Annotated in this window: 65 protein-coding genes, 1 tRNA gene, 2 rRNA genes, 1 pseudogene and 1 riboswitch (1 of these 70 running past the window's edge); of the genes and pseudogenes, 47 read left to right on the top strand and 22 right to left on the bottom strand. The window is 53.0% G+C overall.

The annotated features are described in order from the left end of the window. The 3 genes from ACHZB8_RS13855 to chvE form a co-directional block, all read left to right on the top strand. Window positions 1-2,457, top strand: a 23S ribosomal RNA gene (locus ACHZB8_RS13855); it begins 270 nt to the left of the window's first position. 165 nt (window positions 2,458-2,622) lie between these two features. Next, window positions 2,623-2,737, top strand: a 5S ribosomal RNA gene (rrf, locus tag ACHZB8_RS13850). A gap of 989 nt (window positions 2,738-3,726) precedes the next feature. Beyond that, a complete protein-coding gene (gene chvE, locus ACHZB8_RS13845; RefSeq protein ID WP_316861206.1) occupies window positions 3,727-4,767 on the top strand; it encodes a multiple monosaccharide ABC transporter substrate-binding protein in 1,041 nt (346 codons plus the stop codon). Window positions 4,768-4,878: 111 nt separating this feature from the next. Here chvE and ACHZB8_RS13840 read toward each other — a convergent pair whose 3' ends face one another. Next, window positions 4,879-5,661 (bottom strand): tyrosine-protein phosphatase, encoded by a 783-nt coding sequence (locus ACHZB8_RS13840; RefSeq protein WP_316861180.1) that lies wholly within the window; start codon window positions 5,659-5,661, stop codon window positions 4,879-4,881. A gap of 457 nt (window positions 5,662-6,118) precedes the next feature. Here ACHZB8_RS13840 and ACHZB8_RS13835 point away from each other — a divergent pair, with 457 nt between their 5' ends. Next, window positions 6,119-7,906: an ABC transporter ATP-binding protein gene (locus ACHZB8_RS13835; protein ID WP_316861179.1), complete on the top strand. Its 1,788-nt coding sequence runs from the start codon at window positions 6,119-6,121 to the stop codon at window positions 7,904-7,906. 25 nt (window positions 7,907-7,931) lie between these two features. Continuing rightward, window positions 7,932-8,687, top strand: coding sequence for a SprT family zinc-dependent metalloprotease (locus ACHZB8_RS13830; protein ID WP_316861177.1), 756 nt, complete (start codon window positions 7,932-7,934; stop codon window positions 8,685-8,687). A gap of 97 nt (window positions 8,688-8,784) precedes the next feature. On the opposite strand, the gene ACHZB8_RS13825 is transcribed toward ACHZB8_RS13830, so the two are convergent. Then, window positions 8,785-10,986 carry a transglycosylase domain-containing protein gene (locus tag ACHZB8_RS13825; protein WP_316861176.1) on the bottom strand — a complete coding sequence of 734 codons (2,202 nt, stop codon included), beginning with the start codon at window positions 10,984-10,986 and terminating at the stop codon, window positions 8,785-8,787. Between the two features lie 496 nt (window positions 10,987-11,482). Between ACHZB8_RS13825 and polA the strand changes: the two genes are divergently transcribed. After that, entirely contained in the window at window positions 11,483-14,377 is a 2,895-nt protein-coding gene (gene polA, locus ACHZB8_RS13820) for a DNA polymerase I (protein WP_316861175.1), read from the top strand. Between the two features lie 553 nt (window positions 14,378-14,930). Here polA and ACHZB8_RS13815 read toward each other — a convergent pair. Together ACHZB8_RS13815 and ACHZB8_RS13810 are read right to left on the bottom strand one after the other, a co-directional pair. Further along, on the bottom strand, window positions 14,931-15,845 hold the full coding sequence (locus tag ACHZB8_RS13815; RefSeq protein WP_316861174.1) for a DMT family transporter: 915 nt from the start codon (window positions 15,843-15,845) through the stop codon (window positions 14,931-14,933). 129 nt (window positions 15,846-15,974) lie between these two features. Next, on the bottom strand, window positions 15,975-17,321 hold the full coding sequence (locus ACHZB8_RS13810; protein ID WP_316861172.1) for an alpha-glucosidase/alpha-galactosidase: 1,347 nt from the start codon (window positions 17,319-17,321) through the stop codon (window positions 15,975-15,977). Window positions 17,322-17,845: 524 nt separating this feature from the next. Here ACHZB8_RS13810 and ACHZB8_RS13805 point away from each other — a divergent pair. Then, complete coding sequence (locus tag ACHZB8_RS13805) at window positions 17,846-18,232, top strand: DUF930 domain-containing protein (RefSeq protein WP_316861170.1); 387 nt, start codon at window positions 17,846-17,848, stop codon at window positions 18,230-18,232. 99 nt (window positions 18,233-18,331) lie between these two features. Here the strand turns inward: ACHZB8_RS13805 and ACHZB8_RS13800 are convergent, their stop codons facing one another. After that, window positions 18,332-19,108 carry a class II glutamine amidotransferase gene (locus ACHZB8_RS13800; RefSeq protein ID WP_316861168.1) on the bottom strand — a complete coding sequence of 259 codons (777 nt, stop codon included), beginning with the start codon at window positions 19,106-19,108 and terminating at the stop codon, window positions 18,332-18,334. A 204-nt stretch (window positions 19,109-19,312) separates the two neighbouring features. On the opposite strand from ACHZB8_RS13800, the gene ACHZB8_RS13795 reads away from it, so the two are divergent. Continuing rightward, window positions 19,313-20,842: a choice-of-anchor I family protein gene (locus ACHZB8_RS13795; RefSeq protein ID WP_316861167.1), complete on the top strand. Its 1,530-nt coding sequence runs from the start codon at window positions 19,313-19,315 to the stop codon at window positions 20,840-20,842. Window positions 20,843-20,936: 94 nt separating this feature from the next. Here the strand turns inward: ACHZB8_RS13795 and ACHZB8_RS13790 are convergent, their stop codons facing one another. Further along, entirely contained in the window at window positions 20,937-22,226 is a 1,290-nt protein-coding gene (locus ACHZB8_RS13790; protein WP_316861166.1) for a methyl-accepting chemotaxis protein, read from the bottom strand. Window positions 22,227-22,587: 361 nt separating this feature from the next. Here ACHZB8_RS13790 and map point away from each other — a divergent pair, with 361 nt between their 5' ends. Beyond that, a complete protein-coding gene (gene map, locus ACHZB8_RS13785) occupies window positions 22,588-23,328 on the top strand; it encodes a type I methionyl aminopeptidase (protein ID WP_316861164.1) in 741 nt (246 codons plus the stop codon). 86 nt (window positions 23,329-23,414) lie between these two features. On the opposite strand, the gene ACHZB8_RS13780 is transcribed toward map, so the two are convergent. Beyond that, window positions 23,415-25,013: a phosphoenolpyruvate carboxykinase gene (locus tag ACHZB8_RS13780; RefSeq protein WP_316861162.1), complete on the bottom strand. Its 1,599-nt coding sequence runs from the start codon at window positions 25,011-25,013 to the stop codon at window positions 23,415-23,417. A gap of 871 nt (window positions 25,014-25,884) precedes the next feature. Between ACHZB8_RS13780 and ACHZB8_RS13775 the strand changes: the two genes are divergently transcribed. The 8 genes from ACHZB8_RS13775 to ACHZB8_RS13740 all read left to right on the top strand — a co-directional run bounded on the left by ACHZB8_RS13775 (window position 25,885) and on the right by ACHZB8_RS13740 (window position 34,166). After that, on the top strand, window positions 25,885-26,592 hold the full coding sequence (locus ACHZB8_RS13775) for a response regulator transcription factor (RefSeq protein ID WP_316861159.1): 708 nt from the start codon (window positions 25,885-25,887) through the stop codon (window positions 26,590-26,592). A gap of 244 nt (window positions 26,593-26,836) precedes the next feature. Continuing rightward, window positions 26,837-28,660, top strand: a complete 1,824-nt coding sequence (locus ACHZB8_RS13770; protein ID WP_316861157.1) for a sensor histidine kinase — start codon at window positions 26,837-26,839, stop codon at window positions 28,658-28,660. A 54-nt stretch (window positions 28,661-28,714) separates the two neighbouring features. Next, on the top strand, window positions 28,715-29,296 hold the full coding sequence (locus tag ACHZB8_RS13765) for a hypothetical protein (RefSeq protein WP_316861155.1): 582 nt from the start codon (window positions 28,715-28,717) through the stop codon (window positions 29,294-29,296). Window positions 29,297-29,448: 152 nt separating this feature from the next. Next, window positions 29,449-29,850, top strand: coding sequence for a PTS sugar transporter subunit IIA (locus ACHZB8_RS13760; protein WP_316861153.1), 402 nt, complete (start codon window positions 29,449-29,451; stop codon window positions 29,848-29,850). Window positions 29,851-29,961: 111 nt separating this feature from the next. Further along, the gene (locus tag ACHZB8_RS13755; protein WP_394706200.1) at window positions 29,962-30,249 is read left to right on the top strand and encodes an HPr family phosphocarrier protein; all 288 of its coding nucleotides are present in this window, start codon (window positions 29,962-29,964) and stop codon (window positions 30,247-30,249) included. Between the two features lie 581 nt (window positions 30,250-30,830). Next, window positions 30,831-31,829: an ABC transporter substrate-binding protein gene (locus ACHZB8_RS13750; protein ID WP_316861149.1), complete on the top strand. Its 999-nt coding sequence runs from the start codon at window positions 30,831-30,833 to the stop codon at window positions 31,827-31,829. A gap of 202 nt (window positions 31,830-32,031) precedes the next feature. Next, window positions 32,032-32,925 (top strand): proline/glycine betaine ABC transporter permease, encoded by an 894-nt coding sequence (locus ACHZB8_RS13745; protein WP_316861147.1) that lies wholly within the window; start codon window positions 32,032-32,034, stop codon window positions 32,923-32,925. Further along, the gene (locus ACHZB8_RS13740) at window positions 32,925-34,166 is read left to right on the top strand and encodes a glycine betaine/L-proline ABC transporter ATP-binding protein (RefSeq protein ID WP_316861145.1); all 1,242 of its coding nucleotides are present in this window, start codon (window positions 32,925-32,927) and stop codon (window positions 34,164-34,166) included. The genes ACHZB8_RS13745 and ACHZB8_RS13740 overlap by 1 nt, the downstream gene beginning before the upstream one ends. 95 nt (window positions 34,167-34,261) lie before the next feature. Here the strand turns inward: ACHZB8_RS13740 and ACHZB8_RS13735 are convergent, their stop codons facing one another. Next, a complete protein-coding gene (locus ACHZB8_RS13735) occupies window positions 34,262-35,341 on the bottom strand; it encodes a DUF2336 domain-containing protein (RefSeq protein ID WP_316861144.1) in 1,080 nt (359 codons plus the stop codon). A 146-nt stretch (window positions 35,342-35,487) separates the two neighbouring features. Then, window positions 35,488-42,351 (bottom strand): Ig-like domain-containing protein, encoded by a 6,864-nt coding sequence (locus ACHZB8_RS13730; protein ID WP_316861143.1) that lies wholly within the window; start codon window positions 42,349-42,351, stop codon window positions 35,488-35,490. 442 nt (window positions 42,352-42,793) lie between these two features. On the opposite strand from ACHZB8_RS13730, the gene ACHZB8_RS13725 reads away from it, so the two are divergent. From ACHZB8_RS13725 to ACHZB8_RS13685, 9 genes are all read left to right on the top strand, one after another. Then, window positions 42,794-44,467, top strand: a complete 1,674-nt coding sequence (locus tag ACHZB8_RS13725; RefSeq protein WP_316861142.1) for an ABC transporter transmembrane domain-containing protein — start codon at window positions 42,794-42,796, stop codon at window positions 44,465-44,467. Further along, complete coding sequence (locus ACHZB8_RS13720) at window positions 44,464-46,989, top strand: ABC transporter transmembrane domain-containing protein (RefSeq protein WP_316861141.1); 2,526 nt, start codon at window positions 44,464-44,466, stop codon at window positions 46,987-46,989. Before ACHZB8_RS13725 ends, ACHZB8_RS13720 begins: the two co-directional genes overlap by 4 nt. A 215-nt stretch (window positions 46,990-47,204) precedes the next feature. Further along, on the top strand, window positions 47,205-48,542 hold the full coding sequence (locus tag ACHZB8_RS13715) for an HlyD family type I secretion periplasmic adaptor subunit (RefSeq protein ID WP_316861139.1): 1,338 nt from the start codon (window positions 47,205-47,207) through the stop codon (window positions 48,540-48,542). Between the two features lie 201 nt (window positions 48,543-48,743). Further along, window positions 48,744-50,219 carry a TolC family outer membrane protein gene (locus tag ACHZB8_RS13710; RefSeq protein WP_316861137.1) on the top strand — a complete coding sequence of 492 codons (1,476 nt, stop codon included), beginning with the start codon at window positions 48,744-48,746 and terminating at the stop codon, window positions 50,217-50,219. 232 nt (window positions 50,220-50,451) lie between these two features. Next, on the top strand, window positions 50,452-52,599 hold the full coding sequence (locus ACHZB8_RS13705; protein ID WP_316861135.1) for an EAL domain-containing protein: 2,148 nt from the start codon (window positions 50,452-50,454) through the stop codon (window positions 52,597-52,599). A 22-nt stretch (window positions 52,600-52,621) separates the two neighbouring features. Next, a complete protein-coding gene (locus ACHZB8_RS13700) occupies window positions 52,622-55,210 on the top strand; it encodes an ATP-binding protein (protein WP_316861133.1) in 2,589 nt (862 codons plus the stop codon). A gap of 187 nt (window positions 55,211-55,397) precedes the next feature. Then, entirely contained in the window at window positions 55,398-56,648 is a 1,251-nt protein-coding gene (locus ACHZB8_RS13695; protein ID WP_394706199.1) for an NAD(P)/FAD-dependent oxidoreductase, read from the top strand. Between the two features lie 107 nt (window positions 56,649-56,755). After that, window positions 56,756-57,253 carry an MmcB family DNA repair protein gene (locus ACHZB8_RS13690; RefSeq protein ID WP_316861131.1) on the top strand — a complete coding sequence of 166 codons (498 nt, stop codon included), beginning with the start codon at window positions 56,756-56,758 and terminating at the stop codon, window positions 57,251-57,253. A gap of 246 nt (window positions 57,254-57,499) precedes the next feature. Continuing rightward, window positions 57,500-57,706, top strand: a complete 207-nt coding sequence (locus tag ACHZB8_RS13685; RefSeq protein ID WP_316861129.1) for a cold-shock protein — start codon at window positions 57,500-57,502, stop codon at window positions 57,704-57,706. Between the two features lie 139 nt (window positions 57,707-57,845). Here the strand turns inward: ACHZB8_RS13685 and ACHZB8_RS13680 are convergent, their stop codons facing one another. Then, complete coding sequence (locus ACHZB8_RS13680; RefSeq protein WP_316861127.1) at window positions 57,846-58,400, bottom strand: ActR/PrrA/RegA family redox response regulator transcription factor; 555 nt, start codon at window positions 58,398-58,400, stop codon at window positions 57,846-57,848. A 106-nt stretch (window positions 58,401-58,506) separates the two neighbouring features. After that, the gene (locus ACHZB8_RS13675) at window positions 58,507-59,895 is read right to left on the bottom strand and encodes an ActS/PrrB/RegB family redox-sensitive histidine kinase (RefSeq protein WP_316861125.1); all 1,389 of its coding nucleotides are present in this window, start codon (window positions 59,893-59,895) and stop codon (window positions 58,507-58,509) included. Between the two features lie 576 nt (window positions 59,896-60,471). On the opposite strand from ACHZB8_RS13675, the gene ACHZB8_RS13670 reads away from it, so the two are divergent. The 4 genes from ACHZB8_RS13670 to ACHZB8_RS13655 all read left to right on the top strand — a co-directional run bounded on the left by ACHZB8_RS13670 (window position 60,472) and on the right by ACHZB8_RS13655 (window position 66,807). Beyond that, a complete protein-coding gene (locus ACHZB8_RS13670) occupies window positions 60,472-60,894 on the top strand; it encodes a DUF2852 domain-containing protein (RefSeq protein ID WP_316861124.1) in 423 nt (140 codons plus the stop codon). 235 nt (window positions 60,895-61,129) lie between these two features. After that, window positions 61,130-61,317: riboswitch (FMN riboswitch) on the top strand. A 128-nt stretch (window positions 61,318-61,445) separates the two neighbouring features. Beyond that, window positions 61,446-62,351 (top strand): DMT family transporter, encoded by a 906-nt coding sequence (locus ACHZB8_RS13665; protein WP_316861123.1) that lies wholly within the window; start codon window positions 61,446-61,448, stop codon window positions 62,349-62,351. Window positions 62,352-62,648: 297 nt separating this feature from the next. Further along, window positions 62,649-64,631 carry a cache domain-containing protein gene (locus ACHZB8_RS13660; protein ID WP_316861122.1) on the top strand — a complete coding sequence of 661 codons (1,983 nt, stop codon included), beginning with the start codon at window positions 62,649-62,651 and terminating at the stop codon, window positions 64,629-64,631. Between the two features lie 211 nt (window positions 64,632-64,842). Beyond that, a complete protein-coding gene (locus ACHZB8_RS13655; protein WP_316861120.1) occupies window positions 64,843-66,807 on the top strand; it encodes a family 20 glycosylhydrolase in 1,965 nt (654 codons plus the stop codon). Here the strand turns inward: ACHZB8_RS13655 and ACHZB8_RS13650 are convergent. Further along, window positions 66,804-67,778, bottom strand: coding sequence for a complex I NDUFA9 subunit family protein (locus ACHZB8_RS13650; RefSeq protein ID WP_316861119.1), 975 nt, complete (start codon window positions 67,776-67,778; stop codon window positions 66,804-66,806). The two genes, ACHZB8_RS13655 and ACHZB8_RS13650, sit on opposite strands and share 4 nt — an antisense overlap. A 314-nt stretch (window positions 67,779-68,092) precedes the next feature. On the opposite strand from ACHZB8_RS13650, the gene ACHZB8_RS13645 reads away from it, so the two are divergent. The 13 genes from ACHZB8_RS13645 to ACHZB8_RS13585 all read left to right on the top strand — a co-directional run bounded on the left by ACHZB8_RS13645 (window position 68,093) and on the right by ACHZB8_RS13585 (window position 82,531). Beyond that, window positions 68,093-68,179, top strand: a tRNA-Leu gene (locus ACHZB8_RS13645). A 174-nt stretch (window positions 68,180-68,353) separates the two neighbouring features. Then, entirely contained in the window at window positions 68,354-69,580 is a 1,227-nt protein-coding gene (locus ACHZB8_RS13640) for an integrase arm-type DNA-binding domain-containing protein (protein WP_316861118.1), read from the top strand. Between the two features lie 66 nt (window positions 69,581-69,646). Continuing rightward, entirely contained in the window at window positions 69,647-70,441 is a 795-nt protein-coding gene (locus ACHZB8_RS13635; RefSeq protein ID WP_316861117.1) for a hypothetical protein, read from the top strand. Window positions 70,442-70,702: 261 nt separating this feature from the next. Next, entirely contained in the window at window positions 70,703-70,906 is a 204-nt protein-coding gene (locus ACHZB8_RS13630; protein ID WP_316861116.1) for an AlpA family transcriptional regulator, read from the top strand. Between the two features lie 473 nt (window positions 70,907-71,379). Next, the gene (locus tag ACHZB8_RS13625; RefSeq protein ID WP_316861115.1) at window positions 71,380-72,477 is read left to right on the top strand and encodes a tyrosine-type recombinase/integrase; all 1,098 of its coding nucleotides are present in this window, start codon (window positions 71,380-71,382) and stop codon (window positions 72,475-72,477) included. A 105-nt stretch (window positions 72,478-72,582) separates the two neighbouring features. Beyond that, window positions 72,583-74,205, top strand: coding sequence for a site-specific DNA-methyltransferase (locus ACHZB8_RS13620; RefSeq protein WP_316861114.1), 1,623 nt, complete (start codon window positions 72,583-72,585; stop codon window positions 74,203-74,205). 1 nt (window position 74,206) lies between these two features. Next, window positions 74,207-76,873, top strand: coding sequence for a DEAD/DEAH box helicase family protein (locus ACHZB8_RS13615; protein ID WP_316861112.1), 2,667 nt, complete (start codon window positions 74,207-74,209; stop codon window positions 76,871-76,873). 671 nt (window positions 76,874-77,544) lie between these two features. Next, window positions 77,545-78,456 (top strand): sugar-binding domain-containing protein, encoded by a 912-nt coding sequence (locus ACHZB8_RS13610; RefSeq protein ID WP_316861111.1) that lies wholly within the window; start codon window positions 77,545-77,547, stop codon window positions 78,454-78,456. 341 nt (window positions 78,457-78,797) lie between these two features. Then, window positions 78,798-79,121: a hypothetical protein gene (locus tag ACHZB8_RS13605; RefSeq protein WP_316861109.1), complete on the top strand. Its 324-nt coding sequence runs from the start codon at window positions 78,798-78,800 to the stop codon at window positions 79,119-79,121. Between the two features lie 69 nt (window positions 79,122-79,190). Further along, window positions 79,191-80,177: a dihydroxyacetone kinase subunit DhaK gene (locus ACHZB8_RS13600; RefSeq protein ID WP_316861108.1), complete on the top strand. Its 987-nt coding sequence runs from the start codon at window positions 79,191-79,193 to the stop codon at window positions 80,175-80,177. Window positions 80,178-80,347: 170 nt separating this feature from the next. Further along, a complete protein-coding gene (gene dhaL / locus ACHZB8_RS13595; protein WP_316861107.1) occupies window positions 80,348-80,992 on the top strand; it encodes a dihydroxyacetone kinase subunit DhaL in 645 nt (214 codons plus the stop codon). 12 nt (window positions 80,993-81,004) lie between these two features. Next, window positions 81,005-81,877 carry a 3-hydroxy-5-phosphonooxypentane-2,4-dione thiolase gene (gene lsrF, locus ACHZB8_RS13590; RefSeq protein ID WP_316861106.1) on the top strand — a complete coding sequence of 291 codons (873 nt, stop codon included), beginning with the start codon at window positions 81,005-81,007 and terminating at the stop codon, window positions 81,875-81,877. Window positions 81,878-81,973: 96 nt separating this feature from the next. Further along, the gene (locus ACHZB8_RS13585) at window positions 81,974-82,531 is read left to right on the top strand and encodes a DUF1097 domain-containing protein (protein WP_316861105.1); all 558 of its coding nucleotides are present in this window, start codon (window positions 81,974-81,976) and stop codon (window positions 82,529-82,531) included. 428 nt (window positions 82,532-82,959) lie between these two features. Here ACHZB8_RS13585 and ACHZB8_RS13580 read toward each other — a convergent pair whose 3' ends face one another. The 7 genes from ACHZB8_RS13580 to ACHZB8_RS13550 all read right to left on the bottom strand — a co-directional run bounded on the left by ACHZB8_RS13580 (window position 82,960) and on the right by ACHZB8_RS13550 (window position 88,891). Further along, the gene (locus ACHZB8_RS13580) at window positions 82,960-83,595 is read right to left on the bottom strand and encodes a 2-dehydro-3-deoxy-6-phosphogalactonate aldolase (RefSeq protein WP_316861103.1); all 636 of its coding nucleotides are present in this window, start codon (window positions 83,593-83,595) and stop codon (window positions 82,960-82,962) included. 75 nt (window positions 83,596-83,670) lie between these two features. Then, complete coding sequence (locus tag ACHZB8_RS13575; protein ID WP_316861102.1) at window positions 83,671-84,948, bottom strand: TRAP transporter large permease; 1,278 nt, start codon at window positions 84,946-84,948, stop codon at window positions 83,671-83,673. A 1-nt stretch (window position 84,949) separates the two neighbouring features. Then, entirely contained in the window at window positions 84,950-85,468 is a 519-nt protein-coding gene (locus ACHZB8_RS13570) for a TRAP transporter small permease (protein ID WP_316861101.1), read from the bottom strand. Between the two features lie 117 nt (window positions 85,469-85,585). Next, window positions 85,586-86,572 (bottom strand): DctP family TRAP transporter solute-binding subunit, encoded by a 987-nt coding sequence (locus tag ACHZB8_RS13565; protein ID WP_316861100.1) that lies wholly within the window; start codon window positions 86,570-86,572, stop codon window positions 85,586-85,588. A 65-nt stretch (window positions 86,573-86,637) separates the two neighbouring features. Then, on the bottom strand, window positions 86,638-87,624 hold the full coding sequence (locus ACHZB8_RS13560; protein ID WP_316860791.1) for a 2-dehydro-3-deoxygalactonokinase: 987 nt from the start codon (window positions 87,622-87,624) through the stop codon (window positions 86,638-86,640). A 77-nt stretch (window positions 87,625-87,701) separates the two neighbouring features. After that, complete coding sequence (locus ACHZB8_RS13555; protein ID WP_316861099.1) at window positions 87,702-88,352, bottom strand: enolase C-terminal domain-like protein; 651 nt, start codon at window positions 88,350-88,352, stop codon at window positions 87,702-87,704. Next, on the bottom strand, window positions 88,349-88,891 hold the full coding sequence (locus ACHZB8_RS13550; RefSeq protein ID WP_316861097.1) for a hypothetical protein: 543 nt from the start codon (window positions 88,889-88,891) through the stop codon (window positions 88,349-88,351). The genes ACHZB8_RS13555 and ACHZB8_RS13550 overlap by 4 nt, the downstream gene beginning before the upstream one ends. A 304-nt stretch (window positions 88,892-89,195) precedes the next feature. Between ACHZB8_RS13550 and ACHZB8_RS13545 the strand changes: the two genes are divergently transcribed. Then, entirely contained in the window at window positions 89,196-89,897 is a 702-nt protein-coding gene (locus ACHZB8_RS13545; protein ID WP_316861096.1) for a FadR/GntR family transcriptional regulator, read from the top strand. 143 nt (window positions 89,898-90,040) lie between these two features. Here the strand turns inward: ACHZB8_RS13545 and ACHZB8_RS13540 are convergent, their stop codons facing one another. Continuing rightward, entirely contained in the window at window positions 90,041-90,952 is a 912-nt protein-coding gene (locus ACHZB8_RS13540) for a LysR family transcriptional regulator (protein WP_316861094.1), read from the bottom strand. A 380-nt stretch (window positions 90,953-91,332) separates the two neighbouring features. On the opposite strand from ACHZB8_RS13540, the gene ACHZB8_RS13535 reads away from it, so the two are divergent. Genes ACHZB8_RS13535 through ACHZB8_RS13525 form a run of 3 tightly spaced genes read left to right on the top strand, consistent with a single transcriptional unit; the run spans window position 91,333 to window position 93,455 of the window. Continuing rightward, window positions 91,333-92,622, top strand: a complete 1,290-nt coding sequence (locus ACHZB8_RS13535) for an MFS transporter (RefSeq protein WP_316861092.1) — start codon at window positions 91,333-91,335, stop codon at window positions 92,620-92,622. Window positions 92,623-92,635: 13 nt separating this feature from the next. Next, window positions 92,636-93,052 carry a DAPG hydrolase family protein gene (locus ACHZB8_RS13530; RefSeq protein WP_316861090.1) on the top strand — a complete coding sequence of 139 codons (417 nt, stop codon included), beginning with the start codon at window positions 92,636-92,638 and terminating at the stop codon, window positions 93,050-93,052. Further along, complete coding sequence (locus ACHZB8_RS13525) at window positions 92,970-93,455, top strand: DAPG hydrolase family protein (protein ID WP_316861089.1); 486 nt, start codon at window positions 92,970-92,972, stop codon at window positions 93,453-93,455. Before ACHZB8_RS13530 ends, ACHZB8_RS13525 begins: the two co-directional genes overlap by 83 nt. A gap of 423 nt (window positions 93,456-93,878) precedes the next feature. Here ACHZB8_RS13525 and ACHZB8_RS13520 read toward each other — a convergent pair whose 3' ends face one another. Both ACHZB8_RS13520 and ACHZB8_RS13515 read right to left on the bottom strand, forming a co-directional pair. Then, on the bottom strand, window positions 93,879-94,271 hold the full coding sequence (locus tag ACHZB8_RS13520) for a hypothetical protein (RefSeq protein WP_316861086.1): 393 nt from the start codon (window positions 94,269-94,271) through the stop codon (window positions 93,879-93,881). Beyond that, a pseudogene (locus tag ACHZB8_RS13515) lies at window positions 94,189-94,883 on the bottom strand (family 43 glycosylhydrolase). The gene ACHZB8_RS13520 and the pseudogene ACHZB8_RS13515 overlap by 83 nt, the downstream one beginning before the upstream one ends. Window positions 94,884-95,000 lie beyond the last annotated feature (117 nt).

Below are 95,000 nucleotides of genomic sequence, written 5' to 3'. Positions count from 1 at the left end.
TTATAAAACGAGAAGCTTCTGGAAAGGAGCACCATAGAGGGTGATAGTCCCGTATTGGTAGTATAAACAGCCGTTAGAGTAGGGCGGGGCACGTGAAACCTTGTCTGAACATGGGGGGACCACCCTCCAAGCCTAAGTACTCGTATGCGACCGATAGTGAACAAGTACCGTGAGGGAAAGGTGAAAAGCACCCCGACGAGGGGGGTGAAAGAGATCCTGAAACCGAACGCCTACAAGCAGTCGGAGCCCGCAAGGGTGACGGCGTACCTTTTGTATAATGGGTCAGCGACTTAATTTATCGAGCAAGCTTAAGCCGTTAGGTGTATGCGCAGGGAAACCGAGTCTTAATAGGGCGCAAGTTCGATGGATTAGACCCGAAACCGGGTGATCTAGCTATGAGCAGGCTGAAGGTGCGGTAACACGCACTGGAGGGCCGAACCCACGCCTGTTGAAAAAGGCGGGGATGACTTGTTGCTAGGGGTGAAAGGCCAATCAAACCCGGAGATAGCTGGTTCTCCGCGAAATCTATTTAGGTAGAGCGTGGGATGAATACCTTGGGGGGTAGAGCACTGGATGGGCTAGGGGGTCTCACCGACTTACCAAACCTAACCAAACTCCGAATACCCAAGAGTACTATCCTGCAGACACACGGCGGGTGCTAACGTCCGTCGTGGAGAGGGCAACAACCCTGACCGCCAGTTAAGGTCCCTAAGTCATGGCTAAGTGGGAAAGGATGTGAGGATCCCAAAACAACCAGGATGTTGGCTTAGAAGCAGCCATCATTTAAAGAAAGCGTAACAGCTCACTGGTCTAAACAAGGGTCTTTGCGCCGAAAATGTAACGGGGCTAAAGCCATGCACCGAAGCTGCGGGTGCCGTAAGGCGCGGTAGCGGAGCGTTCTGTAGGCTGATGAAGGGATATCCGTGAGGGGTCCTGGAGGTATCAGAAGTGCGAATGCTGACATGAGTAACGATAAAGAGTGTGAGAGACACTCTCGCCGAAAGTCCAAGGGTTCCTGTGCAATGCTAATCAGCGCAGGGTTAGTCGGCCCCTAAGGCGAGGCAGAAATGCGTAGTCGATGGGAATGAGGTTAATATTCCTCAACCAGTGGGATGTGACGAATTCCGGAAGTAGTTTGGTCTTATTGGATTGACCGGGCTGCCTAGGAGTTCCAGGAAATAGCACCCACATTAGACCGTACCCGAAACCGACACAGGTGGACTGGTAGAGCATACCAAGGCGCTTGAGAGAACTATGCTGAAGGAACTCGGCAAATTGCTCCCGTAAGTTCGCGAGAAGGGAGACCTCTTTATGGGCAACCATAGGGAGGTGGCACAGACCAGGGGGTTGCGACTGTTTATCAAAAACACAGGGCTCTGCGAAGCCGCAAGGCGACGTATAGGGTCTGACGCCTGCCCGGTGCCGGAAGGTTAAAAGGAGTGGTGAGAGCTGCGAATTGAAGCCCCGGTAAACGGCGGCCGTAACTATAACGGTCCTAAGGTAGCGAAATTCCTTGTCGGGTAAGTTCCGACCTGCACGAATGGCGTAACGACTTCCCCGCTGTCTCCAGCATAGACTCAGTGAAATTGAATTCCCCGTGAAGATGCGGGGTTCCTGCGGTCAGACGGAAAGACCCCGTGCACCTTTACTATAGCTTCGCGCTGACAGTTGTGTTGGCATGTGTAGGATAGGTGGTAGGCTTTGAAGTCCGGGCGCCAGCTCGGATGGAGCCATCCTTGAAATACCACCCTTGTTGTCATGGCTGTCTAACTGCGGTCCGTTATCCGGATCCGGGACAGCGCGTGGTGGGTAGTTTGACTGGGGCGGTCGCCTCCCAAAGAGTAACGGAGGCGCGCGATGGTTGGCTCAGACCGGTCGGAAATCGGTCGTTGAGTGCAATGGCATAAGCCAGCCTGACTGCGAGACTGACAAGTCGAGCAGAGACGAAAGTCGGTCATAGTGATCCGGTGGTCCCGAGTGGAAGGGCCATCGCTCAACGGATAAAAGGTACGCCGGGGATAACAGGCTGATGATGCCCAAGAGTCCATATCGACGGCATTGTTTGGCACCTCGATGTCGGCTCATCGCATCCTGGGGCTGGAGCAGGTCCCAAGGGTTTGGCTGTTCGCCAATTAAAGCGGTACGTGAGCTGGGTTCAGAACGTCGTGAGACAGTTCGGTCCCTATCTGCCGTGGGCGCAGGAGAATTGAAAGGAGCTGTCCCTAGTACGAGAGGACCGGGATGGACGCACCTCTGGTGGACCTGTTGTGGCGCCAGCCGCATTGCAGGGTAGCTATGTGCGGAAGGGATAACCGCTGAAAGCATCTAAGCGGGAAGCCCCCCTTGAGACGAGTTCTCCCTGAGAGCCGTGGAAGACCACCACGTTGATAGGCCGGGTGTGGAAGCGCAGTAATGTGCGAAGCTTACCGGTACTAATAGCTCAATCGGCTTGATTACTCTCATTTGTCTATACTCATTCAAGGCGTCTTTTGCTTAAGCAAAAACGCCGAAACTAAGCGATAGGTGATTTGTTAAAATCACCGTTAGCGTCCCAAACGCGCGGTGAAAGCTTCAATCCCTTCGTAAATACAAACCAGCTTCTCAATTCTTGCTCTTAACCGGCCTGGTGGTTATGGCGAGGAGACCAAACCCGATCCCATCCCGAACTCGGCCGTTAAGCTCCTCAGCGCCGATGGTACTCCGTCTCAAGGCGTGGGAGAGTAGGTCACTGCCAGGCCTGTTAAGCGCAAGATCATAAAAACCCCCGTAGATAATCATCTCCGGGGGTTTTTACGTTAATAAATCAATGTTGATTAATGCAAACAAAATGTAATTCAAAGTAATTGCGTCTCCTGCAAACTATAGGAGAACTGCTCCGATGAACTCCGTTCTGAATGCGTTCGTTGAGGCGATTTTACAAGGCACCTTCAGAGGCAGACACTTGACTCGATAGTTGTAGAGATTACGTGTGACCTCAAAAAAAATTGCAATTTGAGACAAGAAAGTCTTTCCCATCGTTAGTGCGCAATTTTATTACCCGCTTCGCTAACCGAGAATGCGGTCGTTTTGCCCCAAGTTTTCATTGTATCCGCAATAGGGTTTCTGACTTTGACATGGGGGGTAGTCTCAACAACATCTCTCTTTCTTTGGCTTGATCCAGTAGAAGAACCAAAGTGAGCCACGAAGAATACTCTTGCTGCGCGGATACACACCGTCACTGATATAAAATCCATATTTCGTAGCGCATTTGCTTCGGGCATGGACGCTTGTGTATGATCATGACTCCTCCATTTCCCTGACCATATCATTAGATCTGTAGCTGAGTTTTTGATCTTGGCGTCAAGCCTTTCAAGTGATCAAACACAAATGCTTTGCGACTTGCTACACGAAGTTTAATTTATGACGCGAAAAAATAAGTTATAATATTTTTCAAAATAGAAATAAACGATCTCGAAAAAGTTACAAAAAGTCGCAGAACGACGAGTTTTGCCTAAGGGCCGGTGGAAATTGCTAAAAGAAACTTGAATTAATTCAGATAATAAAAATAATACCCCTGCTGTAGTGATATGGTTGATAGTCAAAAAGAGTATGAGAGTGAGCTCAGGAGGTTGGCATTTTGTCATGTGGGGCTCTCGTAGATCCTCTTTCGAATATCATTAGTTTCTAGCAAGGGAGGTATAAATGCTGGAGCTACGTAAGCTTTTGAAATCTGCCACGATTGGCGCAATGGCCTTGGCTGTGTGCGCGAGCTTCTCAATTTCTGAATCATTGGCCGCAAGCAAAGGGTTGGTCGGGATTGCCATGCCCACCAAATCTCTCGCCAGATGGGTTGATGACGGCGATAATATGGTCAAACAATTTGAAGCTGCCGGTTACGAGGCAGAGCTGCAATATGCAAGTGACGACGTTGCAACGCAGCTGAGACAGATTGAGACCATGATTCTCAAAGGCGTTAATGTTCTCGTGATTGCGTCAATCGACGGGACCGCATTGTCAGGTGCTTTGGATCTCGCCGCTGAATCCAATATCAAGGTGATTTCCTATGACCGCCTGATCCGCGAGTCCGGTAATGTCGACTATTACGCAACGTTTGATAATTTCCAGGTTGGCGTGATTCAGGCCAACAGTCTGTTAAAAGGCCTTGATATCGAAAATGCAAAAGGCCCACTGAATATCGAAGTCTTCGGCGGTTCGCCGGACGACAACAATGCCTATTTCTTCTATAACGGCGCAATGAGCGTATTACAGCCTTACATCGACAGCGGAAAACTTGTCGTCGTTTCCGGTCAGATGGGCATGGACAAGGTCGGTACGCTCTTCTGGGACGGTGCAACAGCACAGGCACGCATGGACAACCTTCTGTCGGCCTTCTACACCGACAAACGCGTTGATGGTGTTCTGTCTCCAAATGACAGCTTGGCAATCGGTGTGATTTCATCCCTGAAAGGCGTCGGATATGGCACCAAAGATATGCCAATGCCAATCATCACCGGTCAGGATGCCGAAGTTGCAAACGTCAAGGCCATGTTGAAAGGCGAACAATATTCGACCGTCTTCAAAGACACGCGGGCTCTTGCCGCCGTGACCGTGAATATGGTCAACGCCATTCTCGCTGGTGAGGAGCCGGAAATCAACGATACCAAAACCTATGATAATGGCGTCAAAGTGGTCCCCTCCTATCTGCTGAAACCGGTTGCCGTGACCAAAGACAACTGGAAAGAAATCCTGATCGATAGCGGATATTACAGCGAAGATCAGATCAAATAATGCCATTGGCAATAGACGTGACAAGGAAAAGGCGGGGATCTATATTCCCGCCTTTTTCGTGCATGATGCCATGGGGTGGCAAGCGCTGGGCAACGGCGCCAGAGATGGGCACTATTCTCGATTGAGAATTCTGTCGGCGATCACGCTCGACCAGCGACTGCTCTTGAATGATTGCCGTAAGGCCTCTTCATCATAAACCTGCTCAACCCAATCAAGAAAAGCCATGCCGGTGGCATTCTTATACTCAATATATTGGTCGATGAAATGGTCCAGAATACCGGTCTTTGCATGCCGGAAATGGCCGTAACGCAAGGAGAGTTGTTCGCGCGCCTGCTCGATCGGAACATCCTCGATCAAATGAAGATAGAGCGTTGAAACCAGTCCGATCCGGTCTGCACCGGATTTGCAGTGAAACAGGATCGGGTGATCGAGTGCTTCGAAATAGGATTGAAAATTGAGAATGATCTCCTTGGACGGCGCGGCGCGGGAATACACCTTCAAATCGTTTCGCAATTCGATGCCGTGAGCCTCGCAGGCCTTTTTCTCCAGCCGGTAGCTACCACAATCCCGAACACCGCGCAGATTGACAATCGTGCGGATGCCCTTGCTCTTGGCATAATAGCGCACCTGATGTGGCCAGGGTTGTGCCGAACGCCAGGCATTGGGGGAAATCTGATGACGGTTGGCATACAGAACGCGGAAAATCCCGTGGTCGGCGAAGATCATGTCGAGATAATCATAGATCGGAGAAAAGATCCGAACGAGCCAGGGAGGCGACACCTCTGCCGCAGCCCGGCGGGCGTGGCCAATCTGCCGATAGACCGCTTTGCGCGCTCTCTTGGTCCAGGCGACTTTTGGCTCGCTTTTGGGCATGTCATGTTGTGAATAGCTCACTCGGTCTACTCCCGATAGATTGCGATCACGAAGCAAAAGAGCGTCAAGTCATGGTGCTAACACGCCTTGGCTATTCACTTATTGGACGATCAGTTCCTTGCTATGGTTCCGGCACGATTTAGCAATCCTTTCCTCACTCGTCAACGCAAACTCTAGGAGGAGCGGGCATTAGGAGGGCAAAGCCGGTGCCAATTGCTGCAATTGACCGCAAGGGCGAGACAATTTTGCCGACCTAAGTTTGGGAGGGACACGCAAAAGCCTTTTCAAAGAGCCCGTTTGTGTCTACATAGTTGGGACATCAAAGGCGATTTTGCGGCACTGAACACCGTCAGAATTTGCGAAACGAACCGCGCACAAAACGGGCGCAATGTTTGGGGACGCCGCCGCCGTGGCGATTGACTGCGATTGCGAATAGACGGCAGCCTTGTGCAAGGCAATCCCCCAAGGAGTAGGGCCCATGGCAGCCGAAATCATCCGCCGGCAGTGGCAAAAACTCGTCTCGGATCCCACTGGCTCGAGCTATCTGATTTACCGTCTTCTATCGGAGAATTTCCATCTCTATGCCAGGCAATATGCAATAGCGATCTTCTTCATGGTAGTTGTCGCCGCGACCACCGCCCTGAGCGCGTGGATCATGAAGGATATTGTCAACGAGATTTTTGTCTCCAAGGATTTTGACAAGGTCTGGATCATTTCCGCCGTGGTCATGGTGATCTTCGTTGCCAAGGGGCTTGCCACCTATTTGCAGACCGTCATTCTGGCGCGGATCGGCAATGCCATTGTCGCCGATCAGCAGCGAAAGATGTTCCGGCATTTTCTGACACAAGGGGCCGATTTCTTCCACGATTTTCCCTCAAGCGAGCTGATCACCCGCATTTCGCACAATGCAATGGCGGCACGCACCGTCATGGACATGCTTATAACGGGTGTGGGCAGGGATCTGCTCTCTCTTGTTGGCCTTGTCTTCGTGATGGTCTTTCAGGACCCCCTTATGTCCTTCATCGCCTTGTTCATCGCGCCACCTGCGGTTTTCGTCATCAACAAACTGGTGCGCCGCGTCAAGCGCGTGGCAAAAGAGCAGTTCATTTCCCTCACCCAGACCAACCAGACCATGCAGGAAACGGCGCTGGGTTATCGGATCATTCGCACCTTCGGGCTTGAAGGGGTGGTAACCGCGTCCATGGACAAGGCAATCAGGGGCGTGGAAAAGCAGACCAACAAGATCGCCAGCCTTGCCGCCAGAACCAACCCCCTGATGGAAACACTTGGCGGCTTTGCCATTGCTCTGGTCATTCTTTATAGCGGCTGGCGGACCATCCTTGATGGTCAGAGCCCCGGTGAATTCATTTCCTTCCTGACGGCCCTTCTTCTGGCCAGCGACCCGGCCAGACGTCTCAGCCGACTGAAAGTCAATATGGAAGGCGGCCTTGTCGGTGTGCGATTGATGTTTGAAATTCTTGACCGCCCCAGCCTCCTCATTGAAAAGGAAAATGCTCGGGAAATGACGGTTTCTGCTGGGGAAATTCGCTTTGATAAGGTTCACTTTTCGTACGGTGCGGATGAACCGGTGATCAATGGTTTGAGCTTGACCATCGAAGGCAGCAAGACAACCGCACTGGTCGGCCCGTCCGGTGGAGGCAAGTCCACGATCATGAGCCTCGTGCAGCGCTTCAATGATGTGAATGAGGGCAGTATCACCATCGATGGCACGGACTTGAGGGACTGCACCCTGGCCTCGCTCAACAAACATATCGCATTGGTGACCCAGGATACGGTTCTCTTTTCCCAGACCATTCGTGAAAATATCCGTTATGGCAGGCTTGATGCGACCGATGCAGATGTGGAGGAGGCCGCCAGAAACGCCTTTGCCCATGACTTCATCACCAAATTGCCGCAAGGCTATGACACCTTGATCGGTGAAAATGGCACGAGCCTCTCCGGTGGGCAGAAACAGCGGATCGCGATTGCACGGGCGATGGTGAAAAACGCCCCGATCGTGCTGCTGGATGAAGCGACCTCGGCGCTCGATAGTGAATCGGAAGCCAAGGTTCAGGCGGCATTTGATCGCTTGAGCGAGGGGCGTACATCGCTCGTCATTGCGCACCGCCTTTCCACCATTCGCAACGCCGACCGGATTTGTGTCATCAAGGATGGACAGCTGGCCGAACAGGGAAGCCACGAAAGCCTGATTGCCGAAGGCGGGCTTTATGCCAACCTTGTGAAACTGCAATTTGACAAAAAGTGACCTTGAAAAACGGGATTAGCCTCTTTTGCGCAAATCTGTGCCACTGAGAAAACGAAATCAGTTGCCCGAGACGATCAGCCTCTCCCATGAAGGAGGTTCGATCATCGTTCGGCTGAGGCAGAACGCGCGGGCCAAACGGCTGATTCTGCGCCTTGACAGCAAAAGCGGTGAACCGGTGGCGACCTGCCCGCCGGGGCTTGGCGAGGCCAAGATCTGCCAGTTTCTTCAGCGCAATGTCGCCTGGCTGGTGGAGAAGCAACAGGCCCGCAAGCCCAACACGCCTTTTGAGCATGGTGCCATCATTCCAGTGCGGGATGTGCCCCACACACTAGAACATCTCGATGAAGCGCGCGGCACTGTTCGCTTGCTGGAACTGGCCGACGAGCGCATCCTCATGGTTTCGGGCAATGAATCCCACATGGCGAGGCGAGTAACCGATTGGCTGAAAAAGCAGGCCAAATCAGATCTTGATGATGCCGTCGCCCGTCATGCGGCGGCGCTTGGCGTCAAACCCTCTGCGATCCGGATAAAGGATACGACCAGCCGTTGGGGCTCATGCAGCGCCAACAGAACGCTGTCTTTCTCTTGGCGCATCATAATGGCTCCGCCCTTCGTGCTGGATTATCTGGCCGCGCATGAGGTCGCCCATTTACGCGAAATGAACCACTCAGACCGCTTCTGGGCGCATGTGGCAAGCCTCTGCCCCAATTACAAACCTGCGCAGAAATGGCTCAAGGATAACGGTCGCCTGCTCCACAGCTATGGTGGCGAAGGGGACTGAGCGGTCTGCTTGTCAAGAGATCATTGAAGGCAAGGAAAGCAAGAGACAGGGCAGGCGAGCAACGGGGGCGCAGGACTGCCCCCGAAGGCTCTGCCCATCAGCCCCCGAACCAGCGCTCGAACAGACCCTTTCGTGCCCGCGGCAATGGCATATTGCTTTCGCCCTCCGGCAACAGATCCGGATTGACCCATGGTTTTTCTTCTCCCCCCGCGATGCGGCGGGTTTCTGCCAGCTGTTTGATACTGACCCCCGGCAATCCGGCAATCGCCATGCCATTATGGGCCCCGACCATGTAGGCTTTCCATGTCTCGGCAGGCAGGTTGCCACCAGACGCCCGTTTGGTTGGATGCCCATCATCATTGCCGAACCAGATGCCGGTCACGAGATTGGCGGTATAGCCGACAAACCATGCGTCACGGTAATTCTGGCTGGTGCCGGTTTTCCCTCCCGCCGGTCGGCCCGGCAGAAGCGCTTTTTTGCCTGTCCCCGTGATCAGGGTTTCCTGCATCATCGAATTGATCAGCGAAAGGATCTCTGGCCGAATGACCCGGGCACCGGGAATGTTCGGGTTGATATAGAGGGCCTTGCCGTCCTTGTTGATGATACGTGCGATGACATGGGGCGTTGCCCGTGCGCCGCCATTGGCAAAGGGCAGATAGGCTCCCACCAGTTCGAGAGGGGTCACTTCCGACGTGCCAAGGGCGATGGAGAGATTGTTGGCGAGTTTGGAGTGAATGCCAAGCCGGTGCGCCGTATCAACGACCTGATCGGCTCCCACTTCAAAGGTCAGTTGTGCCGCAATCGTATTGATCGACAGGGCCAGCGCTTTTCTCAGGGAGATCTGACCCATATATTCCTTGGAATAGTTCTTTGGCGTCCAGCCGTTATAGGATACCGGACCATCGATCCGCATGCTGTCCGGGCTGTTGCCGAGCTCAAGCGAGGTCAGATAGACAAAAGGCTTGAAGGCACTGCCCGGTTGCCTTTTTGCGTCGACCGCCCGGTTGAACTGGCTTTCGCGATAATTCTTGCCGCCGACAAGCGCCTTGACCGCTCCCAGGGGAGTGGCGGATACAAGTGCGGCCTGTTCCACACCATAGGTCTTGCCCTGTTTGTCCAGAGCATCAACGATTGACCGCTCGGCCAGCGTTTGCATGCGCAAATCGATTGTTGTCTCGACAATGATATCCTCTTTGGTGTCGCCAATCAGCTCCGGCAGCTGTGCCATCACCCAGTCAGCGATATAATTGAGCGAGCTGTCGCGGTGGCGGGCAACGGTGTCGATGCTTTGGGTCAGAGCCAGCTTTCGTTCTTCAGCCGTGATGAAGCCTTCGCGCTCCATGGCCGCAAGCACCAGTTCGGCCCGTGCCTTGGCGTCCTTGGGGTGCTTGTTCGGAGCAAGCCGGGAAGGCGCTTTCAGCAAACCTGCGATGGTTGCAGCTTCGGACAGGGTCAGCATTGAGGCGGGCTTGTTGTAATAGGTGCGTGCAGCCGCATCGACCCCGGTCGCTCCAGAGCCGAGATAAACCCGGTTGAGATACATTTCCAGTATCTCCTGCTTGGAATATTTGGTCTCCAGCCAGAAGGCCAGAATAAGCTCCTGCACCTTGCGTTCGATGGTGCGCTTATGCTCCAGAAACAGGTTCTTGGCCAACTGCTGGGTCAGTGTCGACCCCCCTTGCGAGAGCCGTCCTCGAATGAGGTTGGTGACCATCGCGCGCGTGAAGCCAATGGGATCAAAGCCGAAATGGTGATAGAAACGGTGATCCTCGATCGCCACCACCGCATCGGCCAGATAGGGAGGAAGGGTGGACAGGCTGACCCGCTGCCCACCAGTCTTGCCCCGGTTGGCAATCAGACCTCCATCTTCGGAAACGATCTGAACATTGGGTGGCCGGTCCGGAATTTTCCAGTCTCCCGACTGGGGCAGCTTTGAGCCATAATAAAGGACGATACCACCGGCAGCGATCCCTCCCCAAAGGGCAAGGATGACCAGCCAATAGACTGCGCGTCGGGCGAATCTGAAAAGCCGTGAGAAAAGGGAAGCCCTGGGCGCCGCGCGCTTGCGAGGCGGCTTCCGACTACCACCGGAAGGCGGACGACCGCCCCCCTTGCCACCACCAGAACCACCCTTGCGGCGGACATTGACAGCCCTGCCATCTGCATCGGCACGTACGCTTGGTGCACGACCAACCGACGCGGGCTTGCCAGAATTCGATGCAGGCTTGCCGGAGCTGCGCGTTTTTCTCACGGAGCGCCTGGGGGTCGGGCCGGGATGGCTGCGGTCTCTCTCACTCAAATGGATGTCTCCCGGAGAAGGTCGAGCGGCTGATGGGCGTTTCTCGTTCATAATGTCAATTTTGTTTCTGCTGGCATTGAACTTGGCGGTTTTTGGAATCAGAGCAAGGATTCTCGCACTTGATATGGCTGGCATCCTCGGTTTTTCAAATCAACCGACCTGTTCCAGTGGACCCCGGTTACTTTCGGCCTCAAGCAGTATTTCGATATTAAGGCGAATTCATGAGAGCATGGACATCACCATCAAGGACATGATTCCGCATCAATCCCTAATGATGTACAAAAAAGACCAAAATTTCTGCGTCAAAGCGGTTTCTTTCCTTGTCGAGATACGGTTTTGGCGGCACAGGACAATTGGGAGCGAAACTCGATTTCTCTTGTCTGCCCGCTATTCCCCCTTTTCTTGAGCTGTTTGGTTCGCTAAGGTCACGGAAACTATGATCATGTTTTGTTCGCCAAATCAAGGTGGCAAGCGAGAAGGGCCAAGGGAGATTTTCATGGCAGAAAAACCGCATCTATTCCTGATCGATGGATCTTCCTATATCTTTCGTGCCTATCACGCCCTGCCTCCGCTCACACGCAAGAGTGACGGCCTGCCGGTTGGTGCCGTGTCCGGCTTTTGCAATATGCTCTGGAAGCTCATCAAGGACGGAGAAAATGGCATTGTCGGCACCACACCGACCCATGTTGCGGTGATCTTCGATGCCAAGGGCGATACCTTCCGCAATGAGATCTATGATCAATACAAAGCCCAGCGCCCACCCGCGCCTGAGGATCTTGTGCCTCAGTTCGGGCTCATTCGCGACGCGGTGCGCGCCTTCAATATCGCCTGCATTGAGCAGAGCGGGTTCGAGGCTGACGACATCATCGCCACCTATGCTGAAATGGCCATAAAGGCAGGCGCTGACGTCACGATCATCGGCTCGGACAAGGATCTGATGCAGCTCGTGCGCCCCGGCGTCATCATGGTCGACACCATGAAAAACAAGCGCATTGAGGAAGCCGAAGTGGTCGAGAAATTTGGCGTCACCCCGGACAAGGTGGTCGAGGTGCAGGCGCTCGCTGGCGACTCGGTCGATAACGTGCCCGGCGTGCCCGGTATTGGCATCAAGACCGCAGCTCAGCTCATCAACGAATATGGTGATCTGGAAACCCTTCTGGAAAAGGCCGATGGCATCAAGCAGAAGAAGCGCCGGGAAAATCTCATTGAATTTGCCGAACAAGCCCGCATATCCAAACAGCTTGTCCATCTCAAGCGAGATGTGCCGCTGAAAGAGTCGCTTGATGATCTGATCTGCTGCGATCTGGACGGCGTCAAGCTGGTTTCCTTCCTGAAGGCCATGGAATTCACCAGCCTGACTCGTCGCGTCGCCGAGGCCACTGAAACGGAAGCTGCCGAGGTGGATGTTGCAAGCCTTGAGGTCACCGGCTGGGAAGCTGCTGATCCGGCAGCCGCAGAGGGCGAGCAGACCGAGGCACCTGCCGGTGAGCCGGGCCCGGCTGATCTTGCCGCCAAAATGGCCGCAGACATCGCAGCAATGCCCATCGACAATCAGAATTATGAGACCGTGCGTAGCATGGAAGCACTGCAAGTCTGGCTGGCTGAGGCCAAGCGCATCGGTCATGTGGCGGTCGACACCGAGACCGACAGCCTTGACGCCATGCAGGCCAAGCTCGTTGGCGTGTCTCTGGCAACCGAACCGGGCAAGGCCTGCTATATTCCTCTCGCCCATGTGTCCGGCGATGATGATCTTCTGGGCGGTGGGCTGGTTGAGGATCAGATCCCGCTTGCCGAGGCCGTTGCCGCGCTCAAGACAATGCTCGAGGATCCGTCCATCCTCAAGATCGGGCAGAATCTCAAATATGATACGCTGCTGCTCAGTCGTTACGACATCGAGCTTGCTCCTTTCGATGACACCCTTCTGCTTTCCTATGTGCTGGACGCGGGCAAACATGGCCACGGCATGGATGAGCTTTCCGAGCTGTGGCTCGGCCACAAGCCCATCGCTTTCAAGGAAGTTGCAGGCAGTGGCAAGGGGCAGGTGACCTTTGACAAGGTGGAAATCGAGAAGGCCACCCCTTACGCGGCCGAAGACGCCGACGTGACCTTGCGGCTCTGGATGGTTCTGAAGCCCCGCCTTGCAGCCTATGGCATGACAAGCGTGTATGAACGGCTCGAGCGTCCACTCTTGCCGGTTTTGCGCAGGATGGAAGCCCGCGGGATATCCGTTGACCGGCAAATCCTGTCCGGCCTGTCCGGCACCTTCGCCCAAGGCATGGCACGGCTTGAAGAAGAGATCACCGAGCTTGCAGGCAGGCCGTTCAATATCGGTAGCCCCAAGCAGCTTGGCGACATTCTGTTCGGCGATATGGGTCTACCCGGCGGCAAGAAGACCAAGACCGGCGCTTGGTCGACCTCGGCCAGCGTTCTGGAAGATCTCGCCGCTGAAGGGCATGAGCTGCCCAAGCGTGTGGTGGAATGGCGTCAGCTGTCGAAACTCAAAAGCACCTATACCGACGCACTGCCCACCTTCATCAATCCAGAAACCAAACGGGTTCACACCTCCTATTCTCTGGCGGCTACAAGCACCGGGCGTCTGTCGTCCTCCGATCCGAACTTGCAGAATATTCCGGTGCGCACCGAGGAAGGTCGCAAGATCCGCACGGCCTTTGTGGCCGAGAAGGGCAACAAGCTGATTTCCGCCGACTACAGCCAGATCGAGCTGCGCGTACTCGCCCACATGGCCGATATCCCCCAGCTCAAGAAGGCCTTCGAGGACGGGCTCGATATTCATGCCATGACGGCAAGCGAGATGTTCAACGTACCGCTTGCGGAGATGGACCCGAGCACCCGCCGTCGCGCCAAGGCGATCAATTTCGGCATCATTTACGGCATCTCCGCCTTTGGCCTTGCCAATCAGCTCGGCATCTCGCGCACCGAGGCGAAGGCCTATATCGATACCTATTTCGAGCGTTTCCCGGGCATTCGCGACTATATGGAAAATACCAAGAAGGCCGCGCGCGAGCAGGGCTATGTCGAAACCATCTTTGGCCGCAAGATCCATTATCCGGAAATCAATTCCAAGAACCCGAACATGAAGGCCTTTCAGGAGCGGGCCGCGATCAACGCCCCCATTCAGGGCTCGGCCGCCGACATCATCCGCCGCGCCATGGTGCGCATGGAGGATGCCCTCATCACGGCAGGTTCGTCCGCCCGCATGCTGCTTCAGGTCCATGACGAACTGATCTTCGAGGTGCCCGAGCCGGAAGTCGACAACACCATAGCGGTGGTGCGCGACATCATGGAAAACGCCCCCATGCCAGCGCTACAGCTGAGTGTGCCGCTGAAGGTCGACGCCAACGCCGCCGATAACTGGGATGAGGCGCACTAGGTATGTGGAAGGGGCTAGGGTTGATATCCATGTTTTCTAGCTATTCGGCCTAGAATGCCCTTTACCACTATATCTAGCTGCGAGTTTTCGCTGTAATTCGCTGGGGCGACAAAATCCACGCGATTGTCTGAAATAAGCGTATGAATTTTCTTCAAGTCTCTCGTGCTCTTCGTTTCATCATAAACGGCAATGGAGTGCCCACCCTTATGGGTAAGCATTTTCATCGTTGGAATGTCTGTATCTCCGTCTCCCAAGAAGATCATCCTGTCGAACGGAATTGGTCTCTGCTCTTCAGGAATGAAACTATTGATCTTTTCGTTGTCCCAATGATTTTCGATGCCTTTATTTATGCGAAATAGGTATTGGGTTTTGGTTGTGTAATTTATAAAGACAGCTTAGGTCTGCTTTACCCGCAGCTTGCTGCGGGTACGCGTCCGCCCACTCGGTCGGACGCTTGGTGCGATCTGGCAGAAATAGGCAAGGCATCGATGCTGTTGTGCTCGGAGCCAATCCACTGGATGGCATCACGCTCTGAAAGCCCTAGGCTGGTTTCTCACCCCAGTACCAGAATCAAGACCCCACAGACAATCAGTCCGCAGCCCGCGATTTCAAGCCGGTTGATCTTTTCCTTGAAGATGACAACCGACGAGGCGAAGGTGAACAGCATTTCCACCTGCGCCAGCGCCTTGACCATCGCCGCCTGCTGAAGGGTCATCGCCATGAACCAGCCGAAGGACGCGGTGGCACCCACAAACCCGGTGGCAAGTGAGGGCCGCCAGGCCCGCGCGATGCGGCCCCATTCTTTGGGCTCGCGGACGCTGATCCAAAGCCCCATCAGAACGGTCTGGAAAAGGATAGCGGTTGCCAGCGTAAAACCCGCTTGCAAGATATAGTCAGGCTCGGCCATGTCTGGGACCAGCGACAGGGACGCCTGCCGGTAACCCGAGGCGGCAATACCGAAAAAGGTGCCCGAGGCAAGACCGATGAGCGCTGTTTTCGAAAGGCAGGATGTGAGGAGGGAGCGGACCGACAAGGTTGTTCGCGCCACGGAAATGAGCATTACCCCGAGAACGGCAACCCCGATTGCCAGCAAGGCGCTCGGTGTCAGGGTCTCGGAGAAAAACAGAAAGGCAAACAGGGCGGCCTGCGCCGGTTCGGTCCGGCTATAGGCTGTACCGACCGTGAAATTGCGGAAGGAAAACATATAGACCAGCAGAAACTGCCCGCCGATTTGCGTCAGCGCAGCCACCAGAACCCAGAACAAAAAAGGCCCGTTGAAGGCAGGCAGCATAGTGCCCGTCAATCCCGCATAGCCGAACAGATAAAGAAAGGCGAAAGGCACCCCGAAAGCAAAACGCACGAAGGTTGCTCCGGTCGTGCCGAGCGCCCCCTTGAGGTGCTTTTGCAGGACAGAGCGGATATTTTGCAGAAAGGCTGCACTGATTGTGATCAGGATCCAGGTAGGCATGGGATGGCTTTATCATTTTGCGGAGCGGGCGCAAACAAAAAAGCCCGACCCGAAGAAAAAGACAGCGGGTCGGGCGATAGATGTGTCGGCACTTGCCAATGCGAAACCGCTAGAGGCAGGAAATGCCAATCAATAGTCCATCTCAAGGGCTTGCCAGATTTCTTCAAACAGCGCCCGGCTGGCCCGCGGAGAGATCGCATTGAGAGGGTCAATGGCAAAACCGGCAAAGATCATGTCCTTGTCCTTGTTCATCACACCATCGAGCACCAATTGCTGGATCTCCAGATTGCGGTCTTCCAGCGCCTGAACGGCAGAGGGCAGAATGCCGCAAGTGATCGGCTCAACCTTGTTTTCGGAAATGAGGCCATAGCTCTCGACAATCGCACCGACCGGAGCGTCCGGGTTCTGGCCCATGTTCGGCATGTTGAAGTTGGTGCGGACCAGCTCGTCCGTTGCTCCGGCAAGGGCTTCGAGCAGTACGACACCCTCTTCTCCTGACGGGCTCAGATCTTCCTCGAGATATTTCTGCCGTGCTTCATCGGGATTCTGCGAACGTTTGACGCGCCACTCATAAGGTGTGACGCAAACGCCCCAGCTGTTGATCTCTTGCTTGGAGGAAAGATACCAGGGCACGAATTCCGCCAGGTGACGGTCACCCGCCGCCCCCAACACGCCGAAGCGGGCGAGGAAATCCTCAGCCACCTTGAACTCGGACGTAAACCAGTCTTCGTTGGCCTCGCGGTCCAATGCATTTTTGCTGAGCACCTCCGGCTCTCCGGCTTTCATGCTGTCTGCGAAGTCCTGAAGGACACTCTTGCCCTTCCAGACAGCGTCGGTGGCAAAGGTGAAATGGTTGACGCCGGAAATGTCGAGTTTGATGTCATGCCGGGTTGGCATGTCGACCTTGTAGGTTTCGGCAATCCATTTGGCCAGCATTTCCTGAGTGTGGAACACTTCGTGGCAACAGCCGAGCGCCTTGATCCCGGGCTCTGCTGCATAGAGTGCACCGGTGCACCAGGCCATCGGGTTGGTATAGTTGATCACCCATGCGTCGGGGCAAACCGCCATGATGGCATGAGCAAAGTCGGCCATGGTAGGGATCGAGCGGATGGCGCGAGCAATCCCGCCAGGTCCCGTGGTGTCACCGACGGTCTGGCAGATACCGTATTTTTCAGGGATCTTGAGATCGATAAAGCGCTTTTCCGTTGGTCCCGGCTCAATGGAGATGACGACAAAATCGGCATCCTTGAGGGCCGCCTCGAGCGTTTCTTCAACGTCGACGGCAAATTTGCCAACAGCACCGGGTTTGCCGAAGATCTGGGCGCTGATTTCCTTGTTTTTCAGCGCCGCTGCATGATCGATATCATACAGCACCAGACGTCCTGAAAGCTTTTCAGACAGTGCCAGATCGGCCATCAGACGCAGCGCCCATTGTTGGCTACCGCCGCCAATATATGTAATTTTCACATTTTTCATCGCCAAAGCTCCGTAAGGCCTGCTTGATTGTTGGTTTGTGAGTCTGTCGCCGAACTGAATCACCCCAATCGGCAGAAAGGAGGCCTTTGCCCCGATCACTTGGGTGCAAAGATTCTCAGGGGAGGGTGCGAGAGCTCATTTTCCAAAGGTGGGAATGCCGAATTCTATCCAACCAAACTGGCATATTAGTTGACAAGGGAATTAGTACATGTGCTAAAAAAAATCTGCAAGATCTCTCATCAAAAATCTGGCTCGGGTTTCACATAATTCACGCAAAGCGTCACATTCGGTAAGGGAATCTTTAACTTCGTTATCCAGAATCGTTCAAGGTTTCTCTTGCGTCAAACTTTTACCTCATTTGAAAGGCAGGTCAGGGGCTGGCGACATTCTGCAACTGACTTGTATCGCAACAATCCTCGGCTTGCCGAAATCAAGGTCGTTATCCTTTCCGAACATGCTTGTTGTCCCGCTCGAGACGCGGTCATGACAACAGAACAAAAACAATCAAAAAAAAGGCTTTAGGCATGAAATTCAAAACCGGCACTTTATTTCTGGCTGTCTGCTCCCTTGGTTTGAGCGGATTGTCCGGCAACGCCTTGGCGATGGATGCCAAGGTGCGTGCCTGGCTCAAGGACATGGCGCCGCAAGAACGCATGATTCAGGTTTGCAATATGGAAGCGATGGGCAAGGTCAATGCTGATCGGCTTGTCGATTACACATTTTCCGCTCCGGAAATTGGTAAGGACAAGGTTGTGGCCAAAGGAGCAGCCTTCCGACGCGGCGGGCACTGGTACAAGATGAGCTACAATTGTGCGACCAGCGATGATCAGATGCAGGTGCTGAAATTCGCAATGAAAAAGGGCGCTGAAATCCCGAAAAAGGATTGGCCCAAACTGGATCTGTTCGAATAGCTTTCCTGTCAGCGCCCCATTGGAGATGCACCAGATGTCATCCGGTCGCGTGGCGGAGCGCCAATTGCTCGGCGCTCATCGGGGCAGGGCTTTCTTGCCCTATTGAATCTGGATGTTGCTAAGCGTCATTTCCCCGTCGGCTCTGAAACACACTGCCTGGTCCTGAGGCACTTCGGTCCAGCATTCCGATTGTCGATCAATCGGTTCGGACACCAGTATCACGTCGCCATTCTCATAGCGCCGATAATAGAGCGAGGGGGCGTGATGATCTGTCGAGCAGCGGAAGCCGCAAAGCCGTTTGCCATCGGACAGGCAGGAGGTGAAGCGCAAGGGGGCTTCAATCCCTTTCTCAACCATGGCCTTGTGCACGCGATTGAGAACACCCATCATGGCCTTGATCGGGCAATCGTCGATGGCATTCTGCAAGCTCAGCAGAAACAGCAATTCCGAATCCGTGCTCCCCAGTCTGTAATCATAGTGTGCATCATCCAGATCCGCTTCCAGCACACGGCGAATTCTTTCATATTCACCGATCTGACCGTTATGCATGAACATCCATTTGCCATGGGCAAAGGGATGGCAATTGCAGCGGTTGGTCGCGGTGCCGGTTGAGGCTCTGACATGGGCAAAGAATAGCGGAGACTGAATCTGGGAAGCGAGGCTCTTCAGATTGCAATCGTTCCATGCCGGCAGGATTTCGCGATAAAGCCCCGGATTTTCCTTGGCACCATACCAGCCGATGCCGAAGCCGTCGCCATTGGTGACGGTTTTACCTTCTTCTGCATGAAGGCTTTGATGAATGAGAGAGTGATCGGCCTTCGTCACATAGTGTTCTAGAAAAACAGGCTGACCCTTATAGGCGACCCAGCGGCACATATTGATCTCCGGAATAGTGTTTTTTGTCTCTTTTACTCTGTTGTAACACAAAGGAAAAGACTGCTTCGCAAGCGATCTTGTTTGGCTGACAAGATTGAATCCAGCCACTGGCGGATTGCTCTTGTGGTGACACCTGAACCCTTCACGCCCCTGTCACATCGCAGAGCTAAAGCAAAGGCAGCTGTTTCAAATCAGGGGATTCTCATGTTCAAATCCATTTCAAAAGCGCTGCTTCTGGCGAGCTGCCTTGCCCTGCCACTCTCTTCGGCGGCCTCTGCTCTGACCATCGAGCCAATTGCCACTTATGACAATAAGGTCTTCGATGAAGGAGCCGCCGAAATCGTGTCCTACGACAAGGCAGGCAAGACGCTTTATGTCGTCAACGGCAATGACAAGACCATCGATATTCTGGATGTTTCCAACCCTGCCGAGATCAAAAAAGCTGGCGCGATTGATGTCACGCAATATGGCAAGGGCGCAAACTCTGTTGATGTTCATGGTGACTATGTAGCGATTGCTGTCGAAGCCAAGGACAAACAGGCCAATGGCAAGCTGGTCGTCTACAAGACCGACGGCACCTTTGTCGGTGATGTGACCATCGGTGCGCTGCCTGATGCGGTTGCATTCGCTCCCAACGGAGAGTTTGTCGTGGTTGCCAACGAAGGCGAACCGTCCGACGATTTCAAGACCGATCCGGAAGGCTCGGTGTCCATCGTTTCCATTCCGTCTCTGGACGTCAAAACCGTCACCTTCGAAAGCCTCAAGGCTGAGGATTTCGGTGCAGACTTCCACACCGCAGCGCCGGAAGGCATTTCATTCGCCCAGCAGATCGAGCCTGAATATCCTGCCGTTGCAGCGGACAACAAGACCGTCTTCGTCTCGCTTCAGGAAAGCAATGCGATCGCTGTCATCGATGCTGAAACCGCAAGCCTCAAGAAAGTCTTCTCTCTGGGCTTCCAGGACTATTCCAAGGTTCTGGCAGACCTCTCCGACAAGGACGGTGAGATCAACCGGAAAAACTGGCCTGTCCTGTCTTTCCGCATGCCTGACACCATCAAGTCTTTCACCAAGGATGGCGTCAACTATGTTGTCATGGCCAATGAAGGCGACAGCCGCGACTATGACGGTTATTCCGAAGAGGAACGTCTTGGCAAAGTCAAACTTGATGAAAAGGCCTTCCCCAATGCTGCGGAATTGCAGGAAAAGAAAAATCTTGGTCGCCTGAAAATCACCACCTCGCAAGGGGATACTGATGGTGACGGCGACTTTGACGTTATTTATGGCTATGGTGGGCGGTCTTTCTCGATCTTCAACGAGAAGGGTGAAATGGTCTTCGATTCCGCAGGAGAAATTGAAGCCAAGATCGCCGAACTGGTTCCATCCGCATTCAACAGCCAGGGCGCCAATGAAAGCTTTGACAACCGCTCCGACGACAAGGGCACCGAGCCTGAAGCATTGGAACTGGCAGAGATCGACGGCAAGCTTTACGCCTTCATCGGTCTGGAGCGCCAGAGCGGCATCATGGTCTATGACATCACCGACCCGGCTAATGCCTCCTATGTCACCTATGCAAGCAATGCCAAACTGGACGGCGAATCTGAAAAGCTGACCGCTGGCGACATTGCCCCTGAAGGCATCAAGTTCATCGCTGGCAAGGATAGCCCGAACGGAGAGCCAATGATCGCCGTTGCCAACGAAGTGTCCGGTACAGTGACCCTGTGGGCCATCAAATAAGCGCTTCTCGTTTTGAAGACTAAAGAAGCCCGCCTCCGGTCGGAGGCGGGCTTTTTATAGATGCTCAGGGCACCGGTCCTTATCCGGTTGATGGTCAAAGGGCCTGATAGGTCTTGGTGAGTTCTCCAAGGAAGCGGCTTGCCTGATCTTTGAGCGCATCCGACTGGCCGGAAAGTTCAGCCGAACCATCCGTAACCGATCTGGCTGCGGTCTCAGTTCTTTGAGAGGTTTCTTCAAGCAGCTTGAGGGCGTTGTTGATATTTTCCGCCCCGGACGAGGCCTGCGTTACATTATCGGCGATTTCCTTTGCTGCGGCCGACTGTTCTTCGACCGCAGAGGCGATTGACGCGGAGATTTCATTGATCCGATCAATGGTCTCGGCAATGGTCTCGATTGCGGATACGGTCTGCGTCGTCGCATTCTGGATTCCGGACACCTGATTGGAAATGTCGCCTGTTGCGCGGGCTGTCTGGTTGGCGAGATTCTTGACCTCCGCGGCAACAACAGCAAATCCCTTGCCAGCTTCGCCAGCCCGGGCCGCCTCGATGGTTGCATTGAGGGCCAGAAGATTGGTTTGTTCCGCGATTTCCTGAATAAGGCGGATGACGTCACCGATGCGATTGGCGGACGAGGCGAGTTCATTGACAACGTCAGTCGTCGAGTTTGCCTGACCGGAGGCTTCCTGCGCGACTTCGGTTGAAAGCGATACCTGACGACTGATCTCGGCGATGGAGGCTGACAGCTCCTCGGTTGCTTCTTCAACCGAGCGCATGTTGCTCGCAGTCTGGTTGGTCATGGAGAAAAGAGCGGTTGTCTCGCTGCTGGTTTGCTGGGCCTGATCGATCAATTGAGCCGCCGTGGATTGCAGACTGCCCGCGGACTTGTGAACCGAATGGGCCAGATCACCGACATTATCCTGAAAATTTCCCGAAAGCGCCTGAAAACGCTTGTTCCGCTCAAAGGTTGCTTCGCTGTTTAGGATGCCCTGCACCGCAGTGCAGGCATAGGGCAGACCATCGATCATGGTGACCGATATCTCATCGATCACGCCGAAGGTTCCACCCTGATACTTTTTGTAAATGGCACGCCCGGACCATTTTCCTTCGCGCTGGATTGTCGCCTCGACCATCTCGGAATGCTTGGCCACGGGAAGATCGTTATACTGCTTGTCTGCGAGCACCGAAGAAACATGTTTGCCCTTGAGCGCATCCATAGACGGGTAACCGATAGCGTCAAGAAAGCTTTTGTTGGCATAGATGATGCCTTCCTTTCCCGGAGCAAGGCAGTTGATGAATATCCCCGAAGCAGAGTCATCAACCGAAGCCGCTATAATCTCCAGAAGGGAAGTGGATTGCCCATCCTTTTTCTTTGCCATTCCGAACATTTTGTTAGTCTCCTCCCTCGAACAAGCCTCCCGATCATTCCCATGCGCACCACCCCATGAATGCCACGAGAAAGTTGCAGAGATTTTTATTCAGACTTGGTTAATTTTCCGTTCGCAAAGCTGCGGAATTCCGCCATTCCGAGCGGAAGGAAGAGGAAACGGAACTGGCCTGCCCCGCAAGGGACAAGCTGGATGATACAACCGGATCAAAGCATTTCTTGCCTTTGGATCATGGAATGGGATAGAAGCATTGCATCAAGACCGGATGCATGTGCCAACGCAGACTTGATCAGATTCCATGTCGGAAAGTGTCGAGTTGCGCGCGGGTCTGCTTCCATCAAATCCTTATAGGCGACAATCAATGTTAGTGACAAATGACGATCAGCTTCAAGGTCTTAGGGACTGCGGACGCGCTGTCGCTCGCGCAATTGAAGAAATGGGAAAGGCCATCGAGGTTGGCATGACTGCCAAGGAGCTTGATGATTTGGGCCAGCGTATCCTCGAACAGGAGGGAGCTCAGTCGGCCCCGAAAACCATTTATGACTTTCCCGGATATACCTGCATCTCCATCGAACCTGTCATCGCGCACGGATGGGCCGATGAGCAAAAGATGAAAGCCGGTGATTTGATCAATATTGATGTCTCGGCCTGTAAAAACGGATATTTTACCGATGCCGGGGCGACTTTCATCCTGCCCCCTGTCACGCCCGAAAAGAAAGCACTGGTGGCGGCCGCAAAACGTGCCCGTGACAATGCCATAAAGCAGGCAAGAGCAGGCGCTTCGATGCAGGTGATCCCACAGGCTTTCCAGAAAGAAGCAAGAGCTTCGGGCTACTCACTGATCGAAAACCTGCTTGGGTGCCACGGGGTTGGAACAACCCTGCACGACAAGCCAGAGATCATCGCTGTGCCTGATCAGAGGGATAAACGCAAGCTTGCAGAGGGTTTGGTCATCGCCGTTGAACCCTTTCTGTCGACAGGGGCGCGGTTTGCAAGTGATGGTATGCGCGAATGGGAGCTTTTCACACCCGATTGCCTGACCGCCCAGTTTGAGCACACGATTGTCGTCGGCAAGAAAGGTCCGATTATCGTCACGCTCTAAGGCAGGGCTGCTTGAAGTCTTGTCATGAAAAGAAAAGGCCCGCTTGAAAAGCGGGCCTTCAATCATTTTAAGCAAATGCTGTTGGATCAGGCTTTCGGAGCCGCAGCCATAACACCAGCATCAACATGTTCTTCGTAAATTTTGAAGTTTTCAACGAACATGCCAGCCAGTTTGGCAGCCTGTGCATCAAAGCCAGCTTTGTCAGCCCAGGTTTCACGTGGGGTGAGAAGCTTGGCATCAACACCAGGAACAGCAACCGGAACTTCAACACCAAAGATTTCGTCGGTGCGGAATTCTGCATTTGCCAGAGAGCCATCGAGAGCTGCGGAAAGCAGAGCGCGAGTAGCTTTAATCGGCATACGGGAACCAACACCGTAAGCGCCACCGGTCCAGCCGGTGTTGACCAGCCAGCAGGTAACATTGTGTTTGTTCATCATATCACGCAGCAGGTTGCCATACTCGGAAGGATGGCGAGGCATGAATGGTGCGCCAAAGCAGGTTGAGAAGGATGCTACAGGCTCGGTGATGCCCATTTCCGTACCAGCCACTTTCGCGGTGTAACCGGACAGGAAGTGATACATGGCCTGTTCCGAGGTCAGTTTGGCAATCGGAGGCAGAACACCAAAAGCATCAGCGGTCAACATGATGATGTTTTTCGGCTGAGGTGCAACACCGCTTTCAGATGCGTTCGGGATCAGATAGATCGGATAGGAAACGCGGGTGTTTTCGGTTTTGGAACCGTCCTCGAAATCCGGTTTGTCGGTGACAGGATCGATCACCATGTTTTCAACGATCGCACCAAAGGAGTGGGTCGTTGCATAGATTTCCGGTTCAGCTTCTGCGGACAGGTTGATGGTTTTAGCGTAGCAGCCACCTTCGAAGTTGAAGACGCCGTTGTCGCTCCAGCCGTGCTCGTCGTCGCCGATCAGAGTGCGGTTCGGGTCAGCGGACAGGGTGGTTTTACCGGTGCCGGACAGACCGAAGAAGATTGCAGTGTCGCCTTCATCACCAACGTTTGCAGAGCAGTGCATTGGCATGATTTTCTTTTCTGGCAGGAAGTAGTTGAGGGTCGTGAAGACACCTTTTTTGATTTCGCCAGAATATTGGGAGTCACCAACAAGAATGAGTTTCTTGGAGAAGTTCACCGCAATGATGGTTTCGGTGCGGCACTGATGACGTTTCGTGTCAGCTTTGAAGCTTGGGAGGTCGATAACGGTCAGTTCCGGCATGAAGTCGGCCAGTTCTGCAAATTCAGGACGGCGCAGCATGTTGCGGATGAAATGGGAGTGCCATGCGAATTCGGTGATTACGCGCACGGACATTGCGGATTTGGGATCGGCACCGCCATAAAGATCCTGTACAAACAGCTCTTTGCCTTCAGCGTGAGCCATGAAATCTTCATAAAGGGTGTCAAAGACTTCTGGAGACATAGAAGCGTTTGCATCCCACCAGATGGTGTTCTCGGTGGTTTCATCACGCACAATATATTTGTCTTTAGGAGAGCGACCGGTATGTTTGCCGGTATCAACTGCGAGCGCACCGCCTTCGATCAGGCGACCTTCGTTGCGCGCCAGTGCTACTTCCACCAGTTTGGGAAAACGATAGTTGTAATGAACACTATCGAGATTACGCAGACCAGATTTGTCTACGCCATAAGATTCGTTCCACGTGCCGAATTGTTTCACTTTTCAAGCCCCTTGAGACACACTTGGTTGTGGGAAACTGACATTATTGCATCAGCCCGGCCGTCACCAGTTTGGGATCGACCGGTGGTCCGCGTAAAGGTCTGTGAAAGCCGATTTTACAGTCGGATTGCTCCGCTCTTTTTGTTTGACTCGTCCTCCAGTGGAACCAGCCCACCCGTTTCCTCTAACGCTTTTGGGCCGCTCCAAGCACAGTCCTTATAGTGAACTTGCGATGTGTCATAACGACCCAATATTAGCGTGTCGTTGATATTGCGCAAAGTTCCGCGGGATCCAAATCCCGTGACAATCTGTTCATATCCCACGCCAATTTGTTTTAATAGTTGGCCTTTTTGAGTAGTCACGCCCCGCCCTTTCCGCTTGCAACTTCTCCGGAAACTTTAAACTAAAGTCTTAAACCGCAGAAATCAGCGATTCCTGCCAGATGTGTGGCAAAAAGAGGGTTTTTGCATGCTTGTTTTGCTTGCCACAATTTCGCGATTTTCCATGATTAATTGTCTCAAGATCTGCAAGAAAAACAGAAAAAAATTTTTTGAAAAAAAATGGATGCGAAGCGACTTATCAAGAGCAATTTGGGTTTTTCACAACCCCGGTGTTGTTCAAAGACGCTTCTGTCATGATGAAATCGGATCGGCATATGGCCTTGGCCACGGCTTTGTGTCACACCAGATAGAGGCCACAGAGATCCGTTCGAACTGTCGGATGGCCTGTATCCGATCGAAGCAATTCAGGTTTGGTCCCGTGTTGGTCGGGGTTAAAGTGAGCTTTGACAGGGAAAGGCCCGGATCTTGTTTGCCAGCATCATCAAAAAGCGTCATGCTGTGCGATGATATCAAGAAGGAAAGGAAACGGCATGGCAACAGTTGCCCTTGTCGATGATGATCGCAATATTTTGACATCAGTTTCGATCGCCTTGGAATCCGAAGGATACAAGGTCGATACCTACACCGATGGCGCTTCCGGTCTGGACGGCCTTTTGCATGCGCCGCCCGATCTTGCCATTCTGGACATCAAGATGCCGCGCATGGATGGCATGGAGCTGTTGCGGCGTTTGCGCCAGAAGACTGATCTTCCCGTAATCTTCCTCACCTCCAAGGATGATGAGATTGACGAATTGTTCGGTCTCAAGATGGGTGCGGATGATTTCATTCACAAACCCTTCTCCCAGCGCCTGCTCGTGGAGCGCGTCAAGGCGGTCTTGCGTCGTGCCCAGGCAAGAGAGACCGTGGTCAAGCAGGACGGACAAGGCAAAAAGACCGATCTGCTCGAGCGCGGGCTTTTGAGTATGGATCAGGAGCGCCATACCTGCTGCTGGAACGGAACTCCGGTAACGCTGACGGTTACCGAATTTCTTATCCTGTTCTCTCTGGCGCAACGTCCCGGCGTCGTAAAGAGCCGCAATGCCTTGATGGATGCGGCCTATGAAGATCAGGTCTATGTTGACGATCGCACGATTGATAGCCATATCAAGCGCCTGCGCAAGAAGTTCAAGGCGGTCGACGACAATTTCGACATGATCGAAACCCTCTATGGTGTCGGCTACCGGTTCCGCGAAGAATAGAGAGAAAGAGTTGCCCTCTGTGTTGGGGGGCATCGTCTGGATGGGTGGCCCGATGAGGGCTTGGTGCATCCGGGAGTGACAGCAGCGATTGTCTCGAAGGCCTCAACCGCGGGGGGCTCGGCGCTGATGGCATGCGCCCTTGTCTCCGCAAGGCTTCAAGCGCGTGGGTGATGGACAAGAAGAGGCACACGCGCTGGAGCGGGCGACGTGAACCGCCAGACTATAAAGAGACAAGCTGTAGCACATGAGGCAGATCCTATCCGGAGCCACCCCGGCAAAGAAAAAAGGCAAGGGAAAGAAGACGCGCTCCTTTCTGCGAGGGGTGCGAAAGCTGCTTTTTGGTCTGGCCACCTCGACAGTTTCTTCCTCGCTCACCCGCAGGATTGTGTTTCTCAATCTGACAGCCCTTGCCGTCCTTGTGATTGGCATCCTCTATCTCAATCAGTTTCGTGAGGGGCTGATTGATGCAAGGGTGCGGTCGTTGCTGACGCAGGGCAAGATCATCGCTGGCGCTGTTTCTGCCTCTGCTGCGCTTGATGTTGATGGCATAACCCTGCCAACCGAGAGATTGTTCGAGTTGCAGGCCGGGGAGAGCTTCACGCCGGCTGAAGACACGTTCGGATATTTTGATTTTCCCATCGATCCCGAGCGCACCGCCCCGATCCTGCGTGCCGCGATTTCACCCACCGACACGCGCGCCCGGGTTTACGATGTTGCGGGCAACCTTGTTGTTGACTCCAATCAGTTGCAATCAACCGGCATTCTGCGTTCCAACCTGCCCCCTCCCGAAGGAGAGGAAAAGATTGGCATCAGCGAGATCTGGAAGCGTTTCATGAACTGGCTGCGTCGTGCCGATCTCCCCCTTTACAAGGAATTGGGGGTGACCGACGGGCGCAGCTATCCGGAAGTTGCCATGGCTCTTGACGGGTCTGATGCGTCAATTGTCAGGGTCAATGAAAAAGGTCGGCTGATCGTATCGGTGGCCGTTCCCATCCAGCGTTCAAGGGTGATCGCCGGTGCGCTGCTGCTTTCCACCCGCGATGGTGACATCGACAAGATCGTTCAGGCCGAGCGCTGGGGTATCGTGCGGGTCTTTCTCATTGCCGCGCTCGTTACGGGAACCATGTCGATCCTTTTGGCCGGCACGATTGCCGGGCCGGTAAGACGGCTTTCCGAGGCAGCCGAGCGCGTGCGCCGTGGTGTGAAATTCCGTGAAGAGATACCCGACTTCTCCGACCGAAAAGATGAAATCGGCCATCTCAGCCAGTCCTTGCGCGACATGACAAACACGCTGTTTCAGCGAATGGATGCAATCGAGGCGTTTGCCGCCGATGTTTCCCATGAGCTGAAAAATCCGCTCACCTCCTTGCGCTCTGCGGTCGAAACCCTGCCCTTGGCCAAGAATGACAGCGCCCGCGAACGCCTGACCAATATCATTCAGCATGATGTGCGTCGGCTGGATCGGCTGATTTCTGACATTTCCGATGCGTCTCGGCTCGATGCGGAATTGGCTCGGCAGGAATCTCAGGCCATTGATCTGCATGCCCTGCTGGACACGATCGTCGCGATCCAGAATGAAATCGGTGGCAAGAGAGACACGCAAGTGACTTTGAAGACGGACAAGCCCCATTCCAAAAAGGCCGCAGCTTTCAAGGTGAATGGCAACGACAGCCGTCTCGGGCAGGTTTTTGTCAACCTCATCGACAATGCGCGCTCCTTCACCCCCGAAGGTGGGGAGGTCAGGGTCTGCTTGTCTCATGCTGCGCACTGGATCAAGGTGACCGTAGATGATGACGGACCCGGAATTCAGGCCGAAGATGTCAACCGGGTTTTCGAGCGCTTCTACACGGATCGGCCAACAGGCGAGGATTTCGGCCAGAATTCAGGGCTTGGCCTGTCTATTTCAAAGCAGATCGTTGAAGCCTATAATGGCGAGATCAGTGTGTCCAATCGTACGGAATTTGATGAGGAAACCGGAGAGGAAGTCGTCAAGGGAGCCCAATTCACGGTCTTGCTGCCGTCCATTTCTCCCGCATTGGCGTCAAAGAGTGATGCAAAGACGGATTGATCGGGCACAAGGTCGAGACTTTGCCTCGATCTGAGAACGGGACGCGAGGGATGAATGCCAGACCATTTTGAGCCTGATATCGATGAGACCGGTTCCGGACCGATCTTCAAGCTCCCATCAGGCATCGATCCGGATCTTGAAACATGCGTCATGCATGCTTCAGCGATTGTCATGGATCAGTTCGGTCTTCTTCTGCGCGGTGTCAGTGGCAGCGGAAAGTCGCTCTTGCAACGGTATTTGCGTGAGCGGGCCACCACTGAAGGGCTTTATTCGGCCCTGGTCAGCGATGATTATGTCAAGCTTGTTCGCCTGCCGGACAATGGCGCAGAGGGCATGCAGGAAGCGACTGCTCCCCCCCTTCTCGGTTTTGCGCCCACGGCAACTTATGGCTTGCAGGAGATAAGGGGCATTGGTGTCACAAGCGTAGGGCAAGACGAATGCCTGAGATATGCTGTCATGCATCTTCTCGTCGATCTGACACCGTCCGGGCAAATCAGGCGAATGCCCGCAAGAGAACAATGTCACACATCCTTGATGGGACATCTGATTCCCACCCTTGACGTGCCGCAACGTTCGGTGATTGAAGCCAGCGATCTGATTTTTGGCCTTCTATCCACATGGAAGGACCTGTCATGAAGGCAAGGCAATGAACTTTGGGCTTGCGTTCCCTTAACGAGTGGTGAAGATAGGACGAGTGGTCGGACCTGGCGGCTTGCCCCTGGGGCTTTGTCGTCTTGTTTGAACCAAAAAGGTGGAAATGCTCCAGCAAAAGGGAGAGCAGGCATATCATGATTGGTCTTGTCCTAGTAACGCATGGTCGATTGGCTGAAGAATTTCGTGCGGCTCTGGAGCATGTTGTTGGCCAGCAGGAGCAAATCGAGACGATCTGCATCGGTCCCGATGACGATATGGAACAGAGGCGTCAAGACATACTGGATGCGGTTGATGCGGTTGACAAGGGGCAGGGCGTCGTTCTCCTGACCGACATGTTTGGTGGAACACCGTCCAACATGGCGATTTCCGTCATGGATGAAGAGCGTATTGAAGTTCTTGCGGGCGTGAATCTGCCCATGCTGATCAAGCTCGCCAGTGTACGGGCCGACAGATCGCTTGAAGAGGCGGTTTCGGAGGCTTGCGAGGCCGGTCGCAAATATATCAACATTGCCAGCAAATTGCTTTCTGGCGAATGACCGCGATGACGTCTTGAGACTTTGCCAATCTCGGATCCCATTGCAAAAAGAGTGACGCTCTTCACCACAGGCAACCGGAACAGAATGAGTCGAAATCAAGAAGGTATCTGAATTTACGTGTCCCAGAATTCCGTTTCAGAAAGATTGTTCATTAAAAACAAGCGTGGTTTGCACGCACGCGCATCGGCCAAATTCGTTCAGATGGTAGATCGGTATGAGGCCACGGTTCTGGTCACCAAAGATGGCCAGACGGTCAGTGGCAATTCTATTATGGGTTTGATGATGCTGGCAGCCGCTCCCGGTTGCAGCATTGATGTCGTGGCCACGGGTGAGGATGCCGAGGCAGTGCTTCAGGCGCTGAATGATTTGATTGATGGCCGGTTCGGTGAAGACGAGTAGTCTTTGTCAAATCGCATTTTGTTGCATGCGTGCCTCAAAAAACAGGCTTGAAACACCTTTGCCTCATATTTCGTCACATTCCACAAGCTTCTTTCGCGGCCTGATATCCGTTTTTGCTGCATGCTTGGAATTTGGGTTTATTGGTGATTGAAAAGTAAATATAAAAACTATTAAAGTAAAACAAAAGAATAGAAAGCTTAAAATCAGCTTCTTGATTCTGTCATAAAAAATATTCAAAAGAAAAATAAAAGGCCTTTGAAGGCGCATAATTTCACAAAATCATTTGAACGCCAATATTTCATTGACGGCAATGGTCTGGAATTGTTAGATTTCGCGTTGTGATAAAAACTGGACCAACGGATTATGCGATTTGACTGATTTGTCGGTTCAGTTGGTGAATTTTATTCTTTTGGTGCGTCGGGGTGGTGTTTTTCGCTCGGCGCCGAATGCTGCTGCCTGAAAACCGGCTTGTGGTTCGGTTTGGGGTGGTTGACCAAAATTCCGTTATTGCCGACCGGGTGCGCCTTTCGATGCTCGGCGGCTGATCAAATTTGATATACCAATTCTGGAGGTTCAATCCCATGAAACGCCTTATGATCGCTGCGCTGATGCTTTCAGGCTCGGCTCTTACAGCACAGGCAGCTGACTGCGGCAAAATCACTATTGCTGACATGAACTGGAACTCGGCAACATTGATCGCCAACATTGATCGCTTCATCCTTGAGCATGGCTTTGGGTGTGAGGCTGAACTTGTTCCTGGTGATACCATGCCAACAGGTGCATCCATGACCGAGAAAGGCGAACCGGACATTGCACCGGAATTCTGGGTCAATGCCATGCGCGCTGCAATCGACAAGGGCGTGGAAGAGGGGCGTCTGGCTATCTCCGGCGTGTCTCTGACCGATGGCGGTGAAGAAGGTTTCTGGGTTCCTGCCTATATGGTCGAGAAAGACCCAAGCCTTGCGACGATTGAGGGTGTTCTCAAGAACGCCAAATTGTTCCCGCACCCGGAAGATGATTCCATCTCCGGTTTCTATGGCTGCCCGGCCGGTTGGAACTGCCAGATCAGTTCCGGCAACCTCTTCAAGGCTCTGAAATTGGACGAAGCTGGTTTTGAAATGGTCGATCCGGGTTCAGGTGCAGGCCTTGCCGGGGCCATCGCCAAGGCTTATGAACGGGGTGAAGGTTGGTTTGGCTACTACTGGGCGCCGACCGCTGTTCTTGGCCGCTACAAAATGGTCAAGGTCGATTTCGGCTCTGGCATTGATGAAAAAATGTTCCGCGGTTGCATCACTCAGGAAGATTGCACGGATCCAAAACCGACCATGTATCCGCCTTCCGAAGTGTGGACCGTCGTAACCAGTGAATTCGCCAAGGGCCATGATGACATCAACGCCTACCTCGCCAAACGGTCTTTCAAGAATGCTGACATGAACGGCTATCTCGCCTGGATGGAAGACAATCAGGCGAATGGTGAAGATGCTGCGGCCTACTTCCTGTCTGAAAATGAAGACAAATGGTCTGCATGGCTTCCAGCCGACATTGCTGCAAAAGTCAAAGAAGCAGTAGCAGGCCTGTAATTTCTGTAATCCCAACAGGGCTTTTCTCCCGAGCGGCACATGTCGCTCGGGTTCTTTCTTGAGAGGTCTGCTTTTCTGCCTTCAGTTATACTCTCTGACAGCAGACAAGTTGATTGACAAATTGAATTGAGGCAGTGAACAGGCTTTGAAAAAGCTTAAAAACAGATATCCGCTGTCTCGATGACATGATTGGAGACAATGAATGGCGGATGCGTCATGGCTAACCCAATTTCCCCAGCTAGATCGTCTTGATCTGCTGGCAATTCGCAAAACGCTCGATGGAGCCTACAAAGCGTTCTCACGCGAATATGGCGAAGCGATTGAAGGGTTTTTTCACCCTCTTTTATCCTTCCTGGTCTGGTTTGAAAAACTGCTGATCAACACGCCTTGGCCAATCATCATTCTGGTTATTGGTGCCATCGTCTATTTGGCAAGCCGGTCAGTGAAGCTTCTGATCGGTGTTGTCGCCGCACTACTCCTGATCGGAGTTTTCGGCATGTGGAAAGACACGATGGCAACGCTGTCCATGATCACGGTTTGCACTTTGCTCTCCATTGTGGTCGGTATTCCCATCGGCATTGGCATGGCCCGGTCTGACAGGTTCCAGAAGGTCATGACCCCGATTCTCGATGTCATGCAGACCATGCCAGCCTTTGTCTATCTTATCCCGGTTGTCATGCTGCTCGGGATCGGCAAGATTCCGGGGCTCATTTCGGTGGTGATCTATGCCATTCCCCCGGTTATTCGCCTGACCAACCTCGGCATTCGTCTGGTCGACAAGGAAGTTCTGGAAGCAGCGACCGCCTTCGGGGCCAATGGCCGTCAACGTCTCTTCAGCGTTCAGATCCCTCTTGCCATGCCCAACATCATGGCCGGCATCAACCAGACCATCATGATGGCCTTGGCGATGGTCGTTGTCGCATCCATGATCGGTGTCAAGGGCCTCGGACAGCCGGTGCTCAAATCCATTCAGAACCAGTATTTCACGCTAGGTTTGTTCAACGGTCTGGCGATTGTGGCCCTGGCGATTATTTTCGACCGTGTTTCTCAGGCTTATGCAAAACGGAGCCAGAAACACATGAAGGGAGCCCACTGATGAGTGAAACTCTTATTGAAGTTAAAGGGCTCTACAAACTGTTCGGACCTGAGCCTGAAAAACACATGCCTTTGGTACATCAAGGCCTGAGCAAGGACGAAATTCTCGCCAAGACCGGTCACACTCTGGGCTTGAAAGACATCAATTTGTCGATCAAGAAGGGTGAGATCTCTGTGATCATGGGCTTGTCCGGTTCCGGCAAGTCGACCCTGATCCGCCATTTCAACCGCCTTATCGATCCGACCGAAGGTCAGATCACCGTGGATGGTGTGGATGTCATGACCCTTTCACAGAAAGAGCTGGAGGACTTCCGTCGTCACAAAATGTCGATGGTGTTCCAGCGCTTTGGTCTGCTGCCTCATCGCACCGTTATTGACAATGTCGCCTTTGGCTTGAAAATTCAGGGCGTCAGCTCCAGCGAAGCAATGACAAGAGCGACCGAATGGCTGGCAACGGTTGGCCTGGCCGGTTATGAGAAGCAATATCCGGCACAGCTCTCGGGCGGGCAGCAACAGCGCGTCGGGCTGGCTCGTGCGCTGGCGACCAATGCCGACATCCTGTTGATGGATGAGGCCTTTTCAGCACTCGATCCCCTGATCCGGTCAGAGATGCAGGATCAACTGATCGAACTTCAGGAAAAACTGCACAAGACCATCATCTTCATCACCCATGATCTGGATGAAGCTCTGCGCCTTGGCAACAACATCGCCATCCTGAAGGATGGGGAGCTGGTTCAGGACGACAAACCGGAAGAAATTCTGCTCAATCCGGCAACCGACTATGTCGAGGCATTTGTCCGGGATGTGAACCGGGCCCGCGCCCTGACGGTTGAAACGGTGATGCAACCACAGACCTTCCGGATTACCGCCGATACCATCGCTGGTGCGCTCAAACAGATGCGGGCGCACAAGGATGAATATGCCTATCATGTGACAGACGATGGCTATCAGGGGACTCTGAGTCAGGAGAGCCTGGAAGAATATTATCAGGAAGACAAGACCGCCAAGCTCAGTGATGAGCATTATGAGGATTTGCCGTTCATTTCTCCCGCTGCCGCGCTTGAAGAAGTCTTGCCTGAAACCCTCGCTGCCGATTATCCGGTTCCTGTCGTGGATGAGGCAGGCCAGTTCCAGGGAACCCTGTCTCGTGATGCGCTTGCCGTGGTTCTGAGCCCTGAAAGCTCTGAAAGCACAGAGGAGAGCGAAGAAGACAGCGTTGAAAGAGCAACGAGCCCGATCTGAGCCGAGATTCTTCGCCTTTCATGAACCGAAAAGGGGTGTTCTGTCGGAACACCCCTTTTTCATGAAAAACAGGTTCGGAAGGAAGGTCTCGGAAATCAGCTTGCTTTCTTCGGTCCCAGATTGTTGCGCATCTGAACAAAGCGCATTGCCCTTTGGGAAGACGTAACGTCAAGATCCTTGAAGTGGGCAACCGCACGCCCGGCTTCCGCCAGCGACAGGTTGAGCTTTTCACACCGCAAAGCCATCAGCTTGGCAAAGGCAGCACTGCTTGTGCCAATTGACTTGCAAAGAATGGTGATCGGTTCGCCATTGGCCTGATAAAGCGCGTTGGAAACAACCGGCTCATTGAGTTCGGCGATCGCGGCAAGAAACAGAACGATGTCGCCCCCGCGATCCGCTTCGACAAGTCGAATGAGGCTTTCAGAGAGATCGGCCTTTCCTTCCTTGACGTCGGAAATGAGCAATTTGGTCTCGATCCTGCCATTCCTGCCAAGAAGGCTCTCGGCGGCCACTTTCCTTTTGGCGCCGTCAACCAGAGCACCGGCAAGCTCGGCATTCTTCTCGAACAATTGTGACAGGCGCTTTTTGCCTTCGTCGGGCAGCAGCGGCAACAGTTTTCTGGCTGCCTGCTCGGTGATATCGGGTCGTGAACACAGGTTATTCTGCAAGATGTCGTCACCGGAGGCATTGCTGACGAGGGTCTCAAAGCCCTTTTCGGTGATTTCAGCCCCTTTGTTCTGCGAAACCTTGTGCCAGACCGAGCGTCCGCCATTTTCAATCAGGGCATCGGTGACAACTCCGCTGAGGCTCTCCCTCTGGGCGATCTTTTCAAGGTGGGAATTTGGCAAGGTCTGGGACAGGGTGACGAAATCTTCGTCGGTCAGAACCGGGCTATGCTGAAGCATCGGTCCGGCAACCTGTACATCATCCTGCGCCAGCTTCATCGCGACATCGTTGGGAACGCTTGTCTGAGTGGCTGCGCGATTTGAGAATTCTGCCCGGCCTTCGAGTTCTACCTCGTTGAGCATTTTCATGACGATGTCGCGAAAAATCAGTGATTCCTGCTCGGTGTGATGTTCGGCACCATCAAAGAACAGGTCCGCCACACGGCCGAGCAGTTCACGTCTTTTGTCACTCGATTTTTCGCGCGCGAGATCTGAGATAGTGTCAATCATCGAAGCCTCATCTTACCGGTATTCCGTACCCGATTTTACCCTTTCCGCCCTAAAATTACGTTAACTGTGATCTTGTGGGCGGAAAGCAATAAAATTGGACAAGATAAAACGGAACTGATCTCTGTATTCGCTTGCATTGACAAGCATTACCAGGAAATTCGATCAATATTCTCCAGCTCAATCTGGCTTCCATCGTTGAATTCGATCGTTCCTACTGCGTCATCGGAAAGCAACAATTCTTCGCCGGTCCCCATCGAATAGGTTCCGGAAGAAAGGGTGATTGTCCAATCGACATTGAATTCGGTTGTCGAGGATCCATCTGTTGCAAGAATCTGCAAAGAGTCGGTCCAGTCGCCAGCCGCTCCACCATTGACTGTGTCGTTGCCGTCACCAACCAGATAGTAGAAGGTGTCATTGCCTTCACCGCCAGCCAGATAATCGTCACCTGCACCGCCTATGATATAGTCATCGCCAGAGCCGCCATAGATGGTGTCATTTCCAGCTTCGCCAAACAGGACGTCGCTATTCTCGCCGCCATAGATCGTGTCACTGCCGTCGCCGCCGTAAATCCAGTCGTTGCCCGCTTCACCATGAAGGGAGTCAGATCCGGCATTGCCATGAATGACATCATTGCCATCCTCGCCGTTGATGAAGTCATTGCCATCGCCACCGGAGATGGTGTCATTGTCATCGCCACCATAGATGTCATCATTGCCCAGGCCGCCGGAAATATTGTCTTCACCCACGCCGCCATAGACAATGTCATCTCCTCCGTTGGCCGAGATGGTGTCATTGCCGTCCAGACCGGAGATTTTGTCGACATCGTCCGACCCGGAAAGAGTATCGCCGTAATTGGTACCCGTCACGGTGTTGTATGTCGCCGAATCGTCTATATCGCCGACCTTGATGTCAAATGTCTGCGTATCGGACAGGCCGCCACTGTCCGTAACAGTCACATTGACCGAAACCTGCGCAGCTGCCTCATAGTCCAGACTGATGCCATCAACGAGCTTGAGAACCGTTTCGCCATCAACGGTAACCACCTCGAAGCGGGAATCGCTCACAGTGTAGCTGTAGGATTCTCCGACATCCGGGTCGGTCACGCTGAGGACTGCAATTTCGGCCCCTGCCTCGTTTTCAACGACACCATAACCTTCACTGTCGTTGATCTGGATATTGTCAATAAGCGTGCCAAAGCTGTTTTCGGAACCCACTTCGACAAAGCTGATCGTATTGGTGCCATCGCCGGATCCGGCGATCAGTTCCAGTGAGAAAGTCTGCCAACCCAAACCCTGTTCTGCCGGGTCGATGGTTGCAATCACCTCACCATTCCAAACAACTTGCACGACGCTTTGCCCAAGCGCTTCTTCCGCTGTCCCCGTTACGCCATCTCCATTCACGCCGCGGGATTTCAAGTCGATTGACAGAGTGTAGGTATCTCCGTCTTCAAGACCCTCCATTTCCCGGCTCAGGGTGCCGTTCGAGGACTCCGCCAAATCCACATGATAGTCGCCATCCGTTGCGCCAAGGCTCATATGCCCCGCTTCATGAATGTCGATATCGCTCTGGGTCCATCCATCGATATAGGCATCTTCAAACCAGCCCGTACCATCGCCACCATAGTGGGTGCCGCCATTGAAGATTTCGAAACTGCCGTTATAGAGGAAGTTGTACGAACCGCTGGCGCTGAGGGTTGGCCCTTCATTGACGTCATTGACCGTGACGACAATATTTTCCGAATAGGTGCCGCCATGATTATCGTCCGTGGTGACCGTGATGGTTACCGTGTCGGCAGCCTCATGGTCGAGCGAGACACCATCCTTGAGCTTGAGCACCATATTGCCGGTTTCGTCCTCGACCACTTCAAAGCGATCGTCCGAGACGGTGTAGCTGTGGTTGTCACTGGTATCCAAGTCGGTCGTCGTCAGTGTGCCGACGATTGCACCGGAGTCATTTTCATCAATCACATCGTTGCTGACAAAAATGGCAGTCGGAGCATCATTGGTGCCGGTTACCACGATATTGACTGTGGCTACCGAGGTGCTGCCGTTGCCGTCGTCTGCCTGATACTGGAAGCTGACTGTACGGCTTTCTCCCACGGCCAGATCATCAAAATCGGTGCCTGGATCAAAGCTCGATGCACCGTCGGACGACATGGTGACCGTGCCTTCGCTTGGCTGGCTAACCAGGCTGAAGGTAATTGAATCGCCATCGGGATCGGTTGCATAGGCATTGCCAGTCAGGATGGTGTTTTCAGATCCCGTAACGGTTCCACCATAAGCCGTGACCGCTTCATTGAGATCCGTGACATCAATGGTGAAGCTTTCCGAATGGGTGCCGCCATGACCATCATCCGTGGTGATGGAAACGGTGACGGTCGGCTCGCTCTCATGGTCGAGCGAGACGCCATCCTTGAGCTTGAGCACCATATTGCCAGAGCCATCATCGACAACCTCGAAGCGGGTGTCCGAGACGGTGTAGCTGTGATTGTCACTGGTGTCGGCATCGGTTGTGGTGACGGTTCCGATCACCGCGCCGCTTGCATCATTCTCGTCAACCGACGTGGCCGAGAGATCAACCGCAGTCGGCGCGTCATTGGTTCCGGTGACCACGATGGTGACGGTGCCGGTATCGGTCGAGCCATTGCCGTCATCGGCTGTGAAGTCGAAGGTGACGGTGCGGGTCTCGTCCACCGCCAGATCATCAAAGTCGGTACCCGGATCAAAGCTGTAGCTGCCATCCGCATTGAAGGTGACATGGCCCTCGGTTGGCTGGCCATCAAGGCTATAACTGATCGCATCGCCATCAAGGTCCGTGGCCGTGACCGAGCTTGACAGGGTCACATTCTCAGACGTGGTCTCGGCGGCGTCGCCTGCCGTAACCGCTTCATTGAGATCCGTGACATCAATGGTGAAGCTTTCCGAATGGGTGCCGCCATGGCCATCATCCGTGGTGATGGAAACGGTGACGGTCGGCTCGCTCTCATGGTCGAGCGAGACGCCATCCTTGAGTTTGAGCACCATATTGCCAGAGCCATCATCGACAACCTCGAAGCGGGTGTCCGAGACGGTGTAGCTGTGATTGTCACTGGTGTCGGCATCGGTTGTGGTGACGGTTCCGATCACCGCGCCGCTTGCATCATTCTCGTCAACCGACGTGGCCGAGAGATCAACCGCGGTCGGCGCGTCATTGGTACCGGTGACCACAATGGTAACGGTGCCGGTATCGGTCGAGCCATTGCCGTCATCGGCTGTGAAGTCGAAGGTGACGGTGCGGGTCTCGTCCACCGCCAGATCATCAAAGTCAGTACCCGGATCAAAGCTGTAGCTGCCATCCGCATTGAAGGTGACATGGCCCTCGGTTGGCTGGCCATCAAGGCTATAGCTGATCGCATCGCCATCAAGGTCCGTGGCCGTGACTGAGCTTGACAGGGTCACATTCTCAGACGTGGTCTCGGCGGCGTCGCCTGCCGTAACCGCTTCATTGAGATCCGTGACATCAATGGTGAAGCTTTCCGAATGGGTGCCGCTATGACCATCATCCGTGGTGATGGAAACGGTGACGGTCGGCTCGCTCTCATGGTCGAGCGAGACGCCATCCTTGAGCTTGAGCACCATATTGCCAGAGCCATCATCGACAACCTCGAAGCGGGTGTCCGAGACGGTGTAGCTGTGATTGTCACTGGTGTCGGCATCGGTTGTGGTGACGGTTCCGATCACCGCGCCGCTTGCATCATTCTCGTCAACCGACGTGGCCGAGAGATCAACCGCAGTCGGCGCGTCATTGGTTCCGGTGACCACGATGGTGACGGTGCCGGTATCGGTCGAGCCATTGCCGTCATCGGCTGTGAAGTCGAAGGTGACGGTGCGGGTCTCGTCCACCGCCAGATCATCAAAGTCGGTACCCGGATCAAAGCTGTAGCTGCCATCCGCATTGAAGGTGACATGGCCCTCGGTTGGCTGGCCATCAAGGCTATAACTGATCGCATCGCCATCAAGGTCCGTGGCCGTGACCGAGCTTGACAGGGTCACATTCTCAGACGTGGTCTCGGCGGCGTCGCCTGCCGTAACCGCTTCATTGAGATCCGTGACATCAATGGTGAAGCTTTCCGAATGGGTGCCGCCATGGCCATCATCCGTGGTGATGGAAACGGTGACGGTCGGCTCGCTCTCATGGTCGAGCGAGACGCCATCCTTGAGTTTGAGCACCATATTGCCAGAGCCATCATCGACAACCTCGAAGCGGGTGTCCGAGACGGTGTAGCTGTGATTGTCACTGGTGTCGACATCGGTTGTGGTGACGGTTCCGATCACCGCGCCGCTTGCATCATTCTCGTCAACCGACGTGGCCGAGAGATCAACCGCAGTCGGCGCGTCATTGGTTCCGGTGACCACGATGGTGACGGTGCCGGTATCGGTCGAGCCATTGCCGTCATCGGCTGTGAAGTCGAAGGTGACGGTGCGGGTCTCGTCCACCGCCAGATCATCAAAGTCGGTACCCGGATCAAAGCTGTAGCTGCCATCCGCATTGAAGGTGACATGGCCCTCGGTTGGCTGGCCATCAAGGCTATAACTGATCGCATCGCCATCAAGGTCCGTGGCCGTGACCGAGCTTGACAGGGTCACATTCTCAGACGTGGTCTCGGCGGCGTCGCCTGCCGTAACCGCTTCATTGAGATCCGTGACATCAATGGTGAAGCTTTCCGAATGGGTGCCGCCATGGCCATCATCCGTGGTGATGGAAACGGTGACGGTCGGCTCGCTCTCATGGTCGAGCGAGACGCCATCCTTGAGTTTGAGCACCATATTGCCAGAGCCATCATCGACAACCTCGAAGCGGGTGTCCGAGACGGTGTAGCTGTGATTGTCACTGGTGTCGACATCGGTTGTGGTGACGGTTCCGATCACCGCGCCGCTTGCATCATTCTCGTCAACCGACGTGGCCGAGAGATCAACCGCGGTCGGCGCGTCATTGGTACCGGTGACCACGATGGTGACGGTGCCGGTATCGGTCGAGCCATTGCCGTCATCGGCTGTGAAGTCGAAGGTGACGGTGCGGGTCTCGTCCACCGCCAGATCATCAAAGTCAGTACCCGGATCAAAGCTGTAGCTGCCATCCGCATTGAAGGTGACATGGCCCTCGGTTGGCTGGCCATCAAGGCTATAGCTGATCGCATCGCCATCAAGGTCCGTGGCCGTGACTGAGCTTGACAGGGTCACATTCTCAGACGTGGTCTCGGCGGCGTCGCCTGCCGTAACCGCTTCATTGAGATCCGTGACATCAATGGTGAAGCTTTCCGAATGGGTGCCGCCATGGCCATCATCCGTGGTGATGGAAACGGTGACGGTCGGCTCGCTCTCATGGTCGAGCGAGACGCCATCCTTGAGTTTGAGCACCATATTGCCAGAGCCATCATCGACAACCTCGAAGCGGGTGTCCGAGACGGTGTAGCTGTGATTGTCACTGGTGTCGACATCGGTTGTGGTGACGGTTCCGATCACCGCGCCGCTTGCATCATTCTCGTCAACCGACGTGGCCGAGAGATCAACCGCAGTCGGCGCGTCATTGGTTCCGGTGACCACGATGGTGACGGTGCCGGTATCGGTCGAGCCATTGCCGTCATCGGCTGTGAAGTCGAAGGTGACGGTGCGGGTCTCGTCCACCGCCAGATCATCAAAGTCGGTACCCGGATCAAAGCTGTAGCTGCCATCCGCATTGAAGGTGACATGGCCCTCGGTTGGCTGGCCATCAAGGCTATAACTGATCGCATCGCCATCAAGGTCCGTGGCCGTGACTGAGCTTGACAGGGTCACATTCTCAGACGTGGTCTCGGCGGCGTCGCCTGCCGTAACCGCTTCATTGAGATCCGTGACATCAATGGTGAAGCTTTCCGAATGGGTGCCGCCATGACCATCATCCGTGGTGATGGAAACGGTGACGGTCGGCTCGCTCTCATGGTCGAGCGAGACACCATCCTTGAGCTTGAGCACCATATTGCCAGAGCCATCATCGACAACCTCGAAGCGGGTGTCCGAGACGGTGTAGCTGTGATTGTCACTGGTGTCGGCATCGGTTGTGGTGACGGTTCCGATCACCGCGCCGCTTGCATCATTCTCGTCAACCGACGTGGCCGAGAGATCAACCGCAGTCGGCGCGTCATTGGTTCCGGTGACCACGATGGTGACGGTGCCGGTATCGGTCGAGCCATTGCCGTCATCGGCTGTGAAGTCGAAGGTGACGGTGCGGGTCTCGTCCACCGCCAGATCATCAAAGTCGGTACCCGGATCAAAGCTGTAGCTGCCATCCGCATTGAAGGTGACATGGCCCTCGGTTGGCTGGCCATCAAGGCTATAACTGATCGCATCGCCATCAAGGTCCGTGGCCGTGACCGAACCTTCAAGATGTCCATTTTCCGAAACCGTCTCTTTGGCATCCTCGGCTGTGACCGGTTGATTGCCTGTGTCGGATGAAGCTTGCTGGTCTTGTTGGGGAGCCGCAGCCCCGCCGGATGCGGACGAAGAGCTATCGCTGGCATTCTGGAAATTGGGCAGTATGCTTGCGTCATTGCCATCGGGCAGCGGAGCGGCCTGAGAGGAGGAGAGAGGCGTTCCATTATTGATTGAAAGCGTTTCGGAGGAAGGGCTCAGACCGATCTCGCCGTCCGGTGCTGACAAACCGGATGAAGAGTTGGCCGAACCGTCAGGGGCGCTTGGCTTGCTTGCCGAAGAATATTGTTGATCAGAGGCAACCGGCTCGGAAGACGTCGAGTTGATACCAACCCCAGCATGTCCGTTCTGGGCCTGGGAAATCAGAACTTCCTCTTCACTCGAAAGACCGTAATGCAAGTTTGGGTTCAGGATGTCCTGACGGAAGGCGGTGCGGTCTCCGGTATCATAATCGCTCGCCTGTTTGTCAGCCTCAGCCTTTTGCAGGGTCTGTTGAACGCGGTTCGCTTCATATTTCGCCAGATTGGTATCGAGTTTAATGTCGGAGCTTTTGGTGTCAGCCATCGCCTTGATCCTAAAAAGAAGGGTCCGAAACAATCGGACATTTGGCGTTGACGCTATAATATGTCTTGTTAATCCGCCCTTTCTCAAAGTGGTTACGTTTCAGTAAAGGCGTCTGTTTTTGGCCTGGTTCGCTTCAAAAATGACCAAAAATTGCAAGTTTGGTTAAGAAAAGATCAAGAGACTTGGCGTCATATAGAAGATCTAGGGGATGAAACGGGCCGGAACTCTTTCGGAGCCGTGCATTTGGGTGCGTGTGAACCTGTGACAAGGTCACCAATGATAAAAGAGCAAGTCAAATATGGCTGGTATCAAGTCTGAATCGTCAGAAGGACTCTACGCATCTGCGAGAAAAAGGCTGTTGCGACTTCAAACGGTCTTTCAACCTCCTCGCTCGATGCAGCAGACTTGGTTCGCCCATCTTGTTCGCGTACCGAAACGAATTATGGCGGCCTCCTTCGTGATCAACATGCTGGGATTGGGCATGCCTCTGGTCATCCTGCAAATCTATGACAGGATCATCCCGAACCTGTCCTATTCAACCTTGTTTTACCTGCTGGGCGGGCTGTTCATCGTCATGGTGATCGATACGCTTCTGAAGGTCGTTCGCTCCCATATTTCCGGCTGGTCTTCCTCATATATTGACTATGTTTCAGGGGTGGAAGCCATCCGGCGCGTGTTGCAGGCAACTCCTGACGAGGTCGAGAAGGAAGCCGCCAGCACCCATATCGACCGGATGAACGCCCTTTCGATTACGGCCCGCATGTTTGCCGGTCCGGCCCGCATGGGCATTGTTGACCTGCCTTTCATCTTCATTTTTCTTGGAGTCATGGCCATTGTAAGCCCGACCATTGCCTTGCTGCTGCTGGGGCTTTTTTCCGTTTTTGCCTGGCGTCTTCTGGTCAGGGCGCGAGAAATTCAGGACTTGCAGGATGAGCGGCAGCAGCTGGATCGGCGCAAATATGACTTCGTGATCGAAGCGCTCTCTGGCATCGAGGCGATCAAGACGATGTCTTGCGAGCCACAAATGATGCGCCGTTATGAGCGATTGCAGGAATCCATCGCCGTTGCTTTTCATCATTCGGTAAAAATCGACGGAGCGACCCAATCGCTCAGCGCCGCCTTTGCTTCGGTCACCATGGTCACCATTGTCTCGAGTGGTGCATTGCTTGTCATCGAAGGCTCTCAATCCATCGGTTCACTTGCCTGTTGTCTGCTGCTCGGAGGGCGTGCCGTGGAGGTTCTTGTGCGCTCGGTCCGGTCCTGGAGCGAACTCAGCAACTTCGATCTGGTCAAGGAAAATGTCGATGCCCTTCTCTCGATCAACTCCGACCCCGACAGGGTGGTTGAAAAGACAGAGCTGGCATCAGGCGAGATCGTGCTGGACAAGGTGGTCATGACTTTCCGAAACCGCGAAAACGACCGCTCCTATGTCATGTCTCAGCACATACCCAATGGCTCGATCATCGGCATCAAGGGCAACCTTGCGCGAGACGATCATTTTCTGCTGAGGTTGCTGCGTGCCAAGGCGCTGCCTGACGGGGGAACGATCCGCTTTGGTGGCAAGCCTGTCAAGGACCTCGTTCAGAGCGACCTCACCGGCTCCATTGCTTATGTGCCGAACAGTCCCGCGATTTTCAGTGGCACCATTCTTGAGAATCTGACCCTGTTCGATCCGCGCGAAGGGCTGCAAAATGCCAGATATGCCGCTCAACTGATCGGCCTTGAGAGCGATATCCAATTGCTGCCTCAGGGCTATGACATGCCGTTGGGCACCGCCGGCAACGAAACCCTGCCACCCAGTTTTCGCCAACGGATATGCATCGCCAGGGCCATTGCCCAAAAGCCGCGCATTCTCATTCTGGAAGAGGCAAATGCGCTTCTGGATCAACGTGCCGACAATTTGCTGAAAAAGGGGCTTGAACAGCTGCGTGGCGAAATGACCATCATTTTCCTGTCCAACCGGCCGTCCTTTCTGGCCATCGCAGACAGGCAGCTCGTTTTGAAGGACGGCGCCTTGCAGATCCATGAGCCACCAGCACAACAAAAGCCGGCAACGGATGAAAAGTCTGACGCGATGGAGCCCAAGAGGGCTTCTGCCATGGAGAAATCCGCATGAGTGATGATTTTTCAGACAGGGACACAAAAGGGGCACCAGCGTTGAAGGAACCGGGTAGATCCCACGGAGCATGCACAGGGCAGAATGGCTCTCCATTCCAGTCTACGCCGACCTTTGCCGCCAAACCGATTCCGCCAGCAGAGCGAAGCAACCGGGGCAAGCGACGCTCGAGCCCCATGCTGCTCAAGAGCTCTCTGGAGACAAAAAAGCCGGTTGAGAGTTTGGCCGAAGCTTCCCGCATGGCCAAGGATGGCGAGATCAACCTCACCGAGCTTGCGCAATTCTCTCAGGATCACCATTTGTCCGAAACGCCGGGTTCAGAGCAGCCGCAATCCGAAGTGCGCGAACCTCAAATCGCAGAGGATGAGCCCGTGCCGTTTTCCGATTTCGAAGTTCGGCTGGGCATCAAGGAAAGATGGTCGGGGATTGATTACAGGAGTTCTGCCGGACGCTGCGTTCAGGTCCTGCTTGCTCTTCATGGCTGGGGCGGTGGCGGACGTCATCTTGCGCAGGTTCTGCCACATTTCAACACGGTTCATGATCTCACGGGCCTGAGGGCCGTTCTGACCCGACTGAATTTTGTCGCCATATCCGATGAGCAGCGTCTTTCCTCGCTATCGGTGGAAAAACTGCCCTGCCTGTATCAGGATGCCGAGGGAACGGTTCGCATCCTGCTGTCGATCAATCACGCTGACAAGACGATAAACTGTTTCAATGGGGCGACAGGAAACGAAGAGACGATAACCTGCAACAAGCAGCCGGAAGTGGTGTATGTGATCAAGCCGCTTGATATTGCCAACCGGACCAGATTCGTACAGTCCTTCGGCTGGGTCATGCATGCGGCGAGTTCCTTCCGAAAGCTCTTTTTCTCCTTGTTCGTGATCAACTTCGGCATCAACCTCGCCGCCATGGCCGTTCCTATCTTCATCATGTCGGTCTATGGTTATGCGATTCCCTCCAAGGCACCCAGTAGCCTCATCATGTTTCTGGTGGGGATTGGTCTGGTTATCGCTGCCGATTTTTCGCTCCGCGCCTTGCGAACCCGCATTCTCGCCTATATCGGAGCCCGCTTTGATACCGCCTTGTCCGTCGAGGTGTTCCAGCGATTGCTGTATCTGCCCTATACCATGGTCCAGAATGCCTCCATGGGTTCCCAGCTCGCCCGCCTGCGCCAGTTTGAAAAGCTGAGGGAGATTTTCCTTGGCTCTTTTGGCACCGCGGTCCTGGATCTTCCCTTCGTGATGGTCTTCATCACGGCGATTGCCATTATCGGGGGCTGGATTGCAGCAATCCCTGCCATCCTTGTCGTTTGCTACGTGATCCTGGCTGCGGTTACAATCCCGATTGCAAAACGCCAGACGATGCAATCAGGTGACGCCAAGTCCAAGAAGCAGAATATCATGATGGAGCTTTTCCTCATGCATCGCGAAATCCGCAATGTGGGCGGAGAGGCCATTTGGCAGAAGCGTTATGAGGATGCTGCGGCCAGCTTTGCAGCCCTTGATTTCAGGGCACAGCATTTTTCGCGGCAGGTGCAGACCATCAGTCAGACCCTGTCCATGGCGGCAGGCGTATCGACCCTGGGGGTCGGCACGCTCATGGTCATGTCGGGGGATCTAGGTGTCGGAGGTCTGATTGCCATCATGGCCCTGATCTGGCGGGTGCTGGCTCCCTTGCAGAACGCTTTCTTGAGCCTCTCTCGTGTCGGCAAGCTGATCGAAGCCATAAGAATGGTCAACAATCTGATGCGCACTCAGCCAGAGCGCACTCCCGGTGTCATTCCAAGCATATCGCGCAAATTCGCAGGCCATATTTCGACGAAGAATCTGTCCTTCCGGTATCCCAAGGCCGCTGATGCAGCGATCAAGAGCGCCAATATTGTCATCAATCCCGGCGAAGTGGTTGCCATCACAGGTCCAAGCGGTGGCGGTAAGTCCACGCTTCTGAAACTGCTGGCAGGCCTCTATCGACCTGTCGCCGGTGCCGTTGGCTTTGATCATCTGGACATTCGGCAAATCGATCTGAGCGAGCTTCGCTTTGAAATAAGCTATCAGCCTGACAGTGCGACATTTTTCTATGGAACCGTGGAACAGAATTTCCATCTCAATGATCCGGAAACCGGCCGTGAGAAAATGCAGGAACTGATGGATTTCTTCAATATCGAACCGGATCATCCCGACCTGCCGGAGGGGCTGCAAACGCGCCTGAAGGCTGAGAATGTGCACAAGATGACCGATATTCTGAAGCAGAAATTGCTGCTCTGCCGCAGCTTCAGCAAGAAGGCATCCTATTATTTTCTCGACGAGCCAGCCAACTATCTGGACTTTGAAACGGACAGGAAATTCATCACCTATCTGGAAAGCCTCCGGGGAGATGCCACGATCCTCTTTACCACTCAAAGACCAAGCCACATGAAGATCGCGGATCGGATTCTGGTCATTCATGAAGGTCAGGTCATTCTCAACGGCCCGCCTGATCAGGTCTTGCCTCAGCTGGACGCCTTCAACAAATCGGTGGCATAGGACTGATATTTTCTGTCAACGTCTTTTAGGCAAGGATGTATTAACTCAAAATCGCTATTTTTATCGATATGGATCTGCGCTGACGCGCGATCTGTCCTGTTTGAGCGAATTCGGGGGCGTCAGGCAATCTCTGGTGCTTGTGTTCAGGTGGAGTGGAAGAGCATTGTCCTTGATGGTCTTCAAATGCGGTGTGTCTTTGCTCAAGGTTGAGTTCGGTGAAGTTTTTTGCGTCCAAAAATGACGGTCTTGATGCCAAGACCCTGACACTGCCGTTGGCGCTGGAAGCCGAACAGCCTCCCCAGCTGTTTGCCTATGTGGTGACAGGTTGTTTCATTTTCCTTGGCGCATTCGTCATCTGGGCCTTTGTCACGTCCGTGCTTGAAGTCACCCACGCAACGGGCCAGATCCAGCCTCAAGGCTCGGTGCAAACCATCCAGCATCTGGAAGGTGGGTATATCGACAAGATTCTTGTATCCGAGGGTGATCGTGTTCTGGCCGGGCAGCCGATTGTCCGCCTGCGTCCGACCGCAACCGAAAGTGAGCGGGATCAACTGGCTATTCGTGCCGCTTCCCTGCGCATGTCTCAGGCGAGTCTGGAAGCTCTCATCAACGAGCAGGAGATTGTCAATCTGGGTCGCGACGCGAGCCTCTATGTCGAGATCGCCCAATCCAAGCTCGGCGTATTCCTTTCTGAAAAAGAGCGGATCGAACGGGAGCTTGCCAAATACGGCTCACAGCTGGCGCGCAGGAAAGCGGAATATAACGCCGCTCTTTCCGAGCATAAAAGTTCGGTCAAGCGGGTCGAGATTGCCAAGGAACAATATGAGATTCTGGCAGGCTTGCTCAAACAGCAATATGCCTCGCGCCGCTCGGTTCTGGAAGCCGAAGCCGCGCTCGAAGAAGCGCGATCTCGCCTCTATTCCCTTGATGGGAAGATTTCGACCACCCGCGAACAGGTCAGAGAGGCCCAGATCCAGCTTGATGAGGCCCGTGCCAAGATCTTTTCTGATCTGGCCAAGGAAAAAAGCGAAAATGCAACGGAACTGGCAGAGGTTGACCGGTTGCTGACCAAACAGCAGGATCGCGTGCAAAGCCTTGATCTGGTCGCACCAACCAACGGCATCGTGCAGGAACTGCCGATCAATACCATCGGCGCCGTTGTGCGGTCTGGTGAAGTGGTGGCCCGCATTGTTCCCGATGATCGCAATATCCTTGCCGAAGTGCGTGTCAAACCGAAAGACATTGGCCATATCCATCAGGGTGCCGATGCCAAGGTGACCATCTCAACCTTCGATCCTTATGTCTTTGGATCGCTTGAGGGCAAGGTCAAGACGATTTCGGCCACCTCTTTTGAGGATGAAAAGGACAAGCAGCCTTACTTCAAGGTTCAGATCGCTCTCGATACCAACGAATTCAAGCGCAAGGGCATGTCCTATCCTGTTTTGCCTGGCATGGTCGTGACAGCAGACATCGTTACCGGCTCCAAGTCATTGGCGCGTTATCTGCTCAAACCCGTCTACCGGTCCATGGATGTTGCTTTCTCTGAACGCTAGAGTTGCAAGAACGCGCTTCTTGTTCTCAGGGTTTTTCTCCGGTCCCGATCTGGACAAATAGATGTTGTCCTACATCAAAACAGGCGCTCCCGGTGGTCTGCCTTTTCTCTTTGTTAACCATAATTTTCTAAGACTTGAAGAGGTGGGTATTGCGTGTCGGGGCCAGATCAGTCTGTGCTCCAGGAGTGGGTTTCAATCACAATGGTTTTTCGTACATCAAGGCCAGACCTATTTGCAGCAGCAAAGGCAACCGGCAAGGCTTCGGCAAAGGCTGGTGGCGTTATGCTGGTTGGGCTATTGGTTGCGTTCTCCCTGATTGGTGCCAAGCCTGCGAAGGCCGATAATCTGGCGCAGATGCTCTACGACGTCTATGACAACAACCCGGACATTCATGCCGAACAGGCCGCCCAGGACATCAGGCGGGCCCAGACCAGGAAGGCCACGGCGGCCCTGATGCCACAGGTCAGCGCAGTCGCCTCCCATTCGCTGGTTGAGGAAAAGCTCAAGCTGTCCGGGGTCGACCGGATCCGCACCAGTCAATATGGCATCAAGGCAAGTCAACGCATCTTCAGTGGCTTTCAGAACAAGAACAATCTGATCAAGGCCAAGTATGAAGAGAAATCGGGATACTACCAGATGCGGAACCGCGAAAGGGAAGTGCTGCTCGAAGCGGTAAAGGCCTATATGGATGTTTATGCCGCACGCAAGATGATCACATTGCGCCGTCAGCATGTGGCCAATCTGGAAAAGCAACTGCGGGCCACACAAGCCCGTATTCGCGCTGGCGAGTTGACCCGCACGGACCTGTCAAAAACCAAGGCTTTGCTGTTTCGTGCCCGTGCATCTCTTGAAGGGGCCAAGGCCGATCTCGGTGGTGCAGCAGGTCGCTATGAAGCTTTGGTCGGATATCAACCCGGTGAGTTGATCTTCCCGCAAATGCCTGTGCGCTATATGCCTCAAACGCCGGAAGAAGCCCAGAAGAAGGCCTTGCAGATGCATCCGGACTTGCGTGCTTCTCGCGCCGGGGACAAGGCTGCGGACTATGCTGTGAAATCCGCAGAAGGAGCATTTCTGCCAACCGTAGATGTTTCGGGCGAGATGACAAAGAATTACGCCTCCAGCGTCTCCGAGACCGATCTGTCTGACCGCAGCTTTTCGCTGCGTCTCAGTTTGCCTCTGTTCGATGGTGGCGCACGCAAGGCCGATCTTGAAAGCGCAAGGGCGGCCCGCAGTCAGCAAAAGCACAAGTCAAATGCGCTTGCCGCCAACGTCAAGGCCAATGCCAAGGAGCAGTTCTTGCGCTACCAGGCTTCGGTTGCCTCTCTGGGGCAGGCTCGCCAGGAGGTGACAGCCGCAAAGGACCTTCTGCGCGGGGTAAGGGTCGAGGAAAAGGCGGGTCAGAGGTCTTATCTGGACATTCTTGATGCCGAAGTCTCTTTGCTTGACGCTCAGGAACTTGAAATCTACTCGCAGGCCGATACCGTAATCGCGATTTACTCTTTCCTTGCCGCGACCGGGCAATTGACGGTTTCAGGGGCGAGAAAAGAGTTCATTCGTCACGATCCCCAGACCGCAGCGGTGGTCGCCAAAGCACGCCGCATGGCAAGTTCAGCCGATGTCAAGGCGCGCAAAGCCGAGCCGCGAGATGCAAGCGACCCGTGGAGCGGCTTGCGCTGAATTAAGGCATGAACTACAGTGGCGCAAACTAACGCATTGAAAATAATGATGTATTTTCAATGGTGTGGGGCTGTAACCATTTCTTTACGATAGTTGTAGCTTTCAGGTCTTAACCTGTCAGAATGGCAATTCTGTACCTGCGCCATTAATATTTTTCTCCTATGGTGTCCCGGTCATATCCGAAAGCATGGCGCCCTTGGGGAAGAGCGCCCGGGGACTTGTGGGGCAAATCATGGCACTCATTTTGATCGTTGACGATCAGAACACCAATAGGCAGATCTATGCTCAGATCGCTCGGCGTATCGAAGCCGAAACGGAAGTTGTTACCTGCCCGGGCCCGATTGAGGCGCTTGAATGGCTGAAGGGAAACAACCCCGATCTGATCCTGACAGACTTCAGCATGCCCGGCATGCATGGGGACGATTTCATCGCGCAAATTCGCTCGGACAAACGCCTGACGGATGTTCCGATTATCGTCGTCACGGTTTTCGAAGATCGACGTCTGCGACTGCGCGCCCTTGATGCAGGTGCAACCGATCTTCTGATCAGCCCCGTCGATCATCGCGAATTCATTGCCCGAGCCCGAAATCTCCTCAAGATGTATCGCCAGAGCAAGGTTCTTTCGAACCGTGCCAACTCCCTGCTTGAATCCCTGAAAAAGAGCGAGAGCATACTCGCCTGGACTCAGCGCGAGAGCGAATCCCGTCTTGTCAACGTGATCAATACCCTGCCCGTCATGGTTAGTGCGACCGACCTTGATGGCTGCTACCTGTTCATGAATGTGAATCAGGCAAACTATCTGGGCCTGAAGGTTGGTCAGGTTGTCGGACGGCACCGCAAGGAATTTCTGGGCGCTCAAGTCGCTGATCGATATGATTCCATCGACCAGCTGGTCATCGCTTCGAAAAACGGCCTTCGCTCCTTCGAAGAGGAAATTCGGGGTGCCGACGATATCAAGCGCATTTTTCTGACGACAAAATCACCACTGGTGGAAGGCGACAGGGTGATCGGTGTCGTGACATCTTCCCAAGATATAACGGATCGCAAGGCCGCCGAGACCCATTTGCATCATCTGGCCCATCATGACACGCTGACTGGCCTTGCAAACAGGGCCTTGTTGCGGGATCGCGTCGAGCGAGAGATCGGCCGTTGTCGTCGTGGCGATGGTCGTTTTGCGCTGCATTTGATCGATCTGGATGGCTTCAAGCAGGTCAACGACGTGCATGGCCACGGGGTCGGGGACGAGTTGTTGATCAATGTCGGAGAAGGTCTGCGTTCAATCGCTGGTGAAGATGATCTTGTCGCCCGTATCGGTGGCGACGAATTTGCCATCCTGCAAGGCAATCTTTCCAACGACCATCAAATCGAGCAAATGGGAGACGCCATCGTTGAAGCGATGCCGGAAGCCATTTCCCATATCAAGCTTTCAACGCAGGTGACCGCCTCCGTTGGTATTTCCGTTCATCCCGAAGATGGCAACTCCTATGAATCGCTCATGCGCAATGCCGATCTGGCAATGTACCGAACCAAGGCGGCGAGCGGCAATGGTTTCAGCTTCTTTGTCTCCAATATGGATGCTCGGGCCCGCGAGGAGCAACGCCTTGACACAAGCCTGCGCGAGGCACTCAAGCATGATCGCTTCCAATTGCTCTATCAGCGTCAGGTAGATTTGAAAACCGGCCAGATCATCGGCTGTGAGGCCCTCTTGCGCATGAAGTCAGTCGATGGTGATCTCATCGTTCCGGGCAAGTTTCTTCCCCGCGCAGAGCGGAATGGCCTCATTATGCCCATCAATGAATGGGTCATTCGCGAGGCCTGTCGCCAGGGGGCCAAATGGCGCGAGATGGGGCTTCCCGAATTCACCATCGGGGTCAATCTCTCTCCTGTGCAGTTTCAGCGTCAGTCGGTGCCGCTTCTGGTGGCCCGTATTCTGGCAGAAACCGGTTTGCCGCCCCATCTTCTCGATCTGGAATTGACCGAGAGCATCGTTTTGCATGACCGTAAGCAGGTCGCCTTGCAACTCAACCAGTTGCACGATCTGGGTGTCAAGATTTCCATCGATGACTTCGGTACGGGCTGCTCTTCCCTCTCCTATGTCAAGCATTTCCCTGTCGACCGGCTCAAGATCGATCAGTCCTTTGTCCGTGATCTGACGGAAAACCCCTCCGATGCAGCCATTGTGCGAGCCACGATCAATCTGGGGCATTCGCTCGGGTTCGAGGTGATTGCAGAGGGAGTCGAAACCGAAGACATTGTTCAGTATCTGGAGCTTGAGCATTGCGACAAAGCGCAGGGTTACTATTTCGGCAAGCCGCAGCCAGCAGAGGAACTCGAAGTCGCGATTCGCTCTCAAATGGCGCTAAAATCAGCTTGTTCTTGAGCGAAAATGGAAGCGATAGAACATGGACTCCTCGACCGATTTGCCAAATAGACTTTCCGGCCAAGTGATGCGGTTGCGCATATTGCTTGGCGAAAGACAGGATAGCGAACATGACGCGCTATTCCTGAGGGTGTTCCTGTCGACCCTCTTTGCCGCCACCTGCCTGTTCATGATGCTTGTGCCCTCGCCTCTGCCGGGTGAGACGTTTCAAACCATTCTGGTCTTTGTTGGCCTTTATGCCGCGATCCTGTTGGCCGAGTTCGTCCACCTTCTGCACTCGCCGGGGATTTCGGTTGGCAGACGTCTGCTTTCCATCGCCAATGACCAGTTTCTTTTCACCGCAGTAGCCTTCATCATCGGGCCGTCCGGTGTCCATCTCTATCCGATTTATCTCTGGAGCCTTCTGGCGGCCGGCTTTCGCTATGGAACACCCTGTCTGCTCATGGCATCGCTTTTTTCCATTGTCATGCTGTCTGCCCACTATGACTATTTCGGCCTTTGGACGAGTGATTATCTGATTTGCCTGTCCCAGCTCGGTGGCGTTGTGACACTGGCGATTGTGGTGTCCATCTTCCTGCGCAGCAACCTCAAGCGCATCGCGGACGCCCAGGAAGCAAGCAAGGCCAAATCCGCCTATCTGGAAGGGATCAGCCACGAAGTTCGCACGCCTTTGCATGTCATCAAGGGCTTGAGTGATTTGCTCGGCGATACGGGGCTGACCACCGAACAGCGGCGCATGCTGGGAACCATTGAAGAATCCGGTGACACGCTTCTGCGGCTGATCAATCATCTGCTCGACTATGCCCGCGCAAAAAATGGCAAAATGCCATCGCAGAATGAGGATTTCGACCTTTTCGCTCTGATCGGACGGCTCTATCGGTCTTTCTCACCTCAGGCCCTGCAAAAACAGATCGATCTGACGGTTCACTTTGATCCCTCCCTCCGGCGGCTCTATTTCGGCAATTCCAGATTTCTTGAAGAAATTTTGAGGAATCTGCTCAGCAATGCTGTCAAATTCACCGAACAGGGCAGGGTTACGATAAGAGCGAGCCTCATCGAGAACAACTTGCGTGACCATGTCATCCGGTTTGACGTGATGGATACGGGCATCGGAGTATCGCTTGACGTGCAGTCACGGATCTTTGATCGCTTTACCCAGTCCGATGACTTGGTGTTGATCAAATTTGGTGGCTCGGGGCTCGGGCTTGCTCTGTGCCGCGAATATGCCGATGCGATGAATGGCAAGATCTATGTCAAGTCGCGGCTCGGAGAGGGGAGCTGTTTCTCTCTTCAAGTGCCTATCGCTCTGGGCTTGTCAGAGCTGGGTATGGACCTCCTGAAGGAGGATCAGGCGAACCCGATCAAACGGCACCTTGCCATGATCACGAGAGACGAGGCACTGGTTGGCATACTGAAAACGGAAAAGTTGCGTTGCGAACACTTCGCCGATGCGCAAACCGCGCTTGCCGGTCTCTTTGGCAGGCCATCCCAAGGTGGTCCCGCCCTTTTGCTCGTCGACCGGGACATGCTCGGCGAGGACATGGCCCGTTTCAAGCAGCAATTGGCAGACCGTGCAAAGGATCAATGCCCGCATGTCGTCTGGATCTGCCATGAGGGAGAAAGCGGACGTTCGCTTGCAAGGACGGCTGCACATCTTGGTCTTGCCTATCTGCCGAGGAATGAACTCAAGCATCGCATCAACAAACTGGTGTGTCTTTCTGACAGCCTGGTTGCGCATCCCGGACGAAAAGGCAGCGTGGCTCCTCTCCAGCAGGACCCGGCGGAGAAACCTCTTCACATTCTTGCTGCCGACGATAGCGGGACCAACAGGATGGTGATCGACAAGATGCTGACGAGCCTTGGCCACAGGGTCACGTTGGCGGAAAATGGCGAACAGGCACTCCGCTATTTGCAGGATGGTGACTTCGATCTGGCGTTTCTCGATATTCGCATGCCCGTACTGGACGGTTTGGAAGCCGCACGCCGGTTCAGGGCTTTCGCCGACGACAAGGGCCTTGCAAGGCGACCGGCCCTTCATGCCTTGACCGCAGACCCTTCAGAGCAGACGCGACAGTGCTGCCGGGAAGCGGGGATGACCTCTTGCCTGCTCAAGCCGATCGAGCGGGAAAGTCTCAAACACCTTATTGATCAATTCATTTTGGAAAGTCCGTATCTCGCTACCGGAAAAGCCGGTCACGCGGTGGCGGACAAATTGGGGATGGAAGATATGTTTGCAAATCATGTTATCGAAGATCTGCGCGATCTGGGCGGGGAGCAGTTTGTCGTCGATTTGGCCCATCAGTTCAGCGAAGATGGAATTGCCGCGCTCAAGCGCCTCAAAATGGCGGTCAACAACTGCGACGAGGAAGAGTTCCGTGATGGCTCTCATGCGCTTCGTTCGGCGGCTGCCAACATCGGAGCCCGGTCCGTTTTCGATCTCTGCCGCACCTGGCGCGATATAACACCCGCCGAACTGCATGAAGAAGGTGAGGATCATTTGATCAAGCTGGCGGGAAATCTCTCCGAGGCAATCGCTGATCTTGAGCATATTCTCTCGATCACATTGCCCAAGCCGGAAATGGACAGGACACGACACGCGGTCAATGCCTGAGCTGTCGCCTCTTGCATGAGACTGTCTCGATCCCTTGCGGACAAGCGGACTGCTGATGGAAAAGCACAGGGAGACGGCCTCGCAGGGGGTGTCTCGCGCCGAACGCGCTTGACCCGCTCTCTTCACTCGATTATTGCCAGAAGAAGAACAAGCAGAGATTTCCATTCCATCGAGTTAGCGCCCCAGCATGCCCCGCGACATCGCCCCAACTGATCCTACGGCTTTGGCACTTGATGAAGATCTGCCAGCAAAGGCCGGGGTGAAGGTCTGGGACGCCATCATTCTGGGCGCCGGGGCTGCGGGCCTGATGGCCGGTTTGACCGCCGCAAAGCGAGGGCGAAAGGTGCTGCTGCTCGACCATGCGAGAAGGGCCGGCGAAAAGATCCGGATCTCTGGCGGCGGGCGCTGCAATTTCACCAACCGGAACACCACGGCAAGCAATTTTCTTTCCGACAATCCCAGATTCTGCCTGTCTGCCCTCAAGGCCTTTACACCAGGAGATTTCCTCCGACTTGTCGAGGCGCATGGCATTGGCTGGCATGAAAAAACGCTCGGCCAGCTTTTTTGTGATGACACCGCAAGGGATATCGTCACCCTGCTTGTCGACGAACTGACCTTTGCTGGAGGAACGCTCTGTCTGGATACCGGGATCAAGGCCGTTGAGAAGCGGGACAATCTCTTTCATGTTGCGACAAGCCGGGGAAGCGAAAAGGCGCTCTCGCTCATTGTTGCGACCGGCGGCAAGTCGATTCCGAAAATGGGGGCGACCGGATTGGGCTATGATATCGCCCGCCAGTTTGGCCTCGCCATCACGCAGACGCGGCCCGGACTGGTACCGCTCACCTTTTCCGAAGAGCAGAAGGCATGGTCGACACCTCTCGTCGGGCTGTCTCTCGATGCTCTCGTCAGTTTCGGCAAGACCTCCTTTCGCGAAGGGCTGCTCTTCACACACCGAGGCTTGTCGGGTCCCTCCATTCTGCAAATCTCTTCCTATTGGCAGGAAGGCAAGGCCATCCGGATCAATCTGGCCCCGGATGCAGGCTGCCTTGAAATCCTCACCTCTGCCCGCACGCTGAGTCCCAAACAGGATGTGGCGACCGTTCTCGCCAACCTGTTGCCCAAACGGCTTGCCAGGGCGATTTGCGAGCGGGAAGGCGTCAAGGGCCATATTGCCGAGCTGGGCGACAAGGCTTTGCGCAAGCTCGATCAAGCGGTACATGACTGGCAATTGATCCCGGTCGGGACCGAAGGCTATCGAACTGCCGAGGTAACGCTTGGCGGTGTTGATACTAGGGCCATCTCGTCAAAGACCATGGAGGCGGTTGATGTGGACGGGCTCTATTTCGTGGGAGAGGTCCTTGATGTCACCGGCCAGTTGGGCGGATATAATTTTCAGTGGGCCTGGTCGTCTGGACATGCGGCAGGCAATGCAGTGTAACATGTACGGATGCTTGATATGCCGGGCCTTGTCTGGTTGCTGAAATTGAAAAGGGCAGAAAAAGCCACGACGCTCACACGTCCTTGAAGTCAGGAGCAGGGGAACTCATGAGCAAGATGATCAAACCGGAAATTCTGGCCCCCGTCGATGGGAGGCAATCCGAGCGAGCGCTTGAGATACAAAGGGGCACCGGGCGCTTGTTGCAGCGCCGCGGTTTTGTCAGCCTGCCTGAGATGACCCTGAAATCAGGACGTCGCGCAGATCTGCTCGCCATCAATGCCAAGGGTGAAATCTGGATCATCGAAATCAAGTCATCCATCGCCGACTTTCGAGCCGACAAGAAATGGCCCGACTATTGGGAATTCTGTGACCGGCTGTTCTTTGCTACCAATGAAGAAACCCCGCCCGAGATTTTCCCGCCTGAAGCAGGGCTGATCATCGCTGATGCCCATGGTGGAGAGGTTATTCGCGATGTCGAGCCGCAAAAGCTGGCCGCCGCGCGACGCAAGGCCCTTACCCTGCGCTTTGCCCAACTTGCCGCGTCCCGTCTGCATGCGATTCATGATCCGGGCGTTCCCACGACGATTGAACCTGTTAAGCTATAGGACCGTAAAAACACTCGAATTTGTATTAGATTTTTTATGCAACTTATAGTTAAACCTGATTTTCACGGGTTTTTTCGTTGATTTTGAAGAATTGTCTTGAAAATGACGCAAGAGCATGTGACAAAGCGGACCGCATTACTATTCTATTCGACCGCTGCCACCTCTACCAGGGCGTCAGTCTAGCGATACAGACTGGAGATGCCGCGCTATCGGCTTTCACGGATAGCATAACTGGAGATAATTGGTATGGCACAAGGTACCGTAAAGTGGTTTAATTCAACTAAAGGTTTTGGTTTCATCGCACCTGATGGCGGTGGCAAGGACGTTTTCGTTCACATTTCCGCTGTTGAGCGTTCCGGTCTGTCCGGTCTGGATGAAAACCAGAAAGTTTCCTACGAGCTCGAAAAAGGTCGCGATGGCCGCGAAAGCGCCGCTAACCTCGCTCTGCTCTAACAAGATGCGCCTTGCGCGCTCTTGGTAACAGGAACAAGCTATTCAAACCGGCCTTTTGGCCGGTTTGTTCATTTCTGGGGGGCATTGAGGTGCGGGTGCTCAACTGCACCCTAAGAGCACCTACAAGCATGGGAAGCGCCTATTTGGGGGCCCGCTTGGCCAGGATCCGTTGCAGGGTCCGCCGATGCATGTTGAGCCGACGCGCTGTCTCGGACACATTCCGATCGCACAATTCATAGATGCGCTGAATATGTTCCCAACGGACGCGGTCCGCTGACATGGGATTTTCAGGCGGTTCCACCCGTGAAGCATTTTCATTCATCAGGGCGCTGAAAATATCATCCGCGTCGGCTGGCTTTGCCAGATAGTCAACGGCACCCAGTTTGACGGCCGTGACAGCCGTGGTGATATTGCCATAGCCAGTGAGCATGATGGTGCGGGCATCCGGGTTCGCGTTGCGAATGGTTTCAACCACGTCCAGTCCATTGCCATCGCCAAGGCGCATGTCCACGACCGCATAACGGGGTGGTTCATTTTTGACGGCGGCCAAGGCATCGGCAACGCTATCGGCTGAAAAAACGGTAAAACCCCGGCTTTCCATGGCGCGTGCGAGCCGGATAAGAAATGGACGATCGTCATCAACAAGCAAGAGATAGCCTGGATGCGTACTAAGATCTTGTTCAACCGCTGTCATGTTTGCCCGTCCTGTCTAGATTGCGCTGATTCATCCGCTTGAAAGCCTTCTGAATTGGGGTGTGGCAATCGGTCTCGCCTATAATGTAGCATCAAACTTACCGCTTTTATTGATCTGCCTCAAGAACAGAACGCGGCCAAGTGATTTCGATCATTGCTCCGTTGATTTTACTGGCTTTTTTATACTTGTTCCCTAGTTTATTTATCTTTGGATCAATGGTAGTGACTTTTGCGCCGGTGCGCTCCAGCAAGGTCTTGGCAATGAAGAAACCAAGGCCCAATCCTCCCCCATTCATACCAGATCTTTGGTGTTGTGCCAAAGCTGGCCCAGAGGTTGCATCATAATCGAGTTGGGCAGAATTTGCACGAGTTGTGACAAATGGATCTCCCAACCGGTTCAAAATGGCGTCTGAAAAGCCCGGACCATCGTCGGCGATCAGAAGCATGACAGCGGTCTCGTTCCACTGCACCTCCAGCACCACGCGGCTATAGGCAAAGTCGACCGCATTTTCCACCAGATTGCTCAGGCCAAATAAAAGCCCCGGATTGCGCCATAAAACCGGTTGGTTTGAACGATCCTCGGGAAATATACGCTCGATCTCGACATTCGGATTTTCAAAGGGCTCGACAATTTCTGAAAGGAGCCCATCCAGCTGCATTTTTGTGAAGTTGCTGTGATCATCCCCTGAAAGGGACCTGAGTTTACCCATGATGACGCGGCAGCGCTCTGCCTGATTGCGGATGAGGCTTATGTCTTCCTTGAAGGGGCTGTCGTCATCCAGCTCCCGCTCAAGTTCCTTTGCAACCAGTTGAATGGTGGCGAGTGGAGTTCCGAGTTCATGGGCCGCAGCCGTTGCCAGACCGTCCAGGCTGGTCAGATGCTGCTCGTTGGCCAGAATGAGTTCGGTCGCCGACAGGGCATTGGCGAGCAAATGTCCTTCCTGCGCGATGCGTGAGGTATAGATACCCAAAAACAGCATGGTCAGCACAATTGCAATCCAGATGCCGAAAACATAGAGGAAGGGAAAGTGTGGCGGGCTGCCGTGATACCAGGGCAGCGGCTGATGAAAGAAGACCAGAAGCGTCGCAATGCCGGTAATCAGGATCGAAAGAAAAGCGGTATAGCGCGCAGGCTGCATGGTGGCCGAAACAATGGCGGGTACCAAGAGCAAGAGGCTGAAAGGATTTTGCAGGCCACCCGTCAGATAAAGCAAGGCACCCAGCTGTGCCGAGTCATAGGCCAGCAAAGCGGTTGCGGGCAACGGGCGCAGGCGCACGCTTTTACGGAACTGGGCTTGCAGAAAAAGATTGAGCAGCGCCGAAAGACCTATGAGCGCAATGCAGAAATTGGCATTGAAATAATATTCCAGGCCATGTCGAACCACAACAACAGCAGTTGCCTGTCCAGCCAGCGCCAGCCAGCGCAAACGGACAAGGGTGTCCAGCTTGATCTGTCTTTGTGCAAATATCGGATCGGACAGCGAGGCAAAAAGCATGATGGGACAGAGTAACCTTGGGGTCTTGCATAAAAGGATCGCAAGCCATTCTTGCCCGACGATCCCGCTATGGCAACCTGTTCTGATATATTGGGACAATTTCCTGATTGGACTGTCGTTGCCAGCAAGAAAATCGTTCCGAATGATGTTTTGCGAGGGTTTTCCTTGTTCTGGCTTTCCTGGTCACATGATCGTTGCCTTCATCTTCTGCTTCGGATCATGTGAATACAGTTTTTCTATTTCATCTGTACGGGCAGCTTTCAACCTATAATTGGATAAACGCAGCCTTTCTTGCCAAAAATTAATAAGCGGATAATGCAGACATGGCCCCGCTCACCATATCTTTCCTTTGCTCGAACCGTGTCTCAGAAGGTGTCAAATCAGGAATCCCGTCGGCACAATGGTAGCAATTCCGTCATTTCAAGGCCGGAATCGCAAATAAATTTAAAAAACAATGTCTTGAAGAACGATATTTACTGTCCCACCTCTTGTGGTGTGAGAGCGCATTGAACAAATCTTGAGGCAATACTTCATGTTCAATGTGTATAAAAGTGTAAACCGATTGGAAGGAAGACAATGTCACACTGTAAAAGCTTCAAATCATCTTGGAAAGGGTCTCATATAGCCTTGATGATTATTGGTTTCATTATCTTCTGGCCGCTAGGGCTTGCCATGTTGGCCTATATGATATGGGGTGATGAAATGCGTGAGATGTTCCAGGATTTCAAAACGAGACTTAACCGTGAATTCAAGGGCTCAGGCCGTCATCATTGCCACCATCGCGGGTTTGACAGAACCGGCAATGTTGCCTTTGACGACTATCGCAAGTCCGAACTTGAGCGTCTGGAAGAAGAACGCCGCAAACTGGAAGCAGAAAAAGCGGAATTCGAAGACTTCCTTGCTGAACTGCATCGTGCAAAAGACAAGGAAGAGTTTGACCGCTTCATGGCCGCTCGCCAGAATGCCCGTCCGACCATGACGACCGGCGAAACCTACTAACGCGCACGCCGCTTTGACCATGTATCATGGATCCTTGTGAGGAACAGGGAAAAGAGTGCGGGCAAAGCGTATGGTGCAAGAAAAGCTGACATAGCGATATGACAAGAGCGGGGCTGATGTTCCCGCTTTTTCTTTTTGTTTTCCGGCTGTTTTGGTCGACGGTAAATGAAGACTTGCATTTTCTTGCTGTTTTTAGCATTTTATCCGGGCTTCATCTGTATTCGTCAGATGACAGCTGAGTTCTCGGGGCGGGGTGAAAGTCCCCACCGGCGGTAAGAAGAGACGAGTGGCGGTCCAGGATCGGTTCCATCTTCAAGCCCGCGAGCGCATTCTTGGTTCATCGAACACGGTATCGGGAATGGTCCAGCAGATCTGGTGCAAGTCCAGGGCCGACGGTTAAAGTCCGGATGAAAGAGAACGTGATAGACCCATGTGCTGCTGTTGGAAGGATGCTTCCGGCGGAGTGGTACGTGCCTGCTATCCGTGCGTCCTGATTCTTTTGGCTTCGGTTCGGTCATGGTTTCATGCTGAACCCATGTAAGGAATGCGAAATGAATCAGATTTCCCAAACCTCTAGTGATGCTTCCCTGCCGGTCATGCGATCTGGCGCATTATGGGGCGCCATCTATATGATTGTTGCCGGCGTTGCCTTTGCGCTGGTCAACCTGTCTACGCAATATCTGACCATGAAACTCGGAGTCGGGTCGCTGGTCGTGGCCTTTGGCCAGTATTTTGTTGCCTTTGTCTGTAGCCTGCCCTGGCTTTTCAAGGTCGGGCTTGGTGCTGCACGGACCAGACAATTGGGCAAACATGTCCTGCGCGTTGTTTTCGCCGTGCTTGGCGTTCAGGCCTGGACTGCCGGGCTGGCCTATGTGCCGATCTGGCAGGCGATTGCACTCATCATGACATCGCCCTTTTTCGTTACATTGGGAGCCTACCTGTTCCTCAAGGAACGGATCGGCCCACACCGTCTGGCGGCAACGGTGATCGGCTTTGTCGGGGGCATGATCATTCTTGCGCCCTGGTCTGATGACTTTTCCCTTTATGCATTTTGGCCCGTACTGGCCGCCGCCTGCTGGGCCGCAACCTCTCTGATGACCAAGACACTTACGGGTGACGAGGCGCCGGAAGCTGTCACGATTTATCTCTTGTTGCTCATGACCCCGGTCAATGCGGTGATGCTGCTTGGAGGCGAGCTGGCAATGCCGTCCATGTTGGCTCTGGGGGTGCTGCTGGTGTCGGGATTGTTGGTCTATATTGCCCAATTGTTGATCGCGCGCGCCTATGCGGTGGCTGATGCCGCCTATGTGCAGCCATTTGACCATATCAAGATGGCCTTCAATGTTTTGGCTGGCTGGCTGGCATTCGGTTTTGCTCCCGTTGGCATCTTCTGGCTCGGAGCTCTTCTGATCGTAGGCGCGTCTCTTTACATCCTGCATCGTGAGACGAAAGTTTGATGAGAATGCCGGGTTAATGCGTATCTGTGCCCTGTCAGGTTAAGTTGTGAAAATGCAATTGATACCTTACTTATGGCTGTAGACAGATGAGTTTTGTTCGCTGTTGTTTTTTCTGATCAGAAAAAAAATCGGCAGAAAAGGGCCCTTTTAGGGCCCTTTTTTTCTGTCTGGACACGGGCTTGGGTAATTTTGGGTATTATAAACCAAAATCCAGTTTATTGGTTTGTTAACCATAACTTGTTAAATCGGTATACTAGATAGTTAAAAATAACCCTGACAAAAGTGGCGACAGAAACTATGTCTATCAAGCACCGCCTGATCCTCACCTTGACCAGCGTTGTCATCGTTGCGCTGGTTTTGATGACCTTGGCAAGTTCCCTGCTCATTCGCAATCTGATCGAGGTTGCCGAAGAGCGTGAAATCAACGCCTATATTGCTGAATTCGACAGCCTGATTGTTAACTGGAATTCTGATGCGGCGAACCGGGCCGCACTGGTTGCCGAAATGCCGATTGTCAAAAAGGCAATGGCGGAAAAGGACAGGGAAACCCTGAGCGCCTTGTTTGATTCAGGCTTTGCCAAGTGGAAAGAGGAAAACGGGGTGCAGCAGTTCCAGTTCCACCTCCCTCCGGCGACCTCTTTCCACCGGGTGCACAAACCGGCCAAGCATGGGGACGATCTTTCCGGCTTCCGCAAGACAGTCGTGACGGCCAATGCTGACAGCAAGATGGTTATGGGGCTTGAGCGCGGCCGGGGAGGGATCGGCGTAAGAGGTGTCGTTCCGGTTACCAGTGAAGGCCAGCATGTCGGAACCGTTGAATTCGGTCTGACATTCAACAAGCAGCTCTTTGAGAAATTTGTCGATAACCGGGAGTTGCAAACCGAATTCTACCTGCTGCCTGACACGAGCTTTGAGCAGTTTGATGCAAATACCGGCGAAGTCGAGTTGTTTGCCTCCACAATGGGCAGCGGGGCAATGGTCGACAAGGCCACTCTGATGACGGCTCTGGACAAAACCGAATTTCTTGAGCCGCGAAGAATAGGCAAGGCAACCTTCGCATCCGCCTTGCATCCGGTTCGGGACTTTTCCGGGCGGACCATCGGTCTGCTGCATATGCTGGTTCCTGTCGATTATTTCACAGGCATCTGGAACGATTATCTCTGGACCTCGGCTCTGGTGCTTGTTGGCTTGACACTTGTCGGGATCATCATTGGCTATTGGCAGGCACATATGATCAATGCGCCCCTATCGCGTCTTCACAAGGCAATGGTTGATCTGTCAAATGGCGTCTTGAGCGTGACCGTTCCTGACAGCGACCGGGCAGATGAAATCGGCACGATGGCCAAAACGCTCGAAGTCTTCAGGGGATGCGCCCTTCAGGCCAACGAGCTTTCTCTTGCGGAGAAGGAAACCCGCAAGCAGGAAGACACAAGGCACGAGCGCGTTACCGCCCTCATCAACAATTTCAATCACGAAGTGAAGCAGGTTCTGGCCAGCGTTACCGATCACGCCAAGCGTATGGAGAATGACGCCAGGGTACTGACCGAGATCGCCGATGAAACCGCAAAGCGTTCCGGAACCGCCGGGGAAGCCTCCCAAACGGCAGCCGACAATGTCAATGCAGTGGCCTCTGCCGCCGAAGAACTGGCCGCCTCGATCAACAGCATCAACCAGCAGGTCAGGCAAACCGGGGCCATCATCGAGAACGCAACCCAGGCCGCCGTCCAGTCCAATGACAAGGTAGAGAGCCTCGAAGCCGCATCGACCCGGATTGGAGAGGTCGTCAATCTCATTCGTGAGATCGCCGAACAGACCAACCTTCTGGCTCTCAACGCCACAATTGAAGCGGCAAGAGCTGGCGAAATGGGCAAGGGCTTCGCAGTTGTTGCCGCTGAAGTCAAGGAATTGGCCAATCAGACCAGCAAGGCAACCGAGGAGATTTCGCAACAGGTTGGCGACATTCAGAATTCCAGCCGAGATGCAGCCGGATCAATTGGATCGATTGCGGAAATCATGGGCGAGGTCACGTCTCATACGGCCTCGATTGCCGCCGCAGTCGGGCAGCAGGGTGCCGCGACCAATGAGATTTCTCAGGCTGTGGCTCAGGTTGTGGAAGGCACGCGATCAGTTTCGACCAATGTGTCCGACGTCACAGACAAGGCTGAAGAAACCACGCAGCGGGCTTCCGGCGTTTCCAGCGCATCCAGGGATGTTGCGGAGCGCGCTCAGGAGCTAGAGAGAATGATTGCCGCCTTCCTCAAGGACGTTGAAGCGGCCTGATCCGGGTATATTTGACAAACTCAGCATTCACCCGACCTGACAGGACCTAGTCAGGCCGGGTTTTTGCTGCGTCGACTGAAAACGCAGCGAGCTGGGGCCGCCCGGATTTGCGATATTGCCGGTGGATGGTGTCAAGTTTGAATTTGACCCGGTCATGCACCGGCTTACCCTCAGCATATGATTTGATCAGCCAAGGCGGGAGAGTGATGACATGACGCAAGATGGGGGCTTGATCCTTGAAAGTCACTGGTGTGATGATGGCGGCGAGACAGGCCAGATGCATTTGCGGATACGTGCAAGACCGGGCACGGAGCTGGCTGTTTCCACTCGTCTCGCCATTACCATGCTGGTTCGCATTCCGCCTCAGACCGAACTGACAGACGCACGTTTCATTTCCCGAACGGCCAATTATCACGAGCTTCAGCCTCTCAAGCCCCTCAAGGCGGATGCGGATGGGGTACTGTGGCAGATTGTGATTCCGCGCCTCTCCCATCGTCCGCGTCATTTTACCGATGGTCCATCCTGCGCCTTCCTCATTCTGCCCGACGGCCACACGAAAGAGATTGCGTGCCGGCCATTTGCCCCCGCAGCTCAGGGCATGGCGCCACCTCCTGCAACGCCTGCAATGGAAAAAGGGGCTGAGGCATCTGGTAGGCACAGTGATGCTCTTGAGCTGGGGCTGTTGCCTGCTGCCAATCGCGTGTCGATTGGTGTCTGGGACACAACACCGCCGGATGCGTTTCTGCTGCCTTTGGCCTTGCAAGGGGAAGGCCGGATCATCAACCAACTCTATCAGCGCCTGTATCAGCTTCCCGGACCATTCGCCGATGATCATGATGGGACGTCCATTCTGTTCAACCAGGTGCCTGAGGATGATGGGAGCCAAGCCGCCGAAGCCTATGCCCTGTCCTTTTCTGCCGATGGAGTGGAGATCAAGACCCGCCTATCCTGCGCCCTTTCCGCTCTGATCGCTCTGGCGCAGATCTGGCACGCAGCACGCAAGGATCCGCAACAATTTGGGTTCCCGAAAAGCGGGCAGATCGAGGATGGACCCATGTATGACTGGCGTGGCATGCATCTTGATGTCGCGCGGCAGGTCTATTCGACCAAGGCCCTTTGTGACATGGTCGACTGTCTCGCCTGGCACCGGTTCAATCGCTTTCACATTCATCTCACCGATGATGAAGGTTGGCGTCTCGAAAGCCTTGCCTATCCGCAGTTGACCGAGATAGGGGCCTGGCGCGGCCATGGGATGCCACTTCTGCCCCAGCATGGGTCCGGCCCTGCCCGTCATGGCGGATTTTTCTCCAGGGCCGAAATGCGGACGATCCTAGACCATGCGGCACTTTTTAATATCGAGATTGTGCCTGAAATTGACGTGCCCGGACACTGCCACGCGGCGATTGTCTCATTGCCGCAACTTCTAGACCCAAGCGCCCTTGAGGGTGGAACCTCGGTTCAGGGCTATGTCAACAACGCGCTCAATCCCGGATTGGCCGCGACCTGGAACTTTCTGGACACGATTTTTGGCGAGGTCTCGGACCTCTTTCCCGGCCCCTACATTCATATCGGGGGCGATGAAGTGGCCCCGGCCGCCTGGAGCGGCTCGGTTGCGGCCTCCAGTTGGGCAAGGGCGAAGGGGTTGTGCGACAAGGATGGCAAGGCAGACAGCGCAAAGATGCAGGCCAGCCTGTTGCGCTTTGTTGCAAACAGGCTCGCACGCTCTGGCAAGACACCCCTTGCATGGGAGGAGGCTGCCGAGGGCGGTGGGCTCGACCCGGAGCACGCCGTTCTGATGGCATGGATGCATGCCAGAAGCGGCCCTGACCTCGCAAGCAAGGGCTACAGGGTCATTCTATGCCCCGGCGAAGCCTATTATCTCGACATGGCGCAGTCTGATCGGTGGCAGGAGCCTGGGCTGGCCTGGGCCGGCACTTCATCCTCTCGCACCACCTATGAGTTTGAACCGCTTGACAGCATGGCCGATTGGCATGGCCGATTGCTTGGCATTCAGGGATGTATCTGGAGCGAAACCCTCACATCACGCGAGCGCTTCAACCATATGGTCTTCCCGCGTCTTTCAGCCATTGCCGAAAGCGGATGGAGCGCTCCGGCAATGAAAAACTGGACCGGCTTCTCAAAAAGAGCCGCACTGATGCCCCGGCTGCCTGACTAGGCCGCCGGGTTATGGTCATATTGACCACCATCACGATATCGCCAGAGATAACTTGGCAGAATGGCTTCTATTGCTGTGGGGTTGATGCCGATGCCAGCAAAATCCCGACCTTCTTTGGTCGCCTGTTCGGATACGACATTGTCTGACTTGAGCAATTTGACCTGATCCTGGGTGAGGACGGGGGTCATGGGCAGTTTTTCGAAAACCCAACCCATGGCGGAAGCGGTCCAAAGCGGGATCGGCAAAAGAAGCCGACTCTTTCCGGTTTCCTTGATCATCATTTCAAGCAGATTCCTGAAACTTTTCACATCGGGTCCACCAAGTTCATAGATACGTCCTGCTTCAAGCTCTCCGTCAACGGCCCGCGCGATTGCCTCGGCAACATCCCCGACAAAAGCTGGCTGAAACAGGGTCTGCCCACCTCCTACAAGGGGCAAAAACGGCGACAGATCGGCCATGGCGGCAAATTTGTTGAAAAAGTCGTCTTCGGCTCCGATCAGTAAAGACGGGCGCATGATAATCGCGTCAGGGAGGGCTGTCAGAACAGCCTCTTCGCCTTCCGCTTTGCTGCGTGCATAAGCAGAATGGGACGCCTTGTCAGCCCCGATAGCGGAAATCTGGACAAAGCGACCTACGCCGGCGTCTTTCGCTGCCTGTGCAATCCGCCTGGCGCCATCCCGATGCACGGATGAAAACTTTTGGCGGCTGGTCTCGAACAGGATGCCGACGAGATTAATGACAGCATCGCTTCCAGAAAGCGCTTTGGCGACCGACTGGCCATCTCGCAAATTGGCCTGCACAGCCATGATCTGCCCGACGGTGCCGAGTGGTTGCAGATATCCGGCGAGGTTCGGCTTTCGAACCGCGACGCGAATCCGATAGCCTCTTCTGGCAAGCGCTCCGACAACATGACGGCCCAAAAATCCCGAACCACCAAAGACGGTTACGATCTGTTCGCTTGGCTTCTTCATCGCGCCTTCTCCAATCTTAACTGACGGCGGGCATGGCCCTCCGGCAGGCAAAAAACAAGTTTCCACGGTCACAGTCTTCAAACGAGCCGGATCGACATTTGGATCACTTGTGTTGTTTCGATATCCAATCCTGCACCATTAACCAGAGGCCGCACAATGGTGAAGAGTACAATGGCTGGTTCATTCGTAAAAACCTCTATTTTCCAGAGACCTTTTATCATTCTGCTGTGAATGATGTGAATTGTTCACATTTTCAAATTCTTTGCGTTGACAATGTCTGATCAGAGCCGTAAAAACCGCCTCACACCTGAGTTGCCCAGGTGGCGGAACTGGTAGACGCGCTAGCTTCAGGTGCTAGTGGCCGTATGGTCGTGGAGGTTCGAGTCCTCTTCTGGGCACCAATTACTCTTCCCACAAAATCCGAGTAAGTTTGAAAAGCCTTGAATTGTCTGGTATTTTAAAAGCCATTCATTCCACGGGCGTCTTGTCATATCCAGCTATATCCAACCCAAGCAGGGGTAACTTTCGGGGTAACTGCAACAAGATCGGGCGTTCCTGAATGGGAGTTACCCCAAATGGCGCTTTCAAGCTCTGCGATCAAGAATGCCAAGCCTAAAGAAAAACCATATAAACTCTTTGATGGACAAGGGCTTTTTCTTTTAGTCAATACTAATGGCCGGAAATGGTGGCGGCATAAATATGCTTTCGATGGCAAAGAAAAACTATTGTCATTTGGCACCTATCCAGAAGTTAGCCTTAAAGAGGCGCGGGCTAAGCGGGAAGATGCAAGAAAGCTCTTGGCAAGTGGGCAAGATCCGTCAATGAGGCGCAAAGAGGAAAGCTTGCAAAGAACTCTAGCTAATGCCCAAACCTTTTCGTCGGTGGCACAAGAGCTAATCGAAAAAAGAGAGAGGGAAGGGATTTCGGAGGCTACACATAAAAAGATGCTGTGGTTTGCCAGCAAGCTTGAGGACACCATTGGTAACCGGCCTGTGAGTGAAATATTGCCTCTTGAAATACTGCAAATTTTACGGGTGATTGAATCTAGAGGAAATTTGGAAACGGCAAAGCGCGTTCGGGCTTTTGCTTCCAGAGTGTTTCGATATGCGATCATTACTGGCCGCGCTACAGTGAATCCCGCAGCAGATTTGGCAGAAGCCATTACATCACCGACAGTCAAACACTATTCCGCAATTATTGACCCCGCTGAGTTGGGTGGGTTACTGAGAGCGATAGATGGTTTTGATGGGGCTGTAATAACTAAACTTGCTTTGCAACTAACCCCTCACGTGTTTGTGCGTCCGGGAGAACTCAGACGAGCTGAGTGGAGCGAGATCGATCAGGAAGCAGCAGTTTGGCGTATTCCGGCTGAAAAGATGAAAATGCGCAGTGAGCATATTGTGCCTCTTTCGCGCCAGTCACTACAAATCATCAAGTCAGCTCAAGCGATTTCATCCAGCAGCAGTTATGTTTTTCCCTCAGTCCGCACGAACACAAGACCCATGTCAGAGAATACTATAAATGCGGCCTTGCGGCGAATGGGCTTCACCAAAGCAGAGATGACCGCTCATGGCTTTCGAAGTTCCGCCAGCACATTGCTAAATGAATCAGGTAAATGGTCTTCTGATGCTATTGAGAGGGCTCTGGCGCATAAAGACAGCAATACCATTCGCGGGATCTATCATCGAGGCGCTCATTGGCAAGAGCGCGTGGAAATGGCGCAATGGTGGTCAGACTATCTCGATACCTTGCGGGATGGAGGGAAGGTTCTGCCATTCAGCGCTCACAGCGACAAAGGTTAAACTTGGCAAGGTGCCATCTATAGGTGCATTCTTTAGGTCGTGATTTGGAACGATTGAGAGAAGCAAATGGATGGGTTGGACTATTGGCTTTATTGTGAGGAATACACGATTGTTCAGGCTGCATTATTGGTTGTTGGTTGTGATCCAGGAGAGGACGAAAAATACGTTGAAGACTGGGAACCACGCAGCCAGCCCAAAGGATACAGTGCTGTAAAAGCTGGATTGGTGAACGCAATCAATGCAAAGCGGTTAAATGCGAATTATGTTGAAGCGACAATTGAGGATGCGTCGGTCGACGGGACGTTTTCTCTGCAGACGGTTAATCTCGGAGAACCTGATATTTTTAAAACGACTATCCATGTCCGTGAACTAAGAAAATTTATGGGTGAAAAGAAATTTGCAGAAAGCATATTTGCACGTCACGACTTTTTCAAAGATCACGTGATGGAACGTGACGCAAATTCTTACCCCCCAAAGCTTTCTGCTGCGATTCATGCGTTCCAAGCGGTTTACAATAATCCAGAATTGACCAGAGGGAAGTCTCCCAAACAAGCCTTGGAGAAATGGCTACTAGATCACGCTAAAGAGTGCGGCTTAACCAAGCTAGATGGAACTCCGAACAAAAATGCAATTAAACAGGCCAGTGAAGTTGCTAACTGGAAACCAACAGGCGGAGCCACACCAACTCCTGAGATCAAGGTCGATTCTGTGTCCTCAAAGGATTTTGGAAGCCCTTCGCACAATGGATTTGGTGGTGGCTTCGGAAGCCTTGCGGGAGGATCTGGTTTTGGGGGACGACAAAAAGACGGGCAGAAGTCAGGTTTTCAAGAAGATGAAATGGATGATGACATTCCATTCTGAATGCATACTGTAGAGGTTTCGAACTACCTCTATATAGCTTTGCTTTAACCTATGGATAGGTTCGGAAAAACATACCCATGGGTAAGGAGAAACCTATAGGTGGGTTTGAGGGCAAAGGTGATCATGATATGTTTGTCTTGTTCTTAGCCTTTATATAAGATCAAGCTATTGAAGTGTATGAGTTTTTAAAACCCATCCAGCTATTCGCTTGTATGATTTTCCGGCAAAATCTGTTCGTACATTAACGAACGGAGCCAGATAATGTCGGAACGATTGATCGCACTACCAGAAGTCCTTAATAGAACCAGCCTTAGCCGTTCAAGCCTCTATGAGCGCATGAAGGAAAGTCAGTTTCCCAAACCGATTAGCCTTGGAGGGCGTCGGGTTGCTTGGCTGGAAACGGAAGTGGTCGCTTGGATTGATGAACGAATTAATGCTCGCCCTTCAGATGAGGTGCGTGCATGAAGCAAGCTGCTAGGCATTCCGGGTTAAGCCGCTATCGCAATTATTCTGTTTACGATGTGACACGGATTATGGGGGTTACCCCCCAAACCGTAAGACGGTGGATCAAGCAAGGTCTTCCCGCATTAACCGACAAACGCCCTTTCTTGATTCTTGGTGCAGACCTTGTCGAGTTTCTGAAAAGCAGAAAGGCAGACAAGCAGCATTGTGCTCTAGATCAATGCTATTGCGTCAAATGTCGCAAACCACGCCCTTGCGCTGGAGCTATGGCGGAATTTGTCCCCATAACCGCCTCGTCAGGCAATCTTCGTGCTCTTTGTCCTGAGTGTTCAACCCTCATGCATAAACGTGTGTCGGTGGCCTTCCTGCCCGAACTATCCAAGCTTTTGGAGCTATCAATCGAGCAAGTAGAGAGCACCCTAATAGAGTGAACTCCATCCTCCCCAAATGAACACTTGAACTAGGGATCATAGACCATGAAGAAATACCACCCGAAAAATGAGCGTATCAAGCGTGATTACCTCACTTATTTGCAGGAAGCAAAGAAGCTCTCCCCGCAAAGTGTCGATCAAGCTGCAGCGGCTATCGCTGCCTTTGAGGCGTTCTTAAAATTCACGGATTTTGCGAAATTCCGGATTGAGGATGCACGTAGATATAAGGATCAATTAAATGATGCTATCAGCGAAACAACGGGCAAGCCGCTTTCTAAAGCAACCATCCATAGCCGCCTGATGGCTCTTAAAGCCTTTTTCATTTGGCTAGCAGGTCAACCGGGTTACAAATCGAAACTGCAATATTCGGATGCAGACTATTTCAATCCATCAAACAATGACACGCGCATAGCCAAGGCGACCTATGAGAAGCCGGTTGCGACATTGAATGAGATCCGCAAGGCGCTTGGCGCTATGCCTCATGACACCGATTTTGAAAAGCGAGATAGGGCGGTGATCGCCTTCACGCTTCTATCCGGTGCCAGAGATGCCGCGATAGCATCCATGAAATTACGCCACGTGAACATTAAACAAAGAAAAGTCTTTCAGGAAGGGCGTGATGTGCGCACCAAGAACCGCAAGACCTTTACGTCTCAGTTCTTTCCCGTCGGGAATGATATTGAAAAGCTTGTGACAGACTGGATTATCTTTCTGCGGGAAGAAAAAGGCTTCGGACCGGAAGATCCTCTCTTTCCGAAAACCAAAGTTGGAGTTGGGCCAACGGGAGGCTTTGAAGCGCTAGACCTAAGCCGTGAGCATTGGGCTAATGCATCTCCAATCAGGGATATTTTTAAACGTGCCTTTGCTTCGACTGGACTTCCTTATTTCAATCCTCATTCCTTCCGCAATACGCTCGCTCGCCTTGGGGAAGCGGATTTCTGCCGTACGCCTGAAGAATTCAAGGCATGGAGTCAGAATTTAGGGCACGATCATGTCATGACAACACTAACGAGCTATGGCGCGGTTGCAGGCCACCGACAGGCGGAAATAATGAATGGGCTAACCAAACAGAACATAGATTGCCAACTATCAAAAGCCAGCAAGGATGAACTGATGGCTGAATTGGGGCGGCGAATGGGATGATGAAAAGAGATAATTGTCCCCGACCTCAAATTCCAACTCGCCAATCACGTTGCCGCTCGTTAGAAATGGGAGGAGAAACAATTCCAATAAAGAGAATGAGTCGCCATGCCTACCTTGGACTGGATCGGCAAGAAAGCCGTTGTCAATCATCACCGTGAAGTGCCCTATCGTCTTCTTCACTGCGATAGCGAGTTATCGGTGGGGGATCCGGACGCGGGCAATCTGTTGGTGCAGGGGGACAATCTTGAAGCCTTGAAAGCGCTGTTGCCCTATTACGCGGGAAAGGTGAAATGCATCTATATCGATCCGCCTTACAACACTGGTAATGAGGGCTGGGTCTATAACGACAATGTCAATTCCCCCGAGATGAAAAGCTGGCTTGGCAAGGTGGTCGGCAAGGAAGCCGAAGACCTCTCCCGCCACGACAAATGGCTCTGCATGATGTATCCCCGCTTGCGGCTTCTGAGGGAGTTTTTGCGGGAAGATGGGGTGATTTTCGTTAGTATTGATGGTCACGAAATACATCATGCCAAAATGCTTTTGGACGAAATATTCAGCCCCGGAAATCATAAGAATACCATTGCGGTGCGACGAGGAATAAAAAGTGTTCAATCTCAATTTGAGGACATAGACAGCTTATCGCAAGGCCACGAATACATTTTGCTCTATTCGCGCAAAGCTGCTGTTAGGTTGCCAAAACTTATGATTGGAAGCGACGTTGAAAAACCTGGTAAGTGGGACACATTTTGGCGTGGAACAGACCGCCACACAATGAGGTACCCACTTTTCGGTCACAATCCGACAACCGGTCAATGGCGTTGGGAAAAGAAGCGCACAGCAACCGCAGTGAAGAATTATGAAGAATATAAAGAAAGAGATAGCGGGTTTACTCTTGATGAATGGTACATTGAACATTTGGCTGCTACTAATGTGAAGCTTGATTTTGTCCGACAGAATGATGAAGGAAATGTTCAATACTATGTTCCGCCAAGATGTAGGAAGTACCAGCGGGAATTATCTAGTGACAATTGGATGGACTTGCTGTTAAGCGGCTCTGAAACGTCTTTCGATACGGAGAAAAGCGTCAAAATTGTTCAACGCGTTGTGTCGTGGTTAACTTCAGAAAATGACCTGATCTTAGACTCCTTCGCCGGCTCTGGCACCACCGGCCATGCCGTGCTTGACCTTTACAAGCAAGACGGCGGCAATCGTAAATTCATCCTTGTTGAGATGGATAAACAGATTGCGTCGGATATTACGGCCGAGCGACTCAAGCGGATCATCAATGGCTATGACAAGGGGGGAGACCCTGAAAAGCCCGTTGAAGGTCTTGGCGGAGGTTTCCGCTATTGTCGCTTGGGAACACCGCTCTTTAATGAATTTGGCGATATCAGCGAAGAGGTTGTCTTTCCCGCTCTTGCTGCCCATGTCTTCTTTTCTGAAACCGGCTCTCCCTTGCCACAAAAAGTGGACGGCTCCAGCTCTTTTCTTGGAACACTGAAGGACAAGGCGGTCTATATGCTCTTTTCTCAAAGCGAGCAGGGTTTTGCGCGGGAAGCTTCGGGCAACGTGCTGACGCCAGCCATGTTGGAAACTCTTCCACCGCCACCTGATGGTTTTGAAGGCTTACGTGTCGTCTATGCCGAGGGCTGTACAGTCTCTGCGGAGCGTCTTAAAGAAGCTGGTGTGATCTTCAAGCAGATCCCTTATCAGATTGAGGGGAACTAAAATGGTTGCTGTTGATCTGGAGCTTAAAAACTATCAATCTCTTTCCCTAGATCGCTTTCGCGCCTATCTGCAGGACGTGAACCAGACCGGGGCGGATGTGGCCTTCTACAAGAATACACGTTTGCCTTATCGCACGCTACCTGCTGTGGCTGAGGGGACGCCCTATGTCTGCCTTCGCGTCCCCACTGGCGGCGGCAAAACCATTATGGCCGCACATTCAGTAGGAATTGCTGCAAAGGAGTTCTTGCAAGCTCCCAACCCAATGGTGCTGTGGTTGGTGCCTTCGACGCCCATTCTGGAGCAAACCGTTTCAGCCCTTAAGAATGTCGATCACCCATATAGAGCTGCATTGGCACAAGATTTTGGGCGCAATGTCTCCATTTTGACCAAAGCCGAAGCCCTCTCTATGTCCCGTGCTGATGCCGAAGGCGGGGCTTGCATCATCGTGTCGACCATCCAGTCTTTTCGCCGCGAAGATGACAAGGGAAAACAGAATCCCGAAGGTCTCAAGGTCTATGAAGACAACGGGGCTTTGATGGATCATTTTTCAGGGCTCAAGGATGAGCAGTTGGCGGAGCTGTTCATGATGGAAGGAACAAACCGCCCTGTTTCTTCCTTGGCGAATCTCTTGCGCTTGCACCGCCCCATGGTGATTGTAGACGAGGCACACAATACCCACACGGCCCTGTCCTTTGATACGCTCTCACGCTTCAACCCGTCGCTTATTCTGGAGCTGACAGCTACCCCTCAACTGGAACATGACCCTGCCAAGGATAAATACGCTTCAAATATTCTCTATTCGGTTTCTGCTGCTGAACTCAAAGCCGAACAGATGATCAAGATGCCAATCAAGCTGACCACCAACAGCGATTGGCGCAAGACCATCGGAGCGGCTTTTGATTGCCAAGCCGCGTTGGAAGAGGCGGCAAAGGCCGAACAGGCTGAGACAGGCGAATATATCCGCCCGATTATCCTTTTACAGGCACAAAGTGCTAGTAAGAACGATCCAAACAGGCTGACATGGGAGCTTATCGAAAAGCATCTTACAGAAGAGAGAAGCATTCGGGCCGAACAAATAGCCGTCCATACTGGACCGCGCAAAGATCTGGATAATCAAGATATCGCTGATCCTGATTGCCCAATCCGTTTTGTGATAACGGTCAGCAAGCTGAAAGAAGGCTGGGATTGCCCGTTTGCCTATGTGCTTTGTTCGGTGGCGGAACAGTCATCAGCCACGGCTATTGAGCAGATTCTAGGGCGTGTTTTGCGTTTGCCACAAGCAAAATGGAAGCAACGCGATATTCTGAATCAGGCTTACGCTTTTGTGGCCTCTGCCAATTTCAACGCAACAGCGCAAAGCTTGAAAGACGGGCTCGTTGATGGAGCTGGCTTTGATCCATTGGAAGCTGACCAGATTGTTCAAGATGCGCCAACTATTCCCGGCCTTGGCGAACATGATGGAAACGCAGTATATGAGTCTGAGAGTTTTGAAGATGATGATGATCTTGACGCTCCGGAAATTGAAACTGCAATCAGCCGGTTGCCAGCATCGGTACGCGCTCGCGTCACTTTTGATACCGATAAAAAGGTCATCACATATAAAGGCCCAATGTCTCGCGAGAATCGCAACACAATTCAACTCGCTCTTGGAACGTCAGCAAAGGCCACAAAAATCGTTGATAGGCTTTATGCAAAATCTAATCAGTACCAGCTTTCAGCAAATGCAGAGGGTGAGAAAGGGGCGTTCATAGTTCCTCTTTTGGGCTTTAAGAGCCAAGGAAAGCTTCAGCTTTTTACCAAGGACCATTTTCTTGATTTGCCGTGGCGCTTGGATGAATGCGATCCAAGTGTAATCATCGAGAAATTCCGCGTGGTTGATCGCAGTCAATCAGGGCAAATTGATGTTTCTGACAAGGGCAAAATTGAGATTGAATTTGTGAAACGTCTTCAAGGCGAGTTGGCTCTTGTCGTGCAGGAGCCTGCTTGGACTTTGCCAAGATTAGCAAACTGGCTAGATAGCGGAATTCAACACCCCGATGTGACCAAGCCCAGTGCGGTCAAGTTCGTTGTAGGAGCCTTGGAGGCACTGATCAACTCTGGCCAAACGCTCGACGAATTGGCACGCAATAAGTTTGAATTGCGAAAGTCGCTTGTTTCTTTGATCAAAGAGTTGCGTTTGGAGCGCGAACAGGAAAACTATAGCGCTCTCTTCGCTTCGAATGCTGATCAATTTGCGACTTCATCCGATCTGCCACTTCTATTTGACGAACAGTCCTATGCTTTCAATCAACCTTACAAAGGCGCTACTAAGTTTAATAAGCATTACACGCCCCTGATTGGTGATCTGCAGTCTTCAGGAGAAGAATTCGATTGTGCGGTCTATTTGGACCAACTGGAAGCAGTTGAATTCTGGATTCGTAATGTTGAAAACAAGAAATCATCATTTTGGCTTCAGTTGCCTCAACATAAATTCTATCCTGATTTTGTTGTAAAGCTAAAGGATGGGCGCATTCTTGTTGTCGAATATAAAGGTGCTCATCTCTACGAAGGGGAGAGCGACAAACGGTTGATTGGCTCTGTTTGGGCCGATGCGAGTGGTAGCAAGTGCTTATTCTGCATGCCGACGAATAAAGAGTTCTCAATAATTGATCGCACAATCGGAAAATAACGTCGGTATATCTATCGTCAGTTTAACATTCCTGTGGAGCAAAAGTGGACACAAACACACGCTTTAGTGCACGAACAGGGGTAACTTTCGGGGTAACAATCAAATGGATTGAATGCATTTTCAATAAATATCAATTGGTTATATAGAAATTTCGAGTCCTCTTCTGGCACCAATTACTTTTCCCAAAAATTCGAGTAAGTTTGAAGAGCCTTGAATTGTCTGGCGCTTTCTAAAGCAACCATTCATAGCCGCTTAATGGTTCCTAGAGCCTTCTTCCTTTGGCTGGCAGGTAAACTGGTTACAAATCGAAACTGCAATACTCGTATCTGACCATTTCAATCCATCCAACAATGACACGCGCATAGCTCGATCTGCTGCAAACGCGGTTGGTCAGTGCGACTTAGGCCTCAACTCCAGCAAATGTCCAAAAAGTGATGGACGAAGGGGGGCTCATCACTCTCTGCCGTTCAACGCATGTTGCAACGCCTGGATTGGGGCATATGATCCTTTCCCGTTTACATATTGAAATCTGCGGCATTATAAATTAATCACTGACGAGTGTCGGAACAAATGTGCCAGCCAAAGATTCACGATCTACGGATGCGACTACAACAGGCGGTCAAGCTAAGATGAAACAAGAGGATTACCTTCGGCTCGTTGAAATTTGCCGAATGTATTATGAAAAAGAGCAGACACAGGCAGAAATCGCCAAGGCTTTTTCGATATCAAGACCTGCTGTGAGCAAACTCCTTTCAGAAGCGCGCCAACAAGGCATCGTACGCATTGAAATCCGTTCCATCTACGAGAACGATGATTACTTGCTCGATGAGTTGAAGCGCGTCTTCGGTCTTCAAGGCGGTCTGATCGTGCCAACTGGCACTGCGGACGAAAGCCTGAAATGTCAGATGATTGTCTCTCAGGCTGCCGACTATCTTGGAACGCTTCTGCCAGACATCCACAAGTTGGGGGTTGGTTGGGGCGAAACCGTTCGTGACGTCATCAATGCGCTTGAACCCTCCGAGTTCGCCTCCCATCAGCCCCGTGCCGTCTGTCCGGTTATTGGCAGTGCACCGACTGCAATGCAGTGGATGCAAACAAATGAATTGGCGCGTATTCTGGCTGAAAAGGTTAAGTTCGAGCCCTTTTATTTGCATGCACCTGCCTTTCCTGTATCGGCAAATGACAAAGACCTGTTCATGGGAACGGAGGAATACCGTCAGGTTTCAGAAATTTGGAGCAAGCTGGATGCGGTTCTTCTTGGCGTTGGCAGTTATCCAACCTTGCCGGATCAGGCTACCGCAGCCCGTTTTGGCGACATTCTGCACGAGCGCAAGGCGGTTGGCGTGCTGGCATCATATTACTATGACGCCAAGGGGGAAATAATCGAAAGCCAGACTGATTATGCGGTCAGAATCCCTCTCGATTGCCTGAGTAACGCGAAACGCGTGATTGCGGTTTCTGGAAAAACCCAGAAGGCACATGCCTTGCTCGGAGGGCTCCGAACTGGCTTGATCAGCCATCTGGTTACGGATGACGGCACAGCGCGTGAGCTTATAAGCCTGCATCAGAAGACCCTTGGATGAACGAGCACTCCGAGTGCTCTTGGTTTGTCCAATGTGGAAAACGAAGAAGTGACATTCTGCCGCACCTTACTTTGAAGCTTCAGTTTTGAATTATATTAAAATTAATGATTTCAATGGCTTAATGAAGAACAATTGTTCTGACATTTGATATTTTTAATCAGAGCCTTGTGTTTTGGTGGCTCGACATGTGTTCTGACATTTGTTATCTGAGAGTCACGGAAGGCATTGCGCCTGCCGGGAGAGGCCTGAGGGCAGGATTTATCAATTGGAATATCAGCGCTGCAAACGATAGCCGCGAAAGCTGTCGACGGATTTTTGCGGCCTGTTGTTAAGGAGGAAAAATGAAAAGGGAGTTCCACCACATCGGCATACCCTCGACACTGGAGCGTTCTGGAGAGACCTATATGGAGAGCATCAGTCTCTTTGTAACAGACCCCATGCAAAGCGATCAGAAAATCGAATGGCTGCGCTTTGAAAAAGGCAGCTCGATGCCCGCTTTGATCCAGAACGAGGCTCATCTGGCGTTTCTGGTTGATAATGTCGAGGACGCCATGAAAGGCAAAGAGTGTTTGGTAGAGCCTTTTGATGCAGGCCCAGGGGTCCGCGTTGGCTTCGTCACCGAAGAAGGCCAACCCATAGAATATCTGTCCATTGCGAGCGCGTAACCGCTAGATTGATTTGAATATCCAAGGCTAAAGTCGCCCGAAATGGGCGAACAGGAGGAGAATGTGGCCATGAAGAAGTTTATCAATGATCCCGAAGCCCTTACTTCGGAAATGCTCGAAGGGCTGGCTCTGGCCTATCCTGAAAAGATAAAGATTGAATCTGAAAAGCTCGTTTGTCGCGTAAAGCCAAAAGCGGAAGACAAGGTCGCAGTTCTCACGCTTGGAGGATCCGGGCATGAACCCGCTCTTCAGGGCTGGACCGGAGAGGGCATGGTCGATCTCTCGGTTGTCGGCGATGTATTTGCTGCCCCTGGCCCGCCGAAAGTGTTCGAGGCGATGAAAATGCTCAAACGTGATGCGGGCATCCTTCTGGTGACGCTCAATCATGCGGGCGATGTCATGAGCGCCGAAATGGCGAAGCAAATGGCAGAAGCCGAAGGCATTCTGGTAAAAGAGGTTCTGACCAACGAGGAAATCCGTCCAAACCCGGATGAGGAAGGGCGCGGGCTCGGGGGCTGTTTCATCGTCTATAAAATTGCCGGAGCAGCTTCGGAAAAGGGCATGAATCTTGACGAAGTCTATCGTGTCGCCAGCAAGGCCAATGAAAATATGGCTGCCATTGCCGTGCTCTCGGAAATAGCAACCCACCCTTCCACCGGCGGTGATTGCGGCGATATGGGCAAGGGCGAGATGGAGATCTGTGCCGGACAGCATGGAGAAGGCGGCGGTGTCCGCATGCCCATGATGACATCCAGCGAGACAGCCGCACTGCTTGGAGAAAAAGTCATTGCAGCCCTCGAACTGCGGGAAGGTGACGAAATTCTTCTGGTCATCAATGGTTCTGGCAAAACAACACTTATGGAACAATTGATCACCTTCAGGGATGCATCCAAATTCTTCGCTTCTCGGGGCATTCAGGTTGTCCGGGGTGAGGCTGGTGAATTTCTGACCGTTCAGGAAGCAGGCGGATACCAGATGATCGCATGCAAGTTCGACGCCGAATTGCGTGAGCTATGGGACGCCCCATGCGACACACCCTATTACCGGGTTCGATGATCCGATAATAGGCCAGATCCTCAATTTTGCCGCAGGCTTGTAAGGCGTGCGCATCATTTGCGCACTCCTTCTTCCTTCTCATCGGAGCTGTTACCAGCTGCCGAATGGCGGAGCTTTGTCTGCGGTTTCCAATGCGGTGCTCTTGCCGGGTGCCGAAGCGATGGAAAATCATGACTACACTAACAAAAGAACAGTTTGCCAGGATGCTGCATGCCGCCGCTGATCTCATCGAAGAAAATCACGTGGCGCTATCACAATTGGACAGCGCCACTGGTGACGGAGATCACGGCGTCACCATCAATCGAACCATGCATGCAGTTGTGGCTGCTCTGGAAAAGAATGCTCATCAGCCTATGTCTGGGCTTCTCAATGCAATTGCCATGGAAGTGATGATGTGTGATGGAGGTTCGACAAGTCCGCTGCTCGGTTCATATTTTCTCGGAATGGCTTCGGCAGCCAAAGCCGATTCAATGTCGCCTGAGCAGACCAAAATCATGTTCCAGGCCGGGTTGGCCAATTTTCGCAAAACCAGCAAGGCAAATCTTGGTGACAAAACCATGCTGGATGCGTTCGAGCCGGCAACCGTAGCGCTTGTTCATGAACTTTCCACTTCAGGTGATCACCGCAAGGCCTTCGCCGTGGCTGCTGCCAGGGCGTCAGAAGGTGCTGAGAAAACCCGAAATTTTGTGGCCCGCTTTGGCCGCGCCCGCACAATGGGAGAGCGGTCCGTCGGTCATCTCGATCCGGGTGCAAAATCCGTGAGCTACATCTTCGAAGGTTTCTCGAAGGCCAGCCAACCCTCTCTCACTCAATAAAGGAATAGAAAAATGGCAGATCTTGATGATCTACGAGATGGCAAGGACTTCGGGCTGGACAAGCCTGCCCGGAACAAAAGTTTTTACCTGAAAGGGTCGGACAATCTTGACTGGGGTTTGAAGAAGCGTTTGGGTCGCATCTTCCGCCCGAGCACTGGCCGAACCGTGATGCTTGCCTTTGATCATGGCTTCATCATGGGCCCAACCAGCGGCCTCGAACGCATCGACTTGAACATAGTTCCTATCGCTCAATATGCTGATTGCCTGATGGCTTGCAGAGGTTCCATGCGCTCTATGCTGCCGCCAGAACTGGACAAGCCACTCTGCCTGAGAGCTGATGCGGGTTCGACCATTCTGACAGAACTCAATCATAATTGCGTCATCGACATGGAAGATGCCGTGCGCCTTGACGCAAGTGCTATTGCCGTGATGGTCGGCATTGGTGATGCGGCAACCGAGGCCAGCACGGTTGCGAACCTTTACAATGCCGTAGACAAAGGCAACAGGTTCGGCATTCCGGTACTTGGAGTGACGGCCGTCGGCAAGAATATGGTTCGTGACGCAAAATACTTCTCTCTCGCTGCGCGCGTCTGTGCGGAAAATGGCGCTCATGTCGTCAAAACCTATTATTGTGACGGTTTCGAACAGGTAACCGCGGCCTGCCCGGTTCCCATCGTCATAGCGGGAGGCAAGAAACTACCGGAGCTGGAAGCTCTGGAGTTGGCCTACAAGGCCATTGACCAAGGGGCGGCGGGTGTTGACATGGGGCGCAACGTCTTCCAGTCAGAATCACCGGCAGCTATGATCCAGGCCGTATCAGGAGTGGTTCACAACGGCCTGAAACCTGCCGCCGCGCTCGAACTCTATCGCGATCTAAAACACTGAAACAAAACGAATTAAAGACCTGAAGACCATGGTTCTCTTCGATCCTGAGGGACCATGCTCTCCAATCATGTCCAATCCGAAGGAGGGGGTACTGACATGACTTACTCAAAATTCATACCGATCCCGTTATTCATCGCCACTCAGGCGACAATCATGATGATCATTGAGCCCATGTTTGGCTTTGTATCATGGATCTCATTCCAAGCATGGGCGATGTATTTTCTGGCAGGATGCACTCCCAAGATGGGTGTAAAGACCCTGCTTGGCTATTTTGGTGGAGCGATCATTTCAATTGGCATTATGGAAGGAGCCGCCCTTCTGGGATCAATGGGACTGGTCAACGGAACAAATCTTTATCTTGCCGTTTTCATCATCGTCATTTTCGTGATCAGTGCTGAATATATACCGTGGTTCGATTTCGTGGCATCCTGGTTTGTTGGAGCCGGGGTTTTCTTCGGCCTGATGAATCTGGACAGTTTTCCGGAAGGGGCATCAGTCTGGGCCATGTATGGACAAAGCCTTGTGAAACTGATGTGGTCCTGCATCTTCGGGCTGGTCTTTGGTGCTGGTACCGTGGTTTTCAGAACATGGTATGAACAGCAGGTCAATACTCAGGCTCCTGACAAGGATCATCCGGCCGTTGCAGCTGAATGATCTTGAAAACCGGGAAATCTGTCTGCTGGCTTGACAGTATGAAAGAAATGCATCCAGACCCACTAGATGGGTCTGGAGTTTCAAAAAAACATGGTCCCCCAAAACTCATGCGTCACGCTTCACATTCGTTCATCCCGGCAAACCGTTTATATTTGGCGAACCTTTACCCATCGATACTCAATGCGAACTGAAGCTACACACCCTTCCACCATATGACGCTGTTCGGAACTGTGGAACCTGCGATTTCGGCAAGCAGAGTCAGTCTTTGCGAAGCGTCGGAACGTGGATAATTTTCGCGTCAAGCGGATGCCAAAACCCTTGTTGCACAGGTGTGGTTCAGGCCACCTTGCAAAAGGAATGCTGATGGCCTGACAGACCTCTGCAAATTGGCGGGGTGTTCACGTCAAGAATGTCATGACGGTGCGTCTCTAGGGTTGGCACAACCGCATTAACGCCTCAGTCTGCAAAAAGCGCCTTGCTCTGCGTGCAACATCGTCAGCAGTAAAGCGAGGGGCATACAACGCCCCTCCCAAGCCAAATCCGTTGGCGCCAGCAGCAAGATAACCGGCCATGCCATCCGGAGTTATCCCGCCCACGGGCAGAAGTTTGGCACCTGAGGGCAAAACCGCTCTCATTGCCTTTACCACAGCGGGCGAGATCGCTTCGGCCGGAAAGAGCTTCAATGCATCAGCACCCTGTTTCAAAGCGTTAAACGCTTCGGTCGGCGTGGCAATGCCTGGCACACAGGTGAGATTCAGCTCCTTTGCCTTTGCAATTACGGTCAGGTCTGCATGAGGCATGACAATCAAATCGCCACCGGCTTGTTTGACTGAATGTACGGCATCCTGGGACAGAACCGTTCCCGCACCCAAAATCGCCCGCGATCCAAGTTTTGCCCTCAATCGCGCAATGCTCTCGAGTGGATCGGGAGAATTGAGGGGAACTTCAATGATCCGAAACCCTTCCTGTACCAGTGCCTCGCCAATATCTTCCACCTCTGAGGGCCTTATCCCGCGAAGAATTGCCACCAACGGGCACTTCTGAAAAGCCTCTTCGAATTCCATTTTCTTTCTCCAATTCGCAATAGCTCGAGATGTGCGAAGGGCCGTCCATCTCAAGCTTTTCAAGGTGTTCCTGCTTCAGAAGAGCATGAAGGGAAACAGCGTTATCCAGGGTACATAGACAATCATGAGCATGCAGAGGATCATCACAATCAAGAACGGCATGATTCCCTTGAGAACAACCTCGAGAGGGGCCTCACCCACCCTGCTGGCGACAAACAGGTTGATACCCAAAGGAGGTGTCAGAAACCCGATTGCCAGGTTAACCACCATTATCAGTCCGAAATGAACCGGATCGACCCCGACTGAAACGGCCACTGGATACAGGATCGGTGACAAAACCAGAATTGCGGGCGTTGTGTCCATGACGCAACCAACAATGAGCAGCAGCACCGTTATGATCAGCAAGATTACCGAGCCGTTGCTTGTAAGGCCGATCAGCGCCTCTGTGATCATGTTCGGAATGCGTTCTATGGTAAGAATTTTGGTAAAGGCAGACGCGCATCCCAAAATCACCATGGTCGTGCCAATTGTGGAACAGGATGTACCAATCGGTCCCCAAAGTGTTTTGAAATTGAGTTCACGATAAACGAAGACACCGCATATAAAGGCATAGACAGCAGCAACCGCAGCCGCTTCGGTGGGGGTGAAGATGCCTGCATAGATTCCGCCCAGAATGATGAGGGGATTCAGCAGAGCCCATTTTGCTTCCCAGATGGCATGCCTTGCAACTTTCCATTCAAAAGGCTCTGGATTTCCGCTCCATCCGGCTTTTTTTGAATAGAAATAGGCATACCCCATCAGTGCGAGGCCAATGATAATTCCCGGTCCAAAGCCACCCAGGAAAAGATCGCTTACGGAGGTGGACGTCGAGACCCCGTATAGAACCATTGGAATGCTGGGCGGGATAATGACGCCAATGCTGCCAGCGGTTGCGATGAGGGCGAGGGTAAAGGACTGGGAATAGCCGGCACGCAACATTGTGGGAATGACCATGCCGCCCACAGCCGCGACCGTTGCAGGTCCAGAGCCGGAAACAGCCGCAAAAAACATGCAGACCGCAATCGTCACGATTGCCAGACCACCGGTCATCCGGCCAAAGAAGACATTTGCAACGGCAAGGATACGGCGAGATACGCCACCCGCTCCCATGAGATCGCCAGCGAGAATGAAGAGCGGCACAGCCATGATGGGAAATGAGTCCGTGCTTGAAGCAAGAGTCTGGGCGATATAGCCGGGAGACAGCGCATCGCCGGCAAACACCGCCGCAGTCGATGACAAGCCGATCGCAATGCCTACCGGAACATTCAAAAGCAGAAATACCGCCAGACTTATGAAGAGAACTGCAGAAACCATTTTAACCTTCCTTCTTCAAGGCACGGATACGCATAACGATCGTTTGAATTTCGCGAATGCCGGAGAGAAAAAAGCCAACCATTGGTGCTGCATAGAGAATCCACATGGGCATCATGATTGCCGGAGATTGGGCCCCCAGTTTTATTTGTCGCAACACAACACCATAGGCCGTGTAACAAATGAACGCCGCGAAGAGCAAAAAGAGTACATCGCTGAAGATGACGATGTAGGGGCGAAGCTTTGGGGGAAAAAGGCCTAACGCCGCTTCGATCCTGATATGTTTCATATTCTTGGCTCCATAGCTGATTGCAATGAAGACAAGCCAAACGAATATGTAGCGAGCGAGTTCTTCCGACCATGACAAGGAATGCTGGACGACGTAGCGCATGAAGACCTGTATGGCCATGACGATCGTCATGGCGCAAAGTAGGAAAATGCTGAGATAGAGTTCAAATTTTTCTTCGATGATCCGCAGGATGGACATCGGAACCTCCTGAAGCGAGATGCCGAGTTTGCTCATGATTTGACGGAACCTGCATTCAATCGAACAGCAGCAGAAAACCCTCAAATATGTTGATTGCGCTCGACTTTGGTGGCTTGCGGATGCCTTGATCACAATTCACCCGCAAGCAGTAGTTTATTGCATGATTTGATCAAGATAGTCGGGATGATCCATGTTTGATTTCACAAGATCGAAAATCTTGGCATCCTGAACAATCTTCTGCCATGCGGCTTTGTCTTCATCTGTCAGCTCAACAACGGTCGTGCCGGCTTTCTTGAACTTTGCCAGGATCTCTTTCTCCAGTTCCTGCGAGCGCTGGCGCTGGAAAGAGGTTGTTTCGGTGGCCGCCGTGCGCAGCAATTCCTGCTGTTCCTTGGTCAGAGACTCGAATTTTTCCAGATTGATCAGCATGACATATGGCGTGTAGACATGCTGGGTCAGGGAAACATACTGCTGAACATCCTGGAACTTGTTGCCATCAATAATGCCTAACGGATTTTCCTGTCCATCGACGGCACCCTGTTGCAGGGCAGTGAAAAGCTCGACAAATGCCATAGGTGTTGGATTGGCCCCGAAAGCCTTCCAGGCGGCGAGGTGTACCTGATTTTCCATGGTGCGGATTTTAAGGCCTTTCGTGTCCTCTGGGAGTTTTACCGCAACCTTGCTGTTGGTCAGATCGCGGAAACCATTTTCCCAAAAGGTCAGGCCGAGCACACCTTTTTCCCTCATACCTTCCAGGATTGCTTTCCCCGTCGGTCCATCTAGCCGTTCATAAGCCTGGGCGGGGTTGAGAAACAGGAATGGTGCATCAAAGAGATAGAAGTCTTTATAAACCGTCGCCATGTTGCTGGTCGAAATCACGGAAATGTCGATATCGCCAAACACAGTGGTTTCCGCCATCACGCGATCATCACCCAACTGATTGTCAGGGAAATAATTGATCTTGATTGAACCGGCGGAGCGTTCTTCAACGATTTTCTTGAAAAGCTCTCCTGCCTCTTTGGCTGAAGGGTTGGTCCCGTTGCCAAATTTAAGCGTAACATCGCCAGCAGAAGCCGAACATGTCATTCCTCCCGCCATGGCGATCATGCCTGCCAGGGCTAATCCGAGCATCCTTTTCATACTACTTCTCCTATAAGTAAGTTGAATTTTCCATGCCAAAACGCAGAACCAAGAGATCTCCTCCATCAGGTTTTGACATCTGGAACCAAGCCAACAGCCACCGCAAAATCAAAGAGTCCAACAGGGGCTGTGTTATGAAGCTGACGTGCTCCCCTTATTCCGAAATATTCGAGAGCCAGTCCATATCTTTCCGCAAGATGATCGGCACCGATGATAATGAGGGGAGACTTGGCCTCGATCGCCTCCGCCGCAAATCGGCGCGCATTGCAGACTTCGTGCCCGATAAGAAGACCGGACAGAAAATCGTTCAGGACATCCTTGTCGATTTGTCCCATCAGACCGCATGTTCTGGTCGCAAAAAGCAAATGGGTAAGATCGCTGCCAGCTGCCTGATCAGAGACCTGAAGTCCCCTTTTGAAGGCATCTTCAGCGGCAATTCTGCGATCCGTCGTCTTTTCGACCATGAGGCGCCCCAAGATGGAATGGTGGCGCAGGATTGAGAAAATCTCACCCGTCATGTATGTGGCGAAATTCATGATCCGGGCATTTTGAGTGATGATCCATTTGGAGTGCGTTCCCGGCAGGACCGCCAAAGAAGTCTCCCGTAGCTCCGGATGCAGATGAAGAGCTCCGGCGATCTGGATTTCTTCTCCCCGAATGATGTCGGGTGCCGAGCTTTCCGAGACTGACAAGACGCCAGGCGCGATGTGAATCTTCGAGTTGAAGGGACCGTCAAGTTCGATTGCCTGGCTGGCAAGCTTGGTCACATCAGCGGGGCAATCAACGTAAGGCGCTTCTCTCCATCCCTGAGCGCTGCCAACCATTCCTCCGGCAACGACCGGCAGGCCCGGAAAGTGCGTCAGCCAATCGGAACAGAGATCATTGAAGGCTTGCTCAAATCCACGAGCACCCGGCGCGGGTAAATTCTGAATTCCGTGGTCACTGGACCGCTCTTGCAAAATTTCACGTCCGGACCCCATCAAATAGCCGCGTAAACTGGATGTCCCCCAGTCCAGGGCGATTAGAGAGGGTTTCACGATTGTTTGGCTCATCACGGTTGCCCAATTTCTCGCAAACCCCTCACCGAAGGGTACCAAACCCTATCGGTGAGAGACCTGGGAGGAACCCCTTATTCGAAAATTTGGAAATGCTGGAGATGCTTGTCCGAGATTTCAATACCCAGACCCGGAAGCTCGTCATCAAGATTGATCCTGCCGTTGACCGGCAGTGGATCTCCCTCGAACAGGTAGTAGAAGAGTTCATTGCCTACTTCCACTTCATTGACCGGAAAGAACTCCGAAATCGGGCAATTGAGATTGGCCATGGTCAAATGGTAGTTGTGCATCATGCCAGCGTGCGGAATGACAGGCACCTGATATGCCTCTGCCAACTGATTGACCTTTTGTGCTGCGGTAATGCCCCCAACACGGTTTGTGTCATATTGAATGACGCTGATGGCACCGGCATCCAGCAATTGCTTGAATCCGAACAAAGTGAATTCATGCTCACCACCGGAAATGGGAATAGGCCCTTTAAGATTCAGTTTTGCATAGCCCGCTATATCGTCAGGCAACACCGGTTCTTCCAGCCATCGCACATTATATTCAGCGAGCATCGGGATCATGCGCTCGGCATATTCCAGCGTCCATCCCATGTAGCATTCGACCATGAGATCGATGTCGGGACCAACGACATCACGCACGGTTCTGAGAAGCTCTATATTTTTGCGCATGCCTGATGGCCCGTCCAGAGGCCCCCAACCAAAGCGCAGCTTCATCATTTGGAAGCCCTGGTCGAGATAGCTTTGCGCCTCTTTGGCCAAACTGTCCAGGGGCTGACTGTAAAGCTTGGACGCATAGACCTGAATGTCCTTCTTGGTCCGCCCTCCCAGCAACTTGAAGACAGGCTTGCCGACAGCCTTGCCATGATATCCCAGATCGCGATGTCAACCGCAGATATAGCAGCCATTCCAATGCCCTTGCGCCCCCAAGCCATGGTGCTTCTGTACATGGCTTGCCAAATGGCCTCGAAATCAAAAGGGTCGCGTCCGATTGCTATTGGAGCAAGATACTGATCGATGATTTCCTTTGCAATCTTGGGTGCGAGTGCACAGTTGCCAATTCCGACTATGCCGTCATCGGTTTCGACCTCACACACCAGCCAGTCATGAAATCTGAACGATCCCATCGTGTCCGACAAACTGTTTAGCGCATCCATTGGATTGACGCTCAAATTCGGACGAGCTGGAGCGGTGGGTCCAGTCCATCGGTAAACTTTCGAGCGTATTGCTTTAATCTTCATATCTTTTCCGATCTTCAATGCTTGGGCTCTGCACTTCTGAGCAAGTGTCGCAAGACGAAGCTAGAACGAAGGGGAGGGTGCTGCTGTTGTGGAGGATCTCCATTTGCCCCAATCAGTATTGCCAGCAGAATGAGGCAAGCTGATTTGGGCGAGAAACCATGCCCGGCAACTCTCCCGCTTCGGCAACGGGCTTGGGTTGTTTGATGCTCGCAAGATAGAGAGAAAATATTTGTCTAACAACTTGGTATTATTACATATGTATACAATTGGTTATTAGACAAATAGATTTGAGGGATGAAACCGCTTCGGATTCGAGGAAAAAATGAGCGCTGGCAAAATACCCACCATGAGTAGAACCGAGATTCCTTCAACAATTGCGATGGATATTGCCAATCAGATCCGGTCGGGAATTTTGGTGGCGGGAGATAAGCTTCCGACAGAAAAACACCTTAGTAATCAATATTCTGTGAGCAGAACGGTTGTGCGGGAAGCTATTTCCCGGCTCAAGTCTGACGGTCTTGTTGTCTCCCGTCAGGGAAGTGGCGTTTTTGTTTCCACCAATGAAATGCGAAATTCTTTCAAGATCGACAACAGTGACATGAGCCGGTCGGATGTGTTGGCCCTGTTTGAATTGCGTCAAAATATCGAGGTTTCCGGGGCGCGTCTGGCTGCTGCGCGACACACGTCCAAGGACATAAAGGCCATAAAGCAGGCGCAAGAGGCCATTATTCTGGCCAAGCCTTGGAGTGAAGATGAGGTTCGTGCCGATCTTGATTTTCATTACGCCATCGCATTTGCAACCCAGAATAGCTATTATGCTGATTTTATGGCGTTTTTGGGCAGTGTCCTTTATGAAAACGTGAAGGCCGCGCGTATTGAAAGTGGTGATCCTCTCATTAAGAAAGTGACCGTAGAGGAGCATGAACGCATATTGCAGGCCCTGTTAAGGCGCGATCCTGAAGCGGCTGGCAGCGCCATGATGAGCCATTTGCAAGGGGCCATAGCGCGTATGGCGCACGAATGAAAATTAAACTGACAAATTATTGGGGTCATGCGTTTGTCTTGAATTTGTCAGTTTAATGTGAGGGGCGCATTTCGGGCCCATTTCACAAGAGCCAACAGGTTGGCCCGGCGGGCAATGCGCCCATCCTTTCTGCAACATTCATTTCATGATGAGAAGTCTGTTTCCAATCCTGCCGGGACGGCAGCTTGGCGGCACTCGACATTTTCCAGAACAAATCGCTTGAGCGCGCTATTTGCCTTGGACAGGTATTTTCCTCTCTTCCATGCAAGACTCAGTTCAACGTAAATCGGCTTCTCCAGCGGGCGGGTCGTGATGAGTTCTTCGTCTCTGACGCCCGATTCAAATATCGGAGAAATGCCGTAGCCCTGGCGAATGATATTCTTGATGAGGGGCAACAACTCGCTGGTAAAGGATATTTTCGGAACCACATTTTCAGTTTTGCTGATCTCTTCAATCAGCATCCTGTGATAATGGCTGAGAGCCAAGTCATGGGAGAGCAATTCTCTGGCGCTAATCGAGGAATTGGAAGCCAATGGATGATCGATCGCCATGCCAATAACGATTTCTTCGCGCAAGATGATTTCGTGATCGAGTTCAGGTGTAAGATACTGGCTGGCGACAACACCAATATCCAACTCGTTATTGAGCAATTTGTCTCTGATATTCAGCGTCATGTCATCAACAACATTAATCTGGATATTGGGATATTTATGCCGGAAAGCCATCAGGATTGGCGGGAAAAAATAGGAGCCGATCATGCTTGGCATGCCGATTGTCACTTCCCCGACCGCCAACTCGCCAAGATATTTCATGGACAATTTGGCATCCTCAGCTTGCTGTAGGATCTGGTTACAATGTTGCAGAAATTCCAGACCTTCAAACGTTGGTGTCACGCCATTTTCCTTGCGATGCAGTAACTGGGTGTCAAGCTCGTTCTCCAGTTTCTTGATCGCCATGCTGACCGCTGGCTGAGCAACATGCAGGAGCTTCGCCGCTCCCGTAATCGACCCGGTTTTGGAAATTGCCGCGAAATAGACCAGTTGCCTCAATTCCATAGCCACGCACTCCCTTACAAGTCTCTGATTCTTCTAGGCATAAACAAAATATTGTAGAGGCATAATTTATATATATTTTATTTATGATCAAGTATGAATTAGCTTTGTCTCGTGAGGAATAGAACGCCCGGCCAAATAAAGACCGGGTCTGGATAATAAAAAGAGCTCGGCGGGAGGAAAACGCTTATGTTCAAGGGAGTCAGCGCAAAGGCTTTCTGTCGCAGTTTGGAACCGACATCATGATGATGAGCGTGTTCAAAGACTAACCATCCAATATACGCATCCGCTTTAGTTGGCGTCATGGAATTCAGCGTCATCCGGAACGCATTGTTCTGGTTTGCCGTGCCTCTATGCGCAGCTGTGAGTAAGGAAACTTGGAAATGACAACAAAGACGACAGAAACACTCGTATCTCAAAGTGGCAAGGTGAAACTGAATGCAAGTCCGCGCGGATGGAGCATTCTGTTCATGTGCCTGGTGGCCTATTTTATTTCAGGTGCACTCAATACCGATGGACTGAATATTTTCGTGAGCGCGCTTAGCAGCGAACGAGGTTGGGCAAGGTCGGACATGCTGGTCTGGTCGACCTATGGCGGATGGATTGGTCTCATCTGTGCCTATTATTTCGGAGAAATCACCTCACGCTTTCAAAAAGGCGCTCAATGGGTGATGGTTGGAAGCCTCGTTGTTTCAGCCATCGCCTTCTATTTCTACGGCAATTCAGACAATTACACCATTTACGCAATTTGCGTGATGGCGTGCTCAGCCATGAGCCTTGGCTATTCGTTTGTCGCCGTCAATGTGATCCAGACCAACTGGTTTCCGAAGAAAAAGGGATTGGCACTCGGAATCTCGACCATGGGGTTCCCGATTTGCACAATGATATTCCCGGCAATTGCGCACAATCTCATCCATGCAGTCGGGCTTGAGGGCATGTTCACGGTCGTGGCGCTTTTTGTGGCCCTGTTTGCCGTCGTTGCATTCCTGTTCTGCAACAGCTCTCCAGAGGAAGTGGGACAATATCCGGACAATGAGAAAGTCAGCCAGGAACAATATGCAAAAGACAAACAGGAAATAGCCACCTACCAAAGCCCCTGGACCGTCAGAAAACTGGCGCGTGAAAAAGTATTCTGGTGCGCCAACATCGGACTTGGACTGATGTGGATGGTGACCGTTGCCATTGTCAGTCAGTTGGTCGCAAGGCTTGTTGGGGCCGGATATGAACGCGGTGCGGCAATCGGCATGCTCTCCATAATGGGATTCTTCGGGATTTTCGGGTCTTATCTGTGGGGCTGGATCGACCAGAAAGTGGGAACCAGGAATGCTGGCCTGCTATACTGCACATGGTACGCCATTGCTCTGGTTCTGCTGATCTTCATGGCAAACGAGATCGTGATCTATCTGGCTGTCTTCATGGTTGGTGTCTCGGTTGGAGGCATAGGCAACCTGATGCCTTCAATGACAGGGACCATTTTCGGCCGGAAAGACTTCGCAGCAGCCAACAAACTGGCCAGCCCGATCCAGTCGGGCATCCGGTCCTGTGCCTTCCTGTTTGTGGCAATGAGCCTGAAAATCACAGGCGATCTGACCGGTGCCTATATTGGTTTGATTGGCATCTGTGTCCTCTCGTTCCTTCTGATTTCACAAGTCAAACCAATCAATGAACAATAGAGGAATACAGATTATGTCTTTGTCTGAGTTTGAAAAAACCAGGCCGTATGCCAAATATTTCGAGTTTCCATATCCCGATTTGCCCAATGAAGTGATCGAGAAGATGGCAAGTCCCATGGATCCTTCTTTGGCACTCCGGCTTGATGACAGAAACAAATTGCTTGACCCCGGCTATATGCCGGGGGAAATCGGCTATTGCATCATGCCGGACGGCAGTGGTTACATCGCCTCCTTGACCAAAATGCCGGGTGTCAGCCTGGAGATGCTCGACTGGTGGTTTGCCTGGCACGGCATTCAGAGCCTGCGCTACAAGATCTGGGATCCAAGAGATCACTACAAGGCCAGAGTTGCTCCGAACATTTGGCCAGGCGACTCGACAATCGCTGAGCTGGAAAGAACGCAACTGGAATACATCGGATTTCGTTGTTGAGAATGTCGGTGATGGAACCCTGGCGCTAAGAATTTCGTTCCGCTCGCCGGAATCATTCGGATTTGACATGCAAAGGTTCAATAGTCTCCCCGTGACGGCCATTTGTGCACATTCCGGTCCTCCCCAATGGGATATTCCGAGAACCACCTTCATCCATTTTGCGCGCGAAGTGGAAGGTGGCATCGAGCTCAGGAGCCGCTTCTGGCTGGGTTGGATGATCGTCAATGGTCGGGCCGTGCGGACAGATTTTGAAGTGGATGCAACGCGAGTAAAAGGGCTGTCCAATCATTCGCCTCAGGAATTCCATCGCCTTGCAGCCATGCTGCCAGCGCTTTACAGAGAAAATCATGATCGTCAGGACAAGGCTGAAGACTTCGAGATGCTTGACTTCTGTAACGCCTGACCCCTGATCTGCTTCCCCCAGATGTGGCCACTTCTGGTCCTTTGATACCCCAGTTTCACAGCATCACAAGAGCCACAAGACGTCTCCTCTCGACAAGGCAGCATAGGTCGAGAGGGGATTTCCGTTTTCGAAAAGCCGGTGTCCAGACCGCGATCTGGCACAAGTGGAAAATCAGTTTCTGACCAACATGTCGATAAGGCTGGGGCCAAGATTATCGTCTATCGAGCGGCAATCGGCGAGGAGATCCCTGTCGCACAGAAAGAACAGCTCAATTGCAACAGGCTATTCTGAGGAGGGCGTCATCAAAAGGCTGGTATCCATTATCTTCCGCCAGAGGTTCGTGGCTGTCGGAGAAGAGAAGACTGGACGCAAAAAGGGCGTGTGCCGCAGCCGTGCGACTTCTGGCCTGATCACCGTCCGCGCTCAAGGAAAGGCGCGGAAGGTGAACTTTCTGAAGATGGCCTTGGTGCCTTCTCCGGTCGCATAGATGGCCGGTTTGAGCATTTGAAACCCGCCGGACACATTATGGTGATAGCCCGACACTTCCATTCCGCGATCAAAGCGCTGCCAAGTCTCCCCGTTTGACGAAGTGTAGATACTCACAATATGGCGCTGATTGCGCAGGCGGACAAAGAGCCGCAAGCCATATTCATGCTGAACGCGGGTTCTTTCGCGTCCGTATTGATGCGTCACGAAATGATCTTCGCGAACGCCGATTCCGCAATAAAGGCTGCTATTGTAGAAAAGCAGCAATCCCGCCCCACCTTCTGGCTCGATTTCGATCTCGCAATCGACCTGATAGGGACTGGTCGCCAACGATACAGGTCAGCGGCGATGAATTGCTTGGAGCCGTTCCCCGTCCTGCCAGTTCCAGCGCGCTATTGTGATAGCGCATTCGTTCCTTTTCATCGGGAGCGGGATTAAAGAAACACCATTGAATGCCATATTTGTTGATGAGGAAGGTGTCTGACAGCGGAAAGCCATGAGGCCTGTCGATTGTCCTTTTTGCGGCAGGAAGCGGCACGGGAAGCGGTGCAGACAGATCGTCGCCACCAAATTCCGGCCAACCGTCCTCTGTCCAGTAAACCGGTGCCAGCAGCGTTTGCCGTCCCAGGGTCCAGAACCCGTTTTCGTATCCGTGCAGAACCGACCACCAGTCTCCATTTTGGAGAGAGACAAATGTTGCATGGCCTCTCGACCACCATTTTTCTTCGATATTCTGCGTTCGACCACCGGATTTCTGGGGTGATTCTCCCAAGGGCCGTGAATGGACTTGGACCGTGCGACGATCACCATATGGCCTGTCGGAGGCCCCGCCGTGCCACCAACTGCGGAGATCAGGTAGAAATAGTCGCCATGCTTTGCGATCTTTGGCCCTTCCTGCGCATAGCCCTCCACATCCCAGTCATCGGGGTAACGCCAGGCCATCATAGACATGTTCCGCCAGTCCGACCGTTGCAAGCCCGTTGTCGGACAGGCGAATGCGATCGCCTCGCGACAAAAAGAGCCATCGGGATCCATCCTCGCCAACAGCATGACCGGGAT

This window comes from uncultured Cohaesibacter sp., assembly GCF_963556055.3.
In the GTDB taxonomy this organism is placed as follows: domain Bacteria; phylum Pseudomonadota; class Alphaproteobacteria; order Rhizobiales; family Cohaesibacteraceae; genus Cohaesibacter.
Note: the sequence above shows the minus strand (reverse complement) of the source record. Positions and strands in the feature narration are given on the sequence as shown.

Excerpts from the sequence above, each read along its gene's own strand:
- chvE (WP_316861206.1), top strand. The coding sequence starts at position 3,727 with ATGGCCTTGGCTGTGTGCGCGAGCTTCTCAATTTCTGAATCATTGGCC.
- ACHZB8_RS13835 (WP_316861179.1), top strand. The coding sequence starts at position 6,119 with ATGGCAGCCGAAATCATCCGCCGGCAGTGGCAAAAACTCGTCTCGGAT.
- polA (WP_316861175.1), top strand. The coding sequence starts at position 11,483 with ATGGCAGAAAAACCGCATCTATTCCTGATCGATGGATCTTCCTATATC.
- ACHZB8_RS13815 (WP_316861174.1), bottom strand. The coding sequence starts at position 15,845 with ATGCCTACCTGGATCCTGATCACAATCAGTGCAGCCTTTCTGCAAAAT.
- ACHZB8_RS13810 (WP_316861172.1), bottom strand. The coding sequence starts at position 17,321 with ATGAAAAATGTGAAAATTACATATATTGGCGGCGGTAGCCAACAATGG.
- ACHZB8_RS13805 (WP_316861170.1), top strand. The coding sequence starts at position 17,846 with ATGAAATTCAAAACCGGCACTTTATTTCTGGCTGTCTGCTCCCTTGGT.
- ACHZB8_RS13800 (WP_316861168.1), bottom strand. The coding sequence starts at position 19,108 with ATGTGCCGCTGGGTCGCCTATAAGGGTCAGCCTGTTTTTCTAGAACAC.
- ACHZB8_RS13795 (WP_316861167.1), top strand. The coding sequence starts at position 19,313 with ATGTTCAAATCCATTTCAAAAGCGCTGCTTCTGGCGAGCTGCCTTGCC.
- ACHZB8_RS13790 (WP_316861166.1), bottom strand. The coding sequence starts at position 22,226 with ATGTTCGGAATGGCAAAGAAAAAGGATGGGCAATCCACTTCCCTTCTG.
- map (WP_316861164.1), top strand. The coding sequence starts at position 22,588 with ATGTTAGTGACAAATGACGATCAGCTTCAAGGTCTTAGGGACTGCGGA.
- ACHZB8_RS13775 (WP_316861159.1), top strand. The coding sequence starts at position 25,885 with ATGGCAACAGTTGCCCTTGTCGATGATGATCGCAATATTTTGACATCA.
- ACHZB8_RS13770 (WP_316861157.1), top strand. The coding sequence starts at position 26,837 with ATGAGGCAGATCCTATCCGGAGCCACCCCGGCAAAGAAAAAAGGCAAG.
- ACHZB8_RS13765 (WP_316861155.1), top strand. The coding sequence starts at position 28,715 with ATGCCAGACCATTTTGAGCCTGATATCGATGAGACCGGTTCCGGACCG.
- ACHZB8_RS13760 (WP_316861153.1), top strand. The coding sequence starts at position 29,449 with ATGATTGGTCTTGTCCTAGTAACGCATGGTCGATTGGCTGAAGAATTT.
- ACHZB8_RS13750 (WP_316861149.1), top strand. The coding sequence starts at position 30,831 with ATGAAACGCCTTATGATCGCTGCGCTGATGCTTTCAGGCTCGGCTCTT.
- ACHZB8_RS13745 (WP_316861147.1), top strand. The coding sequence starts at position 32,032 with ATGGCGGATGCGTCATGGCTAACCCAATTTCCCCAGCTAGATCGTCTT.
- ACHZB8_RS13740 (WP_316861145.1), top strand. The coding sequence starts at position 32,925 with ATGAGTGAAACTCTTATTGAAGTTAAAGGGCTCTACAAACTGTTCGGA.
- ACHZB8_RS13735 (WP_316861144.1), bottom strand. The coding sequence starts at position 35,341 with ATGATTGACACTATCTCAGATCTCGCGCGCGAAAAATCGAGTGACAAA.
- ACHZB8_RS13730 (WP_316861143.1), bottom strand. The coding sequence starts at position 42,351 with ATGGCTGACACCAAAAGCTCCGACATTAAACTCGATACCAATCTGGCG.
- ACHZB8_RS13725 (WP_316861142.1), top strand. The coding sequence starts at position 42,794 with ATGGCGGCCTCCTTCGTGATCAACATGCTGGGATTGGGCATGCCTCTG.
- ACHZB8_RS13720 (WP_316861141.1), top strand. The coding sequence starts at position 44,464 with ATGAGTGATGATTTTTCAGACAGGGACACAAAAGGGGCACCAGCGTTG.
- ACHZB8_RS13710 (WP_316861137.1), top strand. The coding sequence starts at position 48,744 with ATGGTTTTTCGTACATCAAGGCCAGACCTATTTGCAGCAGCAAAGGCA.
- ACHZB8_RS13705 (WP_316861135.1), top strand. The coding sequence starts at position 50,452 with ATGGCACTCATTTTGATCGTTGACGATCAGAACACCAATAGGCAGATC.
- ACHZB8_RS13700 (WP_316861133.1), top strand. The coding sequence starts at position 52,622 with ATGGACTCCTCGACCGATTTGCCAAATAGACTTTCCGGCCAAGTGATG.
- ACHZB8_RS13695 (WP_394706199.1), top strand. The coding sequence starts at position 55,398 with ATGCCCCGCGACATCGCCCCAACTGATCCTACGGCTTTGGCACTTGAT.
- ACHZB8_RS13690 (WP_316861131.1), top strand. The coding sequence starts at position 56,756 with ATGAGCAAGATGATCAAACCGGAAATTCTGGCCCCCGTCGATGGGAGG.
- ACHZB8_RS13685 (WP_316861129.1), top strand. The coding sequence starts at position 57,500 with ATGGCACAAGGTACCGTAAAGTGGTTTAATTCAACTAAAGGTTTTGGT.
- ACHZB8_RS13680 (WP_316861127.1), bottom strand. The coding sequence starts at position 58,400 with ATGACAGCGGTTGAACAAGATCTTAGTACGCATCCAGGCTATCTCTTG.
- ACHZB8_RS13675 (WP_316861125.1), bottom strand. The coding sequence starts at position 59,895 with ATGCTTTTTGCCTCGCTGTCCGATCCGATATTTGCACAAAGACAGATC.
- ACHZB8_RS13670 (WP_316861124.1), top strand. The coding sequence starts at position 60,472 with ATGTCACACTGTAAAAGCTTCAAATCATCTTGGAAAGGGTCTCATATA.
- ACHZB8_RS13665 (WP_316861123.1), top strand. The coding sequence starts at position 61,446 with ATGAATCAGATTTCCCAAACCTCTAGTGATGCTTCCCTGCCGGTCATG.
- ACHZB8_RS13660 (WP_316861122.1), top strand. The coding sequence starts at position 62,649 with ATGTCTATCAAGCACCGCCTGATCCTCACCTTGACCAGCGTTGTCATC.
- ACHZB8_RS13655 (WP_316861120.1), top strand. The coding sequence starts at position 64,843 with ATGACGCAAGATGGGGGCTTGATCCTTGAAAGTCACTGGTGTGATGAT.
- ACHZB8_RS13650 (WP_316861119.1), bottom strand. The coding sequence starts at position 67,778 with ATGAAGAAGCCAAGCGAACAGATCGTAACCGTCTTTGGTGGTTCGGGA.
- ACHZB8_RS13640 (WP_316861118.1), top strand. The coding sequence starts at position 68,354 with ATGGCGCTTTCAAGCTCTGCGATCAAGAATGCCAAGCCTAAAGAAAAA.
- ACHZB8_RS13635 (WP_316861117.1), top strand. The coding sequence starts at position 69,647 with ATGGATGGGTTGGACTATTGGCTTTATTGTGAGGAATACACGATTGTT.
- ACHZB8_RS13630 (WP_316861116.1), top strand. The coding sequence starts at position 70,703 with ATGTCGGAACGATTGATCGCACTACCAGAAGTCCTTAATAGAACCAGC.
- ACHZB8_RS13625 (WP_316861115.1), top strand. The coding sequence starts at position 71,380 with ATGAAGAAATACCACCCGAAAAATGAGCGTATCAAGCGTGATTACCTC.
- ACHZB8_RS13620 (WP_316861114.1), top strand. The coding sequence starts at position 72,583 with ATGCCTACCTTGGACTGGATCGGCAAGAAAGCCGTTGTCAATCATCAC.
- ACHZB8_RS13615 (WP_316861112.1), top strand. The coding sequence starts at position 74,207 with ATGGTTGCTGTTGATCTGGAGCTTAAAAACTATCAATCTCTTTCCCTA.
- ACHZB8_RS13610 (WP_316861111.1), top strand. The coding sequence starts at position 77,545 with ATGTATTATGAAAAAGAGCAGACACAGGCAGAAATCGCCAAGGCTTTT.
- ACHZB8_RS13605 (WP_316861109.1), top strand. The coding sequence starts at position 78,798 with ATGAAAAGGGAGTTCCACCACATCGGCATACCCTCGACACTGGAGCGT.
- ACHZB8_RS13600 (WP_316861108.1), top strand. The coding sequence starts at position 79,191 with ATGAAGAAGTTTATCAATGATCCCGAAGCCCTTACTTCGGAAATGCTC.
- dhaL (WP_316861107.1), top strand. The coding sequence starts at position 80,348 with ATGACTACACTAACAAAAGAACAGTTTGCCAGGATGCTGCATGCCGCC.
- lsrF (WP_316861106.1), top strand. The coding sequence starts at position 81,005 with ATGGCAGATCTTGATGATCTACGAGATGGCAAGGACTTCGGGCTGGAC.
- ACHZB8_RS13585 (WP_316861105.1), top strand. The coding sequence starts at position 81,974 with ATGACTTACTCAAAATTCATACCGATCCCGTTATTCATCGCCACTCAG.
- ACHZB8_RS13580 (WP_316861103.1), bottom strand. The coding sequence starts at position 83,595 with ATGGAATTCGAAGAGGCTTTTCAGAAGTGCCCGTTGGTGGCAATTCTT.
- ACHZB8_RS13575 (WP_316861102.1), bottom strand. The coding sequence starts at position 84,948 with ATGGTTTCTGCAGTTCTCTTCATAAGTCTGGCGGTATTTCTGCTTTTG.
- ACHZB8_RS13570 (WP_316861101.1), bottom strand. The coding sequence starts at position 85,468 with ATGAGCAAACTCGGCATCTCGCTTCAGGAGGTTCCGATGTCCATCCTG.
- ACHZB8_RS13565 (WP_316861100.1), bottom strand. The coding sequence starts at position 86,572 with ATGAAAAGGATGCTCGGATTAGCCCTGGCAGGCATGATCGCCATGGCG.
- ACHZB8_RS13560 (WP_316860791.1), bottom strand. The coding sequence starts at position 87,624 with ATGAGCCAAACAATCGTGAAACCCTCTCTAATCGCCCTGGACTGGGGG.
- ACHZB8_RS13555 (WP_316861099.1), bottom strand. The coding sequence starts at position 88,352 with ATGATGAAGCTGCGCTTTGGTTGGGGGCCTCTGGACGGGCCATCAGGC.
- ACHZB8_RS13545 (WP_316861096.1), top strand. The coding sequence starts at position 89,196 with ATGAGCGCTGGCAAAATACCCACCATGAGTAGAACCGAGATTCCTTCA.
- ACHZB8_RS13540 (WP_316861094.1), bottom strand. The coding sequence starts at position 90,952 with ATGGAATTGAGGCAACTGGTCTATTTCGCGGCAATTTCCAAAACCGGG.
- ACHZB8_RS13535 (WP_316861092.1), top strand. The coding sequence starts at position 91,333 with ATGACAACAAAGACGACAGAAACACTCGTATCTCAAAGTGGCAAGGTG.
- ACHZB8_RS13530 (WP_316861090.1), top strand. The coding sequence starts at position 92,636 with ATGTCTTTGTCTGAGTTTGAAAAAACCAGGCCGTATGCCAAATATTTC.